Origin of the sequence: Streptomonospora arabica, from assembly GCF_039531585.1 — a bacterium.
Classification (GTDB): domain Bacteria; phylum Actinomycetota; class Actinomycetes; order Streptosporangiales; family Streptosporangiaceae; genus Streptomonospora; species Streptomonospora halophila.
The window spans coordinates 1-115,343 of the sequence record NZ_BAAAQI010000011.1; the positions used below are offsets into that span (position 1 = coordinate 1).

Consider the following 115,343-nt stretch of genomic DNA (forward strand, 5'->3'; position numbering starts at 1 on the left):
CCCGGTCCTCAGGGAAATCGCACGTCGCATCACCCCCCGACGCCACCAGATCCCACAACCCCTCCGGCGAACCCACCCCACCCGGCAACCGGCACCCCACCCCCACAACCGCCACCGGCTCACGGGCCGCTGCACTCAGCCGACGGTTGTGCCGCTTGAGGCGGTCGTTCTCCTTGAGGGCCGCGCGCAGGGCGGTGGCGACGCGGTCGCCCTCCGGCGCCTGCCGGTTCGGGCCGGTGCTGTGCTGGGTCACGGCGACCTCCGGGGCAGCGGTGGCTTCACGGGCTCAACGGGATTCGGGCCGCTCGTCGGTCAGCGCCAGATCGATCAGGGCGTCGAGGGCCATGGTGTCGATGGCGGTACCGCCGTGCGGCTGCGCGCCGCCGTCCGGCGCATCCGCACCGGTCGGCGGCGCGGCACCGCCCTCGGGCGCAAGCCGGTCGGCCAGCACCGCCGCCAGCGCGTCGGGGGTGGGGTGGTCGAACAGGATCGTGGCGGGCAGCCGCAGCCCGGTGGCGGTGTTGAGGCGGTTGCGCAGTTCCACGGCCGTCAGGGAGTCGATGCCCGCGTCGGTGAGCTGGCGGCCGGGCCGCAGCGCGCTGGGCGAGGCGATCCCGAGCACGGCCGCGGCGTGCTCGCGGACCAGGTCCAGCAGAGCGGTGTGCCGGTCCTGCGGGTCGGCCGGCGGCGCACCCCGCCCCCGGGGTGTGGAGCGCTGCGGTCCGGCGGCGCGGGCGGCCTGCGGCAGCTCCGCGGCGGGGCGGCCGCCCCGGGGGCGCAGCCGTGCGGGGAGGAGGTGGGGGCGGTCGAGGGCGAGGGAGGTGTCGAACAGGGCGAGGCTCTGCCGGGTGCCCATCGGCTCCAGGCCGCGCCGGCGCATGCGGGCGAGCGCGGTTCCGGCCATGTGCCCGGTCATGCCGCTGCGCTGCGCCCACAGTCCCCACGACAGCGAGGTGGCGGGCAGGCCGCGGGCGCTGCGGTGGTGGGCCAGGCCGTCCAGGAAGGCGTTGGCGGCGGCGTAGTTGGCCTGGCCGGCGCCGCCGAGCACGCCTACCGCCGAGGAGAACAGCACGAACGCCGCCAGGTCGCTGTCGGCGGTCAGCTCGTGCAGATGCCAGGCGCCGTCGACCTTGGCCGCCAGCACCCGGTCGAGCCGGTCCGGGGTCAGGCCGGTCAGGGCGGCGTCCTCCAGCACGCCCGCCGCGTGCACGACGGCGGTCAGCGGGCGGTCCGGCGGGACCGACGCGAGCAGGCGGGCCACCGCGGCGCGGTCGGCGGCGTCGCAGGCGCGCACCTCGACCTCGGCGCCGAGTGCGGTCAGCTCGGCCATCGACTCGGCCGTGCCGGGCGCCATGGGCCCGCTGCGCCCGCTCAGCAGTAGCCGTCGCACGCCGTGCTCGGCGACCAGGTGCCGGGCGACGGCCGCGCCCAGGGTTCCGGTGCCGCCGGTGATCAGCACGGTGCCGTCCGGGTCGAGCGGGCGCCGCGGAACGAGGACGGTCTTGCCGACGGTGGCGCCCTGCCGGAGGTCGCGCAGCGCCGCCGGCGCGTCGTGCAGGGGGCGGCGCCGCAGGGGAGGCGGTGCGCCCAGGTCGCCCGCCTCCAGCAGGGCCAGGATCTCGGCGAGCATCCGCCCGATGCGTTCCGGCGGCACGTCGGGCAGGTTGAACGGGAGGTAGGAGACGCCGGGGTGGTCGGCGGCCACTTGCCGGGGGTCGCGGAGGTCGGTCTTGCCCATCTCCAGGAAGCGGCCGCCCGGGCCGAGCAGGTTCAGCGAGGCGTCGACGTACTCGCCGGCCAGCGCGTTGAGCACGACGTCGACCTTTCCGCCGCTTGCGCCGAAGGCGCCGGCGACCTTGGCGGCGAACCCGGTGCTGCGCGAGGACGCGAGTCGGGAGTCGCCGATCCCCATGGCGCGCAGCAGCGGCCACTTGCCGGGCGAGGCCGTGGCGAAGACCTCCGCCCCCAGGTGGCGGGCGAGTGCGACGGCGGCCGTGCCGACCCCGCCGGCGGCGGCGTGCACCAGCACCGACTCGCCGGGGCGCACGCGGGCGAGGTCGACGAGGCCGTAGTAGGCGCTCAGATGGGCCACGGGCACGGCGGCGGCGCGCTCGAACGTCCAGCCGCGGGGGATCCGGGCGATGCACCGGTGGTCGGCGACGGCGGCCGGTCCGAACGCGGCGCCGAACAGACCCGCCACCCGGTCGCCCACCGCGACGCCGCTGACCCCCGGGCCGACCTCGGTGACCACGCCGGCGCCCTCGATGCCCATGCCGTGCTCGCCGTCGAGCAGCCCCAGCGCCACGACCACGTCGCGGAAGTTCACCCCGGCGGCGCGCACCGCGATGCGCACCCGCCCGGCCTCCAGCGGCTCCGACGCCCACGGCGCGGGGCGCGGCGCGGCGTCGTCGAGCGACCCGGGCTCGGCGACGTCGATGTACCAGTCCGCGCCCGTGCCCGCGGGTGCGGGGGTGAGCGGCGGCGGGGCCTGCACGATGCGCGCCGCGTGGATGCGCCCGCCGCGCAGGGCGGCCTGCGCTTCGCCGGAGGCCGCGACGCGGCGCAGCAGGGGTTCGGCCGGAGCGGCGCCGTCGTCGTCGACGAGCACGAACCTGCCGGGATGCTCGGCCTGGGCAGAGCGCAGCAGCCCCCACGCGGTGGTCTGCGCGAGCCCGTCGAGCCGGTCCCGCGCCGTCACGGCGACGGCGTCGCGGGTCACCACAACCAGCCGGCTCGCGGCGAACCGCTCGTCCTCGGCCCACCACCGGGCGGTCTCCAGGACGCGGCGGGCGACGTCGCGCGCCCCCGGCGGCGGGTGGTGTGCCTCCGGCTCCGGGCACCGCAGGGCGACCACGTCCGGGACGGGGCCCGCGGTACCGGTGTCGCGGCGCAGGGCCTCGACGCCGGGGTAGTGCAGGTCCGCGGCGGAGTCGGGCTCCCCGCCCTGGTCGGACCGGTCGCCGCCGACGCCGATGAACGCCCATCGCCCGCGCTCGGCGTCCGGGGGTTCGGTCAGTTCCGGCCAGTCGAGGATGTGCAGGTCGGAGCTGGTGGAGGCGGGCCCGTCGGGGAGGGGCCGCAGCTCCAGGCGCTCAACGGAGGCGACCGGCGCGCCCGTCGGGTCGGCGAGGTCGAGCGACACTCCGCCCGCGCCGGCGGGGCTCAGCCGCACCCGCAGGTCGGCGGCGCCCGCGGCGTGCAGGTGCAGGCCGCTGAAGGTGTGCGGCAGGCGCGGGGCGCCCGCGCCCGCCTCGGCGGCGAGCCAGGCGTGCACGGCGGCGTCCAGCAGCGCCGGGTGCAGTGCGAAGGAGCCGGCGGCGGCCCGCAGCGGTTCCGGCAGCGACACCTCGGCGAAGACGTCGGGGCCCCGCCGCCACAGCGCGCTGAGGCCGCGGAAGGCGGGACCGTAGGCGTAGCCGCCTTCGGCCAGGCGGGTGTAGGCGCCGGAGGCGTCGATCGGCGAGGCGCCGGGCGGCGGCCAGGCGGCGTCCGCCCCCGCCCCGTCCGGGCTGTCCGGGCCGCGCGGGTCCGGGGCGGTGTCGGCGGCGCCGAGGGTGCCGCTCGCGTGCCGCTGCCAGGGCTGCCCGCCGCCGGACAGGCGGGAGTGCACGGTGCAGGCACGCCGGCCCTCCTCGTCGGGAGCCGCGAGCGCGACCTGGAGGTCGACCGCGTCGCCGCCGTCGGCGTCCGGCAGCACGAGCGGCTCGGTCAGAACCAGCTCCTCGATCCGGCCGCATCCGGCTCGGCCGCCCGCGGCGAGCACGAGTTCGACCAGAGCCGCCCCGGCGAGCAGGGTGCGCCCGCCGACGGCGTGGTCGGCCAGCCACGGCAGGTCCCGCACGGAGATGCGGCCGGTGCACACCACCTGTCCGTCGGCGAGGTCCACCGCCGCGCCCAGCAGCGGGTGGCCGACCTCGGCCTGGCCCAGCCGGGCGGGTCCGGCGCCGGTGCGGGGTGCCGCCAGCCAGTACCGGCGCCGCTGGAAGGGGTAGGTCGGCAGGGCCGTCGGCCGGGCGCGGTCCCGCGGCAGCAGCGCGGTCCAGTCGACCGGAGCGCCGCGCACGTAGGCCTCGGCGAGCGACGTCAGCAGCCGCTCGGCGCCCCCGTCGTCGCGGCGCAGCGTGCCCAGCGCGGCGCCGTCGGCGCGCGCCTGGGCCAGCGTGTCCTCGATCGCGGCGGTGAGCACGGGGTGCGGCCCGCTCTCGATGAACAGCCCGTGGCCGCAGGCGGCGAGGGAGCCGACGGCGGGGCCGAACCGGACCGGTTCGCGCAGGTTGCCGTACCAGTAGGCGGCGTCGAGCCGGGCGCCGTCGAGCTCGGCTCCGGTCACCGTGGAGAAGAAGGGGACCTCGCCGGTCCGAGGCGCGATCCCGCCGAGCTCCGCGGTGATGCGGGCGCGCGCGGCCTCGACGTGCGGGGTGTGCGATGCGTAGTCCACGTCGATCGTGCGCGCGCGCACGCCCTCGGCGTCGGCTGCGCGGACGATCTCGGCCACGGCGTCGGCGTCGCCGGCGACCACCGTCGCGGCGGGGCCGTTGACCGCGGCGACGTGGGCCCGGCCCTCGCGCACCGCCGCGCGCCGCCGGGCGCGCTCGGCGGACTCGCCCAGCGAGGCCATCGCGCCGCCCCCGACCAGCTCGGCCACGGCTCGGCTGCGCAGGGCGACCACGGCGGCCGCGTCCGCCACGCTGAGCGCGCCGGCGACGCAGGCGGCGGCGGCCTCGCCCTGGGAGTGGCCCACCACCGCGGCCGGGACCACGCCCACCGAGCGCCAGACCTCCGCCAGCGACACCATGACCGCCCACAGCACCGGCTGCACGACGTCGACCCGCCCCAGGCCCGGAGCGCCTTCGACGCCGCGCAGCACGTCGGCGGGCGACCAGTCGACATGCGCCGCCAGCGCCCGCTCGCACTCGGCGAAGCGGTCGCGGAAGACGGGCGAGGACTCCAGCAGGTCGGCGCCCATGCCCGGCCATTGCGAGCCCTGGCCGCCGAAGACCAGCACCGGTCCGCCGGGCAGGTCCGCGGCGCCCTGCACCAGGTGCGCGCCGGGAGCCTGCGCCCGTCCGCGGGCGACCGCGGCGAGCCCGCCGAGGAACCCCTCGCGTCCGCGCGCGAGCACGACCGAGCGGTGCTCGAAGTGGGTGCGCTCGGCCGCCAGGGAGTAGGCGGCGTCGAGGGTGCTTTTCGCGGGGTCCGCCCACAGCGCCGAGCGCAGCCGGGCGGCCTGGTCCCGCACGCCCTCGGCCACCGCGCCGGAGACGACCCAGGGCACGAGGTCCGTCCGCAGCGGCGGCCGCGGCGGGGCGGCGGAACCGCTCGGACGGCCGCGTCCGCGCCCGGCGGGCGGCCGCCGCGTCCGGGGGGCCGCGGAGGGCGGGACGAAGCCCAGGCGCGCGGCCGGCACCGGCGCCCGCGCCGCGGGTGCGGAGTCCGCGTACGGTTCGGCGGGATCCGCGCCGCCGGCGGACGCCGCGTGCGCTTCGGCCGCGGCGCTTGCCGCCGCGCGTCCGGCAGGCGTCGGCGCCGGAGGGCGTGTCGCGGCCGGCGGTTCGGCGAGTCCGCCGACGATGCGTCCCCGCGGAGCGCCGGCGGGCTCGCCGGAGGGCGCGGGAAAGTCGTAGGCGTGATCGTGCGGCGGTTCCTCGACGACGACGTGGGCGTTGGTGCCGCTGATCCCGAACGACGACACCCCGCCGATCCGCCGGCCCTCCACGCCCTCCCACACCCGCGGTCCGCCCGAGACCGCACCCAGACCCAGCTCCGCCCAGTCGACCAGCTCCGACACGCCCCCGGACACCCCCGCCAGCGGAGGAACCACACCCCGCCCGAGCACACCCAGCAGCGCGATCAGCCCGGCCACCCCCGCGGCCGCCTGCACATGGGCGATGTTGGCCTTGACCGACCCCACCACCACACCGCCGCAGCGGCCGTAGACCGCACCCAGCGCCCCCAACTCGATCGGATCACCCAGCACCGTCCCCGTACCGTGCCCCTCCACCACACCCACGTGCGAGGCCTCCACACCCGCATCCGCCAGCGCCGCACGCATCACCGCCTCCTGCGCCGCACCATTGGGCGCCGACAACCCGTTGCTCGCCCCGTCCGAGTTCACCGCCGACCCCCGCACCACCCCCCACACACGCCGACCCCCGGACACCGCATCCGACAACCGCTCCAACACCACAACACCCGCACCTTCGCCCCATGCAGTGCCGTCGGCCGCGGCCGCGTAGGGCTTGCAGCGGCCGTCGCGGGAGAGCCCCTGCTGCGCGCTGAACTCGGCGAACATCCCGGGTGTCGCCATCACCGCGACGCCGCCGGCCAGCGCGAGGTCGCACTCGCCCCGGCGCAGCGCCTGCACCGCCTGGTGCAGCGCCACCAGCGACGACGAGCACGCCGTGTCCACGGTCACGGTCGGGCCGGCGAAGCCGAAGACGTAGGAGACGCGGCCCGAGACCACCGCCGCCGCCTGGCCCGTCAGCAGGTGTCCCCCGGTGCCCTCCGCGGGCTCGTGCAGCCGCGGGCCGTAGTCCTGAGCGGTGGCGCCCACGAACACGCCGACCCGGCTGCCGCGCAGGTCACCCGGGCGCAGGCCGGCGCGCTCCAGGGCCTCCCACACCGTCTCCAACAACACCCGCTGCTGCGGATCCATCGCCAACGCCTCACGCGGCGACACCCCGAAGAACCCCGCATCAAACCCCGCCGCATCCCCCAGAAACCCGCCCCGCCGCACATAACTCGTCCCCCCGCGACCCCCCTCCGGGTCATACAGCGCCTCCACATCCCACCCCCGATCCGCCGGAAACTCCGAGGTCGCATCACCCCCCGACGCCACCAGATCCCACAACCCCTCCGGCGAACCCACCCCACCCGGCAACCGGCACCCCACCCCCACAACCGCCACCGGAGCGCCGGCACCGGGTTCCGGACGCGGTCGGGCACCGGCGGCCGGCGCCGGCTCGGGCTCCGCGGTGCCGCCGCCCTGTTCGGCGTGCAGCCGATCCGCCAGCAGGTCGGGGGTGGGGGCGTCGAAGAGCAGGGTGGCGGGGAGCGCGAGCCCGGTGGCGGCGCCGATCCGGTCGCGCAGCTCGACCGACAGGATCGAGTCGAGGCCCAGGTCGCCGAAGGCGGTACCGGCGTCGAGGGTCTCGGGCGAGGCGTGCCCGAGCACCGCGGCCGTGTGCGTCAGCACGAGGTCGCGCAACCGGCGCAGCTCGGCGGCGCCCTTGCGCGGTCCGCGCCGCTCCGCTGCCGGGTCGCGCCCACCGGGTGGCCCGGCCCCGTCGGCCGCCTCGACTCCGGGCGCGGCCGCCCCGGCCGTCCGCTCGGCGCCCGCCCCCTCGCGGCCGCCGGCCGCGCCCGCGGGGCCGGGGTCGAAGGGGCGGCGCTGGAAGGCGTAGGTGGGCAGGTCCACCGGCCGGGTGCCCGGCCCGAAGACCGCGTCCCAGTCGAGGTCCACTCCGTTGACGTGCAGGGCCGCCGCGTACTCGGCCGCCGCGCGCTCCTCGTCGCCGCGGCGCGGGCCGGCGACGCAGGCCGCCGGGGCCGTGCCGCCGCCGCGCGCCTCGGCGGCCTCGCGCGCCAGCGTCGTCAGCATCCCGCCCGGCCCCAGCTCGCAGTAGACGCCCGTCCCGCGCTCGTGCAGCACGGCCAGGCAGTCGGCGAAGCGGACCGGCTGCCGCGCCTGGCGCACCCAGTACTCCGCGTCGGCCAGATCATCGGGACCGGCCACGTCCCCGGTCACGCCGGAGACCAGGTCGGGCCCCTCCCCCGGGCGCACCCGCAGGCCGCGCGCCGCCTCCCGCAGCGCCGGCAGCGCCGGATCGACCTGCGGCGCGTGGAACGCGTGGCTGACCTGCAGCCGCCGTGTGCTGCGGCCGCGCTCGCCCAGAAGTTCGGCGATCCGCGAGACGGCGGCCCGCTCACCCGAGATCACCGCCGACTCCGCGCCGTTGTCCGCCGCGACCGCCACCGCGCCCTCGGCGCCCTGCTCGGCGATCAGCTCGGCGGCTTCGGCGGCACCGGCGCGGACGGCGAACATCGCCCCGCCCTCGGGCAGCGCGTCCAGCCCCCGCGCGCGTGCGGCCACCAGCGCGCATGCGTCGGCCAGGGGGAGCATGCCGCTGACGTGGGCCGCGGCCAGCTCGCCGATCGAGTGCCCGGCGACCAGCGCCGGCCGCACGCCCCACGACTCCAGCAGCCGGTACAGCGCGACGCCCACGGCGAACAGCGCGGGCTGGGTCCAGCCGGTGCGGTCCAGCAGCGCGGCGCGCTCGGTTCCCTGCTCGGCCCACATGACGCCGCACAGCGGGCCGGGCAGCAGCGGGTCCAGCCCCGCGCACACCTCGTCCAGGGCCGCCGCGAACACCGGCGCCCGCGCGTACAGCCGGCCCCCCATGCCCGGGTACTGGGTGCCCTGGCCCGGGAACAGCACCGCCGTCGCGCCGGCGCGCGGGTGGCCGCGCAGCACTCCGGTGCCGCCCGTGCCCGCCCGGAGGGCGTCCAGCCCGGCGAGCAGCTCCGCGCGGTCGGCGGCGACCACCGCCGCGCGCCGGCCCAGCGCCGTGCGGGTGGTCGCCAGCGACGCGCCGAGGTCGCGCAGCGGCGGCGGATCGGCCACCAGGTGCTCGCGCAGCCGGCGGGCCTGGGCGCGCAGCGCAGCCGCGCCGGCGCCCGAGAGCACGAACGGCAGGTGCGCCGCGTCTGCGCTCCCGGCGGCGTCCGGCAGCCCGCACCGCCCACGCCGCGGACCGGCCCCCCGCTCTTCGCCCGGCGGTACCGCGGGCGCCTCGGCGACGAGCACGTGGCAGTCGGTTCCGCCCATGCCGAAGGACGACACCCCCGCCACGCGCCGCGCGCCGTCCCCGGGCCAACGTGTGGTCTCGCGCTGTACGCGCAGGCCCAGCCGGGCCAGCGGTATCCGGGGGTGCGCGCTCTCGAAGCCGAGGCTGGGTACCAGCTCGCCGGCGGCCACCCCCAGTACGGCCTTGATCAGCCCGGCGACACCCGCGGCCGCGCCGAGGTGGCCGATGTTGGTCTTGGCCGAGCCGACCGGGAGCGGCTCGGAGGAGGGGCGCCGCGCACCCAGTGCCTCGCCCAGGGCGGCGGCCTCGACGGGGTCGCCGGCGGGGGTACCGGTGCCGTGCAGCTCCACGTACCCGACCTCGGCGGGGTCGATCCCGGCGTCGCGGCAGGCCAGGCGGATCACGTCGGCCTGCCCGCGGGCGGCCGGCACGGTCAGGCCCCCGCCGTCGCCGTCGTTGCCGACCGCCGCGCCCAGCAGCACCGCGTGCACGCGGTCGCCGTCGGCCAGCGCGTCGGCCAGCCGCTTGAGCAGGACGATCCCGCCGCCCTCGCCGCGCACGTAGCCGTCGGCGCGGGCGTCGAACGTGCGGCAGCGGCCGCTCGGCGAGAGCGCACCGAAGGCCTGCTCGCCGGCGGCGCCCTCGGCGGAGAGGTTCAGGTGCACTCCCCCGGCCGCGGCGATGTCGGACTCGCGGCGCCGCAGGCTCTCCACAGCCAGCTGCACGCCCACGAGCGAGGACGACTGGCCGGTGTCGACCGCCAGGCTGGGACCGCGCAGGCCCAGCGTGTAGGAGACCCGGTTGGCGATGACGGCGCGGCTGGCGGCGGTGAGCGTGTGGTGGGTGGCCGGGGTGCCGGCGGCGCGGGCGCGGGCGGCGTGGTCGTCGCCCATGGCGCCGACGAACACGCCGGTGCGGGTGCCGCGCAGCCGCTCGGCGGAAAGGCGGGCGTCCTCGGCGGCCTCCCACACCAGCTCCAGGGCGATCCGCTGGCGCGGGTCCATGGCGGCGGCCTCGCGCGGGGAGACGCCGAACGGCTCGGGGTCGAAGGCGTCGGCGTCGACGAACCCGCCGGGCAGCACGTCGCCGTCGAGGCGGGGCGCCGCGGCCGCACGGTCGGGCGGGGGCGCGGTGACGGCGCTGCGGCCCTCACGGAGCAGGCGCCGGTAAGCACCGGGACTGTCGGCTCCGGGGAAGCGGCAGGCCATCCCGATCACGGCGATGCGGCGGTGCGCTTCCTCGTCCGGCCGACGGCCGGCCGAGCTGTCCCGCTGTGTCACGTCGGCTCACCCCTGCTCGATCGCCGGTTTAAGGTTCCGGGCCGCTGCGTGACTCGGCGGGCGGCCGGTACGCAGCGTCCCGATGGGAGTCCGGCACCGCCGGGACACGGAAGGAACGGCGGTGCGCCGGGAATTTCGATGATCGGCTACCGGGAAACGATCATCGGTTTCCCGGAACGGGCGGCGGCTCCGCCGGCGGCCGGTCGATCATCGCCGGTGCCGCGGTTCATCGCCCCCGTGTTCGGAAGAACACCGCGAATACCGCCTGGAACAGGCGGAATTTCCCCGGATCGGGCTGCGCGAGCGGGGCGGCGATCGTCGGCGAATGGCGCGTCCTGTGCCATGTCGGACCCCGGAGTTCGGCGAGGAGGAATATCAATCTGCGAATCGCCCATTGGAGACATGCGACCCAGAAAGCATCAGACTCCACTTGAACGACAACACAGAGAGATCGTAACGCCAACCCATAAGCAGGGCAATAGGCCTCTTGTTTTCGGACATCTGGGGCGATTGAGCAGGCAGTTGTCCGTGAAATCAATGGTGGGGAAAGCCGCCACTGTGACGCATGAAAAAGCCCGGTCCGGGAGCCTCTGCGCTGAAGCTCCCGAACCGGGTGCCGAACGGGCGGGTTCCGGCCTCCGGCTACGCGGCGCCGTTCCTGGCCGCTACATCGCGCAGGTAGGCGCGGGCCGACTCCGGGGCGTAGAGCCACTCGTCGAAGTCGGGCGGGTAGTCCCAGCCCTGGATCCACCGGTCGCCGACCTCGGGATAGGTCATCGCGGCACCGAGAAGCTCCTGGAAGTGCGGCGGCAGCTCCTGCTCCCAGAGTGTGGAGTTGAGCTCGGCGAAGCGCTGCACGGGCAGCCCGTACTGCCAGAACCGCTCGAACGCGCCGGAGAGGAACTCCTCGTCGAACGGGCGGTCGCCGTGCTCGACGATGCTCTGGAGGTAGCTGCGCGCACACCGGGTCGAGTGGTTCCACCCCTGGCCCACGAACGGGTCCATGGTGATCACCACGTCGGCGATGCCCAGCACCAGCCCGCCCGAGGGAAGCACGCCCACCGGGTTGCGCACCTGGGGCGTGAAGTACTCCACCAGCGTGCTGGTGCCGTCGACAAGCGACGCGTCGCGGACCCGCTCGTAGTAGTCGGGGGCGTACTTGCGCAGCAGGTCCTGCATCCGCCGCCACTGCTCCTCGGGACGCGGCCGGTCGGGCCAGGCGTCCATCGGTCCGCCGCGCTTGTCGCCGAGGAACAGCGAGTGGCAGGGGCCGTCGGTGGTCAGGAACGGCACGAAGATCATGTTCCCGGCGTCGGCGGTGGACGCGGCCCAGCCGATGTTCTCCCGCTCGCCGGGGTCGGGCAGCACGTCGTAGATGTTGGCCTGGGCCACCGCCCGCGGGCGCGCGCCGCTGAACCGGCTGGTGTCCTGGTCGAACAGCGCGCCCAGCTCGCCGTGGCCCACCGCGACCACGATCAGGTCGAACATCCGCGAGAAGTAGTCGAGGTCGGTGAGCGTGACGCCGTGGATCACGACCTTGCCGCCGGAGTCCTCGAAGTACTCCAGCCAGTCGGCCATCTTGATCCGCCGGTCGATGGACACGGTGTAGCGGTCGCCCGTGCCCGTCCTGCCCTTGAGCGTCACCGCGTCCGCGCCCGGCGGATAGAGGTGGATCTTGAAGTCCTCGATCCGGGGCGCCTGGCCGCTCCAGAAGTCCAGGTTCAGCTCGCGTTCGTAGTCCAGGGCGGTCGGGAACGTCATCTGGGTGATCGACGGCCGTCCGGTGCGGATCTCCAGCGAGCTCTGCCCGGTGATCACCGTGACGTCGTAGCCGTGGTTGAGCAGCCCGTGGGCCAGGTGGAGGCCCGAGTGCCCGGCGCCGACGATGAGGATCTTGCGCATCAGAGTTGTCCTTCTCGGGGAGTCTGCGATGTGCGCCGGCCGGCGAGCGGCGGCGCAGCGGTCACCCCACCGGCGCGGCGGCGGCGTTGGTCGAGAGCGCGTACCGGAGCAGCGACTTGAGCACGGTGCCGCCCGAGGAGCGGTCGCGGGCGTCGAAGTCCAGAATCGGCACGTCGGCGCCGATCTCCAGCGCCTCGCGGATCTGCTCGACCGAGTACTCCAACTGGCCGTCGAACCTGTTCAGCGCCACGATGTAGGGGATGCGCCGGTTGGTCTCGAAGTAGTCGACGGCCTCGAAGCTGTCGGCCAGCCGGCGGCAGTCGACGACCACCACCGCACCCACGGCGCCGCGCACGAGGTCGTCCCACATGAACCAGAAACGGGTCTGGCCGGGCGTGCCGAACATGTACAGGATGAGCTGCTGGTCGACGGTGATCCGCCCGAAGTCCATGGCCACGGTGGTGGTGACCTTCTGCGGGGTGGCGGAGGTGTCGTCGTGGCCGACGCTCGCCTCGGTCATCACCGCTTCGGTCGTCACGGCGGGGATCTCGGAGACCGAGCCGACCAGGGTCGTCTTGCCCGCTCCGAAGCCGCCGGCGATGACGATCTTGGTCGACATCTTGTTCGGGATGTCACTGGAAAAGTCGTTCGAGACCACGGAGCGCCCTCTCGAGAACCTGGTTTTCCGACGGGCTGTTGCCCGTGATTGTGGGATGGATGTAGACGAGTCCCAGCTCGGCGAGATCGCTCAGCAGTACCTGGACCACACCCAGCGGGATCGTGAGCTCGGCCGACACCTCGGCGACGGAGCGTGTCTCGCGGCACAGCAGGTAGATCCGCTGCGACTCGGGCATGAGTTTCGCGGGAGCGTCGTTGCTGGGATCGGCGGTGGAGACGAGCGTCTGCACCATGAGGGGGTGGCGTGATCTGGTCCGCCCGCCCGTGAACGTGTAGGGGCGGATTCGCGAGCCCCTTCGCTTGCGGTAGCTCATGACTGTGGCAACCTCTTCATTCGCTCCCGGCCTGCCCGGCCGCCGACTAGTTTCCGATCACTTCGCGCAGCTCGGACCTCAGCTGCGGCGTCAGCGCGTGGCCGACGTTCTCCACCAGCCGGGTCATCTGGTAGGCGACGATCTTCATGTCGGCGGTCGGCGCTGTGAGGACCGCGAGGCAGGAGCCGTCGCTGATCGACATGACGAACAGGTGGCCGCGCTGCATGCGCACGATCAGCTGCTCGCACTCGCCCTTGGCGAACAGCTTCGCGCCGCCCACGGCGAGGCTGTGCATGCCGCTGGCGATGGCGGCGAGCTGCTCGGCGTGCTCTTCGGGGAAGTCCTCGGAGCAGGTCAGGACGAGGCCGTCGGAGGAGACGACCACGGCGTGGTCGACGCCGGGGACGTCGGAGACGAAGTTGGAGATCAGCCAGGCGAAGTTCTCTGCGGTCACGCTCATCGGGTTGCTCATTGCTCTATCAGCCTTTTCGCTAGGCGTGCGGGGGTCGCGGGGGTCGGCGCCGGCGCGGTTCGCGGGGGGAGGGCCGTACCGCGGCGGGTCACGGTGCGTCCCCCTCCGCGCGGCGGCCCTCGCGGGTGGCGGCGCGCTCGCCCTCCATGAACCCGCCCAGTTCGTCGCGGATCCGCTCGGCCCGGCCGCCGGAGGGTTCGGGGCCGGACGCCGGATCGGGACCGGGGTCCGCGGCGGGTTCGGGTGCGGAGGCCTCGGCCTGCATCATGCGCAGCGGCGACTGGTGCGCCGTGCGCCGGGGCAGCCCCGCGGCGGTGACCGCGGACGTGGAACCGCTCTGCGGCCGGGAGGCGCTCTGCCCGCCGCCGACGGCTCCGGCGGCCGCTTCGGGCGCGGGCGGCATGCGGTGGAAGCCGGCGGACGGCTGCGGCGAGGCGGCCGCCATCGCGGGCGCGGCGGCCTGGGCCGGGACGCCGGGAACCGGGGTGGGCCCGGACGTGCTCAACTGCTCGGCGGGCACGACCGTGTAGGCGCTGACACCGCGGAAGGCCCGCGCCTCCAGCTGCACCCGCAGGCCGTGGCGGTGGGCGATGCGGCTGGCCACGTAGAGCCCCATGTGCCGCATCACGCGCTTGTCCAGCACCGGGGTGCCCGCCAGCCGGGTGTTGATGTCGGCCAGCTGGTCCTGGGGGACGCCGATCCCCTCGTCCTCGACGATCACCAGCAGGCCGCCGTCGGGCATCATCTGGCCGCTGATCACGACCTGGGCGTGGTCGGGAGAGTGGTTGGTGGCGTTGTCGAGCAGCTCGGCCAGGAGGTGGCTCAGGTCGTCGGCGGCTTCGCCGGCGACGAACCGGTCGGGCAGGCGGCCGATCTGCACGCGGCTGTAGTTCTTGATCTCCGAGGTGGCGGCGCGGGCCACGTCGAGCAGCGCCACCGGCTCCATGCCGGCGTCGTCGCTCTCCTGGTCGGCGAGGACCAGCAGGTTCTCGCCGTTGCGCCGCATCCGGGTGGCCAGGTTGTCGATCTCGAACAGCTTGGCCAGCAGGTCGGGGTCCTCGGTGGAGTCCTCCAGGCTGCCCACGATGTCCAGCAGCGACTCCACCATGGTCAGGTCGCGCATCGCCAGGCCGGCGAGCGCCTCGGTGAGCAGGTTCGGGTCCGGCACGGGCTCGGCCGGCTCGGGGGGCACCCACTCCGTCTTGCGGTGCCCGTGGACGGGCGCGCCGGGGGCGAAGCCGTTGGTGCTCTGCCCGCTCCACCGCACGTTCTCGCGGGCGGGGGCGGGCTGCGCCCGGTGGGTGCCGGCACCGGCGCCGGGATACCACTGTCCGGCTCCGGGGGGCGGCTGCGGCAGGGCGTAGGGGGCGGGCGCCGACGCCGGGGGCTCGGACTGCGCCGGCGGCACCGCTCTGCGGCTCAGCCCGAGGCGGCGCAGCAGCCGCCGGAACCGCCCTTCGGGGGAGGATCGGTTGTCGTCTGCGGTCATGGCCGACCGACGGTCGTCGCGGCCTGGGGGTGAGGGCGGCTGGGCCACAACACGCCTCCTCGATTCAGTGGGGGGTACCAGATATGCCGGCCCCGGAACAGCGGTGGAAATGCAGCGGAGACCGTTGCCGGCGGTGGGGCGCACCAGCGCCCCGGCCGCTCTCCACCGCGCCTTTCGGAGCGCTCCTGCCTGGGAATTCGCTTCGGCGGCCGCACCGGCGGCGGGGCAGCCGCTGCGGCACCGGACCCCCGAACAGGAAATCCCTCGGGTCGGACGGAATAGTCGCACGAAACAGGACTTGCACGGGTTTCATTTCGGTCCGCCGATCAATGGCCGACCGAATCAACGGTGAGCCTAGCAAAGGGGGTCGGCGGCAACAGGGAATCCCGGAAAACGCCGCGAAAATGCTTGCGGCGTGCATTCCGCGTCGAATGAGCGTCGGCACGCGTGATGACCGCTTCGTGTCAGCTCCGCCGGAATAGGCGCAATACGCCGAAGAAGAGGTTCGCCGCCGTCGGTGGCGCTTAGTCCCACTGGGGACCTTCGGCCGCGACGGACCGGGCGCGCCGCGGTCGCCGCGCCGGGAGCCGGGGCGGGGCGGGTCGCGGCGCCGGGGACCGGGGAACGGGACCGGTGGACCGCGGCCCGCACCGCGGAGTCCGCGCCGGCGCCGGCGGCGGCCGCGGTGCGGGTCCGGGCCGCGCTCAGGGGCGGTAGGCCGCCGTGGAACCGCGGACGGTGAGCTCCGGCGCGAACCGCAGCCGCGCGTGGCTGTGGTCGGACTCGTGCAGCTCCGACAGCAGCAGCTGCATGGCCGCCCGGCCGAGTTCGTACTTGGGCTGGGCGACGGTGGTCAGCCCCGGGTGCACCAGGGCCGCGAGGTTCACGTCGTCGTAGCCCACCACCGACAGGTCGGCCGGTGCGCTGAGGCCGCGCTCACCCAGCCCCTTGAGCACCCCCACGGCCAGCTGGTCGTTGGTGCAGAACACCGCCTGCGGCCGGCGCTTGGGGCCGCCCGCCAGCACCTCCTCGACCGCCTTCTCCCCCGATTCGGCGTTGAGCTGGGCGGTGTGGATGACCCGCACGACCTCGTCGGGATCGGCACCGGACTCGGCCACCGAGGCCCGCAGCCCTTCCAGCCGGGTGCGGCACTGCTCCAGATGGCCCGGCCCGCTGAGGTAGGTGATCCGCTCGTGGCCGAGGTTGATCAGGTGCCGCCCGGCCGCCATGCCGCCGGCGTGGTTGTCCACCGAGACGCTGCAGGCGATGTCGTCGGAGACGTCGCCGCGGTCCAGCAGCACGCCGGGCACCCCCTGCTTGCGCAGCCACAGCAGGTCCGCGGTGTCGCCGTCGACGGGCATGATGACCGCGCCGGCGGCGCGCTGCTCGGCCAGCAGCCGGATGGAGCGCTGCTGGCGCGCGGCCTGCTCGGCGGAGTTGAGCAGCACCACGGCCAGCCCCTCCTCGCCGGCGGTGTCCTCGACGCCGCGCGCCACCTCGGCGAAGAAGGGGTTGGTGACGTCGAGGACGAGCAGGCCGACCGAGTCGCTGCGCCCGGACCGCAGACTGCGGCCCGAGGAGTTGCGCACGTAGTCGAGCTCGCGCACCGCGCGCTCGACGCGGCGCCGGGTGGACTCGGCGACGCGCTCGGGCCGGTTCAGGACGTTGGACACGGTGCCGGGAGAAACGCCGGCGCGCGCTGCCACGTCGTTGATGCCGACGGGTCGTCTGATGCCTTCGGTCGAGGACAACGCTGCTTCTCCGCGGTGCTCGGGCGGTTCGTTGGCCGCTTATGCTCACAGGTTTATTAAAACGTGTCAATACCCGGTCCCACCCTACTCTCCCGCACGCGCCGGGATCGGGGAACGACCACATCCGGCACGTCACGCCAGAAACGCGTGACAACCGGGAAATTTGCCGAAAACCCCCTTGACACCGCTGCTGTGACCCACCTAACGTCCAGCGTCATTGAAACGTTTTTCAGCGCGCGCCGCCCCCGCGGCGCTCGATTGCCGAAGGAGGACGCCGTGGACCGTCACCCACCACCGGCTCCTCCGCTCCTGTCACTGGTGGGCGTGTCCAAGTCCTTCGGGACCGTGCACGCCCTCCAGGACGTCTCCCTTGAGCTGCGTGCGGGCGAGATCCACGCGCTCTGCGGTGAGAACGGGGCGGGAAAGTCGACCCTGGTGAAGACGATCGCCGGGGTGCACCGTCCGGACACCGGGCACGTCGAGGTCCTGGGCGAGCCGACCGCGCTCAACGCCCCCGCCGACGCCCAGCGCGCCGGGGTCGCGGTCATCTACCAGGAACCGACCCTGTTCCCCGACCTCTCGGTCGCGGAGAACATCTTCATGGGCCGCCAGCCGTTGGCACGCGGGCGCCGCATCGACCGCCGCGCCATGCGCGAGGCCGCCGACGCGCTGTTCGCGCGCCTGGGCGTGCGGCTCGACCCCGACCGGCCCGCCCGCGGCCTGTCCATCGCCGATCAGCAGCTCGTCGAGATCGCCAAGGCGATGTCCTTCGACGCCCGCGTGCTGGTGATGGACGAACCGACCGCAGCGCTGTCGGGCGTCGAGGTCGACCGGCTGTTCGCGGTCGCGCGCTCGCTGCGCGACAACGGCGCGGCGGTGCTGTTCATCTCGCACCGCTTCAACGAGGTCTTCGAGCTGTGCGACCGCGTGACCGTGATGCGCGACGGCCGCTACATCTCGACCGAACCCGTCGCCGAGCTGACCGTCGACGACCTCGTGCACAGCATGGTGGGACGCGAGGTCGCCACGCTGTTTCCCAAGCAGGACGTCGCCGCCGGCGACACCGTCCTGGAGGTCGAGGGCCTGGGCCGGACCGGCGTCTTCGCCGACGTGGGGTTCTCCGTGCGCGCCGGCGAGATCGTGGCGCTGGCCGGGCTCGTGGGCGCCGGGCGCAGCGAGGTGGTGCGCGCCGTCTTCGGCGTCGACCGCTACGAGACGGGCACCGTGCGCGTGTCCGGCCGGCGCCTGCCGCCCGGCCGCTCCTCCGCTGCCATGGCGGCCGGTGTCGCCCTGGTGCCGGAGGACCGCCGCCAGCAGGGCCTGGTGATGGAGATGTCCATCGAGCGCAACGCCACCCTGACCCGGCGCTGGGCGCTGAGCCGGCTGGGCGTGCTGCGCCGCCGCGACGAGGAGCGCGCGGCGGCCGAGTGGGCCGAACGGCTCCAGCTCAAGGCCGGCCGGCTCTCCGACGCGGTCACCACGCTCTCCGGCGGCAACCAGCAGAAGGTGGTGCTGGCCAAGTGGCTGGCCACCGAGCCGCGGCTGCTCATCGTCGACGAGCCCACCCGCGGCATCGACGTCGGGACCAAGGCGGAGGTGCACCGGCTGCTGTCCGAGCTGGCCGGCCGGGGCATCGCCGTGCTGATGGTCTCCAGCGAGCTGCCGGAGGTGCTCGGGATGGCCGACCGCGTGCTGGTCATGCACGAAGGCCGCATCGCCGCCGAGATCCCGCGCGAGCAGGCGACCGAGGAGTCGGTGATGTACGCGGCCACGGGCCAGAAGGGCAGGGCGGCGTGAGCGGACCCGACGAGACCGGCGCCCCCGCCGCGGGCGGCGCCGCGCAGACGAGCCCGCCGCCCGCGGCGCCGGGGCCCGCGCAGGAGACCCGGGAGGAGCACGGCGGCGGCGTCCGCACGGGCCGGCGTATCCGCCAGGCGCGCGAGCTGGGCATCCTGCTCGCGCTGGTGCTGCTCGTGGCCGTGACCGCCCTGGTCAACCCGGGCTTCCTGTCCGGGCAGAGCGTGCGCGACCTGCTGCTGGGCGCCACCCTGCTGACCATCCTGGCCGTGGGCCAGTCGATGGTGCTCATCACCCGCAGCGTCGATCTGTCCGTGGGCTCGGTGATGGGCCTGTCGGCGTTCGCGGTGGGCATGATGTTCGTGTCCTTCCCCGGCCTGCCCACTCCGGTGGTGATGGCCGCCGGGGTGCTGGTGGGCACGGTCTGCGGCGTGGTCAACGGCGTGCTGGTGGCCGCCGCGCGGGTGCCCGCCCTGGTGGTCACCCTGGGCACGCTGTACATGTTCCGCGGCATCGACTTCTGGTGGGCCTCGGGCCGGCAGATCAACGCCGCCGACATGCCCGACGGCTTCCTGGGCCTGTCCCGCGTGACGCTGCTGGGGATGCCGCTGCCGGCGGTGGTCGCCCTCGCGGTGGTGCTGGCGGCCGGCTGGTACCTGCGCAACTACCGCAGCGGGCGCGAGCTCTACGCCGTGGGCTCCGAGCCGGCGGCGGCGCGCCTGGTCGGCATCCCGGTGGACCGGCGGGTGTTCATGCCGTTCGTGGCCAACGGGTCGCTGGCGGGCCTGGCCGGCGTCCTCTACGCCTCGCGGTTCGGCACGCTCGACGCGACGGTGGGCACCGGCCTGGAGCTGGAGGTGGTGGCGGCCGCCGTGGTCGGCGGCGTGGCGATCTTCGGCGGGAGCGGCACCGTCTACGGAGCCGCCCTGGGCGCGCTGCTGCTGTCGACCATCGACGCTGCGCTGCCGATGCTGCAGGTCGGCTCGTTCTGGCAGCAGGCGGTGGTCGGCCTGCTGATCCTCGTCTCGATCGGACTGGACCGGCTGCTGGCGCTGCGCGCCGCGCGCCGGCTCCGAGGAGGTGGTACCCGTGGGGCCTGAGGTGGACACCCCGGGCACGAGCGCACCGCCTTCGGCGGCGCGGTCGGCGCCCGAGCCGCAGCGGGGGCCGGCGCCCTCGGTGCTGCGGTCGCTGCTGCGTACCCGCGAGGCGTCGGTCCTCGGCGCCCTGGCGGTCTCGGTACTGGCCGCCTCGTTCATGGTCGAGGGCTTCGCCACCGGGCGCAACGCCGGCTTCCTGGTCCTGGACGTCGCCGCGATCGCGCTGATCGCGCTGCCGATGACCCTGGTGGTCATCACCGGCGAGATCGACCTGAGCGTGGCGAGCACGCTCGGGCTGACCAGTGCGGTCATGGGCCAGCTGTGGGTCCTGGGCCTGCCGCTGGAGACGATCGTGCCGCTGTGCGTGCTGTTCGGGGCGCTCCTCGGCGCCCTGAACGGGGTGCTGGTGACGGTGGCCGGGCTGCCGTCGCTGGCGGTGACCATCGGGACGATGGCGATGTACCGCGGCCTGGCGTACGCGGTGCTGGGCGACCGGGCGGTGGCCGACTTCCCGTTCACCTGGACGGGCGGGGCGACCTCGCGGCTGCCGGGCACCGACATCCCCTGGATCGCGGTGCTGATCCTGGTGCTGGCCGCGCTCTTCGGCCTGCTGCTGCACGCCACTCCGATCGGCCGCTCGCTGTACGCGATCGGCAACAACGACGAGGCGACCCGGTTCTCCGGGATCTCGGTGCGCTGGACCAAGCTGTGGCTGTTCGTCGCCTCCGGCACCGTCGCGGCCGGCGCCGGCGTCTTCTGGACACTGCAGTACGGCAGCGCCCGCGCCGACAACGCCTACGGCCTGGAGCTTTCGGTCGTGGCGGCGGTGCTGCTGGGCGGCGTGTCGATCTTCGGCGGCCGGGGCGCGCTGCCCGGCGTGCTCGCCGGCGTACTGCTGCTGGGCACCATCCGCAACGCCCTGATGCTGGCCGACGTGTCCTCCGACGTGCTCGACATCGTCACCGGCCTGCTGCTGGTGGTCTCGGTGGTGCTGCCCACCACCCTGGCCCGCGTGCGCGAGCGCCGGCCCGGCCGGCTCCGCCCTCCTAGGGCCGCCTCCCGACCGGCCCTGCCCGTTTCTCCCCCGCGCAGAAGGAAAGTGAAGAACCGACCATGAGAAAACGCATCCGCTACGGCGTCACGGCCGCCGCCCTGGCCGGCGTCATGCTGGCAGCCTCCGCCTGCGGCGGCACCACCCGCGGCGACGGCGACGGCTCGGGCTCCGGCTCGGGCGGCTCCGAGGCCGAGGCCGACCCGAACGCCGAGATCCCCGAGGGCCTGAAGATCAGCTTCCTGCCCAAACAGCTCAACAACCCCTACTTCACCGTGGCCGACTCCGGCGGCAAGGAGGCGGTCGAGGAGCTGGGCGGGGAGTTCAAGGAGGTCGGCCCCTCCGAGGCCAACGCCTCCTCCCAGGTCAGCTACATCAACACGCTCAGCCAGCAGGGCAGCGACGTGATCGTGACCGCCGCCAACGACCCCAACGCGGTCTGCGGCGCGCTCAACCAGGCCCGCCAGGCCGGAAGCGTGGTGGTCACCTTCGACTCCGACGCCTCACCCGAGTGCCGCGACCTGTTCATCAGCCAGGCGTCGGCCGAGGGCATCGCCACCATCCAGGTGGAGATGATCGCCGAGCAGATCGGCGGCGAGGGCGAGATCGCCTTCCTCTCGGCCACGCCCAACGCCACCAACCAGAACGCGTGGCTGAAGCTGATGGAGGAGGAGCTGAAGAAGGACGAGTACTCCGGCATCGAGGTCGTCGACACCGTCTACGGCAACGACGACGACCAGAAGTCCTTCAACGAGATGCAGGGCCTGCTGCAGACACACCCGGACCTGGCGGGCGTCATCTCCCCCACCACGGTGGGCCTGGCCGCGGCCGCGCGGTACCTGGGCTCCTCCGACTACAAGGGCGAGGTGGCCCTGACCGGCCTGGGCACGCCCAACCAGATGCGGGAGTACGTCAAGGACGGCACCGTCGAGGAGTTCGCCCTGTGGAAGCCGAGCGACCTGGGCTACCTGGCGGCCTACGCCGGCGCCTCGCAGTCGGCCGGACGCATCACCGGTGAGAAGGGCCAGACGTTCAAGGCCGGGCGGCTGGGCGAGTACGAGATCGGCGCCGACGGCGAGATCGTGCTCGGCCCGCCCACGGTGTTCAACAAGGACAACATCGACGACTTCGACTTCTGATCCGGCCCGCGGCCGGGCCGGGGCGGGGGCAGGGCGCCCCTCACCGGCCCGGCCGGGCCCCGCCCCGGGGAGGACGGCGATGCAGCGGGTCTGCTTCCTGCTCAAGGTCAAACCCGACCGCCTGGAGGAGTACCGGCGGCGCCACGCCGAGGTGTGGCCCGAGATGCGGGCCGCGCTCAGCGAGGCCGGCTGGCACAACTACTCGATCTTCTGCCGCGAGGACGGCCTGCTGGTGGGCTACCTGGAGACCGAGGACTTCGCGGCCGCCCAGGAGGCCATGGCCGCCACCGCGGTCAACGCCCGCTGGCAGGCGGAGATGGCCCCGTTCTTCGAGGGCCTCGACGGCCGCCCGGACGAGGGGATGGTGCCCCTGACGGAGGTGTTCCACCTGGACTGAGCGCGACCGAGCCGCCCCGCCGCCCTCCGCCTCCCGTCGGGCCACGGGACGATCCTGGGAACCGCCGGCATTTCGGGACCGCGGAACGACCGCCCCGCTTTGAATCGTTACAACCCAAGGAGTCCTCCGAAAATGACCGACCTCAGCGCCGTCAAGGCCGCGCTGCGCGGGCAGTCCATCGAGCTGCCCTCGTGGGCGTTCGCCAACAGCGGCACCCGTTTCAAGGTGTTCGGCCAGCCCGGGGTGCCGCGCACACCCCAGGAGAAGATCGCCGACGCGGCGCAGGTGCACCGCTACACCGGCATCGCCCCCAGCGTCGCCCTGCACATCCCCTGGGACACCGTCGACGACTACGCCGAGCTGGCCGCCTACGCCCGCGAGCAGGGCGTGCGCGTCGGCACCGTCAACGCCAACGTCTTCCAGGACGACGACTTCAAGCTGGGCAGCGTCACCAACCCCGACCCCGGCGTCCGCGCCAAGGCGCTGGACCACCTGTTCGCCTGCATCGGCGTCATGGACGCCACCGGATCGGCCGACCTCAAGCTCTGGTTCGCCGACGGCACCAACTACCCCGGCCAGGACGACGTCCGCGCCCGGCAGGACCGGTTGGCCGAGGCCTTGGAGGCGGTGCGCGACCGGCTCGGGCCCGACCAGCGGATGCTGCTGGAGTACAAGCTCTTCGAGCCCGCGTTCTACACCACCGACGTCCCCGACTGGGGCACCGCCTACGCCCACTGCCTCAAGCTGGGCGACCAGGCCCAGGTGGTCGTGGACACCGGCCACCACGCGCCGGGCACCAACATCGAGTTCATCGTCGCCTTCCTGCTGCGCGAGCACAAGCTCGGCGGCTTCGACTTCAACTCCCGCTTCTACGCCGACGACGACCTGATGGTGGGCGCGGCCGACCCCTTCCAGCTCTTCCGCATCATGTACGAGGTGGTACGCGGCGGCGGCTACGACCCGGCCGAGGGCATCGCGTTCATGCTCGACCAGTGCCACAACATCGAGGCCAAGATCCCCGCCCAGATCCGCTCGGTGCTCAACGTCCAGGAGGCCACGGCCAAGGCGCTGCTGGTCGACGCCGGCGCGCTCGACGCCGCCCAGCGGTCCGGCGACGTGCTCGGCGCCAACGCGGTGCTGATGGACGCCTACAACACCGACGTGCGCCCGCTGCTGGCCGAGCTGCGCGAGGAGGACGGGCGCGACCCCGACCCCATGGCCGCGTTCGCCCGGTCGGGCTACCTGGAGGCCATCGCCGCCGAGCGCGTCGGCGGCAGGCAGGCCGGATGGGGGGCGTGAGCATGGCGAACGCAGTGAGCAGCCCCCCCACCGCGTCCCTCCGCCTGCGGCTGGCCGCGGCCGGGCTGGCCGCGCTGACCCCCGTGCCGGTCCTCACGGCCGCGGCGGCGCCCGCGGCCGCCGACACCGGCGCGGGCGGCGCGCCGGCCGCCGTGGGCGCCGAGCTGGTGCGCGACAGCGTGCTCGACCAGCAGGGGCTCTACTTCGTCTCCTACGACGGAATCGTCAACAACAACTCCTTCCAGCAGGAGGGCATCCTCACCCACGGCGGCTACCAGTACGCCGCCTGGTACACCGCCGACCGCACCGCCGTGATCGCCCGCCGACCGGCGGGCACGCCGGCCGCCTGGCAGAAGGTCCGGCTGCCGCACAGGCTGAGCACGGACGACTCCCACAACGTCATCGCCCTGGGCGTCTCGGCCGACGACGGCCGCCTGCACGTCGCGATGGACACGCACAACTCGACCGTGTACTACCTGCGCTCGCAGGCGGGACTGGCCGACGGGCGCGGGCCCTGGAACGCCGACTCCTTCGGCGCGGTCCAGCGCAGCTTCGAAGGGCTCGACCCCGGCGGCATCACCTACCCCCGCTTCGTGCCCGCCCCCGGCGGCGGCCTGCAGCTCACCTACCGCACCGGCGGTTCCGGCGACGGCGTCCTGCACCTGGCCGAGTACACCGGGCGGGACTGGCACGACCTGGGCGCCTGGTCCTCGGCCGAAGGCGAGTACAGCGCCAACGGCAGCACCAGCGACAGCCGCAACATGTACCTGCACGGGATCGGCTACGACGCCGACGGGCGGCTGCACGCCTCCTTCACCTGGCGCGAGACCGCCGCCGGCGGCGACATCCTGTGCGACCCGGGAGGCCTGGCCAACCATGACACCGGCTACGTCTACAGCGACGACCGCGGCCGCACCTGGCGCACCGACGGCGGACGCCACGCCGCCGAGACCGGAACCGACGACCGGGTCTCGGTCGACACCCCCGGGCACGTGGTCGACCCGCTGGACGTCGACCACGCCCTGATGAACCAGGAGTCGGCGGCCGTGGACTCCGACGGCGACCCGCACATCATGGTCAGCTACGTGCCCGGACGCTTCACCCGGTGCGTCACCGACTTCGTCGGCCAGCGCGAGCGGTGGGCCCGCCCCTTCCACATCTTCCGCGACGGCTCCGGCGCGTGGCACAAGACCGAACTGCCCGAGCGGGTGGCGGCCTTCGGGCGCTCCCGCCTGGTGATGGGGCCCGACGACGACGCCTACGCCGTGCTGCCCGGCGGGAGGATCCTGGCGGCCACCGCCGCCTCGGACTGGAGCGACTGGCGCACCGTCTACGACGGTTCGGGCATCGACGCCTTCGGCGAGGTCCTCGTCGACGACTCGCGCCTGGACGAGGGCCGGCTGTCGGTCTTCTACCAGGAGCCGAGCACCGGGACGGCCCCCTCTCCCGTCCACGTCGCCGACTTCGCGGTCGACTGAACCGCACACAGCACACACAGCCGACAGCAGGGGATGAGATGACCGAGCAGACGGCCCACCCGGAGGTCGAAGCGCTGCTGGAGCGCTCGCACCGGCTGGGCGCCGATCCGCGCAACACCAACTACGCCGGCGGCAACGCCTCAGCCAAGGGGACCGCCACCGACCCGGTCACCGGCACCGGCACCGAGCTGATGTGGGTGAAGGGCTCCGGCGGCGACCTGGGCACGCTCACCGAGGCGGGACTGGCCGTGCTGCGGCTGGACCGGCTGCGCGCGCTGACCGGGGTCTACCCGGGGGTCGAGCGCGAGGACGAGATGGTCGCCGCGTTCGACTACTGCGCCCACGGCAAGGGCGGCGCCGCGCCCTCCATCGACACCGCGATGCACGGACTGGTCGACGCCGCCCACGTCGACCACCTGCACCCCGACTCCGGGATCGCGCTGGCCTGCGCCGCCGACGGCGAGAAGCTCACCGCCGCGTGCTTCGGCGACCGGGTCGCGTGGGTGCCCTGGCGCCGCCCCGGATTCCAGCTCGGGCTGGACATCGCGGCGATCAAGCGCGACAACCCGCAGGCCGTCGGCGTGGTCCTGGGCGGCCACGGCATCACCGCCTGGGGCGAGACCGCGCGGGAGTGCGAGGCCAACTCGCTGGATATCATCCGCACCGCCGAGCGCTTCATCGCCGAACGGGGCGCCGAGAAGGCCCACCCCTTCGGTCCGGTGGTCGCCGGCCGCGAACCGCTGCCCGAAGCCGAGCGGCGCGAGCGCGCCGCCGCGCTGCTGCCGGCGGTGCGCGGGCTGGCCTCGACCGACCGGCCGCAGGTGGGCCACTACACCGACTCCGATGCGGTGCTGGACTTCGCCTCCCGCGCCGAGCTGGAGCGGCTGGCGGCGCTGGGCACCTCGTGCCCGGACCACTTCCTGCGCACGAAGGTGCGCCCGCTGGTGCTCGACGTCGCCCCCGACGCGCCGATCGAGGACGCGCTGGAGCGGCTGCGCGAGCTGCACGCCGCCTACCGGGAGGACTACCGGGCCTACTACGAGCGCCACGCCGGGCCGGACTCGCCGGCGATGCGCGGCGCCGACCCGGCGATCGTGCTGGTGCCGGGCGTGGGCATGTTCTCCTTCGGCGCCGACAAGCAGACCGCGCGCGTGGCCGGCGAGTTCTACGTCAACGCGATCAACGTGATGCGCGGCGCCGAGACCCTCTCCTCCTACGCCCCCATCCCCGAGTCGGAGAAGTTCCGCATCGAGTACTGGGAGCTGGAGGAGGCCAAGCTGCGCCGCAAGCCGGCGCCCAAGCCGCTGGCGACCCGGGTCGCACTGGTGACCGGCGGCGGGTCGGGCATCGGCCGGGCGACGGCCCGCCGCCTGGCGGCCGAGGGCGCCTGCGTGGTGGTCGCCGACCGCGACGCCGACGCGGCGGCCGCGGCGGCCGAGGAGCTCGGCGGCGCCGACACCGCGGTCCCGGTGGCGGTGGACGTCACCGAGCCCGAGCAGATCGCCGCGGCGCTGCGGGACAGCGTGCTCGCGTTCGGCGGGGTGGACCTGGTGGTCAACAACGCCGGACTGTCGATCTCCAAGCCGCTGCTGGAGACGACCGAGGCCGACTGGGACCTCCAGCACCGGGTGATGGCGCGCGGCTCGTTCCTCGTGGCCCGCGAGGCCGCCCGGGTGCTGACCCGGCAGGGCATGGGCGGCGACATCGTCTACATCTGCAGCAAGAACGGAGTGTTCGCCGGTCCCAACAACATCGCCTACGGCGCGGCCAAGGCCGACCAGGCCCATCAGGTGCGGCTGCTGGCCGCCGAGCTGGGCGGCGAGGGCATCCGGGTCAACGGCGTCAACCCCGACGGCGTCGTGCGCGGCTCGGGCATCTTCGCCGGGGGCTGGGGCGCCCAGCGCGCGGCGGTCTACGGCGTGCCCGAGGAGGAGCTGGGCGCCTTCTACGCCCAGCGCACACTGCTCAAGCGGGAGGTGCTGCCCGAGCATGTGGCCAACGCGGTCTATGCGCTGACCTGCGGAGAGCTGAGCCACACGACCGGCCTGCACGTCCCGGTGGACGCCGGGGTCGCCGCGGCGTTCCTGCGCTGAGCGGGCGGGGGCGGTGGCGGGGCGGGAGCGGGGCCGCGGACGGCGGGTGGCACGGCCGCTCCGCCGCCGGAGCTCCGCCGCCCTGCCGCTCCGGCCCCCGCCGCACCGCGCACGCGCGTCGGCGGCCGGGGCGGGGCGGCGCGGCGATGCGGCGCGGACCGTCCGACTCCGGGCAGGCGCAGCCGCCGCCCCGCCGAGCGGACAGGGCGGGGCGCGCTCGCGGGGGGACCCCCTGATCTCAAGTAAAGCCCGCACCGGCCCGCGTCCGCCACTCCGGTTCCGCGGCTGTGGACGGCCGCCGCCCGCCGGCCCCGATGGCCGCCCCGCTCCCTCCGCGCCCGCCCGCACCACCCGCCCGGGGCACCCCGCCCCTGCGCTGCTCCCCGCACAGACCGACCGGCGGCCCTGCCGCCCCTCCCCTGCCGCCCCTACTCGGAAAGGCCCGCCGTGTCCCACTCCGACGTCTTCGCCGCTGTCGACCTCGGTGCCTCCAGTGGGCGCGTCGTCGTCGGCCGCGTCGGCCCCGACGAGCTCGCGCTGACCGAGGTGCACCGCTTCCCCAACCGCCCGCTGCGCCTGCCCAGCGGGCTGCACTGGGACATCGGCGGGCTCTACAACGGCGTGCTCGACGGCCTGCGGGCCGCCGCAGGCCACGCCCCGCGCTCGGTCGGCATCGACTCCTGGGCCGTCGACTACGGCCTGCTGGACGACTCCGGCGCGCTGCTGGGGCTGCCCCACCACTACCGCGACACCCGCACCGACGGCGCCGCACCCGCTTTCGTCGAGCGGTTCGGCGCCGCGGAGCTCTACGCCCGAAACGGGCTGCAGTACCTGCCCTTCAACACCGTCTTCCAGCTCGCGGCGGCACGCGGCACGGCGCAGCTGCGCTCCGCGCACGCACTGCTGCTCATCCCCGACCTGCTGGGCTACTGGCTGACCGGCGAGCGCGGCGCCGAGGTCACCAACGCCTCGACGACCGGACTGCTCGACGTCGCCACCCGCCGCTGGTCGGCGCCGCTGGCCGAGGCGGCCGGCATCGACGTCGCGCTGCTGGGCGAACTGCGCGCCCCCGGCGAGCGCATCGGCACCCTGCTGCCGGGACCGGCCGAGCACACCGGTCTGGCCGCCGGCACCGAGGTCGCGGCGGTCGCCTCGCACGACACCGCATCGGCGGTGGCCGCGGTGCCCGCGCGCACCGAGCGCTTCGGCTACGTCTCGTGCGGCACCTGGTCGCTGGCCGGCCTGGAGCTGGGCGCGCCGGTGACCACCGAGGCGGCGCGCGCGGCCAACTTCACCAACGAGCTGGGCGTCGAGGGCACGACCCGCTTCCTGCGCAACATCATGGGGCTGTGGCTGGTCCAGGAGTGCCTGCGCGACTGGGGCCTGGACGACTCCGCGCTGCCCGGGCTGATGGAGGAGGCGGGATCCGCGCCCGCGTTCGCCGCCCTGATCGACGCCGGCGACCCGCGCTACCTGGTGCCGGGCGGCATGCCCGCGCGCATCGCCGAGCACCTGCGCGCGACCGGCCAGCCGGTGCCCGAGGACCGCGGCGGCCTGCTGCGCTGCGTCCTGGAGAGCCTGGCTTTGGCCCACCGCGACACGCTGCGGCGCGCCTGCGCGCTGGCCGGCCGGGACATCGAGGTCGTGCACCTGGTCGGCGGAGGCGCGCGCAACGAGCTGCTGTGCCAGTGGACGGCCGACGCGCTGGGCCTTCCGGTGGAGGCGGGGCCGGTCGAGGCCACCGCCATCGGCAACCTGGTGGTCCAGGCGCGCGCGGCCCTTCCGGGCGCCTCCCACGGCGACCTGCGGCGCCTGGTCCACGCGGCCGAGCGCCCGCGCCGCTACGAGCCGGCCGGCACCGCCGGGTGGGACGCCGCGGCCGCCCGCCTCGACCTGGAGTAGCCGCGCCGCCGTCGCGCCGGGGCAGGTGCACGGCGCTGCGGGCACCCGAATCTGCGCCGACCGCTCGCCGCTGCCTGCGGCGCCGCCCGGCACCGGCGGGCCGCGGTAGCACTCGCGCTACGCACCGGTACCGGCGTCGCGCGCCAACCCGGCGAAGGTCTGGCCGAGGCCGTCGAGGAACGCCGACAGCGCCAACTCGAAGCTGTCGGCGTCGATCTCGGCGGCGTGCTCGGCGAGGCGGTGCGCCTGGGAGAGGTTGGGGTAGCGGTCGCGGTAGACCTGCACGTCGGCGTCGAAGCCGCGGGCGAAGGAGTTGATGGCCGCCCCCACCACCAGGTACTTGGTCGAGGCGCCGATCATGGTGGCGTGGCGCGGCGGCCAGCCGGCCGCGACCAGCCCGCCGTGGACGGCGTCGGCGCGGCGCAGCGCCGCCTCGCGGCGGCCCGGTCCCGCGGCGACGACCGGCACCAGGTGGGGGTGGGCCGCCAGCGCCGCGCGGTAGGAGCGGGCCCACACCGTCAGGCCGCGCCGCCAGTCGCCGGACTCGAACCCCGAGACGTCCACCTCGGCCATGATCTCGTTGGCGATGTCGGCGAGCAGGTCCTCCTTGGTGCGGTAGTGGCTGTAGAGCGAGGCAGCCTGCACGTCCAGCTCCTGGGCCAGCCTGCGCATGGAGAGGCTCTCCAGGCCGTCGCGGTCGATGAGTGCGAGCGCGGCGCTGCGGATGCCGCTTACGCTCAGCATCGGCGTCCTGGGTCGGGCCACGTTTCCTCCCGTCGTGGGCTCGCGCCGCGTTCGGCGGCGCTTCGGCCTGAGGCGATCCTGCCACGCCGCACGGGTGCGCGCAGGGCGCGGGCGCCCGCCGGCCCGCGCCGCCCCCGCGGCCGCGAGGGCGGCTTGCGCGCGGACGCGGGCAGCACCTACGCTCAAAACCGAACAGTGTTAGGTAAATTGGGGAGCTGGGGCGGATGGTCGACTTCGGGCTGAGCGAGGAGCAGCGGGAGATCCGGGCGTGGGTGCGCACCTTCGTCGAGCGCGAGATCATGCCGCTGGAGAACGACGTGCTGCGCCGCGAACGCGAGGGCGCCGCACCGGGGCTGGACGCCGACGAGGCGCGCGGACTGCGGGAGCTGGCGCGCAAGTCCGACTTCTGGGGTGTGCAGACCCCCGTGGAGTACGGCGGCATGGGCCTGGACGCGGTCACCGCCGCGCTCATCGAGACCGAGCTCGGCCGCACCTTCCTGACCTTCAAGTTCGGCGGCGAGGCCGACAACATCCTCTTCCACGCCGACGAGGAGCAGCAGAAGCGCTACCTGCTGCCCACGATCGCCGGCGAGCGCCGCTCGTGCTTCGCCATCACCGAGCCCGGCGCCGGCTCCGACGCCAAGGCGATCCGCGCCCGCGCCGTCAAGGACGGACCGGAGTGGGTGATCAACGGCGAGAAGACGTTCATCACCGGCGGCTGCGAGGCCGACTTCGCGCTGGTCTTCGCGGTGACCGACCCCGAGCTCGGCGCCGACGGCGGCGTCACCTGCTTCCTGGCCGACCGCGAGTCCGGCTGGACCTCCGAGCCCATCGACACCATGGGCGAGCGCCGCCCGGCCTCGCTGGTCTTCGACGACGTGCGCGTGCCCGAGGCCAACGTGCTGGGCGAGGTCGGCAAGGGCTTCGAGCTGGCGATGCAGTGGATCGGCAAGGGCCGCTATCTGCTGCCGGCCCGCGCGCTGGGCGGCTGCGAGCGGATGCTCCAGATGAGCCTCGACTACGCCCGGACCCGCCGGACCTTCGGCGCCGCCATCGCCGAGCGCCAGGCCATCCAGTGGATGATCGCCGACTCCGAGACCGAGATCGAGGCGCTGCGGCTGCTCGTGCTGCACGCGGCCTGGCAGGTCGACCAGGGCCGCGACTCCCGCCACGCCCAGTCGATCGCCAAGCTGTTCGGCGGCGTCAAGGCCAACGAGATCGTCGACCGGATGATGCAGATCCACGGCGGCATGGGCTACACGCGCGAGCTGCCCATCGAGCGCTGGTACCGCGACCTGCGGCTGCTGCGCATCTTCGAGGGCACCGACGAGATCCAGCGCCGCACCATCGCCCGCGACCTGCTCAAGGGCCGTGTCACGGTGGGCGGGACGCTGCGCTAGGGCGCGCCGCGCATGCGCCGGCGGGCGGCACCCGCGTCCGTGCCGTGCCGCCGGCCCGCGCCGGCGGCACCGGCCGCGCGGCCCCTCAGCTCACGCCCACCAGGTCCACCACGAACACCAGGGTCTCGCCCGGCTTGATGACGCCGCCGGCGCCCCGGTCCCCGTAGGCCAGGTGGGGCGGGATGACCAGCCGGCGGCGGCCGCCCACGCGCATGCCCAGCACGCCCTGCTCCCAGCCTTCGATCACCTGGCGCCCGCCCAGCACGAAGCTGAGCGGCTCGCCGCGGTTCCAGGAGGCGTCGAACTCCTTGCCCGTGGAGTGGGAGACACCGACGTAGTGCACGTCGACGGTGGCGCCGTGCCCGGCCTGACCGCCCTCTCCGATGGCCAGGTCGGCGACCTCCAGATCGGTCGGCGGCGGACCGGGCGCGACGTCGACTCGCGGACGTTCGAGCGTCATGGGGCACTCCTCGCCAGGGTCGGGATGAATGTCTCAGCGTACCGGCGGCCCGGCGGACCGGCGACCCGCGCCCCGCGGCGCGCACGGCCCCGCGGCGTCCCCGCGCAGGCGCGTCAGTCGCCGACCGTGGCCGCCACCAGGTGGCCGTCCCCGCGCACGGTGACCCGCCCGCAGCACGCCGGCACGAACACCGACTCGCCGCGCCCCAGCGCCAGGACCTCGCCGGACTCCGCGACCAGGTCGGCCGATCCGTCCAGGCACAGCACCACCGAGGGTGCGCCCCCGTCCAGCCGGGTGCTGATGGGCCCCGGCCCGGCGGTGGCCAGCGCGAACTCCGCGACACCGGGGCGGAACTCGGTGCGCCCGCGGTCGGGCACGGGACCGGTGAAGGGGATGGGCAGCACGGAGAAGTCCACGACCGACAGCACCTCGGCGGTGTCGACGTGCTTTCCGGTCAGCCCGGCGCGCAGCACGTTGTCGGAGCCGGCCATGACCTCCACCGCCGTACCGCGCAGGTAGGCGTGGACGTTGCCCGCGGGCAGGAACAGCGCCTCGCCCGGGCGCAGGCTGACGCGGTTGAGCAGCAGCGCCGCGACAGCTCCGGGATCGCCCGGGTACAGCTCGGCCAGCTCCACGATGGTGTCGTGGTGGGCGCCCGAGCCCAGCCGCTTCCACTCGGCCACGAAGGCTCCCACCAGCTGTTCACGCACGTCCCCGGGCAGCGTGAGCAGTCGGGTCAGCGCGGCGCGCAGAGCGGTGTGCACGCCGTCGGCCGCGAGGTCGGCGCGCAGCCGCCCGGCCAACTCGCACGTCAGCCCGTCCAGGTCGGCGCGCGCGGCCGCCGGGTCGCGGAACCCGCACAGGGCCTCGAACGGCTCCAGCGCCAGGACCAGCTCCGGCTTGTGGAAGGGGTCGCGGTAGTTGCGGTGGGGAGCGGTGACCGGGATGCCGGCGGCCTCCTCGGCGGCGAAGCCCGCGCGGGCGCGGGCGGAGTCGGGGTGGACCTGCAGCGACAGCGGCTCCTCTGCGGCCAGCACCTTCAGCAGGAACGGAAGGCGCTCGCCGAACCGCTCGACGGTGCGCTCGCCCAGCATCTCCTTAGGTGCGGCGGCGATGACGTCGTCGAAGGAGGAGGGGCCCTCGGGGGTGATGACGGTGCTGGGCGCGCCGGGGTGGGCCCCCAGCCACAGCTCGGCCTGGGGCCGCCCGTCGGGCTCGATGCCCAGCAGCCGGGGGATGGCGGTCCGCGCCCCCCACGGGTACGGGCGTACCTGGTTGATCAGCCTGTGCATCCGCCCTGCTCTTCCCGTTCTCCTACGCCGGTGTCCCGTCGGTTTCAGTCTGCTCGACCGGGCACCGCCGCGTCAGTCCGGCCGCCCCTTCAACCGGGGGTGGTGCTGGCACCACCCGTGCGCCGCGCCGCGCGGTCCAACGTATCGAACCGCGCGGCGTGCACCTTGACTTCCCGGTCGGGGGCGGAGAGCGTACCGGAAGGCCGCCGCCCAGGCAGACGGAGCGCCGCATGCACGACGAGCACGCCCGACTCGACCGCCGCCTCACCCGTGTGCTGGGCGAACGCCTGTGGGCCGCGGTCTATTCGGCCGCCGTCCCGCTGACCGTGGAGCGCTGGGACGCCCCCGGCGGGCCGGTTCCGGCCGCCGAGGGCGTCGCAGCGCCCTACTCCCCCGCCGCCGTCGGGCAGGCGTGGGGACCGCCGTGGGGCACCACCTGGTTCCGCTTCACCGGCCGGGTGCCCGCCGAGTGGGCGGAGCGCACGGTGGAGGCGGTCCTGGACCTGGGATTCGACCCCGACCGGCCCGGGTTCTGCGCCGAAGGGCTCGTGCACCTCCCCGACGGCACACCGCTCAAGGGGCTCAACCCCCGCAACCGGTGGGTGCGGGTCGCCGCGCCGGCGCGCGGCGGCGAGCGGGTCGACCTGCGGGTGGAGGCCGCGGCCAACCCGGTGGTCCTCGGGCCGGACGGCTTCGCCCCGACGCCGCTGGGCGATCCGGCCACCGCCGGTGCCGACCCGCTGTACCGGCTGCGCCGGGCCGACCTGGCGGTCTTCGACGCCGAGGTGTGGGGCCTGAGCATGGACGCCGAGGTGCTGGGCCAGCTGATGCGGGAGCTGCCCGAGAGGTCGCCGCGCCGGGCGCGCATCCGCACCGCCCTGTCACGGGCACTGGACGTGCTCGACCCGACCGACCCGGCCGGCACGGCCGCCTTGGCCCGCGAGCTGCTGGCGCCGGTGCTGGCCGACCCGGCCGAGGCGAGCGCGCACCGCATCTCGGCGGTGGGCCACGCCCACATCGACTCGGCGTGGCTGTGGCCGCTGCGCGAGACGGTGCGCAAGGTCGCGCGCACCGTCGCCAACGCCACCGCGCTGATGGATGAGGATCCCGGGTTCGTCTACGCGATGTCGCAGGCCCAGCAGTTCGCCTGGCTCAAGGAGAGCCACCCCGCACTGTTCGCGCGGCTGCGCGAGCACACGCGCGCAGGCCGGTTCGCACCGGTGGGCGGGATGTGGGTGGAGGCCGACACCAACATGCCCGGCTCCGAGGCGCTGGCCCGCCAGTTCGCCTACGGCAGGCGGTTCTTCCGCGACGAGCTGGGGGTCGACACCCGCGAGGTGTGGCTGCCCGACTCCTTCGGCTACTCGGCCGCGCTGCCGCAGCTGGTGCGGCTGTCGGGGTCGCGCTGGTTCCTCACCCAGAAGCTGTCGTGGAACGCCGACAACGCCTTCCCGCACCACACCTTCTGGTGGGAAGGCATCGACGGCAGCCGCGTGTTCACCCACTTCCCGCCGGTGGACACCTACAACGCCGAGCTGACCGGGCACGAGCTGGCGCACGCCGCGCGCGGGTTCCGCGACGCCGGACCGGCCTCGCGCTCGCTGGTGCCGTTCGGCCACGGCGACGGCGGCGGCGGACCCACACGCGAGATGCTCGCGCGGGCGGCGCGCACGGCGGACCTGGAGGGCTGTCCGCGGGTGCGCCTGGAGAGCCCGGCGGCGTTCTTCACCGCCGCCGAGGCGGAGTACGCCGACCTGGCCCCGGTGTGGCTGGGCGAGCTGTACCTGGAGCTGCACCGGGGCACCTACACCAGCCAGGCGCGCACCAAGCAGGGCAACCGGCGCAGCGAGCACCTGCTGCGCGAGGCCGAGCTGTGGGCGGCGACGGCGGCCGTGCGCACCGCGGGCGCGGACCCCGGCGCCTACCGCTACCCCTACGAGCGGCTGGAGGCGCTGTGGAAACGGGTGCTGCTGCACCAGTTCCACGACATCCTGCCGGGCACCTCGATCGCCTGGGTGCACCGCGAGGCGGCGCGGGCCTACGCCGAGATCACGGCGGAGCTGGAGGAGATCGCCGACGGCGCCCGCCGGGTGCTCGCCGCGGGGACCGGCGGCAGCGCCTCCGGCGGGGAGCGCGCGGCCGGAGGCGCGGTGACCGTGTTCAACGCCTGCCCGCACGAGCGCGGCGGCGTGGCCGCGATGGGCGGGCGGGCGCGCGTGACGGCAGCGGGCGGGAGCGCGGACCCGCGGGCGGATCGGGGGCCGCAGGCGCCGGCGGTCGCCCTCGGCCGCGAGGGCGGCGGCCACGTGCTGGACAACGGGCTGCTGCGGGTGGCGGTGGACGCGCGGGGTCTGGTCACGTCGGTCGTGGAGGCGGCGACCGGCCGCGAGGCGCTGGCGCCGGGCGCGGCCGCCAACCTGCTGCAGATCCACCGCGACCTGCCCAACGCGTGGGACGCCTGGGATGTCGACGCCTTCTACCGGCGCACCGCCTCCGACGTCACCGCCGCCGATTCGGTGCGGGTGCTGCGCGAGGGGCCCAAGGGGGCGGCGGTGGAGGCGGTCCGCTCCTTCGGCTCCTCGACGGCCCGCCAGGTCGTCGCGCTGGAGCGCGGGTCGGTGCGGGTGGACTTCACCACCGAGGTCGACTGGCACGAGCGCGAGCGCTTCCTCAAGGCGGCGTTCCCGCTGGACGTGCGCGCGCACGAGGTCGCGGCCGAGATCCAGTTCGGCCATGTGCACCGCCCGGCCCACACCAACACCTCCTGGGACGCGGCCCGGTTCGAGGCCTGCGGGCACCGGTGGGTGCGCGCGGGCGAGCCGGGCTACGGCCACGCGCTGGCGACCGCCTCCACCTACGGCCACGACGTCGACCGCGCCGTTCGCCGCGACGGCGGCACCACCACCGTGCTCCGGCTGTCGCTGCTGCGGGCGCCGCGCTTCCCCGACCCCGAGGCCGACCAGGGCCGGCACGCCTTCTCCTACGCGCTGGTGCCGGGCGCCGGCGTCGCCGATGCGGTGCGCGAGGGCTACCGGCTCAACCTTCCCGAGCGCGCGGCGCCCGGAGGCGCCGACGTGGCGCCGCTGGTGGCGGCGGAGGGCGCGGGCGTGGTGGCCGAGTCGGTGAAGCTGGCCGAGGACCGCTCGGGCGACGTGGTGGTGCGGCTGTACGAGGCGCACGGGGCGCGCGCCCGCGGCGCGCTGCGCGCGTCGTTCCCGCTGGCCGGCGCGGTCGCGGTGGACCTGCTGGAGGAGCCGGTGGAGGAGAGCCCGATCGAGGTCTCCGGCGACCGGGTGGCCTTCGCCCTGCGCCCGTTCCAGATCCTCACCCTGCGGCTGGCGCGGGGCTGAAAGCCCGCCCGCGCCGGGGATGCCGACGCCCTGAGCGGGCGACCGCCCCGCGACCGGCGCCGACGGCCGACGGCCGCCTCGGATAACAATTCCGAACGGGGAGGATCACACGTACTCACAAATGGTATTACCATTGCCGCCAGCCGTCTTGGCGCACGTCACATCGCGCGCCGGCCTCGTCCCCATTCCCGGAGGAACCCGTGGAACCGATTGACCCCGCATACGGCACGGTGCCGCTGCTGCTGATAGCGGCCGCATCGATCGCCGTGCTCCTGACACTCATCATCTGGGCGCGGCTGCACGCCTTCGTCGCGCTCGTCCTGGTCAGCCTGGGCGTCGCGCTGGCCACCCGCATCCCGCTGGACGACGTCGTGCCCACCATGCTCTACGGCTTCGGCGATACGCTCGCCAGCGTCGGGTTACTGGTGGGCCTGGGCGTGATGATCGGCCGGCTCCTGGAGGTCACCGGCGGCGCCGGTGTGCTCGCCGGAACCCTGATCCGCGCCTTCGGGGAGAAGCGCGCGCCGCTCGCACTGGGCGTCGCCTCCCTGATCTTCGGCTTCCCGATCTTCTTCGACGCCGGACTGATCGTCATGCTGCCGATCGTCTTCAGCGTCGCGCGCCGCCTCGGCGGTTCCGTGCTGCTCTACGCGCTGCCCACCGCGGGCGCCTTCGCCGTGATGCACGCCTTCGTGCCGCCGCACCCCGGCCCCGTGGCCGCCGCCGGGCAGATCGACGCCGACATGGGCGTCACGCTGATCGTGGGCCTGGTGCTGGCCGTGCCGACCTGGTACATCGCCAGCTACCTCTACTCGCTCTACGCCGGTCGGCGCTTCCACCTGCCCGCCCCCGCCGAGTTCGGCGCCGCCTCCCCCGAGGGCGGCGACGCCGCCCCGGAGCCGACCTCCGGCGGCACGGGCGGCGGTACCGCCGCCAAGACCGCCACCCGGACCGCGCCCGCCGGCGACTCCGTGCCCCAGGACGCACCGCGCCTGGCGACGGTGCTGGGCATCCTGCTGCTGCCGATGCTGCTCATCTTTGCCAACACCGGCCTGACCACCCTGAGCGCCACCGGCGCCGTGCCCGGCGACGCCCTCTGGGTCCAGGCGCCCGTGCTCATCGGCCAGACGCCCATCGCCCTGCTGATCACCACGGTGGTGGCCATGGTGGCGCTCGCCCCGGGCCGCTTCTCCCGCTCCTACCTGGAGAAGCTCGCCAACGACTCGCTGGCGCCGGTCTGCTCGATCATCCTCATCACCGGCGCCGGCGGCATGTTCGGCGGTGTGCTGGAGATCAGCGGCATCGGCAACGCGCTCGCCGACAGCCTGGAGTCCACCGGCATGCCGGTGATCCTGGCCGCGTTCGTGATCGCGGCGTGCCTGCGCGTGGCCCAGGGGTCGGCGACGGTCGCGCTGACGACCACGGCCGCGCTCATCGCCCCGCTGGTGGCCTCCTCCGGCGGCTTGAGCACCATCGACCTGTCGCTGATCGTCGTGGCGATCGCCTGCGGCTCCACCGTGCTCTCCCACGTCAACGACTCCGGGTTCTGGCTGGTCGGCCGGTTCCTGGGGATGGACGTCAAGACCACGCTGCGCACGTGGACGGTGATGGAGACGCTGATCGGCACCGTCGGCTTCGTGCTGGCGGCGCTGCTGAGCCTGGTCCTGTAGACCGGCAGGCGCCCTGGAGGACGGCCCCCGCTCAGCCGCAGTCCGCGGCCTCCTCGTCCTCCAGGGCCGACACGACCTCGTCGACGATCGCGCGCATGGCGGCCTGGGCCACATCGGCCAGGCCGCCTCCGATCGCGTCGGCGACGTGGGTGTGCAGGCGCAGCGCCTCGGGCCGGGGCCGGCGCGGCATCAGGTCGTACTCGGTGCGGCCGGTCAGCACCTCCGAGACCACGCCCGTGAGCCCGGCGAACATCTCGTTGCCCGACATCTCCAGGATGCTGCGGTGGAACTCGATGTCCAGGCGCAGGAAGGCCTCCAGGTCGCCGCTGCGCCCGGTGGCGACCATGCGCCCGTTCAGCTCCACCAGGAACTCGCGGTCAGCGGGGGTCGCGCGGCGGGCGGCGAAGGCGGCGGCGGGCGGCTCCACGGCGGCGCGCAGCTCCGTCAGCGAGCGCAGCTGGCCCATCCGGCCGGGTCCGGCCAGCCGCCACCGGATCAGCTGGGGGTCGTGGACGCTCCACTCCTCGGGCGGGCGCACCCGTACTCCGGTACGCGGGCGGCTGACCACCAGGCGCATGGACTCCAGGACGCGCACGGCCTCGCGCGCCACGGTCCGGGACACGCCGTAGCCCTGGGCCAGCCGGTCCAGGGTAAGAACGGCTCCGGGCTCGTATTCGCCCGCGGCGATGGCGGGCCCGACCTCCGCGAGGACGCGGTTGTGCAGGGTCCGGTGGTCGGGGGCGGCGCTCATGTGTCTCCTTCGGCCCTGCAGCGGCTGCGAGGGCACGGGGGCGCCCGCAGCACGTCGGCGATTCATTGGTAACACTATTAGGACGCGTACAGGGCGCGTTCACAGATCCGCACGGTTGGAGCAAGGAATGGCACACGGCACGCACTTCGTCGTCATGGGGGTCTCGGGCACGGGCAAGAGCACCGTCGCCGAGCCGCTCGCGCAGCGCCTGGACCTGCCCTTCGCCGAGGCGGACGACTTCCACCCCGCCGCCAACGTCGCCAAGATGTCGGCCGGAACCGCGCTCACCGACGAGGACCGGCAGCCGTGGCTGGAGTCGCTGGCCGCGTGGATCGCCGAGCACGACGGCCGCGGAGAGTCGACCCTCATGGCCTGCTCCGCACTCAAGCGCAGCTACCGCGACGTGCTGCGCGCGGCGGCCCCCGGCGTCCGCTTCCTGCACCTGGACGGGTCCATCGAGCTCATCGCCGCGCGGCTGCGCGAGCGCAAGGGCCACTTCATGCCCGAGACCCTGCTGCGCTCCCAGAAGTCCACCCTGGAGCCCCTCGCCGACGACGAACCGGGCGCCACGCTCGATATCGCACCCCCCGTCGAGGAGGTCGTCGAGCGCGCCGCCCGGATCGTAGCCGCCGCGCTGGGCCGCGAGTCCGACTCGCGAGGGTAGGCCGGCGGCGGGCCGGTGCCGGTCAGGAGTCGGCGGTTTCCATGTGTCCCATGCGGATCGAGATCTCCACGGCGGCCTTGCAGACCGCCTCGCCGATGGCGGGGAGCTTGTCCTCCTCCATCCGGTACGAGGGGCCTGACGCGCTGAGAGCGGCGATGACCTCGCCCGTGAGCCCGCGGATCGGCGCGCTTACCGCGTTGAGGCCCACCTCCAGCTCCTCGACCGCCTTGGCGAATCCCCGTTGGAGGATCTCGTCGATCTCGGCCTGCAGGGAGTCGGCGTCGGTGATTGTGTGGGGGGTGAGCCGCTCCAGAGGCCCGCGCAGTACCCGACGCTGGTCGGGGACCCGCATGTAGGCCAGCAGCACTTTGCCGGTGGAGGTCGTGTGCAGGGGGTTCTGCCGGCCGATCCAGTTCTGGCTGACGATCGCCGAGGCCCCGCGGACCTGGTCGATGTTGACGACCATGTCTCCGCTGGGTATGGCGATGTTCACCGTCTCACCGAGATCGGATGCGAGATCTTCGCAGACGCGCCGACTCTGCTGGGTGAGGTCGAGCCCGGCGGCCATGGTGCCGGCCAGCCGGATGATGCCGAACCCGAGTTGGTACTTGCCGCGCAACCCCGGCTGCTCGACGAGTCCGCGCCGCTCCAGGGCCCCTACGAGCCGGAACGCCGTGGACTTGTGTACGCCCAGCTCGGCCGCGATCTCGGTGACCCCGGCTTCGCCGTGCTGAGCGAGTATCTCCAGAACAGTGATCGCCCGGTCGACCGACTGGACGGGCGCTCCATTGCTGCCCGAGCCAGACTTGGCCGACTCCGCTTCACCGCCCGACCCCCGCTCGACCCGGTCCGGATCAAGGGTGCTTTGACTCTTTCCTGCGCGGTGGTCGTTGGAAGCCATGCACACCACGATAGTGGTCGATTCTTGACACTCCCTGGACACGCCCGAACGACTTGGTATTTCTGCAGGTCACAGGATTCCTCACGAGTAAACTCAGGCCTCTGGAGCCGCGGCGGGCGACGGGGCCGCCGCCCGCGCAGCAGGCGCGCCCTCAGGAGTGCACGTCGCCCCCGCGCCCGCCGACTGCGCCCGGGCCCCGAGCGGCGTCGGCCCGGGCGGCGAGGCGCTCCACCACCCGGTAAAAGCAGCGCGGAGTCGGGCCGGGGCGGTCCGGCGGCGGCCGAGAGGCAAAGGCGTCCCCGACCGACCGGATGGCCTCGGCCGGCGTGTCGGCCGGCACCGCGGCGCCCGGCTCCTCGTGCGGCAGTCGCGACCAGTGGGTGAACATCCGCACCACGGCTCCCCAGCTTCCACGAGCAAAGCCTCGCTGCACCACAGCGCGGCGATGACGGACCGGTACAGCTCGGCCTCTGCAGCGGTGCCGGGCTGCGAGGTGCGCAGGAGCAAGCGCGCGACCCCTTCGGGGATCGAACGCGCCTCGGCAAACTCCTCGTCGGCGCGGCGCGGACAGCCGCCGCACCAGGCCGGCCATCCTCGCCGACCTGCTCGGGAAGGGCAGAGCGGCCCGCTCTTGGACACCCCCGCGGCGGCGCACGGGGCTGGGCCGCGCCGGCGGGCCGGTCCTGCCCGTGCCGCTGATCGCGGTGGGCATATTACGGTGCGCGGCTTCGCCGGGCCCTGTCTCAGCGCCGACCTCGTTCCCAGCGGCGGCCGGCAACCGCCCCGACGGCCGCCCGCATCCCGGTTGGCGGCGCGGCCGCCCGGTGCTCCTCAGGTGTCACGCAGAGGACGTCCGCCGCCGTCGGAGTCCCGGGGTTCCGGCACCAGGCCGCTCTCGGCCGGCTGCGGCAGCACGGCGTCGAGGCGCCCCTGCAGCGGCACCGAGCGGGCGAAGGCCGCCAGGTCGGCGGCCAGCAGCGGCTCCGGATGGTGCTCGGCGATCACCAGGGCCATCCCGGTCGCCTCGTCGGTCTCGGCCAGCGGGACCGCGCGCAGATCGGCGGGCATCCCGCCGGGTGCGAGCCAGGAGTGCGTGACCACCGCGCAGCCGCCTCCCCGGCTGATGTGCTCGAAGAGGGCGGGCAGCGAGTCGACCTCGACCCGGACCGCCGGTTCCTCGCCGGTGGCCGCCGCCACGGCCTCGGCAGCGCGCGGCCACAGCGGATCGGGCAGCAGGCGGCACAGCGGCACGTCGGCGACCTCCGGCCAGTCCAGCGCCGCGCGGGAGGCGAAGCGCCCGCTGTCGGCCGTCAGCAGGACCGCGCGCTCCCGGTAGAGCACCGCCCGCCCGCGCGAGCGTGCCGCATCCACGGAGGTGCGCAGCGTGGCGCAGTCGAGGCCGCCGTCGGCGAGGGCCCGCTGGATCTCGGCGGCGGACATGGTGCGCACGCTCAGCGCCACCCGCGGATGGCGGGCGCCGAAGGGTGCCGCGACGTGCCCGAACGCGGCGGCGGCCTCGGGCAGCACCCCGACGCGCAGGGTGCCGATGCGTCCCTCGCGCACGGTGTCGACGTCGGCGGTGAGGCGGTCGCGCTCCTCCAGGATCCGGCTCGCCCAGCGCAGCACCCGCTCCCCCTCGGGGGTGAAGCCCTCGAACCGGTGGCCGCGCCGCACGATGGGCACGCCGAGTTCGGCCTCCAGCTTGCGGATACCGGCCGATAGCGCCGGCTGCGAGACGTGGCATGCGAGCGCGGCGCGCGCGAAGTGCCGCTCGCGCGCCAGGGCGACGAGGTACTCGAACTGCCGAATCAGCATCCCCGTTCCCCATCCGCATGCGATGTCGACCGGGGCCGGACCCAGGGGTTGTCCGGCCCCGGCGTCAACGACGGGCCGGGCATCGACCGATGCGGCACCGTGCGCGCCATCGCCACCCCTCCAGCCGGAGAGGCCGACCTACATTGTGGTGTCTTAGACCACATTCGCGCCAGTCGTGCGCCCGAAATCACCCGACGGCCCGGAGCGTGCAGCCGGCGGAGCCGCGCACGGCAACCGGTCGGCCCCGCACCCCGAGGACGCTACCCGGCAGCGGGCGGCAGCCGACGGTTCCGGCTCCCACCGGCCGCCTCCACCGCGGCAGACCGATCAGGCGGCCGGTACGCCGCCGCGGCCGGCGGTCACCCGCCCGGCGCGCCCGATGCGCCTCTGCCTACCGGCTCCCTACCCGAAGCTCGCTCCCACCCCGAAGCAGCGCCGGCCGCACGTGCCGCCGGTACCGGACCAGGCAAGGCAGCCGCCGCCCACCGTGCGGCCACGCGCCCGGTTCCGCGGCGGCGGGACGCCCGCGGGCGCCGCCGCCACCGACCGGGGTGCGGTATGTCCGACCTGCGGGGTGCTCGCGGCGGTCAGAATCCCGCGTGCTGCCCCGCGGCGCCGGCGGTCTCCGCGTCCTCGGCGTCCTCGGGCCCGTCGACGCCGTCGAGGGCCTGGTCGTGGTAGGCGAGCCGGGTGGCCTCGGTGTGCTCGCGCATGAGGTCGGCCGCGCGCTCCTGGTCGCCGGCCTCGATCGCCTCGATGATGGCCTCGTGCTCCTTCCAGGACTCGCGGCCGCGCTGCTGCACCACGAGCCCGTGGTACCAGCGCACCCGCCGCGCGACCTGTCCTGCCAGCCCTTCCAGCACCTGGTTGCCCGCGATCTCGACGATGCCGTGGTGCAGCGCGGCGTTGCTGTCGACCATCGCGTCGGTGTCGCCGCGCTCCAGGCCTTCCATGCCGGCGCGCCACTGCTCGCGCAGCCGCTCGATCCCCTCGGGGGTGGCGGCGCCCGCGGCGAGCCGGGCGGCTTCGGTCTCCAGCAGCGAACGCACGGCCAGCAGCTGGTCGGCCTCGCTCTCGCTGGGCTGGTGCACGAACGCGCCGTAGCCCGGGCGGAGATCGACCCAGCCCTCGTTGCTGAGCCGCTGCAGCGCCTCGCGGACCGGCTGGCGGGAGACGCCCAGCTGCTCGGCGAGCTCGTTCTCGACGAGGTGGCGTCCGGGCGGCAGCCGCCGCCGCGTGATCAGCTCCAGCAGCGTCTCGTAGACGGTGTCGCGCAGCGGTGCCGGACGCTGCACCGGATTGGCCAGCACGCCTTTGTCGAGGTGGGACGAGGTCATTGGTCCGCGGCTTTCGTCGGCTACACGTCGGAGCCCTTGCGAGTACCGATTTTCGGGTCCGAGTCTAGGCCAGTCGGGGGCACCGAAGCGCCCGAGACCACTTCCGCGGCACGGCCGATCGGCCCCGCGAGCCGCTGAGGTGCGGGAGCGTGCGCGGCGCCGAGACCGATCCCGATCCGGCGGCACACGTGCGGTCGCGCCCGGTGACCGACGGAGCCCGTCCACGCCGCCGTGCAGGCGGTACCGACGCGACGGGCCGCGAAGACCGCCGCCCCTCAGAGCGCCGCCATACGTGTCGCGGGCGCCCATCCACCGGTCGTCAACCGCAGGCCAGACCCCGTAGCCGCCGACCACGGCCGGGTGCGCGGTACCCGGCAGCAGAACAACCCCGCACCCCAGCGGGCGCCCCACCGCCTCACCGACCCCATCGGGACGACGGGAGGCCCCGCCGGACCAGACCAGACAGATACGGCGGCGAAAACACGCAGTCCCGCCAAGCCCGGGGACTCAACCGAAAACAGGGCGCTGGTCTTCCAAGCAACTGCCGACGGCCGGGGCGGGGCGACCAGCAGAAGCCGGTAGACCCCCGCGCGGCGCCGCGCGCCGCAGAGAGGTGCAGCCAGGCCGTGCACGCCGGCGAGTGGCAGACGGCGACGCGGTCGCCGCGCGCCATGGGCGGCTCGTCCTCGATCACTCTGTTCCAGGCCTGTAGCTCCGCCGGTCGGGGTCGGACGGCTGCGCGCACAACACCTGCTCCCCCGCGCCTCCTCAGCCGCTGGGCGAGGCAGTACTGCCAGTGGTCGGCCGACCTGCGGTCCGCGCCGCGGTGGAGGATCAGGAAGCCGCGGTTCCCCACGCGCTGACTCCGGCCGCAGCCGGAGATGCGTACAGCGGCGCCCCGCGGCGCCGCGCGCCGCGGGCTGGCGCGCGCGTCAGCGCGGCAGCCACAGCAGGGCGGCGTGGGGTCCGCTCCAGCCCGGCGGGATCACGGCGTACGCGTCGGCGAGGGCGGCGCCGCGCAGGCTGCCGGGCCGGTCGTGGCCGACCGGCTCGGCCTGGCCGCCGGCCACGCGCACCGCCACGAGCCGGGTGTCGTGGGCGTGCGGGTGCACAGCGCCCTTGACCCGCATCGACGGCGGCAGCGCGGTGTCCGTCTCCGGGCCGCCGGCCATCGCGCGCAAAGCGGGGATGAGCAGGGTCGCGGAGGCGGCGAGGGCGGCGTTGGGGTTGCCGGGCAGTCCGACCACGACCGTCCCCGGACCGCCGGAGGATGCCGCGACCACGTCGTCGGCGCCGCTCCGACCGGCGGGCGCACTCGGCCGCTCGCCGGGCCCGCCCGAGGCTTCGGGACGCCCGAGGTAGGCCAGCAGCTGCGGATGGCCGGGGCGGCAGGCGACGCCGTCGACCACCACAGTCGCGCCGACCGCGGACAACGCGGCTCGGAGATGGTCGGCCGGGCCCTTGGACGAGGCCCCGCAGACCACCAGCACGTCGCTACCCGCGTCGCGGACCGCACGCAGCGCCGCCGACATCGGCTCCAGCCCGTCCTCCAGAAACCGCGGCTCCCCCACCAGCTCGGCGCCGGAGGAGGCGGCGATGCCCGGCAGCATCGGGCCGATGGCGTCCCGCACCCGCCCGGCGCCCGGACGCCCGGAGGCCGCGATCTCGTCGCCGGTCACCAGCACGTCCACCCGCGGGCGGCGCACCAGGAGCGTGTCGTGGCCCAGCGAAGCGGCCAGGCCGACCAGCGCGGGCGTGACGGTCGTCCCCGCAGGGCTCACGGTCTCGCCCGCGAACGTGTCCTCCCCCGCCCGGCGCACGTGCCTGCCGGGAGCGATCTCGCCGCGCACCCGCTCCCGGCCGTCCGGCGGCTCGCCGCCGACCGGGGCGACCACGGCGCGCTCGTAGGGCAGGACGGCGTCCGCGCCCTCGGGCACCTGCGCTCCGGTGGCGATCTCGACCGCCTGCCCGTTCCGGAGGCGCCCGACCGCTTCGGCGGCCCCGACGGCTCCGGCCAGCACCCGGCCCAGAACGGTCCACTCGGGCCCGGGGCCGGCCACCGCGTAGCCGTCCATAGCGGCCGCGTCGTAGGGCGGCACGCCCACGAGCGCCGTCAGATCGCGGGCGAGCACCGCGCCGAGGGCACCGCCGAGCGCGACGGCGCGCGCGCCGGAACACCCGCCCTGCGCCCCGAGCCGGCGCGCCTCCTCGCGCGCCTGCGCCCACGGCATCACAGCGTTCCCGCACCGGACCATCGCACTCCTCCGGCTAGCGCCGACGTCTCGCCCCTGCACGCCCCCTGTATATCTGCGGCCCTGGACGCCTCCCCTGTCAACCCGCCCGCCGATTTGCCGTCTGCCGACTTTCCGCTAAAGTTCTAACCGAACGACGGCGCGGATCCACGGGGATCGGCGCCTGATCGTACGCGGACGTGGCTCAGCTGGTAGAGCATCACCTTGCCAAGGTGAGGGTCGCGGGTTCGAATCCCGTCGTCCGCTCGGAGACATCCGGGGGTCCTCCACAGCCCCCGCCATGAGTCCGGTGGAGTGGCCGAGAGGCGAGGCAGCGGCCTGCAAAGCCGTCTACACGGGTTCAAATCCCGTCTCCACCTCCAGTCACCACCCTTGGGGCGGTTAGCTCAGTTGGTTAGAGCGCTACCTTGACACGGTAGAGGTCACAGGTTCGAATCCTGTATCGCCCACCAGCAACACCGCAGGTCAGGATGGGTCTCTCAGATCTCTACACGGAATGCGTCAGCCGCCGTGGGAGATATCTGGGAGATCATCTTTTTTCACAGAGTCGCTTCAGACCCTCACACGGCATCGTCCCGGTAGTGCACATCGGCCAGCTCCGGCACGAATAGAGCCAATTTTCGTCGCTCTGCGTGATCGAGCCCGGTGAGACTCTCCTCCCACCGGCGGGTCAGCACCTGAAGGATCCGGGACTTGGTCTCGGGTGTGACGTGCTCGTAGACATCGGCCATCCCCGGCATCCGGTGCCCCAGCCGCGCGGCCCGACCCACTTCGGGGATGCCGTCGTCGGCCAGCCAAGTGCGGTGGGTGTGGCGGCCCTCGTTGAACGTGAAGCCCGGAAGGATCGGCGAACGCAGCCACGCCACCGTGCTGTCGGGATCGCCGTCGAAGGCCGGTCGCCAGAACCGGGTGCGGAAGTTGCCCCGGCGCAGTTGCCCGCCCCGGGATCCGGTGAACACGAACGCCCCGCCTGCCGTGTCGGACAGCAGCCCGCGGTAGAGCCCGTCCAGGAACGGCCGCAGCTGCACCCACCGCTTGCCGGCCGGCGTCTTGGTGCGCGGCGCCTTGGCCAGCGTCCCGCCGGTCTCGCGCAGTGGCCGCGGTCGCGGGCGGACCGGTTCGGCCCGCCACGTGGATTCTCACGCTGGGCGGAGGCTCCCATGGAACGAGCCACGGGCCGGGGCGGGACGCCACCGAAAGCCCACTGCCTGCAGGTCTCCGCGTGCCCGGGCGCGACCGCAGCATCGCCGACTCCGCGTCGGGTCGGAGCGTCTTGGAGCGCCTCCGGTTGGAGCGCCTGAACCGCCTGAACACCGACTTGCCGCGACAGCATGTCCCGTCCGCTTCCGGGCACCTGGAAGGGGCCGGGCCCGACCGCCACGCAGGCCCTTAGCGAGCGGGTACTGGTTATGGGCCGCGGCGGATGCGCGCTCGGAGAGGCAGCGCGTCGGTGACGGCCGACGGCAGCCGCTCTACCACTTCTGCTTCGTCCGGGCGGGCCACGGCCACCGTTCCCGAACCGTCCACGCGGGTCCGCAGGACCGGTTGGGGTGCCGTTGCCGGACCGTTCAGGACCGTGCCGTCACGCAGCCGGAAGCGGCTCCCGTGCCACGGGCAGGTGATGCACCCGTTGGCGATCGCCCCTTCCGACAGCGGTCCGCCCATATGGCCGCAGGAGTCCGCCAGCGCATGCACCTCACGGCCCTCGCGCACTACCACCACCGGCACCGGGCCCGCGTCGCGCCGCACTGGCTGCCCCTCAGGCAGTTCCGACAGGGCGCCGATCTCCCACCAGTCCGCCGGCATCCGATCCACGGCATGCGCCGCGTGGCTGGCACCACCCGCCAGGGCATAGGAGATGTGCGCTCCCAGCATGCCGCCCATCCCCGCAGCGGTGAACCCGGCCAGGCCGAGCCCGCGCCCCAGAGTGTGCCGACCGCGCCACCGCGCCACCGAGGAGGCGGCATAAAGCAGCAGAGCCGTCCCATTGCTTGCCGCGTGCACAAGTGCCACCCGCTGGTGGTGCCGATGCTGGTGCGCTGAGTCGGCGAGTCCGGCCAGCACGGCCGGTACTGAGGCGGCGATCCCCAGGTCGACCAGCCGATGTGCCGCACGCTGGGTGTTCGGCAGCATGTCGAGGGCGGCGGCCGACATCCACGCCCCGATCGGGACCTGCACCAGCAACGGGTGGGCCGGGTGGCCCAGTTGCACGCCGTGCAGCACGTCTCCCCACCGGCTACCGGAGAGTCGATCGGCGAGTGGGCGTGCCGCGTCGACGATCCGGTCCAGCCGGCGTTGCTGTTCGAGGCGGCGGATGATGTTGCCGAGTCTCATGGGCGCCCGGCTACCCCGAACCGCGGAGTCGAACCACCGCCGGGAGGTGGCGGGAGACGGGTCCGGCGTCCGGGGACGGGATCGGCAAGATGGCATGGGCGGGCCTGCTCTCCGTGGTGGACCAGAGGTATAGGGACCTCCGATCTACCCCGGACACGAGCGCGCCCGCATCCACGCACTCCCGAGCCGGTGTCGATGGTGCACGTCAAGGCCGGTAGTCCCCCGACCTCCCCCGGACTTGCCGGAGCCCCGGCCGGCCCGGAGCAAGGATCCCCGTGATCGCGGACTCATCACCCTGGCCCCCGGTTCTGACGGCGATGAGCGGTTCCGCCACTACCACCTGACCGCCGACGGCATCGCCCTACTGGATGCCGATCCGCTGCAGAGGCACCTGGGCCACCACCACAGCAGTCGCAGCGACTGGTACGGGGGTCCTGAGCGCCGGTACGGCATCACGACTCCGCGGGAGATCCGGTACTACTACGGCGGAAGAGGAAGAGGCCGTAGCGCGCCTCGGAGTCCCGCCACTGGGCCCGCAGGCCGAAACCGTGCGCCTCCACCTCGCGGGCCAACTGTCGGCCGTCGAACTTCACCGAGTAGCCGACGTTCAAGAACCCCCCGCGCGGTATGCGCAGGGTGAGTTCCAGCCCTGGCAGGGACACCGTCCGGTCGGTCCGGGCGTGCAGGAGTCCCTCCACAGTGGAGGTGTCCCCGTTGTAGCGGGCCTCCGGAACAAAGTCGTCGAGCACGAAGTCGGCGCCGTAGCGGTGGTTGAGCTGGGTGAGGTAGTTGGTCCGGAAGTCGGCGAAGGCGGAGTACCCTGCGGGGTCGTTGTAGCAGGTTTCCAGGACCTCGCGGTCCTTGTCCAGGTCGGCGGAGACCAGCAAGCTCTCACCCGGGTTGAGAGTCCGGGCGATCTCGCCGAGCAGCGCGTCGCGCTCCCCGCGCGTGGCGTTGCCGAAGCTGCTGCCGAGGAGGGTGACCGCCAGCGGCCGGCCGGGGTGGGTGCGCAGCCAGTCGAGACCAGCCTCGTAGCGTCCGCACAACCCGATGATCTCCAGGGATTCCAGCTCCGAGCACAACGCTGCGCCGCTGGAGGCCAGCATGCTCCGGTCGACGTCGATCGGCAGGTAGGTCGTCTGGCGCAAGCGCACGCAGCTTTCCAGCAACAGCCGTGTCTTCTTCGCGCTTCCGCTGCCCAGCTCCGCGATCCGCCCGCAGGCGAGCAGCTCGGCTATCTCCGGGGAGTGACGCTCCAGCAGCTCGCGTTCCACGCGGGTCAGGTAGTACGTAGGCAGTTCGGTGATCTGCTCGAACAGCTCGGAGCCGACCGCGTCGTAGCCGAGCCAGGGCGGCAGCCGAGGCGGTGTCTGCTGGAGAGCGTCGCGCACCACCACATCATCTGGCACCGTACCCCTCTGGTCGGCGAGCGGGATGACACGGGCACGTTCCTCCGGTCCCGATGGTCTCAACGTTTCCTCCCGTCCGCCCCGTCACGGAAGCTCGACTCGCCGCGGTTCCAGTGGCGCAACAGCAGATCATCCGACCGGGCGGCCAGGAGCATGCTGGCGCGGATCCCGAACACGACGTCGGGGGCCAGCTCGGGTTCGGCGCTCAGCAGCGGCGCGATCACCCCGCGCCGGACGAGCTGCTCGTGCACCGCGTCGGCCTCGACGTGCTCGGCGTAGAACCGCAGTGCGGCCGGACTGCACTCCAGCCTCCGCATGGCCTTGACCAGCCGATCCGAGCCGGGGGAGGAGGTGAGCTCGATGGTGGCGAACTGCCCGATCAGCGCCCCGCGCAACCCGCGGTGGAGCCCGCACAGCGACATGAGGTTGACCTCGGCCAGTATCTCGGCGGGGGCGGAATCGAGGTAGGCGCCGTAGTCCGTGCAGAGGCCGAGCTCGGTCATCATGTCGGCGAAGAGCCGGGAGTGCGCCCGCTCGGGAATCCCGGCACCGTACTCGTCGTGCTGCACGGTCACGAGTGCGGCCTTCGGCGGGCCGTCCAGGCGCGGGATGACGAAGGTCTGCGGGTCGGCCTCCTTCAGGTGGTAGAGCGAGCGGTGCGCGACGTACTCGCGCAGTTGCCACAGTTGCCCGTTGCGGCGCAGGTGGTGGGAGACGCCGAACGCGTCGACGTGTTCGACGAGTAGTGCGTCGAGCTCGCTCCCGACGTCCGCGCCGGCGGGCACGTCGTCCCTGAGCGCGCTGAGGAAGAGCCCCTCCAGCTCCGCGCGGATCCCCAGCACAGCCGGATCCCACTCGCGGTCGGGGTCGGCCTCTCGGAACCCGCGGTAATGGAGTTCGTAGCAGCAGTAGAGGGCCAGCTGGAGGTCCTCACCGTAAGGTGCGGTCCCGTCGACGGCGGGAAGTGCGGGGCGGTCTCCGCGCAGCACGGACAGGACCGCCTCGGAGACCGGGCCGCGCGGCGCGGGAAGCGTCGGAGCCTCCGACATCGTCGTCATGGGCCATGCTCCTTCCCCTCGTCGTCGCGTACGCGACGACGGTGGCTGGTGTCGCAGAACGGGCGGTGCCGACTGCGGCCGCACGCGCACAGCGCGGTGACCACCCGGTCGCTGTGCACGCGCGTTCCGTCGGGCATCTCCACGTCGACCGGGCCGTAGACGAGGATCGGGCCCTCACCGGTGACGATGACCCGGCGACGGGCCTCAGCCATGGCGCGCCTCGATGACCACGAGTTCCTCCTCTACCTGGTCGGGGCCGAGTAGTCCGCGGGCACGCAACGCCGGGGCGCGTGCCCGCAGCACCGGCCCGAACGGGATGCGGGCCCTCGCGAGGACCTCAGGCACCAGTCCGGCCACCGCGAGCCGGTCCAACGTCGCCTGCTCGTCGGCGAGCCCGGACTGCACGAGCAGGAGCGCGCCGTCGTCACTGATCACCGAGGAGGCCCCCGCGCAGATGCGGTCCAGCAGGAGCCGCCCGTCCGGCCCCGCGTCCCAGCACCTCGCCATCCGGTGGCGGGGCGGCGGGCCGTCGGCGGGCACGTAGGGCGGGTTGGCGAGCACGAGGTCGAAACGGCGCGGGGCCACGGGTGCGAACAGGTCACCGCGCAGGACCGTCGCCGGGATCCCGCGCAACCGGCTGTTGAGCCAGCTCGCCAGGACCGAGCGCCGCGACAAGTCGATCGCGGTGAGGCTGGCCGCACCGGCGCGGAAGGTCTCGATGCCCAGGGCCCCGGTGCCCGAACCGACATCGAGCACCGAGCGCCCGGCGACCTGGCCGCGCCGACGCAGCACAGCATGCAGCAACGACGTGTCTTCCTGCACTCGGTAGACGCCCGGTGGCCTCACCAGCAACATGGAAAACCCGCTACCCGGTCCTCGCGCCGTCCTATCGATTCTCTCGAGTAATGATGGGCTCCATTGGGCGCCGGGGGGATCCGTCGTGGCCGGGTTTGACCGCGGCGATCAGCGCCCATTCCCCTTGCCTCGCCGCTCACTACCCCGAAAAGCCGCCAACCTGCGCCCGGACGTTGGCCTTTCGCTCCCGGTCAGGTATCGCTCCGCGCCCCCGGCGCCGGCCTGGCGGCCCTCCAGACCGGCGGACAGGGCGACATCACGCGGGGGCGCCGAGCGGCGGGTGCTCGAGCACGCGGGGCTTGTACTCGACCAACTGGATGCGGCCGTCGAAGGTGCGGTGCTCGATCATCTCGAGGGCAACGTCCGGATAGCCGTCGTAGATGCGTTCTTCGCCCGTGGCCCCGGTGATCACCGGGAACATCACGACCCTGAAGCGGTCGACGAGTCCGGCTCGTAGCAGGGACCGGCACAGGCTGAGGCTGCCGATCGTGCTGAGGAGCCCCGAGCCACTCGACTTCATGGCGCGGACCGCCTCGACGGCGTCGTCGCGGACGAGCGTGGAGTTGGCCCACGTCAGTGGCTCCCCGAGTGAGGAGGAGAAAACCACTTTGGAGGCTTGCGTGAGCTCGTCGACGGACGCCTCCTCTTCGGGCCTGAACTCGTCTTGGCCACTCGGGACCTCGCCTGCGGCGAAGCCCGACATCAGGCGGTAGGTGTTCGCGCCCATCAGGTAGGTGGCCTCGGGCTGCTCCCCGAGCCATGCGAGGTACTCCGGACCCTCGAAACCCCAGAACCCGGGCCATCCCTCTCCCGATGCGTGGCCGTCGAGGGAGGTGATGAAGTCGACGAGAAGCTCCGACATGGCGGTGTCCTTTCCTAGGATGTCCCGAGCTTGGACCGGCCGGGAGCCGCAAACTCATCGGCCGCGCTGTGGGTTTGGGTCCTGTCGTAGCTTCAGCTCGGCCCCATCTCAGCCCCACCCGCGAACGCTCCCGACGATCGACGCCGATCCCGGAACGTGAAGCCGCCCTGGGCGTCCAGCGCGTAGCGCTTTCCGGTTGTACGCCACAGGTGGTCGTCGATCGCTTCGGCAACTCCTGCTCGGCTCCGCATCTGCCCGTGGCGCGGCTGGTCGGTTCCGATCGCGCATCCGAAGGCTGATCAGCGCGGTGACGGCGAAGACGGCGGCCTAAGACGGTGCCGGACAGAGATATGGCGCGACCACTCCCCCAGGCTCGACAGGACCAGGTTTCCGCCGCCGGGCGCTCAGCGCCGGGTCTCGTACCTGGTCAGCACCACGCCGCCGGGAAACGTCCGGGTCTCCCCCAGGCTCAGACTCACCCAGTCGTCCAGGGCTGTGAAGAACGGCGTGCCGCCGCCCACCAGGACCGGATGGGTTACGAGGACGTACTCGTCGATCAGCCCGGCCCGCATGGCCGTCGCGGCGAGTGTGGCACCGCAGATGCCCATGGGGCCGCCGTCGTCGGCCTTGAGCCTGGTGATCTCGGTGACCGCGTCGCCGGTGACCAGACGGGTGTTCCAGTCGACCGTGGCGGTCGTCGAGGAGAACACCGCCTTCGGCATGTCCCGCCAGCGGCCGGCGTACTCGATCGTCGCCGGGGTGGCCCCCGGCTCCTTGTCGGCGGTCGGCCAGTGGGAGCTCATCGTCTCCCACAGTCTGCGCCCGTACAGCGCAAGGCCCGTCGCGGCCACCCGGTCGGACCACCACTGGAACAGCTCGTCGCTCAGCACGCTCCAGTTGAGATCGTCGCCGGGCGCGGCGATGTAGCCGTCCAGGCTCAGGTTCATGGCGAAGGTCAGTTTCCGCATGGCGTCAGCCTTCCGTGAGTCGGTATTCGGCGTACAGACCGGCACGGCGCGCAAAAGTCATCGGTCAGGCCACAATCGGGAGGGACGAGCCCGGCCGCGTCGCCGCTGGGCCTACTGCGAGCGCTTCCCCGGCGTGCGGCATGGTGAGCGCCCGGAGCGGCGCTGCGGTCGCCAAGGTTCCACCCGACTCCCCGCACGAAGACCGCCAGGACTCGTCCATCCTGGCCGGGGGCCCGCTGGGGCGCCCGCCCCCGCCGTTCGGCACCTTGTCCTTCACCCGCGGCGGCGTGCGCCACGCTATTTTTGCTATAGCAAGAACGCCAAGAGTCCCAAACAGGAAGGTGTCCTTCCGCCCCGAGGCCCGGTCGGCGGAGGTGTCCACTGAGCCCCGACCGGCGCGCTTGACGGCCGCCGCTGCACCGCGCAAAAATAAACCGACAGACGGTCTATTAATCGGAGCGAGATGGCACGCACCGTCGACGAGGAGTCGCACGCCCGCCGCCGCGAGGAGTTCCTCGACGCCGCCCAACGGCTCATCGCGACCACGGGCTACGAGCGGATGAGCGTCCGCGACGTGCTGGACGAGGCCAATGCCTCACGCGGCGCCTTCTACCACTACTTCGGCTCCAAGCAGGAGCTGCTGTGGGCGGTCGTCGAGCGCATGGGCGACGACCTGCTGCAACGGCTGCGCTCAGCCGTCGACGCCTCCGGCCCCGACGCGCTCACCCGCCTGCGCACCTACTTCGCCACCCTGGCCGCGCTCAAGCTGCCCCAGCGAAGGCTCCTCGTCCCCGCACTGCGCATCTGGCAGTCCGACGCCAACGTGCTGACCCGGCACAAGGTGCGCGCGGACATCATCGAGCGCCACACGCCGCTGCTGGCGGCGATCGTCCGCGAAGGAGCGCGGCAGGGCGTCTTCACCGCGCCTTCCCCCGAACACACCGGCCGACTGCTGATCACGCTGGTCCAGGACCTCAACGACGAACTGGCCCGGCTGTTCCTGGCCTTCGAGGCGGGCCGGGCCGACGCCGGCGACATCGAGCACACGGTCGCCGCCTACTCCTCGGCCCTGGAGCGCGCCCTCGGCCTGCCCGACGGCTCGATCGCCATCGCCGACCCGGCGTCACTGGCGGAGTGGTTCGACCCGCCCGCCGAACACGACCGAATCTGACAGAAGGGAAAGGGGACTCCGAGATGGAACTCGCCCTGGTCATACTGCTCCTGCTGATCACCGTGCAGAGCCTGGCGAAATTCGGGGTCTGGCTGGTCGTGCCATATCAGACCCGGATCGCCCGCATCGCCTCCTACTACGCGGGCGGGCCGCGCAAGCTCGCGATCGCCGACGGCGTCCTGCTGGCCCTGTCGGTCGTGCTGGTGCTGCTGCTGTTCGCCACCGACATGCGCTACCTCAGCTTCGTCACCGGACTCCTCGTCGGGATGACCCTGATCCAGCTGTTCTTCCACCGGTTCAACCGGCCGCTCCCGCCGGAGCACAGCCCCGAGGACACCCCCGCGCCACCGATCAAGCTCATGTCCTACGCCATCCAGGCGCGTCCCGGCCTCGCCTGGCGGGAGACGGCCGTGATCACCGCGCTCTCGGTGTGGGCGGTGTTCATGCTCGTCAGCCGAGGACTGCTCGGCTGACGAGCGGGGGTCCCGATCCACCCGCAGCGGAGGTCCCGAGGAGCCGGGACCCCCGTCCCCTCTTCCAGCGGACCGCCTATCCCGGCACACCCCGTCCCCCGCCCGGCGGAAGCCCCGGGCCGGCGGACGGAAGGAGGTCGCCGGCCTCCGGGCCGAAGGTCCGCCCCCGACAGGCCCGTGGGCACTGTCGGCTCGGCGGCGCACGGCGGAGCCTGGAGGCAGGAGGAAACGGTGAGAAGGAGGCCGTGACCGCACGGAACACACCCGCGGTGCCGGCCGCCGTACGCGGTTCCGCCGCGGGTGCGGTCGCCGCACCCGCAGACGACGAGTCGGGCCCGCACCGGCGAGCCCGCACACCGGGAGACGAAAGGCCCGCGATGCGCCAGATCGGCGAAGACCACACCCCGCCGCAGGCCGCGGCCCTCGAAGCGCGCGTGCGGCACCTGGAGGCCACAGTGGCCGAGCTCTCCGCGGCCGTCGAGCGGCTCAACCGCGGTGACCGGCCCGGCTCCGGCGGACGAGACGACCGCGGAAGCGCCGCCGGACCGGGCACGGCCTCGACGGGAGGAACGGGAAGGACGCTGGTGCACGCGATGATGTCGGCCCCGGAAGTGCTGCTGGGCCCGGACACCCCGGTGCGCGAGGCCGCCCGCCTGCTGGCCGACAACGGTTGCGACAGCGCCCCCGTCACCGGGGCCGGCGGCGAGCTGGCGGGCATCCTCACCGAGAGCGACCTGCTCGCCGACCACTTCGGGACCGACGACCGCGGCTACGCCCGCGGCCTGGACGCCGCGCCCGCCGCCCACCGGGTCGGCGCGGCGATGACCCGCGCCGTGGTCACCGCCGCCGAGGACGACGACGCCTGCGAGCTCAGCCGGCGCATGGTCGAGACGCGCATCCGGTGCGTGCCGGTGCTGCGCGCCGGGGCGGTCGTCGGCCTGGTGCGCCGCCGCGACGTCGTGCGGCTGCTGCTGCGCCCCGACGAGGACGTCCTCGCCGACGTCCGCGCCGCGATCGGCAGGAGCGCCCCGGATGCGGAGGATCTGGAGGTGAGCGTCCGCGACGGCGTCGTCCGCGTGGCAGGCGCTGCGGACGCCCGGACCCGCCGCGGCGTCGAGGCGCTGGAGCAGACCGTCCCCGGCGTGCGCTCCATCGTGTTCGCGCCCCCGGGCGGGTCCGTCCGGCGCGACGAGCCCGACCGCGCTGCCGGCTCGGCCGGCGCGGTCTGACCGAACCCGGCGGCACCCGAGTCACGGGCGCCGCTCAGGAACACAGAACAGGAGAAGACGATGCGAAGTACGGTCGCCGACGTCATGACGACCGGGGTCGCCTCGGTCACCGAGAACACCGGCTACAAGGAGATCGTGCAGGCACTGCTGGAACAGGGCGTCAGCGCCCTGCCGGTCGTGGACGCCGACGGCGGCATCCTCGGCGTGGTCTCCGAGGAGGACCTCCTGCACAAGGAGGAGTTCAAGGACACCGACCACGACAGCAACTACTGGCCGCCCCTGCGCGCCCGGCTGCGTTCGCGGCTCACCGGCGCCGGAGTGCTCGTGGAACGCGCCGACGAGAAGGCCGTGGCCACCACGGCCGGACAGCTCATGACACACCCCGCGATCACCACCCGGCCCGACGCGGCGGTCGTGGAGGCCGCCCGGCTGATGGAGCGCCGCGGCGTCAAGCGGCTGCCCGTGGTCGACGCCGCCGGCGCCCTGGTCGGCATGATCAGCCGACGCGACCTGCTGCGCGTGTTCCTGCAGAACGACGACACGATCGCCGCCGCCGTCCAAGAGGAGATCGACCACCTCGCCGCCACCGTCCAAGGCACCGACATCGCCGCCGCGGTCAAGGACGGCACGGTGGCCCTGACCGGGTCGGTCCACCACCGCAGCACCGGCCACACCCTGGCCCGGCTGGTCAACCGCATCGAGGGCGTCGTCTCCGTCGACAACAGGATGACCTGGCACGTCGACGACCTCCTGATGCCCTACGCAGGACTGTGAGCAACCCGCCGCGCTCGCCCTCGGAGCGGATCCGAGGGCGGACGCACAGGCCCCCGACCGTGAGGGCCGTCGCGCCGCCACCGTGGACCTCCGGAGCTGATCGGCCATGGACACCCGCAAGCCCCACTCCGCAGCCCACCCGCCGCTGCGCGCCGCACTGCAAGCCGGACAACGCGCACCCTCGGTGGCCAACACCCGGCCCTGGATCCTCAGCGACGAAGGCGACCGCATCGCCCTGATCGCCGACACCGACCAGCGCCTCGACACAGCCGACCCCCAAGCCCGCGAACTCCTCATCAGCTGCGGAGCCGCCCTCTACAACGTCCGCGCCGCAATGCGCGCCGAAGGCCGCACGCCCGAGGTCGCGATCCTGCCCGACCCCGACCGGCCCGGGCGACTCGCCGAGATCGCGGCCGGGCCGGCGAGCGAACCCGACGACGAAGCCCGCACCCACGCGCGGGCGATCGGCCGCCGCCGCACCCACCGCGGACTCTTCGCCGCCGACATCGACGACCTCGCCCTCGTCCGCAGACTCGGCACCGCCGCGGCCGCCGAAGGCGCCACACTGCAGCCGCTGACCACCGAACCGCTCATCCGCTGCCTCGCCGGACTGGTCAGCGCCGCCGAGCACCTGCACCGCCACGAGCACTCCCACCCCCACCAACCCGCCAATCGGCTACGCACGGCCCCAAGCCCCGACTCCGCTGCGCACGACTTCCCCACCGACCCGGACGGAGACGGATCCGACGCCCTGTTCCCCCGACGCGACCACGGCCACAGCCGCATCCCCGGCATGCCCGACTCCCCCGGAGCGGTCACCGGCACCCTCGCCCTGCTCACCACGACCGAGGACACCCGCGCCGCCTGGCTCGCCGCCGGCCAGGCCCTGCAGCGCGTACTGCTGGCGGCCGCAGCGGAGGGGGTCTCAGCCGCCTTCCACACCCAGCCCCTGGAAGAGCCCGCACTGCGCGCCTTCACGACGACGCGCCTCTGCGACGGCGCCCACCCCCAGATGATCCTGCGCCTCGGGCGCACCCTCCCCCACACCGCCACACCCACCGACCCCCCACCACGATGAGATAGGAACGCTCCTCCCCTCGAACCGGCGCGGCGCTACCTCCGCACGCACTCCCACCCGGCGCCCCCTCGCACCCACCGTCCGCCTGCGGATGCACCCCCGATCCGCGCGGGCATGCGGCCGCCCTTCCGCGCCGTCCATGTCGTCGACACCGACCGGGTTCGTGTGGCAAGCGGTGGTCGCGGAAGGGCTGCTTCGGGACAGCGACCACTGCGACCGCGGACGCACCGATACGCGCGTCGACCTGTTCGGCCGCATACCGCTGCTGCGGGCGGGCGGCGCGGATACGGCGCGCGGTGGCGGGCGTGCTGCGGGGTGGCGGGCGGCGAATCGCGGGCGCGGCGCCGAGGTGCCGTTCGGCATGGGGGGTCTCCGGCGAGCGCACGTTCGGCGGCGTGGCCCTGCCCGCCCGCGGTCAGGCCGGCCGGTGGTTCGGGACCGAGGGGTTCGACCGCGGTGGCGCGTTCTTCCGGTCCCTCGTCGACGGAGCGGACCGGAGCGCTCGGCGCCGCGATGACACCGGATCATCGCGGAATCGCCGTCCGTGGCAATCAGCACCGAAAGCCCGTTCCGGAATGCGGGGACACCTCAGTAGAGTCGGGCAGAGAGTACGGCCGCCGGCGCAGCGAGCCGTCCCGGCCTCGGAGGTGACTCTTGACCGGTGAGAACCACGAGACCGAGCCGACACCGATGCTGATTCCGCAGATGCAGCTCGACCAGCTGCTCGCGGAACTGCAAAGCCGCCTCAGCGCGGTGATGCTGACCCGGGACCGGGTGCACTCCCTGCTCAACGCCGTCGTCATGATCGGCACCGGACTGGACCTGGAGACGCTGCTGCGCCGCATCGTCGAGGCCGCCATGGACCTCGTCGACGCCCGCTACGGCGCCCTCGGCGTCGTCGGCCGCGACGGCGAGCTGGAGCGGTTCATCCCGGTGGGCCTGGACGAGGAGCAGATCGCCGCCATCGACCACTGGCCCCGCGGACGCGGCATCCTCGGGCTGCTGATCAAAGAACCGAGCCCGCTGCGCCTGCAGGAACTGGCCGACCACCCCGAGTCCGCCGGCTTCCCGCAGGGGCACCCGCCGATGCGCGGCTTCCTCGGCGTGCCGGTGCGGGTGCGCGACGAGATCTTCGGCAACCTCTACCTGACCGAGAAGGCCGACGGCGCCGACTTCGGCGAGGACGACGAGGCCATCGTCGTCGCGCTGGCGACCGCGGCCGGCGTGGCCATCGAGAACGCCCGCCTTTACGACGAGACCCGCCACCGGGAGATGTGGCTGGCCGCCTCCGACGAGATCACCACGCGCCTGCTGCGCGGAGCCCGCACCGACGAGGTCCTGCACCTGATCGCGGAGCAGGCGCGCCGCATGTCCGACGCCGACCTGGTCGCCATCGCCTCCCCCGAGCAGGAAGGGGAACGGTTGGCGGTCCAGGTGGCCGAAGGCGCCGGCACCGCCCTGATCCTCGGGCGCTCCACCCCGGCGGAGGGCTCCCTGACCGGACGGGTCTTCCGCAGCGAGGAGCCCGTCCTCACCGACATCAGCGAACCGGCTGCCGAACCGGCTCCGCTACTGGAAGGGCTGGGGCTGGGGCCGGCCCTGCTGGTGCCCTTGGGCGCGGGAGACACCACCCGGGGCGTGCTCGTCCTGGGACGCACCGCGGGCTCGGAACCGTTCCCCCCGACGACCGTGCGGATGCTGCACACCTACGCCGGCCATGCGGCCCTGGCCCTGGAGCTGGCCGAGGCGCGCAGCGACGCCGAGCGGTTGACCGTCCTGGAGGACCGCGACCGCATCGCCAAGGACCTGCACGACATCATCATCCAGCGGATGTTCGCGATCGCGATGTCGCTGATGGGCTGCGTCAACCGGATCGACAACCCGGGGCCGGCGCAGCGGGTGCAGCAGGCGGTGGACGACCTCGACGACACCATCCGCCAGACCCGCTCGACCATCTTCGCCCTGCAGCAGGTCGGCGAGGACCGCCGCTGGCTGCGCAACCAGATCCTGGACGCGGTCAACGCCGCCACCGAACCGCTGGGGTTCTCCGCCGACCTGCGGCTGGAGGGCGCGATCGACAGCCGGGTGCCCGACGACGTCGGCGAGCACGTGATCGCCGTGCTCGGCGAGGCGCTGTCCAACATCGCCCGCCACGCCGAAGCCTCGCGCGCACAGATCCGCGTCGTCGTCGACGACGGCATCTCGGTTGAGGTGGAGGACGACGGCGTCGGCATCCCCGAGGAGGGCCGCCGCAGCGGACTGCTCAACCTCGCCGACCGCGCCGCCCGCTGCGGCGGCGCGTTCGAGGCGAGCCCACGCCCCGGCGGCGGCACCCGGCTGTCCTGGCGCGCCCCCATCGACGAGGACGACCTCGGCTGATCGACGGTCGGGTGTGCGTGCCCGGTCCGCGTGCTCCCCCCGCGCCCGCTCAGCCGCCGGCGCCCTCGGGCAGGGGCCGGGCCACGAGGACCGGCACCGCGGTGTGGTGCAGCACCGCCTGGCTCACCGAGCCCAGGAGCAGTCCCGCGAACCCGCCGCGCCCGCGCGAACCCACCACGATGAGGGCGGCGCCGCGGCCTTCCGCCAGCAGCGCGTGCGCGGGATGGTCCTCGACCGCCACGACGCGGACCGGGACACCGTCCGTCTCGGTCGTGCGCGCCTCCTCCACCAGTGTGCGGACGTACTTGTCGGCGCGCGCGGCGGTGTCCTCGCGGTCGGCGGCATAGCCCGCGGCCGAGAACGGCGCGGCGTCGACGGGCGCCGGGACCGACCACGCGTGTACGGCCACGAGCGGGGCGCCGGTGCGCGCCGCCTCCGCGAAGGCCGTCCGCAGCGCGACCTTCGCGTCGTCGGAGCCGTCCAGTCCCACCACCACGCTCCGCCGGTCCTCTCCGGCCGCGCCGCGGCCGCCCTGCTCGGCGTGCGCGGGCTCGGGGACCACCGCCACCGGGCAGGGCGCATGGGCGCTGACCCGGATGCTCACCGCGCCCAGGAACGCCGAGGCGACGCCGCCCAGGCCGCGCGAGCCCACGACCACCATCGCGGCCGTGCGCGCCGCGGCGAGCAGGGCGCGGGACGCTTCGAGCGAGGTGACCTCGGTGCGTACGCCCAGTTCGGGATGTTCCGACACCACGTGCGCGACGGCCTCCTTTAGAAGCCGGGCGGCGTGGTCGGCCGTCTCCTGCGACGGTGTCATCCGCGCTGTTCTCCCCAGCGGTACGGCGAACAGGGGCATGTTGAGGGCGTGCAGCACGACCAGGCCCAGACCGCGGTCGGCGGCCGCCCCGGCGGCCCAGTCCAGCGCCGTCCGGCTCCCGAGGGAGCCGTCGACCCCGACGACGACCTCCGCGGGCGCCGCGGCGGTGCCGGTCGGGCGTGCGTTCGGGCTGCTGTCGCTGCTCATCCTGTGGTCCTCTCATCCGTGCCTCGGCGGTGCCGCCGGGCCTTGCTGCGGCTTGGGCGGTGCCTGCGGTGCGGCCGCCTCCGCCGCCCTCCCGGCGGTCGGGCGCCGGCGCGGCCGGCCGACCTCGTCGGTCCACCACGAGTCTGTGTCCGGGCGCCGCCGGGCGGGTAGCGTCCTCGTTCCCGCCGCCGCAGGGCCTTGGTCCCTCCTCTGGGGGCCCGCGGCGGGACCTTGGGTCCGGGGCCGAAGCCCCGACGCCTCTTGGTCGCGCCCCGCCCGGCGCGTGACCATGCGCGTGGCGGGGCACGATGACCTGCGCCGAGAGTCGATGGAAAGGCAGAGCGATGAAGGAACCCCACCAGGGTGACGGAGGCGACCTCGGGCGCCGCGTCGCGCGGCGCCGGGCCGAACTGGGACTCTCGCGCGACCAAGTGGCCGAGTCCGCCGGCATGGACCCCGGCTATGTCGCCTACCTGGAGGAGCATCCCGGGAGCCTCAGCCGGCAGGCGCTGTACCGGCTGGCGCAGGCCCTGCACACCTCCCCCGAGCAGCTGCTGGGCGCCGACACCGACACCCCGCCCGGCCACGCGGCGACCGCGGCCCCCGACCCCGCGATCCGGCCGCTGGGCACCCGCGAGTGCCTGGAGCTGATCGGGCCCGGCGGGGTGGGCCGCGTGGCCTTCACCGAGACCGCCGGCGCCGCCCCCCTGGTGCTGCCGGTCAACTACACGCTCAGCGAGGGCGCGGTGGTCTTCCGCACCGCCGCCGGCGGCGTCATCGCCCGCCACACCCCCGGGCCCATGAGCTTCCAGGTCGACCGGCTCGACGGCGGCACGAGCGAGGGCTGGAGTGTGCTCGCGACCGGGCACGCCGAGACCGTCGACGACGAAGCCCGGCTGGCCCGCCTCCGCGCGCACCACACCGTGCGGCCCTGGGCCGGGGGCGAACGCGACGTGTGGGTGCGCTTCGAGCCCGAGCGGATCACCGGCCGCCGCGTCGGCGGGCGGCACACGCGCGGGCAGGGCGGGGCGGCGCCTCCGCCCCGCGGCGCGGCCGGCGGGCCGACGTCCCGCCGCTGAGGGGACCTCCGCCCCGGCGAGGCGGTGCGCCCGCCCCTGCCGCCCGAGGGGGATCCGGCGTTCTCTGGAACCGCCACCGCAGACCCCTCGAAAGGACACGGACATGACATCGCAGAACATCGACCGCCCGCCGGCCCGGCGTCCCGCCCCGATCGCGGACCGCGCCGATCACCGCGCCCGCCACGTCCTCGACTCCCGGTCGGCGCGACGGGTCTTCGCCGCCGTCCGGCTGGCGATCGGCTGGACCTTCCTGTGGGCCTTCCTCGACAAGCTGCTGGGTCTGGGCTTCGCCACACCCGCGGACGGCGCCTGGGCCGCCGGCGGCAGCCCCACCCAAGGGTTCCTGGCCGAGGCCACCGCGGGCCCACTCGCCGGGTTCTACCAATCGTTCGCCGGGGCGGCGTGGGCCGACTGGCTGTTCATGGCCGGGCTGCTGGGCATCGGCTTGGCTTTCCTGCTGGGCGTCGGCATGCGCATCGGCGCGGCCGCCGGAACGCTGATGCTGGTGCTGATGTGGAGCGCCGTCCTGCCTCCCGAGAACAACCCGTTCATGGACGACCACCTCATCATGGCGCTGACCATGGTCGGCCTCGCCTTGATCAACGCGGGCGACACCGCGGGCCTCGGCCGCCGGTGGGCCGGACTGTCCCTCGTCCGCCGCTACCCGGCACTGCGCTGAAACGGCGACCACCGGACGGGCGCCGACCCCGCGCCACCCCACCGGGGCCCCCTCGGGAGCGGTCCTTCCGCGGAAGCGGGAAGCATGCGGCGGCCCGGCAGCAGTAGTGCCCGCGGTCCCGGCACGGGAGGGCCACAGGTCCCGGCGGACCCGGCCATCCGCCGCGCTCGGCGCGCCCGACGCCTCTGGCGGGGCGGGCGGAGCCGGGATGGAATGGATACGCGGAGTGGACGGATTGCAGGGCGCGGCCGTGGACCGGCCGCCGGCGGGACGGTCCCGGCGGCCCGCGGCACCCGGGAAGAGAAGGCGACGTGGAGACCACCAGTGACGCGGTGATCGCGGCCGAGGAGATCACGGCCGCGGCGTTCGACATGGACGGGGTCGTCACCGACACCGCCTCCGTGCACGCCGCGGCGTGGAAGCGCACGTTCGACGACTTCCTGCGCGCGCACGCCCGGTCCAGGGGCGAGGCCTTCGTGCCGTTCGACCTTCGCGGCGACTACCTGGCCCACGTCGACGGCCGGTCGCGCTTGGACGGCGTACGCGCCTTCCTCGCATCGCGCGCGATCGAACTGCCCGAGGAGCACCCCGGCGCCGACGCGCGGACCATGACCGTGGAGGCGCTGGGCGACCGCAAGGAGCGCTGCTTCCTCGACTACGTGCGCACCTACGGCGTGACCGCCTACCCCTCGACGATCGAGCTGCTCACGACTTTGCGACACGCGGGAATCGCGACGGCGATCGTCTCCGCGAGCCGCAACTGCGCGGCGATCGTCAAGGCGGCCGGCGCCGCCGGCCTCTTCGACGTCCGGGTGGACGGGCGCGACGCCGAACGGCTCCGGCTTCCCGGCAAGCCCGATCCCGCCCTGTTCCTGGAGGCGGCCCGCCGCATGGGCGTGCCACCCGCCCGCACGGCCGTGGTCGAGGACTCCCCGGCCGGTGTCGAGGCGGGAGCTCTCGGCGGATTCGGCCTGGTCGTGGGCGTCGACCGCTCCGGGCAGGCGGCGGAGCTCCTGGCGCGCGGCGCGGGAGTCGTGGTCTCCGACCTCGCGGAACTGGCCGTAGCCGGGGTTCGCGGATGAGCGCCTGCATCCTTCAGGCGGAGGGCATCCACCTCCGGCGCCATGGCGGGCGCCGCCGACGTGCTCCTGCGCCGCTACGCCGGACGGACGGCGCAGTGCGGCGTCCTGCAAGCCCTCGCTGCCCGACGAACTGCCTGACCTGTCGCTCCGCCTTGCTACCGCGGGCACCGGAGCGTGCGGCCGGACATCGACGGCGCCCGTCTACGGGTGGAGATCCCCCTTCCTCGCTGCCGCCGCCGGCCGTGGAGTGCCGGCGCGGATGCGCCCGCGTCGCCCCCGGTCGGCCGCGCCCCTCCCCTCCGATGAGCGCCGGGCGCACGGCCCCCGCGCCGCGCGGCCTTCGGGCGGCCGCTCCGCCCGCGGGGCGCCGATCGGTGCGGTCGATGTGGCAGACGCCGCTTCCCGGGTACTGTGCGGACCGGGCACACCTTGTATGCGCGATCGAATCGCGGACCCGAGCCCGACACGTTCCCTTCGCCCAGGACACGGCGGGCATCCGGCGAGCACGGCACCACCGCACACCGCCAAGCAGACCGATCAAGGGGGAGATCTCGGTGAGCACACCGCCGCAGCCGGAACGGGACCTGGCCACCGAACTGGCCGCGCTCGCCCGCGCCCTGCAGGAGCGCCGGGACGTGGCGGACGTACGCGCCGACATCGTCGCCGCCGCCGTACGCCTGGTGCCCGGCGCCGACCACGCCGCGCTCTCCCTCCACGAGCGCACGGGCCTGCGCTCCGCCGCCGCGACCAGCGAATCGGCGCGGCGCACCGACACCCTGCAGTACTGGTGCCGCCAAGGCCCCTCGGTGCAGGCGGTCGACGACGCCGCCGCCGTGCGCGCGGACCTGCACCGGGAGACACGCTGGCCGGAGTTCACGCCGCGGGCCCTCGATCGCGGCGTCGGCTCCGTCCTGGCGCTGCCGCTGACGCAGAAGGGCGCCCAGGGGGCGCTACTGCTGTTCTCCCCGGCCGTGTCGGCCTTCACCGCCGACGACGAGCGCATCGCGGGCCTGGTGGCCGCGCACGCGGGCGCGGCGCTGGCCGCGGCGCACGAACGCGCGCACCTGCGCGCGGCGCTGGAGAGCCGCGAGGTCATCGGCCAGGCCACCGGGGTGCTGATGGAGCGGAACCGGCTCCCGGCCGAGGACGCCTTCGCCGCCCTGTCCCGGGCCTCGCAGAACACCAACCGCAAGCTGCGCGAGGTCGCCGAGCACCTCGTGCGCGCCCGCGCGGCCGACCCGGGGGCACCCGGAAGGCGCGGCGGCAACCGCTCCGCCGACCCGGCCGCGCCCCCGGTCTGAGGCGACCCGCGACCCGCCGCCACCGGTCCTCCAGCGGCCGGTCGGCGCAGGCGGCGCGGATCCGGCGCCGCATTCGGCGCCGCCGGGGTTCTATTCGCTGAACTCGGTCACGGGAAGCGCCTTGTCCACCCGAGCGGCGGCCAGATCGTCGTGGCGGATCACAAAACCCCCGGAGTAGAACTCGTCGGGCACGCGGAAGCGGGCGAGCGACATCCATTCGCCGGTCAGCCGGTGCTTCTCCTTCTCCACATGCGAATACCACTGCGCCATCGGGATGGTGATCTCACCGGCCTTCTCGCGCCCCGCGAGCGTCTGCTCCGCAATGCTCGTGATGACGTCATCGTCGGCATACCCGCCGATGTAGGCGCTGGCGAGCCCCTCGTCGCGCCAGAGGTCGCGGGCCAGAGCACAGAGCTCGCCCAGGTGCGGCATGTCCCGCTCCAGGTCGCGGGCCAGCTGCTGCTGGAAGGGCGACAGGTCGTCCTCGTCCTCATCCTCGTCTTCGTCGGTTTCGAACCACGGGGGCAGCTCGGCGCAGACCGTGGCGCCGACGTCATACTGCTCGCCGACGACCTCGGAGTCGGGGGGATCTGCGACCGCGGTGTCGGTGCCGTCCTTGACATACACGACGCGCGCATACCTCCCGGTGTCGTCCAGGTGGTCCTGTTCATGGTCCAGGAAGAAGAGCAGCTCCCCATCCGCGGGCAGGTCGAAGCCGTCGACTCTCGGCAAAGCCGCACAGTCGACGGAAAAGATGAACGGCAGCGGACCGACTCCCTCGGACGGCCAGTCCATGCCCACCGGCAGCCGGGGCAATCCACCGAACCGCCCGACCGGAGAACCCCGGGAACCCCCGATCAGCCGGATCGACAACCGGAGGTGCCGGGTGAACACACTGATCTCGTCGTCCGGGATGCCCGTTTCAAGCGCTGCGCGACGATACCGCCCCTGATAATCCATGGCCGGGATGATGCCAGAGACAACGGCGGGAGGGCGGATGACGAAACGTCGACCGACTGCGTGAAGGGACGTGCCGACACAGGGCCCCGGACGCCGGACCGGTGGTCACCCGGGCCCGGCCGCCGTCCCCCCGGCCTCCTCCGGTCGATGGTCGCACCGTCGCCGTGTCGGAGCTGGCGTGCCGCACCCTCTGCGTGACGGGCCGCCCCGCCGGCGCGATGCCGGCGGGGCGGAGCAGCGTCGGACCACCCGAATACCGGGCCTGCTCAGAGGGGCAGTGCCTCGATCACCCGAAAGTCGGTGCCCTCGATTCGCGGGGAAATCCCGTCGAGCCGGAACCCCGAGGCGCCCAGGACGCCCTCGAACTCCGCGCGCGTCCGCTCGACTCCCCCGGCGGTGAGGACGAGCATGTTGACGTCGCTGAGGGCGCTCTCCAGCGCCATGTCGGCATCGGGGTCCGTCCGCTCGGACAGCACCGGCTCGATCAGCAGCAGCCGCCCGTCACTTCGCATCGCGTGCCGGCAGGTGCGCAGGATCCGCACGCAGGCGTCGTCGTTCCAGTTGTGCACGACGCTCTTGAGGAGGTAGGCCTGCGCCCCCGGCGGCACGCGTGCGAAGAAGTCGCCCTCGACGACCTCGCAGCGCCCGCTCAGGCCTCGCTTCTCCACCAGGACGCGCGCCTGCTCCGCCGCCTCCGGTGTCTCGAGGAGAGTGCCCGCGGTCTCGACGTTCGCGGCCAGGACCGCCGTGAGGAGAGAACCGTCGCCGCCGCCGACGTCGACGATGCTGCTGTAGCGGCCGAAGTCGTGGGCCGCGACGATGCGGGGCGCCTCGAAACGCGCGTTCTCGGCCATGGCCTCGCCGAACAGTCGGGCGAACTCGGATTCGGCGCCGAGGTACTCGTAGAACGATGTGCCGTGCACCCGGTCGAACGCCGCACGGCCCGTCATGACGCTGTGCCGCAGCTCCCGCCAGGAGTCCGCGAACTCGGCACCGGTGAACAGGCGCGTGATGCTGCGCAGCGAATGCTCGCCGCCGTCGGCGAGGAAGCCCCCGCGGGGGCCCGGCCCGAACCGGCCGGCCTCCGGCTCGGTGAGCACCTCCAAGGTCACCAGGGCGCGCAGCAGCCGATGCAGCGAACGAGCGTGGGCCCCGGTGGCGTCGGCGATCTCGCCGACGTCCAGAGGCCGGTCCCGGACGAGATCCGGGATTCTCAGCTCCTCCGCGGTCCGGATGATCTGTGAGCTCATGTAGCCGTAGATCGTCCGCACCGCCGCGGCGCGAGCCGCGGCTTCGGCGCGGTCGGGCGCACTCATGCGGTCACCAGCACAGACGCCACGACCTCGGCGAAGGAGTCGACGCATGCGCCGGCGCCCGCCGACGCCAGCTCGTCGCGCCCGCCGACGCCGTAGGTGACCGCGATCGTTCGCATGCCGGCCTGCCTGCCCATGCGGATGTCGCCGGCGGTGTCGCCCACGACCGTGCACCGCTGCGGCTCGACGCCGAGCAGCTCGGCGGCGTGTACAGCCATGTCGGGAGCCGGCTTGCCCTCGGCCACGAGGTCGTGGCCGACCAGGACGTCGAAGCTCTCAGCGATGCCCGTGAGCCGCACGGTCTTGCGGGCGCCGTCCAGGGTCTTGGAGGTGGCGACCGCGGTCAGCACTCCGTTCGCGCGCAGCTTTCCCAGTCCTTCGGCGACACCCGGGTAGAGCAGTGCGGCGGCGTGCTTGCGGACGTAGGCGCCGAAGCGCTCCCGGTACAGCGCGGTGGCGGTGTCGATATCGGGGTGGCCCGGCGGCAGGCGCATCAGCCGTGCCAGGTTCTGGTCAAGGGGCTTGCCGACGGTCGCCCGGATCTCCTCGGGGGTGCACTCGGCCCCCATCTCGCCCAGGATCGTGCCGGTGATCTCGGTGATGGCGGCGGGGCTGTCGACGAGGGTGCCGTCGAGGTCGAAGATGGCGGCTTCGTTCATCCCTGCTCCCCGGTGGCGCTCATGGCGACGGCCAGCTCTCCGGAGAGGCGGGCGTTGCTGATCAGTACGGCCTTGGTCGCCTTGCCGCTGCGCCCGCCCGTCGCCTCGACGACGGCCTTCATGAGGAACGGGCTGAGCGCGTTTCCGGTGATCCCGGAGCGCTCGGCCTCGGTCAGCGCGTCACCGACGGCGTTGTCGATGTCCTCCTGGGGGAGGGCGTCCTCCTCGGGGATCGGGGCGGTCAGCAGCACGGTGCTGTCCCCGTTGAGGTCCCAGTGCAGCCGGGCCGCGCGGGCCGCGGTCTCCATCTCGTCGACGCGGGTGACCGGGATGCCCGAGTTGCGCGCGTAGAAGGCCGGAAACTCGTCGAACCGGTAGCCCAGGACCGGCACCCCCGCGGTTTCCAGGTACTCCACCGTCTTGGGCAGGTCGAGGATGCTCTTGGCGCCGGCGCAGACCACGACGATCCGCGTACGGGTGAACTGCTGCAGGTCCGCGGAGATGTCGAGGGTCTGCTGGACGCCGCGGTGGACGCCGCCGATGCCGGCCGTGGAGAAGACGGGGATCCCGGCGAGCTGGGCGATCACGATGGTCGAGGCGACGGTCGTGGCTCCGAGGTCGCCGCGCGCGAGGACCAGCCCCAAGTCGCGCGCGCTGACCTTGGCGATGTCGCCGGACCGGCCGAAGCGGTCGATGGTCGTGTCGTCCATGCCGACGACGAAGCGGCCGTCGACGATGCCGATGGTCGCGGGGACGGCCCCGGCGTCGCGGACCGCCTTCTCGATGCCGGTGGCGATCTCGACGTTGAGCGGGTATCCCGGACCGTGCGCGATCAGCGACGACTCCAGGGCTACGACGGGGCGCCGGTCGGCGAGCGCGTCGCGGACTTCCTCGTTGATGTCAAGCGGAGGTGTCACGGTGTCATCCTTTCCCACCGGGGGGTGTGGCGGAGGCCGAGGCCGTTGGCGCTCTCCACAGTGCCGACCCCGGTGGAGGGGCACATCACGTGTTCCCGTGACTTCGCGCGGACGGAGCGCGGACGGGCCGGCCGGGGTCGCGCGGACGGGGGCGCGCGGCGGCTCCGGCGCGCGCCCCCGGGGAGCGCTGGTACGTGCGCCGTCAGGCCTGTTCGGCCCCGACCTCGGGACGCGGCTCGGGACCGGACCGGTCCTCGGCCTCGGGGGCGGCACCGGGCTCGGGCTGGGCCGCCCGGGGCAGCATGGGCACCAGGAGCAGGGCGACCAGGAAGGCTCCCGCGTTGTACCACAGCGTGACGGCGGCGGCGTCGGAGAACGCCTGGCGGTGGGCCGGGTCGGCCGGGTCGACCGGCGCACCCGTCGTGGCCAGCCAGAAGAAGAGGACTCCGACCACGGCCACGCCGAATGCGGTGCCCAGCTGCATGACCGCGTTGGCCACGCCCGAGCCGGCTCCGGCGCTGTCTGCGGGCACGTCGGCGAGGACGACGCTGGCCAGGATGGGCACGCACATGCCCATGCCGAGACCGGTGGCCAGAACCGGCAGCGCCACCTGCCACCACGTGACCTGGGGGCCGACGGTCGACAGCACCGCGATCAGGGTGACCGCGCCCACGAGCATGACCGCCAGGCCGATGCCGATGACCCGGCGCCCGTGGGTGGTGGCGTAGCGCTGGGCGACGCCGGACATCAGGGTGATGCCGATCGGCCAACTGACGATGGCGGCGGCGGTGAGCAGGGGCGACCAGCCCTGGCCGAGCTGGAGATCGTAGGTGAGGACCAGAAAGAGCGACGCCAGACCGGAGAACAGCACGAACATGACGACGGTGCCGGCCGTGAACGAGCGGCGCGCGAACAGCGACGGAGGCACGAGGGCCGAGCCGGTGAGGCGGTCGCGGCGGCGCTGATGCGCGGCGAACGCGATCAGCAGCGGCACAGCGGCGGCGAGGATGACGAAGGTCGCGGTGTCCCAGCCGCGATCGCTCCCCTGGATGAGCGGGTACATGATCGCGAACATGGCCAGGCTGATCAGCACGATGCCGACGGGGTCGGGACGCAGCGGATTGACGGCCCTGCTCTCCGGCATGAGCCACAGGGCGAGCGCGATGGCGGCGGCTCCCAGCGGCAGGTTGACGTAGAAGATGCTCCGCCAACCCAGGCCGAAGAGGTCGGCCTCGGTCAGCACGGCACCCAGCACAGGGCCGCTGACGTTGGCCAGACTCAGCGTGATGCCGTAGAAGACGAAGGCCTTGGCGCGTTCCCGGTGGTCGAACAGCACGATGATGACCGACATGACCTGCGGCACCATCAGGGCGGCGCCCACGCCCTGCACGAGGCGCCCGGCGATCAGGACCTCGGCGACGGGCGCCGCGCCGCACACCACCGAGGCGACGGTGAAGACCGCCATGCCCGCCAGGAACAACCGCTTGCGGCCCAGGATGTCGCCCAGGCGGCCGCCGGTGACCAGGACCAGGGCGAAGGTCAGCGAGTAGCCCGCGAGGATCCACTGGGCCGCCGAGTACTCGGCGCCCAGGCTGCTCTGCATGCGGGGGAGAACGATGTTGACGATCGTCGCGTCCACGAGGTCCATGAACAGGGCGATGAGGACGACGCCGAGGACGATCCACCGGGTGGAGCTCTTGGCCGCCGACGGGGACGGTACTTCCGTCATGGTGGACTCCAGCACTGGAGGATAGGATAGAGAGATATACAATAAGAGAGATTCACGGACATCGACTCTCTCTGTTCTGGAGAGATTATTTGAGGGGTGAGCACGGTGTCAACACCGGGTACACGGCGGTCGAGCGACATCGGCGCCCTCTACGAGGAGCTGCGCGTGGGGGCGGCTCTCGCGGTGCGCTTCCACGCGGCGGTCGCCGGGCACCTCGGCATCAACATCACCGACGTGAACTGCCTGGGAGCGCTCGACAAGAACGGTGCGATGAGCCCCGGTGAGCTGGCGGCGCACGCGGGGCTCTCGCGCGGGGGCGCGATAACGGCGGCGGTGGACCGGCTGGAGAAGGCGGGCTTCGTCCGGCGCCGCCGCGACGAGGAGGACCGCAGAAAGGTCCTCGTCGAACTCCTCCGCGACGGCGCCTACGCGCGGCTGACCCGGACCTTCGACGCGCTGGACCAGGCCTACACCGAGGTCATCGAAAGCTGCACCGAGGAGCAGCGGAGCCTGCTGCTGGAGTTCAACCGCAAGGTCAACGCCGGCCTGCAGGAGCGGATCACCGCGCTCCAGGAGCACGCATGACGACCAGCTCGCCCTCGGTACCGTAACCGAGCACGTCCGGCGCGTACTGGCTGCCGTCGAAGGTGACCAGCACCCAGTCGGCGCCGGGCTCCTCCGAGACCGGGAACACCTGCGGGTGCGGGCCACCCGAGACGTACGGGGCGTCGAGGGCGCCCAGCAGGCGCAGGTCCAGGTCGTAGACCTTGTAGCGCCGTTCGGCGTCGTCCGTGGCCAGCGCCCACCACCGCGCCCCCGCCCGGCGCAGCACGCACCCTTCGGTGCGCCGGGCCGAGCGGTCCCGGGCCTGCACGTCCATGGGCTCACCCAGCTCGGCCCCCGGTTCGGCGGCGGCGAGGACGGGATGGAACTCCAGATCAGGGGCGAACCGGACCACGTCGGCGTAGAGGGTGTGCCAGCGCCCGCCGATCCTGGCCAGGGAGGGCTCCCACGCGCTCAGTGTCGAGGGCGCGGGCAACCGCTCGTTGGGCAGCACGTGTACACCGCTGAGCACGTCCTCGGCCGTCTGGGCGTAGCGGACGTGCACTCCGGGTGTCGGCAGGTCGCCGCCGCACACGACCAGCGCGAAGCGCTCCCGCTCGTCGTCGTAGACCACGTGTCCGGCGTTGTCTCCAGTGACCACCCCGTCGTGGGTGAAGAAGAGCTTGGCGACCTGCCGCATGCGCTCGGGCGCCCGCGGGTCGAACTCCCAGACCGCCCAGTGGGCCTCCTGTGCGAACCCCATCCCCGCGCATCCGGCTGTGAGGAAGAAGCTGCCGCTGCGCGTGTAGGGCCGCCCGTCCGCGTGGGTCACCAGCTGCGGATCGCGGATGCCCACCTGGCCGAAGTACCCGGCACGGACCCGGCGCAGCCGGGTCCCCGGCGCGGCGAACGCGTACTCCCACCGCGCCAGGAGGTCCGGGTCGCGGAGATCGACCAGACGGCGCACGTTGCGGCCCTCCCCCACCACGGGCTCCCCCCACTCCCCGCCCTCGGGCCGGACCAGAGCGGTCACCGCGTTGCCGGTGACCGTGACAGCGAACTGGTAGGGCGGTGTGAGCTGGAGCTGCGCGCCCTCCACGGCGGTCGTGACTCCCTCGACGGTGACCTCCAGGCGCGTCCGGCCCGCCGTCGAGTCGTAGACGACCATGACGCCGTCCGCCGATCCCTCCTCGCCGCTGCCCAGTCCCAGCGCGACGGTGCCTCCGGGCTCATGGGCCGCCACGTCGGCGACGACGGCCCCGAAGGGGGCCGCCGGCGAGCGGCCCGTGAGGACCCGCGACTTGTCCTCGCCGTTCAGCGCCTCGGGGGACCGGTCGGTGTCGAAGACGACGAACCCCGGGGCGAGCGGATCGACGGGGCGGAGGCGGTGCGTGATCTCGAACCGGAGCCCGCGGGGGTCCCCGGCTGTGCTGTCGGCGCTCATGGGCGTCCTTTCCGCTCGGTCGAAGGGGGCGTCGGCCGCCCGGGGCCAGCCTCACACCGGCCGGACCGCCAAGGCATCCCGCATCCGCGCCAGTGCGGCCCGCTCCGCCGCCGGCACCGTCCGTTGCGGACACGGCGGCCGAGGAGGATGGCGCGAACGCGTGAGGTGCGCGGAGTCCGCCCTCTGCGAGCGTGGAGGCGCCCTCCCCAGCGACCACAAGGAGCGAGGAACCATGCGCCTGCGCGCTCTCGGCGGTACCGGAATCAAGGTGAGCCCGTTCTGCCTGGGAACGATGATGTTCGGCCCGTGGGGCGGAACCACGTACGAGGACGCGGCTCCGGTCATCCACCGGGCGCTCGACTCCGGCGTCAACTTCGTGGACACCGCCGACGTCTACGGCGGCGGGGCCTGCGAGGAGATCGTGGGACGGGCCTTGAAGGGGGTGCGCGACGACGTCGTGCTGGCCGGCAAGGTGCACTACCCCATGGGCGAGGACGCCAACACCTGGGGCAACTCGCGCCGCTGGATCACCCGCGCCGTCGAGGACAGCCTGCGCCGCCTGGGAACCGACCACCTCGACCTGTACCAGGTGCACCGCCCCGACCCGCACACCGACATCGACGAGACCCTGGGCGTGCTCAGCGACCTGGTGCGCTCCGGCAAGATCCGCGCCGCGGGGTCCTCCACCTTCCCCGCGGAGCAGATCGTCGAGGCGCAGTGGGTCGCCGAGCGGCGGGGGCACGTGCGGCTGCGCACCGAGCAGCCGCCGTACTCGATCCTGAACCGCTCCGCCGAGACGGCGGTGCTGCCCACCTGCGCCCGCTACGGCATGGGCGTGATGACGTGGAGCCCGCTCAGCGAGGGGTGGCTGACCGGCCGCTTCCAGGGGGAGATCGACCTGACGCGGGGGCGGCAGGCCGCGCACCGCCGCAACTTCGACCCCGCACTGCCCGGCAACGTCCGCAAGCGCGAGGCCGTCACCGAACTGACGAAGCTCGCCGAGGACGCCGGCCTGTCGCTCGTCCACATGTCGATCGCTTTCGCGGCCGCACACCCGCAGGTCACCTCCGTCATTCTGGGCGCCCGCACGATGGAGCAGATGGAGGATTTGCTCGCCGCGACCGGGACCACCCTCGACGACGCCCTCCTGGACCGCATCGACGAGATCGTCCCCCCGGGCACGGTGCTGAACCCGGCGGACTCCCACTACCGGCCGCCGGCGATGCGCGACGCGCGGCTGCGCCGGCGCGGCCACCACATCGAGCCGCTGGTCGAGACGCCCGGCCCGGCCACGTCGTGAGCGCGGACAGCGCCACCGCCGGCGCGCCGCGCGCCGCCGGACTGCGCTCCGGCTTCTGCGGCGCAGTCCGCGAGGCGGGGCGGGACGCGGAGGCCTGGCTGCCTTGGCGGCGCAACGTCGCACCGCGGCCCGACCTCGTCGCCGACGCCTCCTGCACCGAGGACGTGCGGCGCGCCGTCGCCTTCTGCCGTGAGCACGGGCACGACCTCGGCGTCCAGTGCGGTGGCCACGGCGCCGTGCGCGGGCAGTCCGGCGGCCTGCTGCTGCGCACCGGTGGTGTAGCCCGGGTCAGCGTGGACCCGGAGAGCCGGACGGCACGGGTGGGCGGCGGCGCTCGGTGGCGCGCGGTCGTCGCGGCGGCGGCGCGCTACGGGCTCGCCCCCGTCTCGGGCACGTCCCCCGAGGTGGGCGTGGCGGGATACTGCCTGGGAGGCGGACTGGGGTGGCTGACGCGCCGCCACGGATTCGCGGCCGACAACCTGCTGGGCGCCGAGGTCGTCACCGCCGACGCCCGCGTCCTGCGCGTCGGCCCCGACCGCGAGGCGGAGCTGTTCTGGGCGCTGCGCGGCGGGGGCGGCAACTTCGGTGTGGCCACCGAACTGGAGATGCGCCTGCACCCCGTCAAAAGCGTCCGCGGAGGCGTGCTCTTCTACCCCGGCGAACGCGCGCACGCGATCCTGGACGCCTACCGGGCGTCGGCCGCCGACGAACCCGAGGACGTGGTCACCGCCGCGGTGCTGCTGCGGCTGCCCGACTCCGCGGACCTGCCGGAGCCGCTGCGCGGCCGCAGCGTGGTCGCCCTGCGGGTGTGCGTCCTCTCCGACGACCGGCGGTGCCGGCGGCACGTCGACCGGCTATGTGCGGCCGCCGGCACTCCCCTGCTGGGCGGGCTGCGGCCGATGCGCTTCGACGAGCTCACCGCGCTGTCGGACCCCCAGCCGGAGGCCCAGGTCAGCGAGGAGCACACGGACCTCTTCCGCGTGCTCGCGGACGAGGTGATCGAGGAACTGACGGCCACCTGCTTCTCCCCCGCGTCCCCGGTCTCGGTCGTGGAGGTTCGCAACTGGTCGGGAGCGCCCGCCCGCCTCGCCGCGGACACCAGTCCGGCCGGGCACCGCGACGCGCCCTTCTCGGTGATCGCGATCGCTCCCCGGCTCACCCCGGAGGCGCATCCGGCGGCACGGACCGAGACGGCGCGGCTGGCCGGGCGCCTGGCACCGCACGCGGCCGGCTCGGTGTTCCTCAACTTCCTCAGCGCCCCCGACCGGGTGGCGGCCGCCTACACGCCGGGCAACCTGCGTCGCCTGGTGGAGCTCAAGCGGCGCTTCGATCCCGCGAACCTCTTCCGCTTCAACCACAACATCCGCCCTTGAGGCCTTCGGGGCGGGCGGGGCGGTCGCCCGCCCGCCCCGTTCGCCCGGAGCCGCTCAGCCGCGGTCCGCGCGGCGCGGCGGAACGGGCGGCAGCTCCACGGCCGCGCCGACGTCCTCGGCGGTGAGGCGGAACTCCTCGGCGAAGGCGCCCGGGTCGGACTGCCGGGGCGGCTCGCTGCTGCGCCACGTGTAGTGGCACACCGGGCACAACCCCACGTCCCAGACGCCGGGGACCGGGGAGGAGGCGATCACGGCGCACGTGCTGTCGCCGCAGCGGGGGCAGGTCACGGGTTCCTCACCTCTCCTTGATCCGTTCACGGAGCACGCGCAGCCAGCGCTGCGTCTCGGGATGGTCGCGCACCGGGTGGCCGTGCCTGCCCCTGCGATCCGGCTCGACCGGGGCGGTGGCGTCGATGACGACCTTGCCGCTGATCCCCACCGGCGAGGAGGACGGGTCCAGCGGCAGGATCGACATGTTCGACAGGTGCACCATGTCCTCGTCCGGGTTGACCTTGGTCGACAGCGCCCACATGACCTGCGGGAGGTCGAAGGGGTCGACGTCCTCGTCGACGACGATGACGATCTTGCAGTACCCCAGGCCGTGCCGGGTCGTCATCGCCCGCAGCCCCACCGCGCGGGCGAAACCGCCCTGGCGCGGGCGGACCGAGACGATGGCCACCAGCCCGTGGGTGTACATCGCGTTGACGGCCACGACCTCCGGGAAGTCCTCCCGCAGTTGCTTGAACAGCGGAACGCAGGTCGAGGGCCCCATGAGGTAGTCGATCTCGGTCCAGGGCCGCCCCAGGTGCAGGTGCTCGAACACGGGGTCGGTGCGGTAGGAGATGCGGTCGACGCGGATCACCGCCATCGCCCGCCCTCCGGAGTAGTGGCCGGTGAACTCGCCGAAGGGGCCCTCGAACTCGCGTCTGCGGCCGAGGACCGCCCCCTCCAGCAGCACCTCGGCGCCCCAGGGCACGTCGAGCCCGGTCAGCGGCCCCTTGGCGAGCGGAACGGGGGCCCCGCGCAGCGCGCCGGCCATCTCGTACTCGGACTGGTCGTAGGCCATGGGGGTCGAGGCGGCGATGGTGACGGCGGGGTCGTTGCCCACGGCGATGGCGATCGGCAGGTCCTCCCCGCGCTCCTCACTGTGCCGCAGGTGCTGGGCGACGTCGTGGATCGTGCCGGGCTGCAAGCCGAGCTTGTCGGTGCCCTTGACCTGGAGCCGGTAGATGCCGACGTTCTGCCGGTCGGTGTCGTCCCAGTGGTCCGGGTCGCGGCTGATAACCGCCGCCTTGTCCAGGAAGAAGCCGCCGTCGCCCTCGTTGACGCGGAACAGCGGGAGGACGCGGAACAGGTCGACTTCGGAGCCCTCCAGCGTGTTCTGCAGGAACGGCGCGCCCTCGCGGTGGGTCGGTGCGACGGGGAAGTCGTCCCAGCGCCGGGTGAGCTCCGCGACCTGCTCGCGCACCGGGGTGTCCGGCTCCATGCCCAGCGCGATCGCGTGGTTGGCCCAGGAGCCGTGGGCGTTGAGGGCCACACGCGCATCGGTGAACCCGTTCACCGACGTGAAGTACAGCGCCGGTTCCCGGTCGCCGAGGCGGGCCGCAGCGGTGGCGGCAGCGGCCAGGTCGGGCTCCGCGTCGACCGGTTCGGATATCCGCACCAGCCGGCCGGCGCCGTCGAGCGCGTCGAGGAACGCGCGGAAGTCGTCGTAGTGGGTCATGTCCGTCCTCTCACGCGTCGACGGCCGAGACCGGCCGGACCGCCGACTCCCGGGCCCGGCGGGCGGAACGCATCCCTTCCCACCGCTGCGCGGGCACGCTGATACCGAACTGGTCCAGTACGCGCGCGACGATGTGGTCGACGACGTCCTCCACGGTCCGGGGCCGGTTGTAGAAGGCGGGGGCGGGGGGCAGCACCACCGCGCCCATGCGGCTCAGGGCCAGCATGTTCTCCAGGTGGATCTCGTTGAGGGGGGTCTCCCGCGTCACCAGGACCAGGCGGCGCCGCTCCTTGAGCACGACGTCGGCCGCCCGGGGGATCAGCCCGTCGGCGTACCCGGTGCGGATGCCGGCGAGCGTCTTCATGCTGCAGGGCACGACCACCATCCCGCAGGTGAGGAAGGAGCCGCTGGAGATCGGCGCCGCCTGGTCATCGGGGGCGTAGGCGGCGTCGGCCAGCTCGCTCAGGCGCGCCGCACCGTGGCCGCACTCCAGCTCCACGGTGGCGCGCGCCCACCGGCTCAGCACCAGATGGGTCTCGATATCCGGCAGTGCGGCCAGCACCTCCAGCAGGCGCGCGGCCAGCGGCGCCCCGGTGGCCCCGGTGACGGCCACGACGATGCGGCGGCGCGCACCCGCGTCGGCGGCCGCACCGCCGCTTCCGGCGTTCACTTCTCCACCGCGACCGTCCGGGCCGCCAGGTCGGCGAGCACCCGGTCGGTGGGCAGGACGGCGCCGCAGCGGCGGGCGCAGTAGTCGAGGGCCATGCGGTGGTCCTCGGCGGAGAAGTCGGCGACGGCGTCGCCCACCAGGAAGGGCTCGATGTCGCGAGCGAAGGCGTCGGAGGCGGTCATCAGGCAGCCCACGTGGGCGTAGACCCCGCAGACGATCAGCTGGTCCCGCCCCTGGGCGCGCAACCGCTCCCCCAGGTCGGAATAGGCGAAGGCGCTGTAGCGCCACTTGGTGATCAGCGTGTCGGCCGCGTGCGGAGCAAGGTCGGGCACGACCGCGCGCGGGGCGTCGGGCCCGGCGCCTTCCGCTGTCATGCCCGGACCCCAGAAGTCGTGCAGCAGTCCGCGCTGGTCGCGGGTCATCGAACCGGGCTGGGCGGTGTAGTAGACCGGGATCCCCTGCTCGTGGGCGGCCTCGCGCAGCCGGGCGCAGTTGGCCAGCAGCCGGGTGACCGGCGAGGCCCCGGGGCGGAAGAAGTCCACGAAGTAGTTCTGCATGTCGTGGACGAGCAACGCGGCGCGTTCGGGGTCGGGCCGCCAGGAGACCTGGTTGGCAGGCTGGTGGTCGGGCATCGGATAGGTCAGGCCGCGTGGGATGCTCATGGGTCTCCCTCTGTCGGTTGGCGGCCGGTCGGCCGCGGGTGGTGTGCGTGGCCTCTCCCGGCGGCGCCGCGCGAGGCGGGCGCCGGCGGGTCAGGCGCCGAGCGCAGCGCCGCCGTCGATCTGCAGGTCCTGCATGGTGATGTGGCGGGCCCGGTCGGAGACCAGGAAGAGCACCGCGTCGGCGATGTCCTCCGGGCGGGCCAGCCGCTGCAGCGGGATGCCGATGCGATGGCGCTCCAGGGAGCCCTTGAGGGTGGCCTCACGGTCGCGCTCGTCGTGCCACATCGACCTCAGCATCGGCGTGTCGGTCGACCCGGGGCTGACGATGTTGCACCGGATTCCGTGCTCGGCCAGCTCCAGGCCGAGGCAGCGGGTGAACATGGCCGAAGCCGCCTTGGACGCGGCGTAGGCCCCCATGCCCGCCCGCGGTACCCGTGCCGCGTTGGAGGCGACGGTGATGATCGAGCCGCGCCCGCGCGAGACCATCCGGCCGGCGACCGCGCGGGAGACGTGGAAGACGCCGTGGGTGTTGACGTCGAAGACCGCCCGCCAGTCCGCGGTGTCGAGCTTGACCAGGTCGTCGGTGCGCAGCACGCCGGCCACGTTGGCCAGCACGTCGATCGGCCCGTACTCGGCCTCGACGTGGTTGACCAGGCGTTCGGTGTCGTCGGCGTCGGTCACGTCGACGGTGTGGGGGTGGACGCGGCCGGCGTCCGCAGCGGCCTCGCCGGAGAGCCTGCGCAGTCCGGCGGCGTCCACGTCGCAGGCCACGACGCGGGCACCCTGCTCGGCGAGCCCACGCGCCACTGCGGCGCCGATCCCCCGCCCCGCACCGGTCACCAGGGCGACCCGCCCGCTCAGTTCCGCATACCTCATGTCCTGTCTGTCCTTCCTGCCGTAGCGCACGGTGCCTGGGGCCGGACGGGTCTCACACGCAGGCGGCCAGGAGCTCGTGTGCCTGCTCCGGGTTCAGCCGCGGGTCGCACAGGGTGGTGTAGCGCCGTCCGATCGCTGCGGTCCCGCCCACCGTCCCTCCCACGCACTCGGTGACGTCGGAGGCGGCGACCTCCAGGTGGAAGCCGCCCGGGTGCTGCCGATGGCGGCGCAGCACGCTCTGGAAGGCCCGCGCCTCGGCGACGAGGTCGTCGAGATGGCGGGTCTTGCGCCCGTCGGGCGCGTGCACGGTGTTGCCGTGCATGGGGTCGGACAGCCACACGACCGGGTGCCCGCCGCGCCGGACGGCCTGGACGATGCCGGGCAGGTGCTCGGCGACGCGTGCGCGGCCCATGCGCACGATGAGCACCAGGCGGCCGGGGGCGCGGTCGGGGTCCAGCCGCGCACAGAGGCGGGCGACGTCCTCGGGGGTCGCCGCGGGGCCGATCTTGCAGCCGACGGGGTTGGCGACGGCGCCCAGCAGCGCCAGGTGGGCGGCGTTCAGGCCGCGCGTGCGGTCTCCCAGCCAGGGGAGGTGGGTGGATCCGAGGAGCAGCCGTCCGTCGGCCTCCCTGCGAACCAGCGGCGCCTCGTAGTCCAGGACGAGGGCCTCGTGACTGGTCCAGGGCCCCGGTCCGGCGCTGCGTCCGCGGCCGCGCCGCACCCGCTCCCGCCGGAGCCGGTCGGCCACGGCCGCGCTCGCGGCGTGGACCCGGAGCATCCGCAGCGGATCCGGCCGCCGCGCCTCCGGCGTCGGCGTCTCGGAGTGGACGATGTGGCCGCGGAAGGCGGGGACCTCCACACCGTCGACGGTCTCCACCGGCGACGAGCGGGGCTTGCCGAACTGGCCGCCGATCCGCCCCACCTCGACCACGGGCTGGCCGCTGAGGCGGCGCAGGTGCCCGCCGAGGCCCGCGAGGACGGACGTCTTCGCGCGGATGTGCGCGGGCGTGCACTCGCGCAGGTCCTCCGCGCAGTCGCCCGCCTGCAGGATTCGGGCGCCGCCGGCGGCCGCCCGCGCCAGGTCCGCGGTGAGGGTGTCGATCTCGTCCGCGGCGACCAGCGGGGGTATCTCCGAGAGCCGGTCCCGCACCCACCCCAGGTCGCCGTGCCCGGACCAGGCGGGCTGCTGCTGGGCCGGCAGCCACAACCAGGGCCCGCCGGTCCCCCGCTCCGCGGGCGCGCGGGCGGCCTCGGTGGTGACGGCCGGTGTATCAGGCACGGGTTCCTCCCACGGGATCGAGCAGATGGCGCACCGACTCGGCTATCAGCTCGGGGCCTTCGGGGGTGAGCAGGGACTCCGGGTGGAACTGCATGGACGCGAAGTGCGGCCCGCGCAGAGCGTGCACCTCGCCGGTGGGTTCCCTGCTCACGTGCACCGGGCCGGTGGGGCCGGCGACCTCGTCCGCCGGGCAGACCGCCACGTAGGTGCTGTAGAAGGCGACCGTGGCGGACCTGCCGAACAGGTCGATCCGGCGCTGCTTTCCCTGGTCGGGTACCGCCCGGCGGCACACATCCAGGCCCAACACCGAGGCCAGCACCTGGTGGCCCAGGCACACCGACAGGAACGGACGGCCGTCGGCGAGCAGGTCGCCGGTCAGCCTCCGCAGGCCGGCGATGCGGGAGTCGGAGGCGTCGCAGGGATCGCCCGGTCCGGGACCCACGACGACGAGCCCGTGGTCGGCCGGCGCCTCCCGGTCCACCAGGTCGTGGCGAACCACCTGCACCCGTGCTCCGAGGGAGCGGAACTGGTGGGCGAGCATGCCGGTGAAGGAGTCCTCGGCGTCGACCACGAGGACGCTTCGGTCCAGCAGCGGCGGCGGCGCCTCCGATGCGGGTGCCTGCCTGTCAGCGAGCCAGAAGCCCGACAGGTCGCGGTTGCGCGCTTCGAGCGCCGCGCGGGTCCGCGGGTGGTCGAAGACGCCCCGGGTGTCCACCGCCTTCCGTCTGCGCGGTCCCGCGGCGCCCAGCAGCCCGGCCGCCTTGGCCCACGTCTCGGCCGTCTCCCGCGCGGGCGCGGAGTGGCGGACCAGGGTGGCGCCCACACCCAGACTCATCCGCCCGTCCGGGTCGATCCGGCCGGTGCGGATCATGATCGCGGAGTCGAGCGTGTAGCCGGCATCGTCAGCGCCCAGCAGGGCGATGGCGCCGCTGTAGTAGCCGCGGCCCGCCGGCTCGTAGCGGGTGATGACCCGGCAGGCGTTCTCCAGCGGGCTGCCGACGACGGTCGGTGCGAACATGGTGCGCCGGAGCACCTGCCGCGGATTCAGCGCGGTGGTCCCGCGGATCTCGTATTCGGTGTGGGCCAGGCGCGCCATCGGCCGCAGCCAGGGGCCGTGGACGCGGCCGCCGTCCTCGCAGACCCCGGCCATCATCTTGAGTTCCTCGTCGACGACCATGTACAGCTCGTCGGTCTCCTTGCGGTCGGCGAGGAACTCGACCACACCCTCCAGGTCCGGGCCCTGTTCGGGGTAGTGGTAGGTGCCGCTGATGGGGGTCATCGAGGCCACGCCGCCGTCGAGGCTGACGTGGCGCTCGGGCGTCGCCCCGACGAAGATCCGCTCGCCGGTGTGCACGACGAAGGTCCAGTAGGCGCCGCTCTCCTCTTTCAGCAGGCGGTGGAAGAGCCCCAGCGCGAACCGGAGGCGGTCCCCCTCGACCTGCACGGAGAAGGTCCGCCGGATGACGAAGTTGGAGCCCGACCCGGCCCCGATCTCGTCGGCGAGGACCCGGCCGACGAGACGCTCGTACTCCTCGTCGGAGGTGTCGAAGGCCCCCTCTCCGTCGAAGGACACCGGGAGCTCGGCGAGCCGCTCCAGGTCCTCGGCGCCCAGCTCACCGTGCCGGGCGACCTGCAGCAGCAGGATCGGCTCGCCGTCGTCCGTGCAGGTGAAGCCGCGCTCCCGAAGCTGGCGGAAGGGCAGCAGGACCAGTGAGTCGTACCGGTGGCCGCGCTGCGCTGCGGCGGGAAGGGGGATCTCGTCGATCGTGCGGAGTTCGCGGAGCTCGCCGTCGAACGCCTCCACCCGCCGGCCGCCGCGTAGGCAACGGGCGACGATGGCGAACGGCTCCGCTTCCGAGGAGAGCGCTCGGTCGATGATTCTTCGTCCGGTACGTTCTTCTGCTTTTCCGGATGTCACGGTCACCAGCCTTCAGGAGGCGCTCTTCAGCGCACATCACGTGTTTCGGGGAGATGCCGGAGGCGGGTTCAGGGGATCCGGCGGGCGGGGACGCGGAGGGGCGAAAACCGCGGCTAGACCCCGGCGATCTCGCTCAGGCCGACCCCGCGGTGCACGACGTCGGCGATGCGGCGGGCGGTGGCGGCCGGGTCCGGCGAATGGAAGACGCTGCGCCCGAGCGCCACGCCCGCCACCCCGGCGGCCAGCACGCTTCGGACGTGTTCGACCAGCTCTTCGTCGTCCGCGAGGCGGGGGCCGCCGGCGACCACGATGGGGATGGGGCAGTCGTCGACGATGTCGGCCATCTCCTCCTCGGTGGCGGTGGAGACGGTCTTCACGATGTCGGCCCCCAGGTCGGCGGCCAGGCTCGCGCTGTGGGCGACCAGTGCCGCGTCGCGGGGGTCCGCGATGCGGGGGCCGCGCGGGTACATCATCGCCATCAAGGGCAGGTTCCAGCGGTCGCAGGCCTCGGCGACAGCCGCGAGGTCGGCGACCTGGCGCGCCTCGTCCTCCGATCCGAGGTTGACGTGCACGCTCACCGCGTCCGCGCCGACCCGCAGCGCCTCCTCGACACTCGACACCAGGTACTTGGCATCCGGATCGGGGGCGTGGGCGGTGCTCGCGCTCAGATGCACGATCAGAGAGGTGCTGCCGAACCACAGGGGGTCGACGTGGCGCAGGCTGCCCTTGTGCAGGACGACGGCGTCCACGCTGCTTCGTGAAAGGTCTCCGACGAGGCTGTTGAGCGTTCGGCCCGTCTTCAGCGGACCGTCGGCGACGGAGTGGTCGAGGGGCACGATCATCATGCGCCCGATCGCGTTGGGTGCGAGCCGGTTCAGGCGCATCCGCCGCGCGAAGCCGTAGTCAGCGAACATCGGTGGTGCTCCTTGTCTGGTTCGGGTCTGTCAGCGTGGGCAGCGCCTCGCGCAGGCGGGACAGTGCGGGACCGACCTCCGTCCGCGGCACGACCGCCGATGTGCGCGTCTGGGAGATGGCCAGCCAGTACTGGGGGACGCCGGCCAGCGCGCAGAGCAGCCCGGCCGTGACGTGCGGGCGGTTGAGCAGCCCCATTCCTTCCACCGCGACCTCGCCGACGTCCTCGTGGACCTCGACCGCAAGCCGCGGATCCCGCGCCAGGCCCGCCAGGGCGGGCCGCACCCGGTCCAGGTCGGCGCAGGGCAGGGCCAGTCCCACGCGGGTCTCGTCCTCGGCCGGACCGGTCCGTGCCACGAGGTCGACGCCGGCTCCGCTCTCTGCGAGCAGGGTCAGCACCCCGGTCACCGGGTCGGCCTCGGGGATCACACCGCGCACCAGGACGCGGGCCATATCAGTGCGGTGGGTGACCCCGGTGACGGTGCCCGCCACTTCGAACCCCTCCTGGGCGGCGGCCCCGGCGGTCATCGTGCCGCCTCCTCGCGCGCCGCACCGAGCAGGCGCAGGGCGTTGTCGCGGGTGACGCGCCTCCGGTCGGCGGGAGCCAGGTCGAGGGCGTCCAGCTTCGCCAGCTCCACCGCGGGGTCCTGCAAGGGGTACTCCGAGCCGAACAGCACCCGCTCGCCGCCGAGAACTGCCACGGCCTCGGCGACCGCGCAGGTGTAGCCGCCGGACGTCTCGACGAGCACGTTGGGCAAGGGGGCGACCAGGGAGATCCCGTAGAGGTCGATGTTGCCGACGCCGGTGTGGCCGAGCACGAAGGTGACCTCCGGGCGGGCGGCTGCCAGGCGGGCCAGGTCGGCGACACGGCAGCCCTCCCGCTCCAGGCAGACGGTGTAGACGCTGTGTCCCGCCGTTTCGGCCGCGTCCAGCAGGCCGGCGAGGCGGTCGTCGGTCAGCGCCACCCCGTGGACCGCCGGGGAGACCTCCAGGCCGCGGTAGTGCGGGGCCGCGTCGCGGTAGGCGTCGGCGTCGCGGTGGGGGTTGCCGAAGTAGGCGGGCACCAGCCGTCCTCCGCTCCGCTCGGCTGCGGCGAGCACCGCGCCGTTGTCCGGGTCGCCGGTGGTCCGGCCTCCCTCGACGAGCTGCCGGGAGAGGTCGAAGAGCGGGAGGACGCCGCCGGCGCAGACCACGGCCCGCTCGATTGCCAGGGCGTCCATGCGGCGCAGCAGCCGCTCCGCGGCCCCGGCGACCGGAGCCAGGCGGACGTGGAAGTCGACGACCGGCGTCGGGGCTCGGCGATCGGTCATGGAAGGCTCCTTCAGACGTGTCGTAGCGGCGCCGTCAACGGCGCGGTGCGCCGCGCGCGGTGTCCAGCACCGCGCGCCAGTCGCCGGGCGGTTCCGTCCCGCGCCAGGCCACGTGCTGGTCGGGACGGAGCAGGACGAGGTCCCGCTCCCAGACGGCGCGGCCGTTCGGGTCGTCCACGCGACGGTGCAGCAGCGGGATTCCCGATGCCCGCGCCGCATCCACGGCGGCGGCCCCGGCCCCGTCGGGGGTGAAGTCCACGAGCGTGAAGCCGTCACCGAGGTGGTCGAAGATCGCCGACCCGTCGGCGAGGAAGACGTGCGGCGGCCGCGATCCCGGCCAGGTCGAGGGGGTGGTGTGGCGCCAGGACCAGGCGGGTTCGGTGCCCTCCTCGCCGACGACCACCGGCGAGTGCGCGTAGCGGTAGTCGAAATGGATGGCCAGGTTCTCCACCTGGTGCTCCTCCTCACGGAGGAATCCGGCGAGCGTCTCGCGGGTGGCGCCGGAGGCGGCGAGCCGCGGAAACCGGCCCCACACCTCCAGGAGGTTGGCGCACATCTCCCGGTTGAACAGGGCGACGGGCCGGCGCTCGGCCTCGTAGCTGTCCAGGAGGCCGGGGCCCGCCCACCCGTGGGTCTGGGCGGCGAGCTTCCAGGCGAGGTCGACGGCGTCGCCGATACCGGTGTTCGCACCGTGCCCGCCCGTGGGGTAGAACTGATGGGCCGCGTCGCCCGCGATGAGGACCCGGCCGTCGCGGTAGCTGTCGGCGACGGCCATCGCGCCCTTCCACATGGCCGTGTGCAGGACCTCCTCCACCCGCAGCTCCACGCCCATGCGGCGGCGCATGACGTCCAGGGGGTCGGCCGCCTCCTCCTGCTCGCTGACAGGGAAGAAGGCCGTCCAGGTGTCGCTCTCGTCCCGCGAGACCAAAGTGATCCCGCTTGCCACGACGGCCAGGAAGAAGTGGCCGTGGCGGCGCAACAGCGGATCCGAGCTGCGGAAGTACACGTCGCGGTGGTTGCCCCCGGGCCCCTCCCCGCTCAGCGTGAGGTCCGCGGCCCCTCGCACGACGCTGCCCGCCCCGTCGCAGCCGACGACGTAGTCGGCTCGCACGGTGTGCTCGCGGCCGTCGTCGAGCCGGACGCGCACGGAGTCGGCGTCCTGGTCGAGGTCCACCACCTTCGTGCCCATGCGCAGGTCCACCAGGGGATGCGCGGCGGCCCGGTCCCGCAGGATCTCCTCCAGGATGTTGCCCGGAAGGCGCTGGTAGGCCTCCAGTGCGCTCGTTCCGTCGTTGACCTCGGCGTTGCGCTTGCACAACTCTTCAACGGAGGAGTACTCCCAGGTCATCAGGGGCTTTTCGGCGAAGGTCCGGCTCCACTGGAACCGGAAGGCGTGCTCGGGGCCCACCCCTCGGTCGCGGATCTCCTCCACGACGCCGAGGCGGCGCAGGAGCTCCATGCTGCGCCCGTTGAGGAAATCCATCTTGGGATAGGGCGAACGTGCGGTGTGGCGCTCCACCAGGGTGCTCGGCACACCCTGGCGGGCCAGCTCCAAGGCCAGCGTCGTCCCCACGGGACCGGCGCCGACCACCACAATGCCGGCCTCGTGCGGCGTGCGATCGTTTCCGATGTCCACTTCTCACTCCTCAGCGTCCGCGGATCTCCGCAATTGTTTCGGCGCGCGCGCTGAGTCGCCATCACGTATTCCCGTGATCGGCTTCGGTATTTCCGCAATCAAGGCCGGCGTGGCCGAGGGTGGCCATAATGGGGGTGGCGGCATACGCTGTCCCCTAGCATTGGCCCGCGCCCCCCGGCCCGCGACCTACCGAGGATATTCATGCCTTCAGTTGACAGCACACCGGGTGACCGGAACTCAATTGCGAATACGCAGTCCAGCGTGGTCACGGTGTGGTCGGACATCGGGTGCCCTTGGGCCACTCTGGCGCTGGAGACCCTCCACGCGAGGGCGCGGGAACGCGGCGCCGACCTGACCGTCGACCACCGGGCGTTCCCTCTCGAACTGTTCAACCGGATGCCCACGCCGAAGTACATCGTGGAGTCGGAGCTCGTGGTCATCGCCGCCCGGCTGCCGCATCTGCGCTGGCGGCTGTGGCCGGGGCCCGAGTCGGCCTATCCGGTGACGACGCTGCCCGCCCTCGACGCCGTCCAAGCCGCGAAGTCCCCCCGGGTGGGAGGCCTTTCCGCAAGCGACGAGCTGGACACGGCACTGCGGCGGGCCCTGTACGAGCAGGGCCGGTGCGTGAGCATCCTGCCGGTCGTGCTGGAGGTCGCCGAGGAGTGCCCCGCGGTGGACGCCGCGGCGCTGGAGCAGGAGCTGTCCCGAGGCGGGGGGCGCGCGGAGGTCTTCGAGCAGTGGCGAACGGCCCGGGGGCCGCACATCCAGGGGAGTGCCCACGTGTTCGCCGAGGGTTTCGCCGAGCACAACCCGGGTGTGCGCTACCACTGGACCGCGCCGCCGCCCGAAGGAGGATTCCCCTACTTCGAGGAATACGACTCCACGTGGGCCGACAAACTCGTGGACTCGCTTTTCAAGATCAATTAGCCGCCTTCGGGGCGCCGCAATCGACTTCGCGATAGCGGTTTTTCATGCTGTGTTCCGCAGGCGTCCATCACCTAGAACCGAGACATCGTCGCATCGTTTCAATAATGCCTACTGCACCGTGTTGTCCCGTGCACTTATCGTGACGGGGCCGTTCGAATGCGCAGGAGAGGGAACCGGGGATTCCTCCATGGACACGCTTGCCGGCCGCACCCACGAGCTGAACGAACTCGGCAGAGCACTGGAAGAGACGCTGTACGGCGACGGGCGGCACGTGACCGTCGAAGGGCCGCCCGGTATCGGCAAGACCCGCCTCGTGTCGCAGCTCGCGGGCGAGGCGGAGGAACTGGGCATGCTCGTCCTTCGGGGGACGGCCACCCGGCTGGACCGGGTCGCTCCGTGGAGCACCCTGATGAGGCTTTTCGTCGGGCGTCCGGAGCTCCACCGGTCGCCGCCGACGGGCACGGGGAGTTCGGGCTGCGTGTTCGACTTCTCGCTCCGCCTGGCCACGGCCCTCACCGAGCACGCCCGGCGCCAGCCGCTCGTGATCGTCCTGGACGACATGCACTGGAGCGATGAGATGACGGCGCTCATCCTGCCCACCCTGACCCAGCACACGCGCAGCGAACCGATTCTCTGGCTCGTGGCGCGGTGCCCCATGTCGGACCGCGGCTCGGTCGCCGAAGTGCTGCAGCAGCTCACCGGAGGCGAGGGCAGCCTGCTGCGTCTGGGGCCGCTGGCCGACGACGAGGTCGCCGACCTGCTGCGCCGCGCGCTGGGCGAGCCCACCCGGGCCCAACTGGGCCTCAAGGAGAAGTGCTCGGGCATCCCCGCCCTGCTCATGCAGGTGGTGGCGGCGCTGAAGGACCCCGCGGCCCTCGACCAGGGCCTACCGCTGGAGGTGGCCGACCTGCCGGGCTCGGTGCACCGGAGGGTGGTCGACCGGCTGCACAAGCTGTCCCCTGCCGTGCACCCTCTGCTCCAGGTGGGCGCGGTGCTTGAGCGCCCCTTCAGCCTGCACGAGGCCGCCCGCCTGCTGGACGCCAAGGCGGCCGCGCTCATCCCGGCGGTGGAGGAGGCCCTGGCCAACGAGGTCATGGTCAGCCGGGACGGCAGGCTGGAGGTGGCCAACGACCTGACGCTCGAGTCGGTGTACCTGACGATCAGTCCGCCCGCTCGCCACGCGCTCCACCGCGAGGCATCGGCCATGCTGCGCGAGCAGGGCGACCGCGGGGGAACCGAGGTGGTGCGGCACATGGTCCACTGCGCCGAGACCGAAACGGAGTTGGCGGCCTACCTGTCCCGCTCTCTGGCGGCCGGCGACGTGGAGGCGGGGGCTCTCGGTGACACCGTCCACCTGCTGACGGCCCGCGGCCGGCTCACGGAGGCGCACGACGTCATCACCACCGTCCTGGAGTCCATCGACTCCGCGTCGCAGTTGTGCGCGGCGCTGACCGTCGTCCAAGAGGCCTCTCCCCAGCTCGCCTCGATGCTCAACTTCCCCCACCACGTCGAGCGCGCCCTGAAGGCCGTCGAGCCCGGCTCGGCGGCCCAGGCGGGGCTGCAGGCGGTCCAGGCGACCTCCTTTCTGGAGCACGGCCGGTCGGCGGAGGCCGCCGCCGCTGCGGAGGAGGCCGTGGAGCTGGCCCGCAGCACCGGCAGCCGGTCCGCCGAGGCCCGCGCGGAGTTCGTCCGGGTGCGGCTCGCCTTCGGCGACGGCGACCTGGCCGCCTCCCAGCGGTTGGCCTGCCGGACCCTGAGCGTGACCGAGTCCTCGCCCGACGCGTCGGGGGTGGAAAGGACGGCCCGGCTGGTCCTGGCGGTGACGCTCGCCGCCAGGGACGAGTTCGACGACGCCCTGGCCGTCGTCGACATGGTGCAGCGCGAGGAGGCCCTCGCCGGTGACCCGGGCCGCGTCTTCTGGGAGGCGGGGCGCGCCCAGCTGCTGCTGTGGCGGGGCGAGCTGGACCGGGCCGAGGCGGTGTGCCGGGGCGTGGACCCCGGGGCGGACCCCAGCGGAGAGCTGGGCCGCGAAGTGCGCTCCCTCCTGGGCCAGATGCACCTGCTGCGCGGCGAGGCCTACACCGCCGCCCAGTACTTCAACCGGGTCCTGGCCGGTGAGCAGGCGCCCGCATGCCCGCGCTGGCAGGAGACGGCGCTGGGGCTGGCGCTGGCGACCGCGTACCAGACCACCGCACCGAGCGGCTTCGCCGTCGCGGCCGCGATCTACGACCGGGTGCCCGAGAACGCGACTCTGCTGCTGCGTTCGCCGGATGCCGCTGCGGGACTGGTGCGCCTCGCCCTCGCGGCGGACCGCCGCGATGCGGCCGAGCGGGTGGTCTGCACCAGCCTCCGACTCGCGCGGGACAATCCCGGAGTGGCGTCCCTGGAAGGCGCCGCCCGCCATGCCGAAGGCCTCTTCAGAAAGGACCGGCGGCTCCTGGAGGCGGCGGTCGAGCGCTACACCGACAGCCCCCGCGTCCTCGCCCGCGCGCATGCGGGCGAGGACGCGGCGCAGGCTGCCGCGCTGCGCGAGGACCCGGCCCGCGCTGTGGAGCTGATGGCCGGTGCGCACGAGGACTACCGGCGGTGCGGCGCGCGCGGCTCGATGGAGCGCTCCGCGAACGCGATGCGCAAGCTTTCGGCGGAGGGCTCGTCCCTGAACGGCCGGCCCGGCTGCGGGCGGGAGTGGGAGGGGCTGAGCGACTCGGAGCGCAGGGTGGCGCTGCTGGTCTCCGACGGCCTGACCAACCAAGAGGTCGCCGAGCGGCTGTTCCTGTCCCCGCACACCGTCGACAGCCACCTGCGCAGCAGCTTCCGCAAGCTCGCGGTCCGCAACCGGGTGGAGCTCGCCCGCCTCGTGCTGGCCCGTGCGTCCTGCGCCTGACCACATCCCACCGGGCAGCCGATTCACGGTTCTGCGTGATGCCCCGGCCCGCCGCCGCGGACCAGGATTGCTCCTGGCCGCAAGCAGGGCGACTGAGGGAGATCCGTGGACGGTCGAAATCGCAGTGGCGGTGCACCCGCGGGCGCGGTGGTGCACAAGTACGGCGGCTCCTCGCTCGCGTCGCTGGAGGACGTCCGGCGGGTGGCCGAACGGGTCCGCGACCGGCACCACGCGGAGGGCCCCCTCGTGGTCGTGGTCTCCGCACGCGGAGGTACCACCGACGACCTGTTGAGGACGGCGCGCGAACTGGGCACCGCGCACGGGTGCCGGGAGGTGGACCAGCTCCTGGCCACCGGTGAGAACGCCTCGGCGGCCACGCTGGCTCTGGCCCTGCACCGCTTGGGGGTGCCCGCCGTCTCGCTGTCCGGGCCCCAGGCGGGAATCACCGTGGAAGGCCGGCACGGGGAGGGCATGATCGACGCCTTCTCCCCCGTACGCGTCCGCGACCACCTGGACGGGGGCGCCACCGTGGTGGTGGCCGGCTTCCAGGGAGAGGGCCGCGGCGGAGACGTGCAGACGCTGGGGCGGGGCGGGTCCGATACCACCGCCGTGGCGCTCACCGCAGCGCTGGACGCACCGCTCTGCGAGATCCGCACCGACGTCGACGGCGTCTACACGGCCGACCCCCGCATCGTCCCCGACGCGCACGTCCTGGCGCACGTGCCCGGTGAGGTCATGGCGGAGATGGCCTACGCCGGAAGCCGTGTCCTGCACTCCCGCTCCGTCGAGCTCGCCGCCGCACGCGGGGTGGCGATCCGCGTACGCCACGCTTCCGGGCGGGGACCGGGATCGCTCGTCGGCGGCACCCCCGCGACGGACGCGCCGCCGGTGGCGGCGCTGGCTCACGACCCCGACACCGCGCGCCTGCTGATACGCGGCGGCTCCGGGACCGCGGCGCTGGCCTCCGACTTGCTGCGCCTGTTCGCCGAGCGCTCCGTACGCGTCGACCTCGTCGGACACACCCTGCCCAGCCAGGACCGGCTGCGCCTGGGCTGCACCCTGCGCACCGAGGACCTGCCCGAAATCATCCCCGCACTGCGGTCGCGACTGGCCGCCGCCGGCGCAGAGCTGGCCGTGGACGAACACGTCGGCAAGGTCTCTCTCGTCGCCGACCGCACGCACAACATGCCCGGTCTCGCCGCGACCGCGCTCCGGGCGCTGCGCGAGGCCGGCATACCCGTCTCCTGGGTGTCCGCATCGCCGCTGCGCGCCTCGGCCGTGGTGCCCCGCGAGCGCACGGCCGATGCCGTGCGGCTACTGCACGACCTCCTCGGACTCGCCCGGAGCGGCGAGCCCGCGACCTCCCTCGCGCCCGTATGAACCCCTTCTCCCGGAACCGGTCCCACCCACCAATGCACGAGGAGCACGACATGAAACTCTGCTGGATCGACGTCCGCGGCACCGGCGAGCTCGCGAAGGCGATCATGGAGGAGTCCGTCCACCAGCGCGTGGACGCCGTGGTCAGCGACGACCTGGACGACCTGGTACAGCTGCCGCCTACCGTGAAGCGCGTCTACCTCGCCTTGGGAGAGGCGTTGCCCGAGGACCTCACCGGCGCCGACCTGGTGGTGGTCGACCACGCCCGCGGGATCACCACCCGCGAGCTCGCCGAGCACCACCCCGGAGTCGAGTTCGGCGTCTACGTGGAGATCGTCGATCCGGCCACACTCGAGGCCGCATGCGAGGCCGCTCGAACCGAAGCGTTCAGCCTCCTGGACTTCCGCGACCCCACCAAGATCCCCCTGGAGATCGTGCTGGCCGCCGCCGCCCGCGCCGAGGGCAGCATCATCACCCGGGCCGGCGACGTGGAGGAGGCCGAGATCATCTTCGGCGTCCTGGAGCACGGGTCGGACGGCGTGATGATGGCCCCCGGCTCCGTAGGCGGCGCCACCCGGCTGCGGGAGGCCGCCTCCGCCCAGGTGCCCGACCTCGGACTCGTCGAGCTGGAGGTCACCGACGTCGCCCACGTCGGCATGGGCGAGCGGGCCTGCGTGGACACCTGCACCTACTTCGGCGAGGACGAGGGCATCCTCGTCGGCTCCACGTCCAAGGGAATGGTGCTGTGCGTCAGCGAGACCCACCCGCTGCCCTACATGCCCACCCGTCCGTTCCGCGTCAACGCCGGGGCCATCCACTCCTACACCCTGTCGAAGAACGGGCATACGAACTATCTGAGTGAACTGCGCGCCGGAGGCTCCGTCATGGCCGTCGACACCGCGGGACGGACCCGGATGGTCACCGTCGGCCGCGTCAAGATCGAGAGCCGACCGCTGCTGTCGGTCAACGCGGTCTCGCCCGAGGGAACCGTCGCCAACCTCATCCTGCAGGACGACTGGCACGTGCGCGTCCTCGGGCCGGGCGATCGGGTGCTGAACTCCACCGAACTCAAGCCCGGCGACACGGTGCTCGGCTACCTGCCCACCGAGGACCGGCACGTGGGCTACCCGATCGCCGAGTTCTGCCGCGAGCAGTGAAGGAGCCGGCCATGACCGCCGAACCGCCGTTCGACCTCAGGTGGAACACCCTCGACGAACTCGCCGAGATCCAACGCAAGCGGCTCCCCCGAGTGATGGAGTGGGCGTCCGCATCACCCTTCTACCGCGACCGGCTCGCCACCGCGGGCGCCTTTCCGACCGCCGCGGACCTGAGCGGCCTCCCCCTCACCACCAAGCAGGACCTGCGCGCGGGCCGGCCCTTCGGGATGCTCGCCGTCGACCGGAGCCGGCTCGCCACCTACCACGAGTCCAGCGGGACGGCGGGTCAGGCGACCCCGTCCTACTACACCCGCGAGGACTGGGACGACCTCGTGGAGCGGTACGCGCGCAAGTGGGTGGGAATCACCGCCGAGGACACCTTCCTGGTGCGCACTCCCTATGCCCTGATGCTCACCGGCCACCTCGCGCACGCGGCCGCACGGTCGCGGGGCGCGACCGTGGTGCCCGCCGACAACCGCTCGGCGGCCACACCGCTCGCGCGCACCGTGGAGGTGATCAGGGAACTGGAGGTCAGCCTCACCTGGTCGATGGCCACCGAAACGCTGCTGTGGGCGGCCGCCGCCGAGACGGCGGGCCTGGACCCGCGCACCGACTTCCCCGGGCTCCGGGCGCTGTTCGTCGGCGGAGACCCGCTGACGGCGGCCCGGCGCCGCCGCATCAGCGACATCTGGGGAGTGCCGGTCGTCGAGGAGTTCGGATCAACGGAGACGGGCAGTCTCGCGGGGCAGTGCCCGGCGGGAAACCTGCACCTGTGGGCCGACCGGGTGCTGTTCGAGGTCGTCGACCCCGCGACCGGCGCCTCGTCACCGGAGGGCAGCGGGCACCTGGTGGTGACACCGCTGTACCGGGAGGCGATGCCCCTGCTCCGGTACGACCTCGAGGACGACGTGGAGGTGTCCTACGCCGGGTGCTCCTGCGCGTGGCCGCTGCCGACCGTGCGGGTCCTCGGCCGGGCCGCCCTGGACCACAGCGTCGCGGGCACCCCCGTCACTCAGCACGATCTGGAGGAGGCCGTGTTCTCGCTCCCCGCCGCGTACGGGGTGGTCTTCTGGAGGGCCCGGACCGGCGCAGAGCGGCTGACGCTGGAGTTCGAGGTCGCCTCTGAGCACCGCGAAGCCGCCCGGGCCGCAGTGGAATCGGCCGTCGGCGGGAGACTGGGCGTACCCGTCGACGCGCGCCCGGTCGCCCCGAGGACACTCGTCCCGTATGAGGCGCTCACCCGGTCGCAGGACGTCATCAAGCCGCGCAGCCTCTTCGCCGCGCACGAGGACTGGGACCGGGCGCTGCTCTACTACTAGGCGGTGTGCAGCGACCGTTCGCGTGAGGGCCGGAGCCCCGCTCACACGTGCCGCGGGCTGCCGACCAGGCAGAACCTGGACGGCGGTGCCGGCATGTGTGGGAGGCTCCGGTGCCTTCGACGTACTCGACCGGGCGCCTGCGCGGCCTGGGCGAGGCGGGCCGGGGTGCGGACGGAGACGGCCGCCTCGTGCCCGTCGGCCGCCGGCGCGTTCGCGGTGCCGTGTGGTGTCCATGCGTCAGATCTCCTTGGCGGTGCGACCCAGGCGGATCGCCGAGATGAGGAAGAAGATGCCGCCGAGGACCGCGTAGCCGCCGACACCGGCGATGTTGCCGCCGCCCTGGACGGCCTGGGCGAGGAACGAGGCTCCGGCCAGCACGGAGATGCCGCCGCTGAGCATCTGCGGCACCTGGCCGCCATAGCGCCGACTGCGGACGGCGGTGACGAGCTGGGGGATGCCGGAGCCGATCGCCCACCCACCCCATACCCCGAGCGCCGCGGCGACGGCCACAGTCGACGCCGCACCGAGGGCGATGGCCACGACGACGCTGACCACCACGTTGATCCACCCCGCGACCTTCGACCGCCCGGAGTCCGGGTCGGCGCGGAGTTGCCACAGGACGGCTCCCGCGTCGAACAGCGGATAGGCGACCAGCACGACCGTCAGAAGGGGGCCCGTCATGGTCGAGGTGAGGAAGAGGAGCGCCGCCCAGACGACGGCGAACGCGAACCGGATGAGGTACAGGCGCCGCAGCGCGCTGCCGTAGGTCGACAGGGAAGCGGTCTCGGACACGGTCATGATGTTCTCTCTGTTTCTGTGCAAGGCCGTCAGGCGGCGGTGGTGCTGAGGACGGCGGGGACGTTGCCGCGCGTCGCGGCGGAGTACGGGCACACCTCGTGTGCCGCGGCGGTGAGGCTCTCGGCCGCTTCGACGGCGATCCCGCCGCCGATGTGCACCCGCGGCGCGGCGCTCAGGGCGAATCCGCCGGTTTCCGTGGCGGTGACCGAGACCTCGGCGGCCACGGTGGAGTCGACCAGGGACACCTTGCGCTGCGAGGCCACGAGCTTGAGTGCCGAATGGAAGCACGACGACCAGCCCGCGGCGAGCAGCTGCTCGGGGTTGGTCGCGCCGCCGAGGCCGCCCATCGGGGCGGGCGGGGCGAGCGTCACATCGAGCAGGCCGTCATCGGTGACCGCGCGGCCTCCTGCGCGGCCGTCCCCGGTCGACGTGGCGGTCGCGGTGTACAGCGGTACGGACATCGTCTCCCCGTTCATGCGACTCTATGTAGAGTTACTAGTACGTCTACATGACTCACAATAGCCCGTCCCCATCACCGGCACAACCGGCCCGGCCACGGCCGCGCGGACTGACGGCCGCCGATTCGGTCAGCCCGACCGGTTCGGGTGCAGGCTCTCGTCGAGCCACCGAGCCAGGCGCGATGCCTCAGTGCGGCCGCCGCGCCAGGCCAGGTGGGCATCCGGCCTCACGAGCCACAGCTCCCGCCGACCGTGGCGGGTCTCGAAGTCGAGGGGCGCGACGGCGTCGCCGAGGCGTCCGCGCGCCTCGGTGAGATGGTCCGCGCCGTCTCCAGCGGGGGCCAGCAGCGCCCACTGCGCGCCGAGTTCGGCGTGCAGGCGGGTGCGGGTGCCGTCGGGGCGGGTGCAGGGCAGGTCCGGGACGCGGTCGCCCTGGCGCGGCCGGCCTCCCGACCGGTAACGGGTGCCGCGCGCCAAGGGGCCGTTGCGGTAGGTGACCCACAGCTGGGACGCGAGGCGGCTGGCCCGCCGCTGCACGGACGGCATCGCGGCGAGCGGCACCAGCACCCGCCTCCTGAGGAACCGCATCAGCGGAGTGTCACCGACCTGCAGGCGGGTCGCGGTCGTGGTCCGCGCCAGCACGCCGGTCGCAAGTGGGCGGCGCTCGGCCTCGTAGGTGTCCAGCAGCGGGTCCGCGGACAGCCCGCGAACGACCAGTGCCAGTTTCCAGGCGAGGTTCTCCGCATCGCCCATGCCGGTGACCATGCCCTGCCCGCCGAGCGGGCTGTGGATGTGGGCCGCGTCGCCGACGAGGAGGACCCGGCCCCGACGGTAGGTATCGGCCAGTCGGCGGTGGACGCGGAAGACCGAGGTCCAGACCGCGTCCTCGATGCGGATGTCGGTTCGTCCGGTGCGCTCGGGCACCAGCCTGCGAATCCGCTCCAGGACCTCCTGCTCGCCCTGCACACTGTCGCCGCCGGCCGGGTCGTAGACCATGAACCGCCACAGGTCGTGCGCACGGCCGACCTCGCGCATCGGCACGGCGAAGAACGGGCCGTCCCGGTGCGGCCAGCCGTGCCCTCCCGCGCGATCGACCGGCATGTCGGCGTGCACGTCCGCCAGCAGGAACGGTTCGGTGAGGCGGACACCGGGAAACCCGATGCCGGCCAGCTTGCGGACGGTGCTGTGGGACCCGTCGCAGCCGGCCAGCCACCGGCATCGCACCGTCCGGCCGTCGTCGAGCACGCCGGTCACGCCGTGCCCGTCCTGGGCGGCGTCGACCAGAGCGGTACCCCAGTCGATGCCGGCGCCCAGCTCGTGCAATCGGCGCCGCAGCTCCGCCTCGATGTCGGCCTGCGAGACGTACAGCGCCGGGCGGGCGGTGCCCAGTCCGTGGTCACCGAAGCGGACCGTGATCGCCGAGCGCCCGTCGAGGTACTGCGTGACGGTCAATGCGGTCAGCGCACGTTCCGGCAGCTCGCCGAGGGCGCCGAGCCGGTCCAGCACCTCGGCCCCGCGCGCGTGCAGGATGTTCGCCCGCGAGGTCGACGCCGGCCCTGGGGCCGCGTCCACCACGCGAACCGAGACCCCCTGCAGGCGCAGCGCGCAGGCCAGCGCCAATCCGGCAGGGCCGGCACCGACCACGAGTACATCGGTATCCGGTACCGCGCCCACCATGTCCACGACGGCTCCCAGCGCACCTGAAACCAACAAGACGGAACGGTATCGTTCCATTCAACAGCTTAGGCGTACCGCTTGTCGGAACGCAACCGTTCCGTCTCGGATTAGACTTGCGGTGATGAACGAACGGAGCCGATCACGACCGGCGAGCGGAGGAGCGCAGCTGCGCGGGCGCGTCACGGACGCGATCACAGCGGCCGTCCGGGACGAACTGGCCGAGTCGGGCTACGTCGGCATGTCCATGGAGGCGGTGGCCCGGCGCGCAGGGGTCGGCAAGGCCGCCATCTACCGCCGTTGGGCGTCCAAACGGGAGATGGTCGAACACATCGTGGCCGACCTGGCCGGGCGTGCCGTGCCCATCCCCGACACCGGGTCCCTGCGCGGGGACGTCAGCGACTATGTCGCGCACGCCACCGCGTTCCGGCAGGACATGCGCACGACCCGCATCATCGCCGACCTCGGGGCCGAGGCCGTCCGCAACCCGCGCCTCGCACACTCCTTCTACGCGGCGCTGCGCGAACCCCGCCGCGCGGCCGGCGCCGCCATGCTGCACAAGGCGGTGGAACGGGGCGAACTTCCCGTGGACGTGGACGTCGACCTCGCCCTGGACTGCCTGGTGGGCCTCGCCTACGCCCGCCCGCAGACCCTCACGGCCGCCGGCGAACCGGTCGATCCCTATCCCGAGCCACGGCTCGTCGACGTGGTCCTGACCGCGCTCGCCGCCTGCCACCGCTGACTGCCCGGTGCGGTGTTCCCCGGTTCCCCCGGCGGGCGCCGCTGCGGAGGGCCGGGGAGGGGGCGGCGACCGTGCTGTGACGTGGCCGCCATGGATGCCGTGCTCCGCCGATGATCAGCCCGGTGCCGCCGGGGAGGAGCCGCAGCCGGCCGGCCCGGGGCGGGCCTTCCGCAGCCGGATCGCCGTGAGCGGGGCTTTCGTTGACGGCCGGCCGCCGCTCCGGCTCCTGGCGGACGTGTCACCGTCCATGCCCCTGGTCCGTCCTGGTCAAGATCCCGTAGGCGTCGGGTCGGCGCGTTGCGAGGAAGGGGAACAGGGTCAGCCAGTCCCGGCGCTGGTCGAGGTCGAGCGGCGCGACGAGCACGGCGTCGGCGTCCCGCGGTGCCGACACCAGCACGCGGCCGTAGGGGTCGGAGATGAACGAGGAGCCGTAGAAGGTGATGACGCCCTCGTCGCCCCATCGGTTGGGCACCACCATGAACGTGCCGTTCGCGATGCCGTTGCCCACGATCACCCGGCGCCACAGCGGCCCGGTGTCGAAACCGGGGTGGTCGGGCTCGGAGCCGATGGCCGTCGGGTAGACGAGGATCTCGGCGCCGGCGAGCGAGTACGCCCTGGCGACCTCGGGAAACCACTGGTCCCAGCAGGTCGGCAGGCCCAGGAGCGCAGGCTCCTGCGCGCCGGCCACGGGCAGTTCGACAACGGGGTGGGGATCGGGCTCGGCCGGCCCGCCGCGGAAGTAGTGGTCCTCGTAGTACCCGGCGGTCACGGGAATGTGCAGCTTGCGGGTCCGGCCGAGCAGCGTGCCGTCGGGGTGGACCAGGATCGCCGTGTTGTAGCCGCGGCCGTCCGGTCCGTCCGCGCGTTCGAAGAGGGATGCGTGCACCGCGACGCCGGCGTCGGCCGCGGCCGTGGCGGCGAAGGAGTAGGTCGGACCGGTCTCCAGGTCCTCGGCCGCCGCGGCGGCCTCGCCGGTCGGCCGAGTATCGGCGGGGTAGCGCGAAAGCGTCAGCTCGGGCAGGCACACCAGGCTCGCACCGGCGCGGGCGGCCGTGCGGATGCCGGTGGTGAGCGCCCGGATGTGCTCGGCAGGGTCGGTGTGCCAGCGCGTCTGCACCAGCCCGACAGTCAGCGGGGCGCGGCTCGGCTCCGCCACCCTGGCCGGCGAATCCGTGGATTCGGCGGTGATCAGCTGCATCGGTTCCCCTCTCAGTAGCTGGTCACGGGTCGACCGGCGGGCCGGCGGGCTGCTGCTGGGTGATGCAGTGGACGCCGCCGCCGCTGGCGAAGATCTCGCGCGCGTCGACCAGCTCGATCGCGCGGTCGGGGTAGGCGGCGGCGAGCACATCGGCTGCGCGGGCGTCGTGCGGATCGTCGAAGGCGCCCAGGACGACGACGCCGTTGGCGACGTAGTGGTTGATGTAGGAGTAGTCGACCGGGCGGCCGTCGCCGTCCTCGAGCACCGTCGGTCCCGCTACCTCGATCACCTCCAGCCTTCGGCCTTCGGCGTCGGTACTGTCGCGCAGAAGCTCGGCGATCTCGCCGGTGACGTCGTAGTCCGGGTGCGCCCGATGGGTCTGCATGTGCACCGCGACCGTTCCGGGGCGCACGAACGTCGCCACCATGTCGACGTGCCCCCGCGTACCGAACTCGTCGTAGTCGCGGGTCAGCCCGCGCGGAAGCCAGATCGCCTTCGTCGTGCCGAGCCTGGTGTGCACCTCGGACTCGACGTCGGCGGCGCTCCAGCCGGGGTTGCGGTCCGGGTCGAGCTGGACGGTTTCGGTGAGCAGCACGGTGCCCTCGCCGTCGACGTGGAAGCCGCCGCCTTCGGTCGTGAGCCGGCTCCGCTGCGCCGGGCACCCCGCCAGCGCGGCGACCTGCCCGGCGACGTGGTCGTCCCGCTCCCAACCGGCCCAGCTCTGGGCGCCCCAGCCGTTGAACACCCAGTCGACGGCGCCGAGTCCGGTGGGGCTGAGCGGGTCGCGGACGAAGGTGGGACCGCTGTCGCGCATCCAGGCGTCGTCCAGGGGCAGCTCGACCACCGTCACCGAGGGCGCGAGGAGCGGCTTGGCGGCCGCGCCCTGCCCGATCCCGGCGACCACGGTCACAGGCTCGTAGCGCGCGACGGTGTTCGCGACGTCCGCCCAGCGCCGTCTCGCCTGCTCCAGCGTCGGCGCGCCCTCCTCGCCGAAGGTGTCGTTCGGTGGCGGGAAGGCCAGCCATGTTCGCTCATGTCTGGCCGTCTCCGCGGGCATGAGCGGCCGTGGAGTCGGCATGATCCTCCAGTCGTCGGATCAACCCGATGATAGCGACGCGACGACTGAATTAGAAGACTGAAAGCCCGATGCCCACGGAATCACTTGAATCGAGCACGCTTTGCGGCGCAGGCTCGCTGCCACGGCGCCAAGGCTGCCGTTGGTCGACGCGGTCGCGCTCGACGACCTCGCAGCGCGGTGCGAGCAGCTCCATCGCTACAGCTCCCCGCTGACCGTCGCCCCGCCGCGCATCCGCGCCCTGACCGGCATCCCGGTCAACCCCATCGCCGCGTTCTGACAGCCCGACCACGCGAACGCGACCGACCGGCCGGCCGCCCGGACGATCTCGGCACGCCACCGCCACCACAGGAGCCCGGGGCGGGGTGCGGGCACGGCACGCACCCCGCCCCGGGCCCGGCCGCCGTCCAGCGGCTACATCTCCTCGTGGACGTCCGGATCTCCGCCGAACAGGCGCCCGTCGTCGCGGGCCAGGCCGCTGATCGCGGAGACCTCGGCATCGGTGAGCTCGAAGCCGAAGAGGTCGAGGTTCTCCCGCTGCCGCTGCGCGTCCGTCGACTTCGGGATGGGCAGCGCGCCGAGCTGCAACTGCCACCGCAGGATGGCCTGCGCCGGCGTGACGCCGTGCGCGGCCGCGGCTTGGGACACCGGCTGCTCGGAGAAAGGGGCGCTCCGCTTGCCCAACGGGCTCCACGATTGCGTCTGGACGCCCAGCTTGGCGTTGACCTCGCGCATCGCGGCCTGCGGGAAGTACGGGTGCAGCTCGATCTGGTTGACGGCGGGTGTGACACCGGTGTCGTCGATGACGGCGCGCAGGTGCCGCTCGGTGAAGTTGCTGACGCCGATGGAGCGCACTAGGCCCCGCTCGCGGAGGTCCACCAAGGCGCGCCACGCTTCGAGGTACCTGCCGACACTCGGATTGGGCCAGTGGATCAGGCACAGGTCGAGGTAGTCGGACCCGATCCTGCGCAGCGACCCTTCGACCGACTCCACGGCCGAGGAGTACTCGTGGTGCCGCCCCGGGATCTTCGTGGTGATGAGCACGTCCTCCCGAGCCACACCGGAGGCGCGCACCGCCTGGCCGGCCTCCTCCTCGTTCCCGTAGTTGACGGCGCTGTCGAGCAGCCGGTAGCCGGACTCCAGAGCCGTGCGCATCACGGCCACCCCGTCGTCACCGCGAAGCGAGACCGTGCCGAAACCCACCACCGGAAGCGAACCGCCGTCGTTCAGTTCGTAAGAGTCAATCGCGATCATGCTCCCACCCTAGCCCCGCCCCCCGCGACGCGACCGGGAGCACGGACGCGGACGCGGACACCCGAGAGGTGAGCAGAGAGTCGACGGGCATGGGGGCGGTGGGAAGCCGCGTCTGCGGTCGGAATCGTCCGCGCGGCACCACCCGAGGGCGGCCTGCCGCCGGACGCGGGCCGAGAGGACGTCGCACTGGAGCCGACGCTGCGCCTGCAGGACGCCTCAGAAGCGGTCGGCGACCGGAGATGGCGCCTTTCCTGGGCCGGTGCGGACGCCGGTCCCGATCCGATCGACGGCTCAGGGCCGAGGCGGCGGCGCGGGCGGTCGCGGTGTGCGGCGACCACCACGCCGAACCGAGCGTGGCGATGCGCCGGTCGCCTGGACCGTGCCCCGGGGCGCCACACCTCGCGGGTGAGGGCTATGAGGGCGGCGGCGAGCGCCTCGCACGGGTGGCGCCGCCGAGGGTCCTGCGCTCCCCGGGGCCCGGCCGGGGAACGGGACGAGGACTGGCTACGATGACCCGGTGACCGCCTTTCCCCCATCCCTCCGGCAGCTGTCGGCCATCCCCGCTCTGCCGGCGCTCGCCTTCCTCGCCCTGCTCCCGGGCGAAGCCCAAGCCGACGTCGAGCCGCCCGCCACGCCGGCTGAGCACTACGCCGAACTGCTCGCGGAGGAGCCCGAGGGTGCCGCGGTCGTGGTCGACGGAGCCGTCGGCGGAACGCTGAAGCCCGAGGAGATGACCGACGAGCTCCACACCACCTTCGGCAGGCTGGATCTGCCGTACTACATCGTGGTGACCCCCTTCCTCGGGCCGGGCTCAGCGGTCGGGGACGAGAAGATCGCGCCGGCGCTGCACGACCGCCTGGGCTCCGACGGGGTGTATGCGGTCATGGGGCCGCAGGGCAGCGTGCTGGAGATCGAGTCCTACGGGGTCGAGGCCGACACGGACACCGCGCTGCACGTGGCGCTCACCGACCCCGGGCTCCGCTACGACGACCCCGCGACCGAGGTGGCCGAGGTGATCGTCGCAGCGCTGGAGAACCCGGCCGCGGCCGAGGAGCTGCAGGCCGAACGCGAGCGGCCCTGGCCGTTCCGCGCGGATGTCCTCGCCGGGCTGCACCCCAGCCGTCCCGATGGCCCCGAGACCCTCGGGTTGTTGGTCGGAGCCGTCGGCGGAGCGGCCGTGGCCGTCGGCGGGTGGCAGGTCTGGCGGCTGGCGCGCCGCGGGCGCCTCCGCCCGGCCGCGGCCGTCGGGGTGGGCGCCGTGGCCGTCGCCGTGGGGGCGGTGAGCGCGCCGGCGGGGTGGGTGGCCGCAGCGCCCGCCGGTGACCACGAGACGCCCGACGCCGAGGAGTCGGCCCGCATGGAGGAGCCCTACGTCATCTCCACCGGGCGCGTGGCGCATGTCGCCCGGGCGCTGGGCGACGACCCCCTCTACGTCGACCCGCTGGTCCGGCTGCCGCGCGAGGGGCTGGACGACGTCGCCGAGGAGATCGGCCGGGCGCCGGTGCCCGTGTACGCGGCGGTGGTACCGCTGGACGCCGACGACGAGTCCGGCGGCGACCACGAGGTGCTCGCCGCCGCGCTGGCGTCGCTGGCCGAGCGCGAAGGCGTCTACCTCGTCGCCGGGCGGGACGTCGGCGGCGCCACCGGTGTCGGGGCCGCCACCCACGGTCTGGGGGCCGACTACTCCTTCGCCTTCGCGATGCAGCGGATCGAGGCGGCCGACCCGGCGGGTGCCCTGCATCAGGCCGTCGCCGCGCTCGACGACGTCGAACTCACCGGCGGCGGTTCGTACACGCCGCAGTTCACCGAGCAGGAACCCGGTATCCCGGCTCCGCGCATGGAGCGCTACTGGGCGGAGGGTGTGGCCCCCGGGCTCTTCGCCTTCGGCCTGCTCGTCGCCCCTGCGGCCATCGCCCTGGTCTGGCTGCTGCTGTACGCCCGCAAGATGTGGCGCGGCGGCGGCACCGTCGTCGGCGACCGCGCGCTGCGCCGCCTGGCGGGGCGCGAGACCGCGCGGCTGCGCGCGCTGCTCGCGCGCCCCGACGGCGGCCCGCCCGAGGCGCTGCTCCCCCAGGCCGACGCCGCGCTGCTGACCCTCGACGGCCGACCGCGGACCCTGGACCTGCTGGGCGTGGTGGTCCTCGCACGGCGGGTGCTGGCCGAGGCGGAGGATGCCGGCGGCTCCCGGCGGGAGCCGTGCGCGGTGAACCCGCTCCACACGTGGGCCACCGAACGCAGCCGAACCCGGGTGGGCCGCAACGGCAACGCCAAGGTGTGCGCGCGCTGCGCGGCACTGCGCCCCGAGGTGCGTTCCGCCGGCGTGCTGCGGCTGCGGTCCGGCGGAACCGCGCACGCCTACGACTCCAAGCCGAACGACCCGTGGATCCGCCACCGCTTCGGCGCCGACGCCCCCGCCTCCATGGTCGAGGCACTGTTGAAGGAGCACCATGTCAGCTAGGGTCCGAGCCGTCGCGATGCTGACCTCGCTGGCGATGCTTCTCAACCCGGTCGCAGCCGACGCCGCGGCGTCGCCGGACTCCGGCCCGGGCTCCGGTCCAGGCTCCGGCTCCGGCGGTGCGGCTTCCACCCCCGCCGAGGAGATCGCCGAGTCCCTGGCCGACTCCCCGGTCCACGTGGACCCCGCCTACGACACCGCCTTTCCCGAGGCCGACCGCGAGCGCATCGCGGACCTGATCGCGCAGGGGCCGCTCGACCTGTACGTCGTCGCGATTCCCCTGGCCACGGGCGACGCCTGGGACGGCGACCCCGAAGCGCTGCTGACCGCCGTGAACGACCGCATGGGCGGCGGCACGCGGCACATGCTGGCCTACGAGCAGGCCTACGAGGGCAGCCTGACCGGCGCTGACTTCGGCCCGGACAGCTCGGATGAGGCCTTCTACGGTGCCCTGACCTCCGATGCCCTGCACCGGGAGGACGACGGGGTCTCGATCGCCGACCGGGTGGAGTCGGCCGTGGAGACCGCCAACTCCGCGGACCCCGCGGCCGCCTACGAGAAGGCATCGGCCGACTACGAGCCGCCTACCGCCTCCCGGCTCGCGGGCCTGCCCCCGTGGGTGCTGTGGGCCGGGCTCGCGGCCCTGGTGCTTCCGGCGGCCGGGGTCGGGCTTCTCCTGCTGCGCCGCCGCCGCGCCTCCGCAGCCGTTCCCCAGCACGCCGCCTTCGACAACGCCGACCGGGCGCAGCTGGAAGCCCTCATGGAGCGCGGCGAGCGCGACCTCATCGAGCTCGGCGAGCGGCTCAGCGCGGCGACCGGGGTGTCCCCGCGCCACCTGTCGCGCGCTCTGGACGCGCGTGATGCCGCCGCGCGGGTCCACGACCGGATGAAGGCCGACGGACCCGCACTGGCCGAGGCGGTCGGTGTGCTCGTCCTGCTGGACCTGGCCGAGGACGCGCTGGCAGGGCGCGACACGCCGCGCCGCCCCTGCTACGCCAACCCGCTGCACGGCAGCCGGACCCGCCCGGTGCAGTGGCGGGAGTTCGGCGGCAGCCGCAGCATCCGGGTGCCGCTGTGTGCTGCGTGCGCCAAGGCGGTCGACAAGCGGGTCCGGCCGACGGTGCTGCCGGCCGAGCACGACGGGCGCACGGTGCCCTACTACGAGGTGCCCGCGGACGACAGCGTGTGGGCGGCGACCGGGTTCGGCACACTCACCGGCGACCTCGTGCACCGGGTTCTGAGCGGGCAGCGCCGGTGAAGGCTACGGCGCCCCGCGCAGAGCCGCGAGGACGGCGCCGGCGGCGCCCCGGCGGTGTTGCCGGTGAGCCGCGGCACGGGAACGGCGGAGCGCAGAGCCGCCGCCCCCGGGTCCGCCCCGGCGAGCCCGGGCGCGGTGGGGACCGCCCGTGGGGGCGGTCGGCTCGGCACCCGGTAGGGGCCGCTCCCGAGGGACCCGCCGGGGACGCGTGGCGCGGAATCGGCTCGCGACGCTAGGGGTGCAGGACGATCTTGCCCACATGGCGCCTGCGGGCGAGTTCCTCCTGCGCGCGGGCGGCCTGGTGCAGCGGGAACGCCGCGGCGACAACGGGCTGGATCCGGGCCTGACGGGCCAGGTCCATGAGAAGGCCGAAGTGCGTGGGCGTGTGCATCGCGGAGCCGATCACCTGCGCGCTGTGCAGATAGAGGCGGCGCACATCGAAGGCCACGTCGTACCCGCCGAGCGCGCCGGCGACGACCCACCGGCCGCCTTCGCGCAGCAGCGGCAGTCCCTCACTCACCAGTTTCCCGGCGACGACGTCGAGTGCGACGTCGACGCCCTCCGGGGCGGCGGCGCGGATCTGCTCCGGGACGTCTCGTGCGCGGTCGATCATCACGTGTGCGCCCGCCTCGCGCACCGGACCGATCTTGGACCCGCTGCTGACGGCGAGCACCCGCGCGCCGCGGGCGCGGGCGATCTGCACCAGCGCCAGGCCGACGCCGCCGGACGCTCCCGAGACCAGGACGGTCTCCCCCTCCCGCAGCCGTCCCCGCTCGATCATGCCCAGCGCCGTGCCGTAGGCGGTCGGCAGCGCCGCGAGCTGGTCGTCCGTGAGCGGTGACTCCGCCATGTCGTGCACGCGCTGCGCAGGAGCGGTCACGTACTCGGCGTAGCCGCCGTCGCGTTCGCTCCCCATGAGGCCGATCGGGTTCGCGTCCGGCCCATCGGCGTCGTAGATCGCCGGGTCGACGACCACTCGCCGACCGGTGAGGCGCTCGTCGGCCCCGGCCCCGACCGCCACGACCCGGCCTGCAACGTCGGCGCCCTGGATGCGCGGGAAGTCGATCGGACCCCGCCAGCCCGACAGCGCCTCCGGGTCTCCCGGGCGGCCATAGGCGCCCTCGCGGGTCCACAGGTCGGTGTTGTTCAGTGCCACCGCGCTGACCTGGACCAGTACCTCCCCCGCCTGCGGCGTAGGCGCGGCCGCCTCCACCGGCTCCAGGACCTCCGGCCCTCCGTGCTCTGCGATCCGCACTGCGCGCATGGTCTCGCACACCCCCATCGCCGAATTAGGTATACCGGTCGGTATACATCACTATGGTACACCGATCGGTAAAGGTTCTACGGGAACCGGCCTGCGCCCTGCCCGGTCGCCGCTGTCCGCGCTCGGGCTGTTCGCCGGAGTCGGCGTGCTCCCGCTTGCGGTGTGGGGCTGCTCCGCCGGGCGCTCGCGCCGCGCCGAGCGGACCGCCGCCGGGCGCCGCTTGGCACCCGCGGGGCGGCGGCCGGGGTCGGCGCCGGCCGCCGGCCCGGAGTCAGAAGTGCACCGTGACGGTCTTGGTCTCGGTGTACGCGTCCAGAACCTCGATGCCGTGCTCGCGCCCGATGCCGGACTGCTTGAAGCCGCCGAAGGGCACGGTGCCGGCGCTCATGTCGGCGAAGGCGTTGATCCAGACGGTTCCGGCGCGCAGGCGTGCGGCGGTGCGGTGGGCCCGTTCGAGGTCCGCGGTCCACACGGAGGCGGACAGGCCGTAGACGGTGTCGTTGCCCTGTGCGACGGCGTCCTCGGCGTCGGTGAACGTCATCAGCGACGCCACGGGGCCGAAGACCTCCTCGCGTACCACGCGGGCGTCGCTGCCGACGCCCTCGACCAGCGTGGGCGGCATGTACAGGCCATCACCGGTACGGCCGGCCGTCTCCAGGGAGCCCCCGTCCTCGCGGGCCGCCTCCAGGTAGGACGACACCCGTTCGAAATGCGGCCGCGAAGCCAGCGGCCCCATGCGCGTGTCCGGGTGGAAGGGGTCCCCGAGGGTGTAGGTGTGCATCTCCCGGACGAGCAGCTCGCGGAACCGCTCGCGGACGGACTCCTGCACGAAGATCCGGCTTCCGGCGACGCATCCCTCACCACTGCCCTGGGCGAATCCGGCGACGGCGCCCTTGGCGGCGGCCTCGAGGTCCGCGTCGTCGAAGACGATCGTGGGCGACTTGCCGCCCAATTCCAGCGTCACCCGCTTGAGGTCCGTGCTGGACGCCTCCAGAATGCGCTTGCCCACGGTCAGCGAACCGGTGAAGGAGATCTTGTCGACGTCGCCGTGGCCCGTCAGCGCCTCCCCTGAAGCGGCACCGCCGGTGACGATGTTGACGACGCCGGGCGGCAGGTCCGTGGCCGTCAGCAGCTCACCGATCCGCAGTGTTGACAGCGGCGACCAGGCCGCGGGCTTGGCGACCACGGTGTTGCCGGTCGCGAGCGCCGGACCCAGCTTCCACGCCAGTTGCAGGACCGGGCCGTTCCAGGCGGTGATCGCGCCGACGACACCCAGCGGTTGGCGCAGGGTGTAGCTGAACACCGTCGGGTCCGACGGCGCCGTCTGCCCGTAGATCTTCGTCGGCCAGCCCGCGTAGTGCCGGAACACCTCCACCGAGTGCTCCACCAGCCAGCGGGTCATCCACAGCGGACCGCCCATGTCGAGCGAGTCCAGCACGGCCAGCTCCTCAGCGTGCTCCTCCAGCACGTCGGCGATCTGGAGCAGCACCCTGCTGCGCTGATAGGGGGTGATGTCCGCCCACGACGGGGCTTCGAAGGCGCGGCGGGCGGCGGCGACCGCCAGGTCCACGTCGTCTTGCCCGGCTAAGGAGACGCGGGCCAGCGCCCGTCCGGTGGTGGGGTCGACGGTCTCGAAGGTCTCGGCGGAGCGCGGCGCGGTCCAGGCGCCGTCGATCAGCAGGTGCTTGGCCTCGCCGTCGAGGAAGGCGGGAGCCGGGCGTTCGGCGGCGTCCATAGTGAGCGGGGCGGTCATGGCTGCTCTCCTGCACTAGAAAAACGAACTGGTTCGTTCGCTCTGGTCGACACTAGGACAGCCGTGCCCGGATGGCAAACGAACCAGTTCGTTTACACTGGAGGCATGGACAAGGGACAGGCCAGTCGGCGGCGCCTGCTGGACGCGGCCACCGTCGAGTTCGCCGCTCACGGCATCGCCGGCGCGCGCGTCGACCGCATCTCGGCCGAGGCGAGGGTCAGCAAGGCGCAGATGTACGCCTACTACGGCGGCAAGGAGGAGCTGTTCGACGCCGTCCTCGCCGACCAGGTCGCCGGTGTGCTCGACGCCGCACCGCTGACCGCCGAGGACCTGCCCGGCTACGCCGTCCGCCTCTACGACGCCTACCTCGCCTATCCGCAACTCGTACGCCTGGCCACCTGGGCCCGCCTGGAGCGCTCCTCCGCCGGCCATCTGTTCTCCGCGGAGGCCGAAGAGCCCAAGCTCCAGGCCATCGCCGACGCCCAGCGCAGCGGTCACATCGACCCCGCCCTGCCCGCGGCCGATGTGCACTCCATGGTCATCTCCATGGCCATGACCTGGTCGCCGACCAGCCTTACCTACGCCGCCACCGCGGCCGACCCCGACAGTGACCACGACCGCCGCCGGACCAGCCTGGCCACCGCCGTCAGCCGCGCCTTCTCCCCGTGACCGCACCGCCGGAAGCCCCGCGACCGGCCTGAGCGCGCGGCAGCGGCCGGTTGTTCGGTCGGCCGGCCGCCGGCGTCAGCACCCGGCCGCGGCGCGCATCGCTCGCGGCGGCGGCGATGCCGCCTTTCGGGAACGGCTTCGCCGCTTCTGCTCGCTTATCCGGCGCCCCGCCGATCAGAACGCGGCATCCGTCCGAGTCGGGAGGCCCGGCGACCGTCCCTGCCGAGCGTCGCGCCCGGTTCGGCTGCTTGGCGGGTGGAAGCACGGAGGGACCTCAGGCATGCAGGGTGGGCCGGTAGACGCACTCGCTGATGTGTCCGTCGAGCGTCCGGCTCTCGACGAGCTCGAGGTCGAAGTCGGCGGCACCCTGGAAGAGCGGGTCCAGCCCGGTCCGACCGGTGATCACGGGGAAGAACGTCACCTGCAGGCGGTCGACCAGGCCGGCGGCCATCAGCGCCCGGTTCATCGACAGGCTGCCGTGCGAGCGCAGCGGCACGTCGGACTCCTCCTTGAGCCGGGCGACGACCTCGACGGCGTCGCCGCTCACGACCGTTGCGTCCGGCCAGTCGAGCGGTCCCTCCAGTGTGGTCGAGACGACCGTCGCCGGGAGGTTGCGCATCCGGGTGACCCACGGGTCGCGCACATCGGAGTCCTCGGTGCTCTCGGCCAGCATCCGGGCGAACAGCCGATAGGTGTTGGCCCCGAAGACCATCCGCTGCTCCTCGCCGTACAAGGCGAGGCGGTGGTCGAGCAGCTCGGGGCCCTGCTTGCCCCAGTAGCCGGTCCAGTCGCCGCCGGCGGCGCCGAAGCCGTCGATGCTAGAGAAGACGTCGAAGGTGTAGGTGGCGGCCATGGTGCTCTCCTCGGGTGGGCTCGGTCGGCCTGTGCAATGACAGACCGGAATCCGCGGCGGGACTCATCGCCGTTGGCCCTCCCCTCCGAAATGCCGGAGTCGGGCACGATCCCGCTGAGAGTCACCACCCGGCGTGCCGGCGGCACGGCGGCGCGGAGGACCACGTCGTCGCAGCGCTCCGCGGGCCGCGGCGCGGGCTCGGGTGTCGGCCGCTGCCGAGGGCGCTCCGCGTCGGCCAGGGCCGATCCCGCGCCGGCGCGGCGGGGATGCGGGCGCCTGGGGCGCCGACCCGCGACTGCGGGCCGGCGCCCGATGCCGCCGGGCCCCTGGCCGGGGCGCCTGATCAGCCGCGGTCGACCAGAATCTGCCCGTCGGTGACGCTCTGGCCGGCCAGGCCGCTGCCGTAGTTGGCCTCGACCCGCGAGCGCTCGGAGGCGTCGGGGTAGGCGTTGGTGCAGTCCACGCCGCCGGTGGAGCCCGACATCAGCGACGAGCACGGACCGGGCTTGACGTCGGGCAGGCCCAGGCTGTGGCCGAGCTCGTGTGCGGCGATGCGCACCGCGTCGTAGCCTTCGGCGGTGCCTTCGCGGCCCATCCAGACGGTGACCTGCCCGCCCGGGCGCACCGGGCCCAGATGGGCGCGGGGCCAGCCGTCGTCGGCGACGATGCGGATCTCGGCGCGCTCTCCGGCGGAGGCCGGCTCCAGGCGGACGTTGCCGACGCTGGAGTTCCACACGTCCACGGCCTCCGCGACGGCGGAGGTGTACTCCGCTGCCTGGCCGGCGTCGTAGTGCAGGACGGTCTGGCGCAGCGGCTGCGACCGCTCGGCGGGTGACGCGGCGGCCGGTGCGGCGCCCACCAGCGCCAGCGCGCTCAGAGCGATCAGGAGGGACGTAAGGATGCGTCTCAGCATGGGGGGCTCCCTGGGGGTGAGGGTGCTGATGCTCGGTGACCCCGTGGGGTCGGCCTGATGCTATTTGTAGTGACGTATCACCACAATGTGTCCAGACCGCCGAATCGCGACGCTGTGCGCCGTTCCGGAGGTCATGGGCGGCAGGGCCGCCGGGAATCCGCCGAAGGGACCCTCGCCCGGCGGCCGCACAGATCCAAGCCGCACACCCGCCCGCGCCCCCGGCCGCTCCCGCAGGGCGTTAGGAGTTCGGGAACCATGACAGGAGGCGGCCCCGCGACCAGGAGCGGCCGACGGCCTCGGCATGCAGAGCCGAGTGCTCGAACACCGCCAGGCCGAGGATGCTGTGGCCTGAGGCCCGGCGATCCCCCAGTGTCGGTATCGCCGGCGCGACTCCGACCCCCTCGGCCGACACCCACGCCACGGACCGGCCGAGCGCCGCTTCGTCGAGGCGGTGCAGGAAGCGCAGGCGGCTCTCCAGCGGCAGGCGCGAGAGCGCCCACGTCGTGGTGACGACGGGCAGGGCGTCCGGGGGCACCCGGGCGAAGGCGTCGGGCAGCGCCTCGACGGTGTCGCCTCGCAGCAGGATCGGCGGCTCCGCCGCCGCCAGCGCCGTCTCCGCTTCGAGCCTCGCCAGCCGCTCCGCGAGATCCGGCCGGTCCGGCCAGAGGCAGGCGCGCAGCCAGCGGGCGTCGTCCGCGTCGGTCACGTCGACCGGGTCGGGGTCGACGCCCACCCGGGCCACGACCTCGGGCATCGCCCGCGTCGGGACGGGCCGGTCCCCCACGACCGAGCACCGCGTCTGCACCGGAGACGACGGATCGCCCAGCGGCCGCCCGTCGCCGTAGGTGATGCCGACGCGGTCGACGTTGAGGTTGAGCCCGGCCGAACAGCCCACGTCGATCAGGCCGACCGCGTTCGCGCCCGCCCGGCGCGCCGCCTCGGCGACGGCCGGATACAGCACGGCGCAGTGTCCGGTCTCGTCGGGCCGTGTCCGCCGGCGCGCAGCGATGGCCGCGACCGAGTCGGTCATCCGCAGCAGCGTGTCGATCGCCGCAGCGGCGGCGGCGTCGCCGTCCGCGGCGGCATAGGCCGCGGCGAGCGCCGGAGCGCGCCCGGCGAGGGCGAGATCGTGCAGCGCGGCGAGGACCACCGTCGGGTGCCGCCTGCGCGCCGGCGCCGCCTCGATGGCGCGCAGCGCCTCGTCGGACTCGCTCAGGGCGACGGCGACGCGCTCGTACAGCGGTGAGGTCGCGGCGGCGTCGACCTCACCGAAGCGGCGATAGACCTGGGCGAGGGTGCGGGCCCTCCTCACGGGCCGGCCGCCCGCCTCGAACGCACGACTCATACGACTGAATCATATCGTTGAGGCGCCGATTGAGAGTTCGACCGCTGTGACCGCGCCACAACGCTGAAAAGCCTCAAACTTCGACGTACTCGTCCTCGCTTGCGTGCGCGGCACCGCTTCCCCGGTCCCTGCTAGCCGGGGCCTCCTTCCGCTCGACCGGCGGGGCTGCCTTCGTGGTCGTCGGCGAGCAGTTCGGCCAGCTCGGCCAGGATGCGGTCGTCGTCGGCGGTGAGCTCGACCTCGTCGCCGTGGCGGGCGCCCAGCGCCATCAGACCGAGGACGCTGGCGGCGTCGACCGGGGTCCCGGCCTCGCCGTCGTCGACCTTGGCGATGCGGACCGGGCCCTCGTACCGGGCGGCGGCTTCGGCCAGCAGTGCCGCGGGGCGGGCGTGCAATCCCACGGGCGAGGCGATGGTGACACGTCGGTGCATCGAAGGGTCCTTCCGGCTGTCGGAGTCAGGCGGTGGCCGCGACCGGTTCGCTGGCGGGGTTCCGTTCGCCGCGGCCGATGCTCTTGGCCAGCAGGACGGCGGCGGTGGAGACCGCGATCCCGATGAGGATCGCGGCCAGGTACGGCAGCGGGGCGCCGACCAGCGGCAGGACGAACACGCCCCCGTGCGGGGCCATGAGGGTGCTGCCGAAACCGATGGCCAGGGCCCCGGCGGTGGCCGAACCCACGACGATGGAGGGGATGACCCGCAGCGGGTCGACCGCGGCGAAGGGGATCACGCCCTCGGTGATGAAGGAGGCGCCCAGGAGCCAGGCCGGCCGGGCGCTGGCGTGCTCGGCGGGGCTGAACAGGCCGCTCTTGATCTTGGTGGCCAGCGCCAGGGCGATGGGCGGTGTCATGCCCGCGGCCATGGCGGCGGCCATGATCGCGTGCGCGGTCTCGCTGCCGGTGGAGAGCCCGCCGACGGCGAAGGTGTAGGCGACCTTGTTGACGGGGCCGCCCATGTCGAAGGCCATCATCGCCCCGATGAGCGCGCCCAGCAGGATCGCGTTGGTACCGGTCAGGCCGTTGAGCCAGCCGGTGACGGCCTGCATGACCACCGCCACGGGCTCGCCCACGACCACGAACATCAGGGCGCCGACCACGGCCGACCCGAGGAGCGGCAGCACGAGCACCGGCATCACCCCGGCCATGGCGCGGGGCACCGGGACCCGGCGCAGTCCGGCGATCACCGCGCCGGCGAGCAGACCCGCGAACAGGCCGCCGAGGAACCCGGACTCCACGGCCACGGCCGCCGCGCCGCCGACGAAGCCGGGGGCCAGGGCGGCCCGGTCGGCCATGGCGTAGGCGATGAAGCCCGCCAGGACCGGCACGAGGAAGTCCATCGCCAGGGTGCCGACCTGGTTGGCCAGCGCGGCCCAGCTGGTGAGGCTGAGCGCGTCGAAGTGCTCGGTGACCGGCGGGGCCTCGGTGATGTCGTAGCCGCCCAGGGCGAAGCTGATCGCGATGAGCAGACCGCCGGCGGCCACGAACGGGATGACATAGCTGACCCCGGTCATGAGCCACTGCCGGAGGTTGCTCCCGAACCCCCCGGCGGCGGTCACCTTCGTCTCCGGCGCGGGCGTCGCCGCGTCCGGCGCGGCGCCTGCGGCGGTCGTCCGGCCGGGCCCTGCACCGCCCGGGGCCGCGGGCTCGGGACCGCTCCGCGCCGGGCCGGCGTGTTCCGCGGCTTCGGCGGCGCGTTCGAGGAGGCCGGCGGCGTCGTTGACGGCCTGCTTGACCGTGCCCTCGACCACGGGCTTGCCCGCGAAGCGCTCACGGCCGTGCACGCCGACGTCGGCGGCGAAGACCACGGCGTCGGCCGCGGCGATGTCCGCGTCCGACAGGGCCGAGGTGCCGGCCGACCCCTGTGTCTCGACGGAGACCTCGTGCCCGGCGGCGCGCCCGGCCTGTTCGAGGGCTTCGGCCGCCATGTAAGTGTGGGCGATGCCGGTGGGGCAGGACGTCACGGCTACGAACCTCACGGCGCCACCTCCGAACGGACGTAGTCGGCCGCGTGGGCGGGATCGTCGGCGGCCAGCAGGGTGCCGGTGAACTCGGAGCGCATGAGCCGGCGCGAGAGCGCGGCCAGCACGGCCATGTGGTCGGTGTCGCCGCCCTCGGGCGCGGCGATCAGGAAGATGAGGCGGGCGGGTCCGTCGTCGGAGCCGAAGTCCACGCCCTCGGCGCTGCGGCCGATGGCGAGGGTGGGGGCGGTGACTGCGGCCGAACGGCAGTGCGGGATGCCGATGCCTCCGGGGAGGCCCGTGGGCATCTGCTGCTCGCGCGCTTCGACATCGGCGAGGAACCGCTCCAGGTCGGTGACCCGGCCCTCAGCGCGCAGGCGTTCGGCGAGGGCGCGCACCGCGGCGCGGCGTTCGGTGGGCGCGAGGTCGAGATCGACCAGGCCGGTGGTGACGAGCTCGGTCATCGTGCTGCTCCGGTGAGGGTGAGGGCGGTGTCGACTGCGGTGACGCGCACACTGTCGGAGCGCGGATCCTGAGGACCGGGCATGCGGCTGCCCGGGAGTCCGACGGCGGCGGCGCCGTGCGCAACGGCGGCGCGCAGCGCCTCGGGGCCGACGCCGCCGGCGCCGAGGAAGCCGGCGAGCAGGGCGTCGCCGGCGCCCACGGTGCTCACGATCACGGTGGCGGCGCTGCGGGCGTGCCAGGCACCCGCGCCCTCGGCCAGCAATGCGCCGTCGGCCCCGAGGCTGACCAGGACCGCCCCCACACCGCGGGCGCGCAGGTCGCGGGCGACGTCGAGGACGGCACCGAGGGTGGGGAGGGGCCGCCCGGCGAGCTCGGCGAGTTCGTCGTGGTTGGGTTTGATCAGGTCGGGGCCCGCGGCCGCGGCGTGGGCCAGGGCCGGGCCGGAGGTGTCCACGGCCGTGCGCGCGCCCGCCCGACGCCCGGCCCGCACGAGGTCGGCGTGCAGGTGCTCGGAGCCGTCGGCGGGCAGGCTGCCGCAGGCGACGAGCCACTCGGCCCCGGCGGCCAGCTCGGCGGCGCGGTCGACGAGCGCGCGGGCCTCGCCGCTGTCGAGGGGGCTGCCGGACTCGTTGAACTTGGTGGTGGTGCCGTCGGCCTCGACCACGGTGACGTTGCTGCGGGTGGCGCCGTGCACGGGCACCTCGACGACCGGCACCCGCTCGTCCCGCAGCAGGGAGCCCAAGTGTGCGCCCTCGGGTCCGCCGCACGGCAGCAGGCTGGTGGTGGGCCGCCCCGCGGCGGCCAGGACGCGGGCGACGTTGACGCCCTTGCCGCCGGGGTCGAGGTCGGCGCGCAGGCCGCGGTGGACCTCGCCGCGCGCCAGCCCGGCCACCGCGATGGTGCGGTCCAGGCTTGGGTTGGGGGTGACGGTGACGATCATGCGATCACCACGTCGGCCCCGGTACCGGCGAGCTCCGCGCGGGCG

95 protein-coding genes and 3 tRNA genes (1 of these 98 running past the window's edge) are annotated in these 115,343 nt (G+C 73.6%); 39 read left to right on the forward strand and 59 right to left on the reverse strand.

What is annotated here, in order from left to right:
• The 8 genes from ABD284_RS17300 to ABD284_RS17335 all read right to left on the reverse strand — a co-directional run.
• Window positions 1-253: beta-ketoacyl synthase N-terminal-like domain-containing protein (locus tag ABD284_RS17300; protein WP_344144652.1), on the reverse strand; the 253-nt coding region annotated here is incomplete at its 3' end.
• Between the two features lie 33 nt (window positions 254-286).
• Entirely contained in the window at window positions 287-10,087 is a 9,801-nt protein-coding gene (locus ABD284_RS17305) for a type I polyketide synthase (RefSeq protein ID WP_344144654.1), read from the reverse strand.
• Between the two features lie 642 nt (window positions 10,088-10,729).
• Window positions 10,730-11,989 carry a styrene monooxygenase/indole monooxygenase family protein gene (locus ABD284_RS17310; protein WP_344144655.1) on the reverse strand — a complete coding sequence of 420 codons (1,260 nt, stop codon included), beginning with the start codon at window positions 11,987-11,989 and terminating at the stop codon, window positions 10,730-10,732.
• A gap of 61 nt (window positions 11,990-12,050) precedes the next feature.
• A complete protein-coding gene (locus tag ABD284_RS17315) occupies window positions 12,051-12,608 on the reverse strand; it encodes a GTP-binding protein (protein ID WP_344144657.1) in 558 nt (185 codons plus the stop codon).
• 13 nt (window positions 12,609-12,621) lie between these two features.
• Window positions 12,622-12,981, reverse strand: a complete 360-nt coding sequence (locus ABD284_RS17320; RefSeq protein WP_311546049.1) for a DUF742 domain-containing protein — start codon at window positions 12,979-12,981, stop codon at window positions 12,622-12,624.
• Window positions 12,982-13,027: 46 nt separating this feature from the next.
• Complete coding sequence (locus tag ABD284_RS17325; RefSeq protein WP_386699648.1) at window positions 13,028-13,441, reverse strand: roadblock/LC7 domain-containing protein; 414 nt, start codon at window positions 13,439-13,441, stop codon at window positions 13,028-13,030.
• A 100-nt stretch (window positions 13,442-13,541) separates the two neighbouring features.
• A complete protein-coding gene (locus ABD284_RS17330; RefSeq protein WP_344144662.1) occupies window positions 13,542-14,942 on the reverse strand; it encodes a sensor histidine kinase in 1,401 nt (466 codons plus the stop codon).
• 704 nt (window positions 14,943-15,646) lie between these two features.
• A complete protein-coding gene (locus tag ABD284_RS17335; RefSeq protein ID WP_344144664.1) occupies window positions 15,647-16,693 on the reverse strand; it encodes a LacI family DNA-binding transcriptional regulator in 1,047 nt (348 codons plus the stop codon).
• 276 nt (window positions 16,694-16,969) lie between these two features.
• Here ABD284_RS17335 and ABD284_RS17340 point away from each other — a divergent pair, with 276 nt between their 5' ends.
• The 9 genes from ABD284_RS17340 to ABD284_RS17380 all read left to right on the forward strand — a co-directional run bounded on the left by ABD284_RS17340 (window position 16,970) and on the right by ABD284_RS17380 (window position 28,949).
• Window positions 16,970-18,490: a sugar ABC transporter ATP-binding protein gene (locus tag ABD284_RS17340; RefSeq protein ID WP_344144666.1), complete on the forward strand. Its 1,521-nt coding sequence runs from the start codon at window positions 16,970-16,972 to the stop codon at window positions 18,488-18,490.
• On the forward strand, window positions 18,487-19,590 hold the full coding sequence (locus ABD284_RS17345) for an ABC transporter permease (protein ID WP_386699647.1): 1,104 nt from the start codon (window positions 18,487-18,489) through the stop codon (window positions 19,588-19,590). The genes ABD284_RS17340 and ABD284_RS17345 overlap by 4 nt, the downstream gene beginning before the upstream one ends.
• Entirely contained in the window at window positions 19,580-20,707 is a 1,128-nt protein-coding gene (locus tag ABD284_RS17350) for an ABC transporter permease (RefSeq protein ID WP_344144668.1), read from the forward strand. The genes ABD284_RS17345 and ABD284_RS17350 overlap by 11 nt, the downstream gene beginning before the upstream one ends.
• Window positions 20,704-21,780, forward strand: coding sequence for a rhamnose ABC transporter substrate-binding protein (rhaS, locus tag ABD284_RS17355; protein ID WP_344144670.1), 1,077 nt, complete (start codon window positions 20,704-20,706; stop codon window positions 21,778-21,780). Before ABD284_RS17350 ends, rhaS begins: the two co-directional genes overlap by 4 nt.
• A 79-nt stretch (window positions 21,781-21,859) precedes the next feature.
• Window positions 21,860-22,177: an L-rhamnose mutarotase gene (locus tag ABD284_RS17360; protein WP_344144672.1), complete on the forward strand. Its 318-nt coding sequence runs from the start codon at window positions 21,860-21,862 to the stop codon at window positions 22,175-22,177.
• 132 nt (window positions 22,178-22,309) lie between these two features.
• Entirely contained in the window at window positions 22,310-23,476 is a 1,167-nt protein-coding gene (gene rhaI / locus ABD284_RS17365; protein ID WP_344144674.1) for an L-rhamnose isomerase, read from the forward strand.
• Window positions 23,477-23,490: 14 nt separating this feature from the next.
• Window positions 23,491-24,954: a BNR repeat-containing protein gene (locus tag ABD284_RS17370; RefSeq protein ID WP_344144676.1), complete on the forward strand. Its 1,464-nt coding sequence runs from the start codon at window positions 23,491-23,493 to the stop codon at window positions 24,952-24,954.
• A 38-nt stretch (window positions 24,955-24,992) separates the two neighbouring features.
• Window positions 24,993-27,047 (forward strand): bifunctional aldolase/short-chain dehydrogenase, encoded by a 2,055-nt coding sequence (locus tag ABD284_RS17375; RefSeq protein WP_344144678.1) that lies wholly within the window; start codon window positions 24,993-24,995, stop codon window positions 27,045-27,047.
• 447 nt (window positions 27,048-27,494) lie between these two features.
• Complete coding sequence (locus ABD284_RS17380) at window positions 27,495-28,949, forward strand: rhamnulokinase (RefSeq protein WP_344144680.1); 1,455 nt, start codon at window positions 27,495-27,497, stop codon at window positions 28,947-28,949.
• A 117-nt stretch (window positions 28,950-29,066) separates the two neighbouring features.
• Here the strand turns inward: ABD284_RS17380 and ABD284_RS17385 are convergent, their stop codons facing one another.
• Entirely contained in the window at window positions 29,067-29,714 is a 648-nt protein-coding gene (locus ABD284_RS17385; RefSeq protein ID WP_344144682.1) for a TetR/AcrR family transcriptional regulator, read from the reverse strand.
• Window positions 29,715-29,917: 203 nt separating this feature from the next.
• Here ABD284_RS17385 and ABD284_RS17390 point away from each other — a divergent pair, with 203 nt between their 5' ends.
• Entirely contained in the window at window positions 29,918-31,093 is a 1,176-nt protein-coding gene (locus tag ABD284_RS17390; RefSeq protein ID WP_344144684.1) for an acyl-CoA dehydrogenase family protein, read from the forward strand.
• Window positions 31,094-31,178: 85 nt separating this feature from the next.
• On the opposite strand, the gene ABD284_RS17395 is transcribed toward ABD284_RS17390, so the two are convergent.
• Together ABD284_RS17395 and manA are read right to left on the reverse strand one after the other, a co-directional pair.
• Window positions 31,179-31,553 carry an FKBP-type peptidyl-prolyl cis-trans isomerase gene (locus tag ABD284_RS17395; RefSeq protein ID WP_344144686.1) on the reverse strand — a complete coding sequence of 125 codons (375 nt, stop codon included), beginning with the start codon at window positions 31,551-31,553 and terminating at the stop codon, window positions 31,179-31,181.
• A gap of 113 nt (window positions 31,554-31,666) precedes the next feature.
• Window positions 31,667-32,845, reverse strand: coding sequence for a mannose-6-phosphate isomerase, class I (manA, locus tag ABD284_RS17400; RefSeq protein WP_344144688.1), 1,179 nt, complete (start codon window positions 32,843-32,845; stop codon window positions 31,667-31,669).
• Between the two features lie 230 nt (window positions 32,846-33,075).
• Between manA and ABD284_RS17405 the strand changes: the two genes are divergently transcribed.
• Entirely contained in the window at window positions 33,076-36,195 is a 3,120-nt protein-coding gene (locus ABD284_RS17405) for an alpha-mannosidase (protein WP_344144690.1), read from the forward strand.
• Window positions 36,196-36,395: 200 nt separating this feature from the next.
• Window positions 36,396-37,865, forward strand: coding sequence for a GntP family permease (locus ABD284_RS17410; protein WP_344144692.1), 1,470 nt, complete (start codon window positions 36,396-36,398; stop codon window positions 37,863-37,865).
• Between the two features lie 31 nt (window positions 37,866-37,896).
• Here ABD284_RS17410 and ABD284_RS17415 read toward each other — a convergent pair whose 3' ends face one another.
• Window positions 37,897-38,616 (reverse strand): FadR/GntR family transcriptional regulator, encoded by a 720-nt coding sequence (locus tag ABD284_RS17415; protein WP_344144694.1) that lies wholly within the window; start codon window positions 38,614-38,616, stop codon window positions 37,897-37,899.
• 127 nt (window positions 38,617-38,743) lie between these two features.
• On the opposite strand from ABD284_RS17415, the gene ABD284_RS17420 reads away from it, so the two are divergent.
• Window positions 38,744-39,280, forward strand: coding sequence for a gluconokinase (locus ABD284_RS17420; protein ID WP_344144696.1), 537 nt, complete (start codon window positions 38,744-38,746; stop codon window positions 39,278-39,280).
• Between the two features lie 22 nt (window positions 39,281-39,302).
• Here ABD284_RS17420 and ABD284_RS17425 read toward each other — a convergent pair whose 3' ends face one another.
• The 5 genes from ABD284_RS17425 to ABD284_RS17440 all read right to left on the reverse strand — a co-directional run bounded on the left by ABD284_RS17425 (window position 39,303) and on the right by ABD284_RS17440 (window position 45,564).
• Window positions 39,303-40,181, reverse strand: coding sequence for an IclR family transcriptional regulator (locus ABD284_RS17425; RefSeq protein WP_344144698.1), 879 nt, complete (start codon window positions 40,179-40,181; stop codon window positions 39,303-39,305).
• Window positions 40,182-41,012: 831 nt separating this feature from the next.
• On the reverse strand, window positions 41,013-41,996 hold the full coding sequence (locus tag ABD284_RS17430) for a LysR family transcriptional regulator (protein ID WP_344144700.1): 984 nt from the start codon (window positions 41,994-41,996) through the stop codon (window positions 41,013-41,015).
• A 587-nt stretch (window positions 41,997-42,583) separates the two neighbouring features.
• On the reverse strand, window positions 42,584-43,333 hold the full coding sequence (locus ABD284_RS17435) for a GntR family transcriptional regulator (protein ID WP_344144702.1): 750 nt from the start codon (window positions 43,331-43,333) through the stop codon (window positions 42,584-42,586).
• Window positions 43,334-43,748: 415 nt separating this feature from the next.
• Window positions 43,749-44,189 (reverse strand): alpha/beta hydrolase, encoded by a 441-nt coding sequence (locus ABD284_RS25820; protein WP_386699645.1) that lies wholly within the window; start codon window positions 44,187-44,189, stop codon window positions 43,749-43,751.
• Window positions 44,190-44,265: 76 nt separating this feature from the next.
• Window positions 44,266-45,564 (reverse strand): molybdopterin molybdotransferase MoeA, encoded by a 1,299-nt coding sequence (locus ABD284_RS17440; RefSeq protein ID WP_344144704.1) that lies wholly within the window; start codon window positions 45,562-45,564, stop codon window positions 44,266-44,268.
• Window positions 45,565-45,758: 194 nt separating this feature from the next.
• Between ABD284_RS17440 and ABD284_RS17445 the strand changes: the two genes are divergently transcribed.
• The 3 genes from ABD284_RS17445 to ABD284_RS17455 all read left to right on the forward strand — a co-directional run bounded on the left by ABD284_RS17445 (window position 45,759) and on the right by ABD284_RS17455 (window position 46,037).
• Window positions 45,759-45,831 (forward strand) — tRNA-Gly (locus ABD284_RS17445).
• Window positions 45,832-45,873: 42 nt separating this feature from the next.
• A tRNA-Cys gene (locus ABD284_RS17450) sits at window positions 45,874-45,947 on the forward strand.
• Window positions 45,948-45,960: 13 nt separating this feature from the next.
• A tRNA-Val gene (locus ABD284_RS17455) sits at window positions 45,961-46,037 on the forward strand.
• A gap of 108 nt (window positions 46,038-46,145) precedes the next feature.
• Here the strand turns inward: ABD284_RS17455 and ABD284_RS17460 are convergent.
• The 8 genes from ABD284_RS17460 to ABD284_RS17495 form a co-directional block, all read right to left on the reverse strand.
• Entirely contained in the window at window positions 46,146-46,613 is a 468-nt protein-coding gene (locus tag ABD284_RS17460) for a hypothetical protein (protein ID WP_344144706.1), read from the reverse strand.
• A gap of 379 nt (window positions 46,614-46,992) precedes the next feature.
• Entirely contained in the window at window positions 46,993-47,919 is a 927-nt protein-coding gene (locus ABD284_RS17465; protein WP_344144708.1) for a Rieske (2Fe-2S) protein, read from the reverse strand.
• 452 nt (window positions 47,920-48,371) lie between these two features.
• The gene (locus ABD284_RS17470; RefSeq protein ID WP_344144710.1) at window positions 48,372-49,391 is read right to left on the reverse strand and encodes an L-histidine N(alpha)-methyltransferase; all 1,020 of its coding nucleotides are present in this window, start codon (window positions 49,389-49,391) and stop codon (window positions 48,372-48,374) included.
• Window positions 49,388-50,386, reverse strand: a complete 999-nt coding sequence (locus ABD284_RS17475; RefSeq protein ID WP_344144712.1) for an iron-containing redox enzyme family protein — start codon at window positions 50,384-50,386, stop codon at window positions 49,388-49,390. Before ABD284_RS17475 ends, ABD284_RS17470 begins: the two co-directional genes overlap by 4 nt.
• Window positions 50,383-50,598 (reverse strand): CDGSH iron-sulfur domain-containing protein, encoded by a 216-nt coding sequence (locus ABD284_RS17480; protein WP_040270383.1) that lies wholly within the window; start codon window positions 50,596-50,598, stop codon window positions 50,383-50,385. Before ABD284_RS17480 ends, ABD284_RS17475 begins: the two co-directional genes overlap by 4 nt.
• The gene (locus tag ABD284_RS17485; protein WP_344144717.1) at window positions 50,591-51,241 is read right to left on the reverse strand and encodes a HemK2/MTQ2 family protein methyltransferase; all 651 of its coding nucleotides are present in this window, start codon (window positions 51,239-51,241) and stop codon (window positions 50,591-50,593) included. The genes ABD284_RS17480 and ABD284_RS17485 overlap by 8 nt, the downstream gene beginning before the upstream one ends.
• A gap of 256 nt (window positions 51,242-51,497) precedes the next feature.
• The gene (locus ABD284_RS17490; RefSeq protein WP_344144719.1) at window positions 51,498-52,103 is read right to left on the reverse strand and encodes a dihydrofolate reductase family protein; all 606 of its coding nucleotides are present in this window, start codon (window positions 52,101-52,103) and stop codon (window positions 51,498-51,500) included.
• Window positions 52,104-52,507: 404 nt separating this feature from the next.
• Window positions 52,508-53,071 carry a dihydrofolate reductase family protein gene (locus ABD284_RS17495; protein WP_344144721.1) on the reverse strand — a complete coding sequence of 188 codons (564 nt, stop codon included), beginning with the start codon at window positions 53,069-53,071 and terminating at the stop codon, window positions 52,508-52,510.
• Between the two features lie 463 nt (window positions 53,072-53,534).
• Between ABD284_RS17495 and ABD284_RS17500 the strand changes: the two genes are divergently transcribed.
• The 6 genes from ABD284_RS17500 (at window position 53,535) to ABD284_RS17525 (ending at window position 60,175) form a co-directional block, all read left to right on the forward strand.
• Complete coding sequence (locus ABD284_RS17500; protein WP_344144723.1) at window positions 53,535-54,242, forward strand: TetR/AcrR family transcriptional regulator; 708 nt, start codon at window positions 53,535-53,537, stop codon at window positions 54,240-54,242.
• Between the two features lie 23 nt (window positions 54,243-54,265).
• Window positions 54,266-54,715 (forward strand): hypothetical protein, encoded by a 450-nt coding sequence (locus ABD284_RS17505; protein ID WP_344144725.1) that lies wholly within the window; start codon window positions 54,266-54,268, stop codon window positions 54,713-54,715.
• Window positions 54,716-54,960: 245 nt separating this feature from the next.
• Entirely contained in the window at window positions 54,961-55,944 is a 984-nt protein-coding gene (locus ABD284_RS17510; RefSeq protein WP_344144727.1) for a CBS domain-containing protein, read from the forward strand.
• Between the two features lie 60 nt (window positions 55,945-56,004).
• Window positions 56,005-56,718 carry a CBS domain-containing protein gene (locus tag ABD284_RS17515; RefSeq protein ID WP_344144729.1) on the forward strand — a complete coding sequence of 238 codons (714 nt, stop codon included), beginning with the start codon at window positions 56,005-56,007 and terminating at the stop codon, window positions 56,716-56,718.
• 106 nt (window positions 56,719-56,824) lie between these two features.
• Entirely contained in the window at window positions 56,825-57,796 is a 972-nt protein-coding gene (locus tag ABD284_RS17520; protein ID WP_344144731.1) for an Acg family FMN-binding oxidoreductase, read from the forward strand.
• Between the two features lie 690 nt (window positions 57,797-58,486).
• Window positions 58,487-60,175, forward strand: coding sequence for a sensor histidine kinase (locus ABD284_RS17525; RefSeq protein WP_344144926.1), 1,689 nt, complete (start codon window positions 58,487-58,489; stop codon window positions 60,173-60,175).
• A gap of 49 nt (window positions 60,176-60,224) precedes the next feature.
• Here ABD284_RS17525 and ABD284_RS17530 read toward each other — a convergent pair whose 3' ends face one another.
• The gene (locus tag ABD284_RS17530; protein WP_344144733.1) at window positions 60,225-61,199 is read right to left on the reverse strand and encodes a universal stress protein; all 975 of its coding nucleotides are present in this window, start codon (window positions 61,197-61,199) and stop codon (window positions 60,225-60,227) included.
• Between the two features lie 344 nt (window positions 61,200-61,543).
• On the opposite strand from ABD284_RS17530, the gene ABD284_RS17535 reads away from it, so the two are divergent.
• The 4 genes from ABD284_RS17535 to ABD284_RS17550 all read left to right on the forward strand — a co-directional run bounded on the left by ABD284_RS17535 (window position 61,544) and on the right by ABD284_RS17550 (window position 65,340).
• Window positions 61,544-62,278 (forward strand): helix-turn-helix domain-containing protein, encoded by a 735-nt coding sequence (locus ABD284_RS17535; RefSeq protein WP_344144735.1) that lies wholly within the window; start codon window positions 61,544-61,546, stop codon window positions 62,276-62,278.
• Window positions 62,279-62,381: 103 nt separating this feature from the next.
• Window positions 62,382-62,957, forward strand: a complete 576-nt coding sequence (locus tag ABD284_RS17540) for a hypothetical protein (RefSeq protein ID WP_344144737.1) — start codon at window positions 62,382-62,384, stop codon at window positions 62,955-62,957.
• A gap of 311 nt (window positions 62,958-63,268) precedes the next feature.
• The gene (locus ABD284_RS17545; RefSeq protein ID WP_344144738.1) at window positions 63,269-64,039 is read left to right on the forward strand and encodes an HAD family hydrolase; all 771 of its coding nucleotides are present in this window, start codon (window positions 63,269-63,271) and stop codon (window positions 64,037-64,039) included.
• 554 nt (window positions 64,040-64,593) lie between these two features.
• The gene (locus ABD284_RS17550) at window positions 64,594-65,340 is read left to right on the forward strand and encodes an ANTAR domain-containing protein (RefSeq protein ID WP_344144740.1); all 747 of its coding nucleotides are present in this window, start codon (window positions 64,594-64,596) and stop codon (window positions 65,338-65,340) included.
• A gap of 90 nt (window positions 65,341-65,430) precedes the next feature.
• Here the strand turns inward: ABD284_RS17550 and ABD284_RS17555 are convergent, their stop codons facing one another.
• From ABD284_RS17555 to ABD284_RS17575, 5 genes are all read right to left on the reverse strand, one after another.
• Window positions 65,431-66,300, reverse strand: coding sequence for a DUF1963 domain-containing protein (locus ABD284_RS17555; RefSeq protein ID WP_344144742.1), 870 nt, complete (start codon window positions 66,298-66,300; stop codon window positions 65,431-65,433).
• Window positions 66,301-66,566: 266 nt separating this feature from the next.
• The gene (locus ABD284_RS17560; protein ID WP_344144744.1) at window positions 66,567-67,616 is read right to left on the reverse strand and encodes a methyltransferase; all 1,050 of its coding nucleotides are present in this window, start codon (window positions 67,614-67,616) and stop codon (window positions 66,567-66,569) included.
• Window positions 67,613-68,272 carry an HAD family hydrolase gene (locus tag ABD284_RS17565; RefSeq protein ID WP_344144747.1) on the reverse strand — a complete coding sequence of 220 codons (660 nt, stop codon included), beginning with the start codon at window positions 68,270-68,272 and terminating at the stop codon, window positions 67,613-67,615. Before ABD284_RS17565 ends, ABD284_RS17560 begins: the two co-directional genes overlap by 4 nt.
• Window positions 68,269-69,189: a pseudouridine-5'-phosphate glycosidase gene (locus ABD284_RS17570; protein ID WP_344144749.1), complete on the reverse strand. Its 921-nt coding sequence runs from the start codon at window positions 69,187-69,189 to the stop codon at window positions 68,269-68,271. Before ABD284_RS17570 ends, ABD284_RS17565 begins: the two co-directional genes overlap by 4 nt.
• 202 nt (window positions 69,190-69,391) lie before the next feature.
• Window positions 69,392-70,918, reverse strand: coding sequence for an MFS transporter (locus ABD284_RS17575; RefSeq protein WP_344144751.1), 1,527 nt, complete (start codon window positions 70,916-70,918; stop codon window positions 69,392-69,394).
• Window positions 70,919-71,014: 96 nt separating this feature from the next.
• Here ABD284_RS17575 and ABD284_RS17580 point away from each other — a divergent pair, with 96 nt between their 5' ends.
• Window positions 71,015-71,503 carry a MarR family winged helix-turn-helix transcriptional regulator gene (locus ABD284_RS17580; protein ID WP_344144753.1) on the forward strand — a complete coding sequence of 163 codons (489 nt, stop codon included), beginning with the start codon at window positions 71,015-71,017 and terminating at the stop codon, window positions 71,501-71,503.
• Here the strand turns inward: ABD284_RS17580 and ABD284_RS17585 are convergent.
• Window positions 71,478-72,905: a hypothetical protein gene (locus tag ABD284_RS17585; protein WP_344144755.1), complete on the reverse strand. Its 1,428-nt coding sequence runs from the start codon at window positions 72,903-72,905 to the stop codon at window positions 71,478-71,480. The genes ABD284_RS17580 and ABD284_RS17585 overlap by 26 nt on opposite strands.
• Before the next feature lie 232 nt (window positions 72,906-73,137).
• Here ABD284_RS17585 and ABD284_RS17590 point away from each other — a divergent pair, with 232 nt between their 5' ends.
• Complete coding sequence (locus ABD284_RS17590) at window positions 73,138-74,205, forward strand: aldo/keto reductase (protein ID WP_344144757.1); 1,068 nt, start codon at window positions 73,138-73,140, stop codon at window positions 74,203-74,205.
• Entirely contained in the window at window positions 74,202-75,578 is a 1,377-nt protein-coding gene (locus ABD284_RS17595) for an FAD-binding oxidoreductase (RefSeq protein WP_344144759.1), read from the forward strand. Before ABD284_RS17590 ends, ABD284_RS17595 begins: the two co-directional genes overlap by 4 nt.
• Window positions 75,579-75,632: 54 nt before the next feature.
• Here the strand turns inward: ABD284_RS17595 and ABD284_RS17600 are convergent, their stop codons facing one another.
• From ABD284_RS17600 to ABD284_RS17650, 11 genes are all read right to left on the reverse strand, one after another.
• Window positions 75,633-75,866 (reverse strand): non-oxidative hydroxyarylic acid decarboxylases subunit D, encoded by a 234-nt coding sequence (locus ABD284_RS17600; protein WP_344144761.1) that lies wholly within the window; start codon window positions 75,864-75,866, stop codon window positions 75,633-75,635.
• A gap of 7 nt (window positions 75,867-75,873) precedes the next feature.
• On the reverse strand, window positions 75,874-77,301 hold the full coding sequence (locus ABD284_RS17605) for a non-oxidative hydroxyarylic acid decarboxylases subunit C (RefSeq protein WP_344144763.1): 1,428 nt from the start codon (window positions 77,299-77,301) through the stop codon (window positions 75,874-75,876).
• 10 nt (window positions 77,302-77,311) lie between these two features.
• A complete protein-coding gene (locus ABD284_RS17610) occupies window positions 77,312-77,971 on the reverse strand; it encodes a UbiX family flavin prenyltransferase (RefSeq protein WP_344144765.1) in 660 nt (219 codons plus the stop codon).
• The gene (locus tag ABD284_RS17615) at window positions 77,968-78,633 is read right to left on the reverse strand and encodes an isochorismatase family protein (protein WP_344144767.1); all 666 of its coding nucleotides are present in this window, start codon (window positions 78,631-78,633) and stop codon (window positions 77,968-77,970) included. Before ABD284_RS17615 ends, ABD284_RS17610 begins: the two co-directional genes overlap by 4 nt.
• A gap of 90 nt (window positions 78,634-78,723) precedes the next feature.
• Window positions 78,724-79,509 (reverse strand): 2,3-dihydro-2,3-dihydroxybenzoate dehydrogenase, encoded by a 786-nt coding sequence (locus tag ABD284_RS17620; protein ID WP_344144769.1) that lies wholly within the window; start codon window positions 79,507-79,509, stop codon window positions 78,724-78,726.
• Window positions 79,510-79,561: 52 nt separating this feature from the next.
• A complete protein-coding gene (locus ABD284_RS17625) occupies window positions 79,562-80,788 on the reverse strand; it encodes a 3-deoxy-7-phosphoheptulonate synthase (protein WP_344144771.1) in 1,227 nt (408 codons plus the stop codon).
• Window positions 80,781-82,592 (reverse strand): anthranilate synthase family protein, encoded by a 1,812-nt coding sequence (locus ABD284_RS17630; protein WP_344144773.1) that lies wholly within the window; start codon window positions 82,590-82,592, stop codon window positions 80,781-80,783. The genes ABD284_RS17625 and ABD284_RS17630 overlap by 8 nt, the downstream gene beginning before the upstream one ends.
• A 227-nt stretch (window positions 82,593-82,819) precedes the next feature.
• The gene (locus tag ABD284_RS17635) at window positions 82,820-83,620 is read right to left on the reverse strand and encodes a 2-amino-3,7-dideoxy-D-threo-hept-6-ulosonate synthase (RefSeq protein WP_344144775.1); all 801 of its coding nucleotides are present in this window, start codon (window positions 83,618-83,620) and stop codon (window positions 82,820-82,822) included.
• Window positions 83,610-84,146, reverse strand: coding sequence for a hypothetical protein (locus ABD284_RS17640; RefSeq protein WP_344144777.1), 537 nt, complete (start codon window positions 84,144-84,146; stop codon window positions 83,610-83,612). Before ABD284_RS17640 ends, ABD284_RS17635 begins: the two co-directional genes overlap by 11 nt.
• Entirely contained in the window at window positions 84,143-84,928 is a 786-nt protein-coding gene (locus tag ABD284_RS17645) for an amidohydrolase family protein (protein ID WP_344144779.1), read from the reverse strand. The genes ABD284_RS17640 and ABD284_RS17645 overlap by 4 nt, the downstream gene beginning before the upstream one ends.
• A gap of 34 nt (window positions 84,929-84,962) precedes the next feature.
• Entirely contained in the window at window positions 84,963-86,564 is a 1,602-nt protein-coding gene (locus tag ABD284_RS17650) for an FAD-dependent monooxygenase (RefSeq protein ID WP_344144781.1), read from the reverse strand.
• A gap of 261 nt (window positions 86,565-86,825) precedes the next feature.
• Here ABD284_RS17650 and ABD284_RS17655 point away from each other — a divergent pair, with 261 nt between their 5' ends.
• The 5 genes from ABD284_RS17655 to ABD284_RS17675 all read left to right on the forward strand — a co-directional run bounded on the left by ABD284_RS17655 (window position 86,826) and on the right by ABD284_RS17675 (window position 94,228).
• Entirely contained in the window at window positions 86,826-87,491 is a 666-nt protein-coding gene (locus ABD284_RS17655; RefSeq protein WP_344144783.1) for a DsbA family oxidoreductase, read from the forward strand.
• Between the two features lie 187 nt (window positions 87,492-87,678).
• Window positions 87,679-90,375: an ATP-binding protein gene (locus tag ABD284_RS17660; RefSeq protein ID WP_344144785.1), complete on the forward strand. Its 2,697-nt coding sequence runs from the start codon at window positions 87,679-87,681 to the stop codon at window positions 90,373-90,375.
• Window positions 90,376-90,480: 105 nt separating this feature from the next.
• Window positions 90,481-91,755, forward strand: coding sequence for an aspartate kinase (locus tag ABD284_RS17665; RefSeq protein WP_344144787.1), 1,275 nt, complete (start codon window positions 90,481-90,483; stop codon window positions 91,753-91,755).
• Between the two features lie 50 nt (window positions 91,756-91,805).
• Window positions 91,806-92,909, forward strand: coding sequence for a 3-dehydroquinate synthase II family protein (locus tag ABD284_RS17670; RefSeq protein ID WP_344144789.1), 1,104 nt, complete (start codon window positions 91,806-91,808; stop codon window positions 92,907-92,909).
• A gap of 11 nt (window positions 92,910-92,920) precedes the next feature.
• Window positions 92,921-94,228 (forward strand): phenylacetate--CoA ligase family protein, encoded by a 1,308-nt coding sequence (locus ABD284_RS17675; protein WP_344144791.1) that lies wholly within the window; start codon window positions 92,921-92,923, stop codon window positions 94,226-94,228.
• A 237-nt stretch (window positions 94,229-94,465) separates the two neighbouring features.
• On the opposite strand, the gene ABD284_RS17680 is transcribed toward ABD284_RS17675, so the two are convergent.
• The 3 genes from ABD284_RS17680 to ABD284_RS17690 all read right to left on the reverse strand — a co-directional run bounded on the left by ABD284_RS17680 (window position 94,466) and on the right by ABD284_RS17690 (window position 97,197).
• Window positions 94,466-95,020 carry a hypothetical protein gene (locus ABD284_RS17680; protein WP_425573288.1) on the reverse strand — a complete coding sequence of 185 codons (555 nt, stop codon included), beginning with the start codon at window positions 95,018-95,020 and terminating at the stop codon, window positions 94,466-94,468.
• 35 nt (window positions 95,021-95,055) lie between these two features.
• Window positions 95,056-95,502, reverse strand: coding sequence for an organic hydroperoxide resistance protein (locus ABD284_RS17685; protein ID WP_344144795.1), 447 nt, complete (start codon window positions 95,500-95,502; stop codon window positions 95,056-95,058).
• Window positions 95,503-95,613: 111 nt separating this feature from the next.
• Window positions 95,614-97,197, reverse strand: coding sequence for an FAD-dependent monooxygenase (locus tag ABD284_RS17690; protein WP_344144797.1), 1,584 nt, complete (start codon window positions 97,195-97,197; stop codon window positions 95,614-95,616).
• A gap of 85 nt (window positions 97,198-97,282) precedes the next feature.
• Here ABD284_RS17690 and ABD284_RS17695 point away from each other — a divergent pair, with 85 nt between their 5' ends.
• Window positions 97,283-97,900, forward strand: coding sequence for a TetR/AcrR family transcriptional regulator (locus ABD284_RS17695; protein WP_344144799.1), 618 nt, complete (start codon window positions 97,283-97,285; stop codon window positions 97,898-97,900).
• A 238-nt stretch (window positions 97,901-98,138) separates the two neighbouring features.
• On the opposite strand, the gene ABD284_RS17700 is transcribed toward ABD284_RS17695, so the two are convergent.
• Window positions 98,139-99,098 carry a nitrilase-related carbon-nitrogen hydrolase gene (locus ABD284_RS17700; protein WP_344144801.1) on the reverse strand — a complete coding sequence of 320 codons (960 nt, stop codon included), beginning with the start codon at window positions 99,096-99,098 and terminating at the stop codon, window positions 98,139-98,141.
• 22 nt (window positions 99,099-99,120) lie between these two features.
• Window positions 99,121-100,176, reverse strand: coding sequence for an agmatine deiminase family protein (locus ABD284_RS17705; RefSeq protein ID WP_344144803.1), 1,056 nt, complete (start codon window positions 100,174-100,176; stop codon window positions 99,121-99,123).
• A 139-nt stretch (window positions 100,177-100,315) separates the two neighbouring features.
• Here ABD284_RS17705 and ABD284_RS17710 point away from each other — a divergent pair, with 139 nt between their 5' ends.
• Window positions 100,316-100,453, forward strand: coding sequence for a hypothetical protein (locus tag ABD284_RS17710; protein ID WP_344144805.1), 138 nt, complete (start codon window positions 100,316-100,318; stop codon window positions 100,451-100,453).
• Between the two features lie 134 nt (window positions 100,454-100,587).
• Here the strand turns inward: ABD284_RS17710 and ABD284_RS17715 are convergent, their stop codons facing one another.
• Complete coding sequence (locus ABD284_RS17715) at window positions 100,588-101,427, reverse strand: aldo/keto reductase (RefSeq protein ID WP_344144807.1); 840 nt, start codon at window positions 101,425-101,427, stop codon at window positions 100,588-100,590.
• Between the two features lie 517 nt (window positions 101,428-101,944).
• On the opposite strand from ABD284_RS17715, the gene ABD284_RS17720 reads away from it, so the two are divergent.
• Together ABD284_RS17720 and ABD284_RS17725 are read left to right on the forward strand one after the other, a co-directional pair.
• Entirely contained in the window at window positions 101,945-103,885 is a 1,941-nt protein-coding gene (locus ABD284_RS17720; protein ID WP_344144809.1) for a hypothetical protein, read from the forward strand.
• Entirely contained in the window at window positions 103,875-105,140 is a 1,266-nt protein-coding gene (locus ABD284_RS17725; RefSeq protein WP_344144811.1) for a hypothetical protein, read from the forward strand. The genes ABD284_RS17720 and ABD284_RS17725 overlap by 11 nt, the downstream gene beginning before the upstream one ends.
• Window positions 105,141-105,372: 232 nt before the next feature.
• On the opposite strand, the gene ABD284_RS17730 is transcribed toward ABD284_RS17725, so the two are convergent.
• Both ABD284_RS17730 and ABD284_RS17735 read right to left on the reverse strand, forming a co-directional pair.
• Complete coding sequence (locus ABD284_RS17730; protein WP_344144813.1) at window positions 105,373-106,404, reverse strand: zinc-binding dehydrogenase; 1,032 nt, start codon at window positions 106,402-106,404, stop codon at window positions 105,373-105,375.
• A 271-nt stretch (window positions 106,405-106,675) separates the two neighbouring features.
• Window positions 106,676-108,157, reverse strand: coding sequence for an aldehyde dehydrogenase family protein (locus ABD284_RS17735; RefSeq protein ID WP_344144815.1), 1,482 nt, complete (start codon window positions 108,155-108,157; stop codon window positions 106,676-106,678).
• Window positions 108,158-108,262: 105 nt separating this feature from the next.
• Here ABD284_RS17735 and ABD284_RS17740 point away from each other — a divergent pair, with 105 nt between their 5' ends.
• Window positions 108,263-108,826 carry a TetR/AcrR family transcriptional regulator gene (locus ABD284_RS17740; protein ID WP_344144817.1) on the forward strand — a complete coding sequence of 188 codons (564 nt, stop codon included), beginning with the start codon at window positions 108,263-108,265 and terminating at the stop codon, window positions 108,824-108,826.
• 274 nt (window positions 108,827-109,100) lie between these two features.
• Here ABD284_RS17740 and ABD284_RS17745 read toward each other — a convergent pair whose 3' ends face one another.
• The 8 genes from ABD284_RS17745 to ABD284_RS17780 form a co-directional block, all read right to left on the reverse strand.
• A complete protein-coding gene (locus ABD284_RS17745; RefSeq protein WP_344144819.1) occupies window positions 109,101-109,679 on the reverse strand; it encodes a dihydrofolate reductase family protein in 579 nt (192 codons plus the stop codon).
• Window positions 109,680-110,022: 343 nt separating this feature from the next.
• Window positions 110,023-110,592, reverse strand: coding sequence for a snapalysin family zinc-dependent metalloprotease (locus ABD284_RS17750; RefSeq protein ID WP_344144821.1), 570 nt, complete (start codon window positions 110,590-110,592; stop codon window positions 110,023-110,025).
• A gap of 238 nt (window positions 110,593-110,830) precedes the next feature.
• On the reverse strand, window positions 110,831-111,937 hold the full coding sequence (locus ABD284_RS17755) for a DUF2332 domain-containing protein (protein WP_344144823.1): 1,107 nt from the start codon (window positions 111,935-111,937) through the stop codon (window positions 110,831-110,833).
• Between the two features lie 131 nt (window positions 111,938-112,068).
• A complete protein-coding gene (locus ABD284_RS17760) occupies window positions 112,069-112,368 on the reverse strand; it encodes an HPr family phosphocarrier protein (protein ID WP_344144825.1) in 300 nt (99 codons plus the stop codon).
• A gap of 25 nt (window positions 112,369-112,393) precedes the next feature.
• Window positions 112,394-113,911 carry a PTS fructose transporter subunit IIC gene (locus ABD284_RS17765; RefSeq protein ID WP_344144827.1) on the reverse strand — a complete coding sequence of 506 codons (1,518 nt, stop codon included), beginning with the start codon at window positions 113,909-113,911 and terminating at the stop codon, window positions 112,394-112,396.
• Window positions 113,908-114,357 (reverse strand): PTS sugar transporter subunit IIA, encoded by a 450-nt coding sequence (locus ABD284_RS17770; protein ID WP_344144829.1) that lies wholly within the window; start codon window positions 114,355-114,357, stop codon window positions 113,908-113,910. Before ABD284_RS17770 ends, ABD284_RS17765 begins: the two co-directional genes overlap by 4 nt.
• On the reverse strand, window positions 114,354-115,298 hold the full coding sequence (pfkB, locus tag ABD284_RS17775; RefSeq protein ID WP_344144831.1) for a 1-phosphofructokinase: 945 nt from the start codon (window positions 115,296-115,298) through the stop codon (window positions 114,354-114,356). The genes ABD284_RS17770 and pfkB overlap by 4 nt, the downstream gene beginning before the upstream one ends.
• Window positions 115,295-115,343, reverse strand: the 3' portion of a protein-coding gene (locus ABD284_RS17780; RefSeq protein ID WP_344144833.1) for a DeoR/GlpR family DNA-binding transcription regulator. The gene runs 713 nt beyond the window's last position; the window shows 49 of its 762 coding nt (coding positions 714-762); its start codon lies off the right edge, out of view — the gene reads right to left on this strand; the stop codon is at window positions 115,295-115,297. Before ABD284_RS17780 ends, pfkB begins: the two co-directional genes overlap by 4 nt.

Coding starts and splice junctions, on each gene's coding strand:
- ABD284_RS17530 (WP_344144733.1), bottom strand. CDS start 61,199: ATGAGCAGCGACAGCAGCCCGAACGCACGCCCGACCGGCACCGCCGCG.
- ABD284_RS17645 (WP_344144779.1), bottom strand. CDS start 84,928: ATGACCGATCGCCGAGCCCCGACGCCGGTCGTCGACTTCCACGTCCGC.
- ABD284_RS17540 (WP_344144737.1), top strand. CDS start 62,382: ATGACATCGCAGAACATCGACCGCCCGCCGGCCCGGCGTCCCGCCCCG.
- manA (WP_344144688.1), bottom strand. CDS start 32,845: ATGCACAGGCTGATCAACCAGGTACGCCCGTACCCGTGGGGGGCGCGG.
- ABD284_RS17535 (WP_344144735.1), top strand. CDS start 61,544: ATGAAGGAACCCCACCAGGGTGACGGAGGCGACCTCGGGCGCCGCGTC.
- ABD284_RS17440 (WP_344144704.1), bottom strand. CDS start 45,564: ATGCCGTGGGCGCAGGCGCGCGAGGAGGCGCGCCGGCTCGGGGCGCAG.
- ABD284_RS17500 (WP_344144723.1), top strand. CDS start 53,535: ATGGCACGCACCGTCGACGAGGAGTCGCACGCCCGCCGCCGCGAGGAG.
- ABD284_RS17755 (WP_344144823.1), bottom strand. CDS start 111,937: ATGAGTCGTGCGTTCGAGGCGGGCGGCCGGCCCGTGAGGAGGGCCCGC.
- ABD284_RS17565 (WP_344144747.1), bottom strand. CDS start 68,272: ATGAACGAAGCCGCCATCTTCGACCTCGACGGCACCCTCGTCGACAGC.
- ABD284_RS17420 (WP_344144696.1), top strand. CDS start 38,744: ATGGCACACGGCACGCACTTCGTCGTCATGGGGGTCTCGGGCACGGGC.
- ABD284_RS17320 (WP_311546049.1), bottom strand. CDS start 12,981: ATGAGCTACCGCAAGCGAAGGGGCTCGCGAATCCGCCCCTACACGTTC.
- ABD284_RS17555 (WP_344144742.1), bottom strand. CDS start 66,300: ATGGATTATCAGGGGCGGTATCGTCGCGCAGCGCTTGAAACGGGCATC.
- ABD284_RS17425 (WP_344144698.1), bottom strand. CDS start 40,181: ATGGCTTCCAACGACCACCGCGCAGGAAAGAGTCAAAGCACCCTTGAT.
- ABD284_RS17620 (WP_344144769.1), bottom strand. CDS start 79,509: ATGAGGTATGCGGAACTGAGCGGGCGGGTCGCCCTGGTGACCGGTGCG.
- ABD284_RS17640 (WP_344144777.1), bottom strand. CDS start 84,146: ATGACCGCCGGGGCCGCCGCCCAGGAGGGGTTCGAAGTGGCGGGCACC.
- ABD284_RS17375 (WP_344144678.1), top strand. CDS start 24,993: ATGACCGAGCAGACGGCCCACCCGGAGGTCGAAGCGCTGCTGGAGCGC.
- ABD284_RS17490 (WP_344144719.1), bottom strand. CDS start 52,103: ATGTCGGAGCTTCTCGTCGACTTCATCACCTCCCTCGACGGCCACGCA.
- ABD284_RS17495 (WP_344144721.1), bottom strand. CDS start 53,071: ATGCGGAAACTGACCTTCGCCATGAACCTGAGCCTGGACGGCTACATC.
- ABD284_RS17750 (WP_344144821.1), bottom strand. CDS start 110,592: ATGCTGAGACGCATCCTTACGTCCCTCCTGATCGCTCTGAGCGCGCTG.
- ABD284_RS17735 (WP_344144815.1), bottom strand. CDS start 108,157: ATGACCGCCCCGCTCACTATGGACGCCGCCGAACGCCCGGCTCCCGCC.
- ABD284_RS17475 (WP_344144712.1), bottom strand. CDS start 50,386: ATGACGACGATGTCGGAGGCTCCGACGCTTCCCGCGCCGCGCGGCCCG.
- ABD284_RS17760 (WP_344144825.1), bottom strand. CDS start 112,368: ATGCACCGACGTGTCACCATCGCCTCGCCCGTGGGATTGCACGCCCGC.
- ABD284_RS17515 (WP_344144729.1), top strand. CDS start 56,005: ATGCGAAGTACGGTCGCCGACGTCATGACGACCGGGGTCGCCTCGGTC.
- ABD284_RS17430 (WP_344144700.1), bottom strand. CDS start 41,996: ATGCTGATTCGGCAGTTCGAGTACCTCGTCGCCCTGGCGCGCGAGCGG.
- ABD284_RS17525 (WP_344144926.1), top strand. CDS start 58,487: ATGCTGATTCCGCAGATGCAGCTCGACCAGCTGCTCGCGGAACTGCAA.
- ABD284_RS17675 (WP_344144791.1), top strand. CDS start 92,921: ATGACCGCCGAACCGCCGTTCGACCTCAGGTGGAACACCCTCGACGAA.
- ABD284_RS17670 (WP_344144789.1), top strand. CDS start 91,806: ATGAAACTCTGCTGGATCGACGTCCGCGGCACCGGCGAGCTCGCGAAG.
- pfkB (WP_344144831.1), bottom strand. CDS start 115,298: ATGATCGTCACCGTCACCCCCAACCCAAGCCTGGACCGCACCATCGCG.
- ABD284_RS17480 (WP_040270383.1), bottom strand. CDS start 50,598: ATGGCTGAGGCCCGTCGCCGGGTCATCGTCACCGGTGAGGGCCCGATC.
- ABD284_RS17435 (WP_344144702.1), bottom strand. CDS start 43,333: ATGACCTCGTCCCACCTCGACAAAGGCGTGCTGGCCAATCCGGTGCAG.
- ABD284_RS17405 (WP_344144690.1), top strand. CDS start 33,076: ATGCACGACGAGCACGCCCGACTCGACCGCCGCCTCACCCGTGTGCTG.
- ABD284_RS17395 (WP_344144686.1), bottom strand. CDS start 31,553: ATGACGCTCGAACGTCCGCGAGTCGACGTCGCGCCCGGTCCGCCGCCG.
- ABD284_RS17725 (WP_344144811.1), top strand. CDS start 103,875: ATGTCAGCTAGGGTCCGAGCCGTCGCGATGCTGACCTCGCTGGCGATG.
- ABD284_RS17715 (WP_344144807.1), bottom strand. CDS start 101,427: ATGATCGCGATTGACTCTTACGAACTGAACGACGGCGGTTCGCTTCCG.
- ABD284_RS17685 (WP_344144795.1), bottom strand. CDS start 95,502: ATGAACGGGGAGACGATGTCCGTACCGCTGTACACCGCGACCGCCACG.
- rhaS (WP_344144670.1), top strand. CDS start 20,704: ATGAGAAAACGCATCCGCTACGGCGTCACGGCCGCCGCCCTGGCCGGC.
- ABD284_RS17505 (WP_344144725.1), top strand. CDS start 54,266: ATGGAACTCGCCCTGGTCATACTGCTCCTGCTGATCACCGTGCAGAGC.
- ABD284_RS17705 (WP_344144803.1), bottom strand. CDS start 100,176: ATGCCGACTCCACGGCCGCTCATGCCCGCGGAGACGGCCAGACATGAG.
- ABD284_RS17635 (WP_344144775.1), bottom strand. CDS start 83,620: ATGTTCGCTGACTACGGCTTCGCGCGGCGGATGCGCCTGAACCGGCTC.
- ABD284_RS17770 (WP_344144829.1), bottom strand. CDS start 114,357: ATGACCGAGCTCGTCACCACCGGCCTGGTCGATCTCGACCTCGCGCCC.
- ABD284_RS17465 (WP_344144708.1), bottom strand. CDS start 47,919: ATGAGACTCGGCAACATCATCCGCCGCCTCGAACAGCAACGCCGGCTG.
- ABD284_RS17330 (WP_344144662.1), bottom strand. CDS start 14,942: ATGACCGCAGACGACAACCGATCCTCCCCCGAAGGGCGGTTCCGGCGG.
- ABD284_RS17575 (WP_344144751.1), bottom strand. CDS start 70,918: ATGACGGAAGTACCGTCCCCGTCGGCGGCCAAGAGCTCCACCCGGTGG.
- ABD284_RS17415 (WP_344144694.1), bottom strand. CDS start 38,616: ATGAGCGCCGCCCCCGACCACCGGACCCTGCACAACCGCGTCCTCGCG.
- ABD284_RS17605 (WP_344144763.1), bottom strand. CDS start 77,301: ATGACCCACTACGACGACTTCCGCGCGTTCCTCGACGCGCTCGACGGC.
- ABD284_RS17485 (WP_344144717.1), bottom strand. CDS start 51,241: ATGTTGCTGGTGAGGCCACCGGGCGTCTACCGAGTGCAGGAAGACACG.
- ABD284_RS17740 (WP_344144817.1), top strand. CDS start 108,263: ATGGACAAGGGACAGGCCAGTCGGCGGCGCCTGCTGGACGCGGCCACC.
- ABD284_RS17585 (WP_344144755.1), bottom strand. CDS start 72,905: ATGAGCGCCGACAGCACAGCCGGGGACCCCCGCGGGCTCCGGTTCGAG.
- ABD284_RS17615 (WP_344144767.1), bottom strand. CDS start 78,633: ATGAGCATCCCACGCGGCCTGACCTATCCGATGCCCGACCACCAGCCT.
- ABD284_RS17520 (WP_344144731.1), top strand. CDS start 56,825: ATGGACACCCGCAAGCCCCACTCCGCAGCCCACCCGCCGCTGCGCGCC.
- ABD284_RS17745 (WP_344144819.1), bottom strand. CDS start 109,679: ATGGCCGCCACCTACACCTTCGACGTCTTCTCTAGCATCGACGGCTTC.
- rhaI (WP_344144674.1), top strand. CDS start 22,310: ATGACCGACCTCAGCGCCGTCAAGGCCGCGCTGCGCGGGCAGTCCATC.
- ABD284_RS17590 (WP_344144757.1), top strand. CDS start 73,138: ATGCGCCTGCGCGCTCTCGGCGGTACCGGAATCAAGGTGAGCCCGTTC.
- ABD284_RS17730 (WP_344144813.1), bottom strand. CDS start 106,404: ATGCGCGCAGTGCGGATCGCAGAGCACGGAGGGCCGGAGGTCCTGGAG.
- ABD284_RS17695 (WP_344144799.1), top strand. CDS start 97,283: ATGAACGAACGGAGCCGATCACGACCGGCGAGCGGAGGAGCGCAGCTG.
- ABD284_RS17310 (WP_344144655.1), bottom strand. CDS start 11,989: ATGCGCAAGATCCTCATCGTCGGCGCCGGGCACTCGGGCCTCCACCTG.
- ABD284_RS17700 (WP_344144801.1), bottom strand. CDS start 99,098: ATGCAGCTGATCACCGCCGAATCCACGGATTCGCCGGCCAGGGTGGCG.
- ABD284_RS17360 (WP_344144672.1), top strand. CDS start 21,860: ATGCAGCGGGTCTGCTTCCTGCTCAAGGTCAAACCCGACCGCCTGGAG.
- ABD284_RS17325 (WP_386699648.1), bottom strand. CDS start 13,441: ATGAGCGTGACCGCAGAGAACTTCGCCTGGCTGATCTCCAACTTCGTC.
- ABD284_RS17560 (WP_344144744.1), bottom strand. CDS start 67,616: ATGAGTGCGCCCGACCGCGCCGAAGCCGCGGCTCGCGCCGCGGCGGTG.
- ABD284_RS17660 (WP_344144785.1), top strand. CDS start 87,679: ATGGACACGCTTGCCGGCCGCACCCACGAGCTGAACGAACTCGGCAGA.
- ABD284_RS17315 (WP_344144657.1), bottom strand. CDS start 12,608: ATGTCGACCAAGATCGTCATCGCCGGCGGCTTCGGAGCGGGCAAGACG.
- ABD284_RS17390 (WP_344144684.1), top strand. CDS start 29,918: ATGGTCGACTTCGGGCTGAGCGAGGAGCAGCGGGAGATCCGGGCGTGG.